Raw genomic sequence first — 115343 nt, 5'->3', positions numbered from 1 at the left:
TGCGGTTCGGCAGCGCGGTGAACGGGGTGACGTCCGGCTTCGCCGTAAAGGCGCCGAACATCGGGGTGGCCGCGGTGTCCTTCTGGTTCATCGGCTTCATCCCGAGGATCTGCTCGATCGTCCGGATCAGCGTGATCTGCGTGTAGTAGTGGCTGTCCACCTTGCCGTGCAGGGCGTACGGGCTGATGATCTGGATCGGGGCCCGGTGGCCGTCGACGTGGTCGCTGCCCGCCTGCGAGTCGTCCTCGGCGATGAAGATCGCCGAGTCCTTCCAGTACTTGCTGTGGCTGATCTCGTCCACGATCCGCCCGACGGCGAGGTCGTTGTCCGCCACCCCGGCCGGTCCGCTGTTCGGGCCGCCGGTGTGGTCGTTGGACAGCCAGAACATGTTCAGGTTCGCCGGGCCGTTCTTCTCAAAGTCCTGCTTCCAGATCTCGGCCTTGTAGATGTCCGGGACGTTCAGGTCGAACTGCGGGAAGCCCTGGACCGAGACCGCGTTCAGCGACGGGATCGTCGAACCGGTCTTGATCGGGTACTGCGTCGCGGCACCGGTGGACTGCATGGTCTTGGTGTCGCAGTACAGGTTCTGCCAGGTCGCGCCGGCCGGCTTCTGCTCGATCGACAGGAACTCGCCGTAGTTCTTGACGGACTTGCCGGCCGCCTTGACGCCGCTCCAGAGGAAGCCGCTCTTCTGGTGGCCGAGCGGGTCGTTCTCGGTGTCGTAGCTGCGCTTGTACTCACCGGCGGAGGACTCGGTGTACTCCGGGTTGTCCGCCTGCATCATCCAGTTGTGACCCTCGGCGGAGTTCGTGCCGACGTCGTAGGTGTTGTCGTACAGCCCGAACTGCTTGGCCAGCGCGTGCTGGTTCGGCGTGACGTTCTCGCCGTACTGCGTCAGCGACGGGTCGCCGTTGCCCTCCGGGATGTCGCCGTACACCTGGTCGTAGGTCCGGTTCTCCTTGACGATCAGGAACACGTGCTTGATCGTCGACGGGTCACCGAGCTTCACCGGGACCGGCACCGGCGTCGCGTGCCCGCCGCTCGTACCGGTCTGCGCCGAGTTCGGCGTCCAGCCGTTCTGCTGGAAGACCTTGGCCGTGTCGTCACGGATCGTCTTGTCGTCCGGCAACTGGAACTTGGTCAGGCTCGACGTCGTGTCGTGCGTCTTGTGACCGGCGACGCCGGTGTCGCGGCGGGCGTCGATGCCGCGGGTGTTCGAGACCACGATGTCCTTGCCGACCTGCGCGAGCTCGGCCGGGAAGTAGTCGGTCGGCAGCAGACCCACGTAGCTGACCGGCTCCAGCGCGTTCTTGTACCTGTAGACCGCGACCGCGTTCGCCCGGCCGAGCGAGACCAGCAGGTGCCCGTCGTCGGTGAGCGTGACGGCGTCCGGCTCGTACCCGACGGAGGCCTCCGGCCACGGCTGGGTGGCGATGGTCTGGGTGACCTTGTCCTGCTGGGTGTTGATCACCGACACCGTGTTGCTGGAGACGTTCGTGACGAACACGACGCCGTTCTTCGCGTAGACCGCGGTCGGGTGCAGACCGACCGGGATGCTGCCCACCGCGGCGGCCGGGTTCTTCAGGTCGATCACGCTGACCGTACCGGTGGTCGTGATCGCGTTCTGGTCGGCGACGACGTCGGTACCGTACGAGTCGAGCGTCGAGTCGCCGGCCTGGGCGGTTCGGCCGCCCTCGTTGCTCACGTACAACTTGTCGCCGACCATCACGAGACCGCGTGGGGCGTTGCCGGTCGCCCAGCTCTGCTTGATCGCGCCGGTCGCGGTGTCGATCGCGACCACGCGGTTCTGCCCGTTGACCGCGGAGTACACGGTCGAACTGTCCGCCGAGAAGACCGCCCCGGCCGCCAGCGAGTGCTTGTCGCCGTCGGCGGGGATCGACACCAGCTTCGGGTTCGCGAGCGAGCCGTCGGCGTTCACGTCGAACTTCTGGTAGCCGTCAATTTGCCCCAGCCAGACCTGCTTGCCGTCCGGCGAGTACGTCGGGCCTTCCTGGCCGATGTCGTTGCCGGGGATCTTCAGATCGGCGGCGGCGTTGTTACCGATGTACTGCTGGACCTTCCAGTTCTTCAGGTCGACGACGGCCATCGCCATCCCGCCGTCGGTCACCCCGGCAGCCATATGGCTGCCGTCCGGGCTGACCGAGGACGACATGATCTTGCCCTTCTGGAGGACGAGACGGTCGCCGAGCGGTTTGATGTACTGGTCCGACGAGATGACCTGGCCCTTGTCGGTGACCTGGCCGACCTGTTCCTCGCCGAACTGACGGGTCGAGGCGACAGCGGTGCCGGCCAGCGCGACGGCGAAGGCCGTGGCACCAGCTGTCACCAGTGGTACCTTGCGCCGAAGAGGCCTGGACGGGCCCACTTCGTCACGCCTGCGGCGGCGTGTTACCTGCATGGGAGTGATCCCTTCGGTTGGCCTTACTTGACAGGTAGCAGCTCGATGTTGCCGTCGAACTGCCACAGTGGGTTCGGTTCGTCCCCGGACGGAGTGCGGACCAGGAAGAAGCCGTTCACTTCTTTCGGTCCGTCCCCGTCGGACACGTACCGACCGAGTGGGTTGATGTCGAGCTGGTAGATCGCCGAGCCGGCCACGTCGACCCCCGGGATGTGCCAGCTGACGACGCACCGCCAGTCGTTGCCGGGCCCGCGGGCGGCGACCTGGTCGCCGCCCTTCGTGCACTCGGCAGCGGTCTGCAGCTGAGCCTCGGTGACATCGGCCCGGTTCAGCTGCTTGGTCTGCAGGCGGTACAGGTGGGCGAACTCGACCGCGACCGCGCGCTGCACCTTGTCCTGGTCGATGCCCGAACCGAAGCCGGCGATCGGGGCGATCGCCGCGGTGCTGACACCGAGCAGGACGACGAGCGGCAGGAGTCCGGCCGTCAGCGCCAGGCGGCCGGAGCCGTCGTGCGTCGGGTTCGTGAAGTCGCGGCGTACGAACAGGTAGTACGCGAGGCCGGTCGCGACGACGGCCCAGGCGAGGCTGACGATCACGCCGATCAGCAGCGGCCCGCTCTGCGCCGGCTCGGTGAAGAGACCGTTCCAGCTGATGAACGCGTAGCCAGGCAGTGCCAGCCGGAGCGCGACCGGGATCGGCAACTGCTGCACGATCTGCATCGCGAGTGCGACGACAGCCGGCAGCAGCAGCCCCATCGGCGAGCGGCCCATCGCGACCGAACCGAGCAGACCGATCGCGGCCAGCGCCAGCGTCGGCGCCAGCGCGCACAGCCAGGCGAGCAGGACCGTGCCGGCCGCGTCTCCCGGCGACAGCAGGTGGCCGTCGAGGCCGATCAGCTCCCGGTTGCCGACCACGAGCAGGCCGCTGACCGTGCTCGACACGACCAGGCCGATCACCAGTACGACGATCACGCTCAGGCTGGACAGCGCCTTCGAGACGAAGATCCGGCGCGGCGAGCGGACGGCCACCAGCAGGTGCCGCCAGGTGCCGAGCCGGTCCTCGGAGGCGAACACGTCACCGGCGACCAGCGAGGTCAGCAGCGGCAGCGCCCACGAGCCCGAGAAGCCCAGCAGTACCAGGGGTCCGGCCCATCCGGTCGCGTGCATCATCCGGCCGAACAGCGTGTCGACCGGCAGCGACGCCTGTTGGCTGACCACGGTGACGAACACCGCGGGCGCGAGCCAGCAGGCGACGATCAGCACCCGGACCCGCCACTGCGACAGCAGCTTGACGAGCTCGAAGCGGTAGCCGCGGGTGATCGGGACCCGGCGTACGCCAGGGGTGTCGGGGGCAGCCACGGTGGCTGTCATCAGTTGGTCTCCTGCTGCTCAGTGAGGGCGAGGAAGGCTGCTTCCAGCGGCGACACCACCGGTGCGAGTTCCCGTACGGCGACGTCCTGCTGCACGAGCCGCTTCACGAAGTCGTCCAGTGCGGGCACCGGGGCGGAGACGATCAGCAGGTCGGTGTCGTCGGTCTCGTGCAGGCGGACGCCCGGCGTCTCGCGGGCAAGGCGCCGCGCGATCACCGGATTCGACGTGAGCACGCGGTAGTCGAGCTCGCTGTCCTCCGACGCCAGCTTGCTGATCGGGCCGGTGAACGCGACCCGTCCGGCCGCCAGGATCGTCACCTCGGAGCAGAGCGCCTCGACGTCGTCCATCCGGTGGCTCGACAGGATCACCGCGGTACCGTCCGCGGCCAGCTCGGTCAGGACGCCGTACACGTGCTTCTTGCCGGCCGGGTCGAGCCCATTCGACGGCTCGTCGAGGATCAACAGCCGGGGCTTCGTCAGCAGCGCTGCCGCGAGACCGAGGCGCTGGCGCATCCCCAGCGAGAAGCCGCGGACCCGGTCGTCGGCCACGTCGGTCAGGCCGACCTGCTCGAGCACGTCGTCGATCTGGAGCGTGCCGTCGCCGCGGAGCGCGGCCAGTGCGGACAGGTTCTGCCGGGCGGTCATCGAGGGGTACAGCCCGGGGCCGTCGACGAAACCGGCAACCCCTTCGGGTACGGCGAGCGCGCGGCCGACCGGCGTACCGAGGATCTCCAGCGTGCCCTTGTCGGCAACCGCGAGGCCGAGCAGCAGACCCAGCAAGGTGGTCTTCCCGGCACCGTTGGGTCCCACCAGGCCGTGCAGCTGACCGGGTGCGACGTCGAGGTCGACGCCGTCGAGCGCGATCACCTCCCCGAAGTACTTTGTGATTCCGCGGGCACGGACAGTGGGCGGAGTGTCCATGGTGAATACATTAGAAAGAGATGTACGGCCGCGTGAAGACCGAAAGTTAACTATTGGCGAAATAGCAGCAACTGATTGCAGTCAACCTCTCAGTTACTTCTCAGTTCCATCTCACTTCTGAGCTTCAGGCGTTAACGGTCGGCGGGAGCGACGTACCGGAAGGTGGGGCCGGCTGTGGTGTGGTCGTCCTCGCTGAGCTGCATCAGTTTCAGGGCCTCGGCCTTGAGGCCGAACATCGCGCGGGTCGCGTCGCGGATCATCGACGGCTCACCGGTGAAGGTCTGCTCGAGCAGGAACAGCAGCGTGCAGTAGGTGGCGTCGAACTCCTCCTGCGCCTTGCGGATCTGTTCGTTGTCCGAGCGCTGCGGATTGGCCTGCATCGGAGACACCCCGGCGAGGTCCACGGTGACCGCGTCTCCGGTCGGGCCGGACTGCGGGGTGTCGCCGCGGCGGTAGCGGCGGCCGAGCTTCAGCTCCTGGAAGCGGTAGTAGTGCGCGACCTCGTCGCGGTCCGGGTGGAAGATGTCGTGGTCGCCGTCCCAGACCTCGCCACGCGCCGTACCCTCGCCCTGCTCGACGATCTCCTCGAGCGCGGCCAGCGCGGAGTTCAGGTCGGTGACCGGGCTCACCATGCCGTCGGTGTGGCTGAACGGCCCTGCCGCCACCTGCCGGGCCGGGTCGCCGGAGAACACCTTGTCCTCGCCGAGCGTCTCGCACAGATACCGCAGACCGTCCTCGATCGCGTCGTAGAACTGGCCGATCGTCTCGTAGTGGTCGCTCTCCCCCGGCGCACCCGGTGCCTGGGGCTCCTCGAGCCGCAGGAACATCTCCAGCGCCTCCGGCCCGAACGGGAGCAGCGACAGCTCCATGGATCCGTGCGGCAACTGGCGCGGATACCCGGGAAGCTGCTCCGGCACGTCGAGCCGGGGCTCGCCGCCGACGGCGTTCAGCAGGTTGCAGGCCAGCGAGAGATGGATCATCTCCTCCACGAAGACACTGCTCACCACCTCGACGGCGTCCGGGTTCCGCGCCGGGTCGAGTGAGTACAGCGCACAGAGGTACGGGGGGAGCGTCGAATGCTCGAGTTCGATCGCCCATTGCAGGTGCTGGTGAAGACTGTCGAGAGTGTCGATCCGCTGTGTCATACCCGTTGAGACAGGACACGCCGACTGTTTGTGACCAGTCGCGGGAGGCCCGGCGAGGAGGAGTTGCGAGATCGTCAGCGGTAGGCGCGGGCCTGGAGCTCGAAGAGTTCGGCGTAGCGGCCGCCGGCGGTGAGGAGGTCCTCGTGGGTGCCGAACTCCTCGACGCGGCCGCGGTGCATGACGACGATCAGGTCGGCCATCCGGACGGTCGAGAACCGGTGGGACACCAGCACGGTGATGCCGCCGGTCTCGGCGGCGGCGATCTTCGCGGCCTCGGCGTACTGCTCGTAGAGCCGGTGCTCCGCCTCCGGGTCGAGCGCCGCGGTCGGCTCGTCGAGCAGCAGGAGCAGCGGGCGCTCGCGCATGAACGCCCGGGCCAGCGCCAGCCGCTGCCACTGGCCACCGGACAGCTCGACGCCGTCGGTGAACTTCTTGCCCAGCTGGGAGTCCAGCCCGCGCGGCAACCCGGCGACCACCGACTCGGCGTCACCCCGGGCGACGGCCGCCAGGACCGCGTCCTCGTCGCCGGCACGCTCGAGGTCGCCGATCCCGACCACCTCGCGGGCGGTGAACTCGAACTTCACGAAGTCCTGGAACCCCGCCGACAGCTGCGACCGCCACGCGTCCGGCTGGATCGTCGCCAGGTCCTCGCCGTCGACCAGGATCCGCCCCGACGTCGGGTCGTACATCCGCGCCAGCAACTTCACCAACGTCGTCTTACCGGCACCGTTCTCCCCCACCAACGCGACCGCCGTCCCGGCCGGGACCTTCAGATCGATCCCGCTCAGCACCGCGGACTCCGAGCCGGGATACGAGAATCCGACGTCCCGCAGCTCGATCCCGTCGCTGATCCGCACCGGCGCCGGAGTCCGGCTCGAACGCCACGCGTTCTGCTTCGCGTACTCGCGCAGCCAGTCGTAGCGGCTGAAGCTCCGCACCACCTCGCCGACCCAGTACACGTTCTGCGCGATACCGCCGGTCATCTGGTCCACCTGCGGCGCGAGCAGCAGCACCAGTACGACGTCACCCGCCGAGGCGTACCCGTTGCGCGCCCGGGCGACGACCCAGACGATCGCGGCGGCGTACGCCAGACCGAACACCAGCCGGACCGCGCCGTCCACCTTCCCGCCCCAGCGCGCGGCCGCCACCCGACGCTCGAACCGCTCGGTCTGCAACGCGAAGATCTTGTCCAGCAGGACCTTCCCGAGCCCGAAAACCCGCACCTCGAGCCCGGTCCGCGGGTCCTTCGCGACCTCGATCAGCCGCTCGACCAGCCGCTCCTGCGGCATCGAGTCCTCCCACGCCTTCTGCTGCCGCGTGCTGCTCAGGTACGCCGACCAGATCCGCACGCCGCCGAGCAGCGGCAGCACGAGCAGCACCGGATGCACCGAGCCGAGCAGCGTCAGCACGGTCACCGTGTTGGTCACGGTCGCGAACGCCCACAGCAGCACCTCGGCGCCGACGCCCATCCGCCAGGCGCGTTCCCGGACCAGCTCCAGCCGGTCCGCCACGTCCGGGCGCTCGTGGTGCGACAACCCGGGGATGCCGGTCGTCACGTCCAGCAGGTCGGCGTGCACACGGCCCGCCATCCGCTCCTGGGCGGTGTCCTGCAGCGGCGTACCGAGACCGTCGGCGAGGAACGACACCGCGAGGCCGCCGACGATGATCGCGACGCCGAGCGCGATCGTGCCCGACTGCTCCGACGCGATCCCCTGCACCAGCCGGCTGACGCCGTACGTCTGCGCCGGAGCGGTGATCGCACGAGCCGCGACGAGTACGGTCGAGATCGTCATCAGCCACGGCGCCGCCCGGAACGACGTGGTGATCCACAGCCAGAGGATCCGCACGGACTTAGGCATCGACGGCCTCCGGCCCGGTCACGTACCGCTCCGCCTGCAGCCGGAACATCCCGGCGTACTCGCCGTCCAGCGCGAGCAGTTGCTCGTGGGTGCCGTCCTCGACGATCCGGCCGTCGGACAGCACGCAGATCCGGTCCGCGTTCCGCACCACCGAGAACCGGTGCGAGATGATCAGCGACGCGACGCCCGACGTGAGCTCCAGGTACCGCTCGACCAGCTCGGACTCCGCCCGGACGTCGAGCGCCGCCGCCGGCTCGTCCAGCACCAGCACGCCCGCGCCCGCGTGGACCGCGAACAACGCGCGGGCGAGCGCGACCCGCTGCCATTCACCGCCGGACAGGTCGACACCGCCGTCGAAGGTCTTGTCCAGGATCGTGTCCCAGCCCTTCGGCAACCGCCGGACGACGTCGTCGATCCCTGACTCGCGCGCGACCCGGGCCAGCGTGAGCTCGTCCCCCGCGCGCTCGACCGCGCCGAACACGACGTTGTCGGTGACGCTCAGCGGGAACCGCACGAAGTCCTGGACGATCGCCGCGACCCGCCGCTGCCAGGCCGCCAGGTCGAGCTCGGCGAGATCGACGCCGTCGACCAGGATCCGCCCGCTGGTCGGTTTGTACGCGCCGCCGAGCAGCTTCACCAGCGTGGACTTCCCGGCGCCGTTGATCCCCACCAGCGCGAGGGCCTCGTGCGCGTTGATCGTGAGGTCGAGGTCCCGCAGCACCGCCTTGCCCGAGCCCGGGTAGTGGAAGCCGACCTTCTCGAACCTGATCTCCCTGGCCGGCATCGTCTCGACCCGGTGCTTCGAGGTGACCACCGGCTCCGGATGCCGGGTCGCGATCGTGCCCGGCAGGTCCCGCATCGCCCGGTACGCCGAGAGTCCGCGACGGACCTGCACCACGCCGAAACCGTTGCTGGACTGGCCGATCGCGAGAATCGCCGGCAGCGTGGTGGCGACCTGGGTGAGCGGCAGGGTGCCGTCGTACGCCGCCCGGCCGACGGCGAGGATCGCGACCCCGTTCGCGATCAGGTGGATGCCGCCGATCAGCAGCGACCACTTCGCGTTGGTCCGCCGGCGCGCCCAGACCGGGCGGTAGCCGGCGGTCCACTCGCGGACATACCGGTCGACGAGCCAGTTGTGCAGGCCGAAGACGCGCAGCTCCTTCGGCGCGTCGCGCATGCCGAGGTCGAAGACGTAGTGCGCGCGCCGCTGCTCCTGGGTGTTGCCCCACCAGACGTCGATCTCGCGCTCGATCAGGCGGCCGCCGTACCACTCCAGCAGCAAGGTCACCGCGACCAGCATCGCGGCGACCCACCACTCGAACATCGAGCCGACGATCACCGCCGACCCGACCAGCGTCACCCGGCTGGCGAGCAGCCAGGGCAGGTTGCCGAGCCCCTGCGCGAGGTGGAACCCGCCCTTGCCCTTCGCCCGCTCCTGGACGTCGAGCACCTCGGTGTCCTCGAGGTGCTCGATCCGCCGCGGAGCGAGCAGCGGCCCGGTGATGCCGGTGCCGATCGCGCGGACCAGGCCGGCGTCCATCACCATCGACGCGACCTGCTGCACGGCGGGTTTCAGGCTGTCGACGACGAACACCACGAGCAGCCCGCCGAGCAACCAGCTGAACTCACCGATCGGCATCGACCCCGGGCCGCGGTCGACCACACCCGGAACCGCCCCGACGACCCGGCCGGTCAGCAACGTGACCGCCATCCCCAGCAGCGAGCCGAAGACAGCCAGACCCATCGTCAGAAGGGTGCTTCCAGGTGCAACCCGAACGCCGTACCGCAGCAGAGTCAACACCCGACTGACCGTAGTGCGCCCCACCGACAAAAAGCATCCGAGTTTCCGGCCGTGACCGCAATCCGGCTGTCAGCTCCCGGTCGCGAAGAACGTCGCGAACACCTTTTGCAGGGCTGACGAGTCCACCAGGGTCGGGGCCGCGCTGCTCTGGTTGGCCCAGCCGTAGGTGTAGTCCATGACCGGCGACGGCACCAGGCGCTTCCACTCCATCAGGATCGCGTGCTCCTGGCTCGCGGTCGGCAGGTTGTAGTAGTGGCTGGCCGTCCGCTCCTGGCCGAACGCCTGGTACACCGGCACGATCGCCGCCGATGCGATCCCCGCGGCCGTGGCCGCGCTGACCTTCTCCCCGATCTTGCTCAGGTCGCACTGCGGATGCGCGATCGAGCAGGGGTACGGGTCGAGCCCGACCAGGTCGACATGGCTGGCGGCGGGCGCGAACGGCTTGTAGTCCGCGATCTTGCTGAGCACGATGAACGACTTCTGCCGGCCGCCGCTCGCGGTCCGGATGTAGTCCGCCCGCGACCGCAGTGCGGCCGGGCCGCCCGGGCAGTCCGCGATGTGCGGCTCGTCGGACAGGTAGTAGGCGAACACCTTCGGGTTCGTGGCCAGCGCGTCGACCGTGGCCTTGAACGTGCTGTCGGCCGGCGTCGGGCACTTCTGCCCCAGCCAGAACACCGACTGCACACCGGCCGGCAGCAGGCTCAGGCTGGAGACCGACGACTTGTCCGCCAGGTTGTAGCCGAGGGAGTACGGCGCCGTCGCGCCTTTCAGATTCGCGATGAAATGCCGGGCCGGCGCCGAGGTCTGGGCGTCGGCGCGCGATCCGCCGGAGCCGGCGGTGACGGCGACGACGAGACTCGCGACCAGGCCGAGCAGGCCGGCGGCGACGGCGATCTTGGACCGGGACAGGTGGAAGCGGATGGCGGGCATACGGCAACCTCTCGGGGCACGAAGGAGTACCGGGCGGCAGGGGTCCGTCCGGCCGGCAGGTCACCACCGGTCTCCGTACTGCGCCCCAGTCCAACAGCCCGCGATCCGCGGCGGCCGATCACGGGCGTCCCGATCGTCGCGGCACACCCGTTCCTGCCTGGCGCGTGACCTTACCGTGATCTTCCCCGGACCTCGACCCCTCCCCGGATATCGGGCGACCGAGTCCGGTCGCCGGAGGCCCACACGGGCGCTCAGGCGACGATCGGCTCCGCGTGCGCCTCCTCGTAGCCGGCCGCGGCCAGACGGTCGAGGGTCCGCTCGAGCACGGCGGTGTCCTCCAGCGTGCGGACCTCGGTGATCTTGCCCCAACGGATGCGCAGGAACTGGTGGACGACGTTCTCGTACGTCGATCCGTCCACCACGTTCACGTGCACCGTCACCGCCGTCGCTACCTGCGTGTTCCACGGCCAGCCGCTGACGATCACGTCGTGCACGTCGAACTTCGTCCCGGGCAGCAGCCGGAAGCAGCGCTCCCACCAGCGCCGCAGCGCCTCGTGGGTACGCCGCTCACCGCCGAGCGCGTGCTCTCCGTAGAACCGGTACGTGAACGACGGCGCCATCCCGGCCACCATCGCCTCCCAGTCCCCCGCACTGATCCGTGCGAACGCCGTCCGCACCTGGCGCGCAACGATCCGGTGATAAAGGCTCATGAACCCACGGTAGAGGTAGTCAGTTCAATAACACAACTGACTACACTGATCGCCATGCGGAACACCAGCTTCGCCTCGATGCACTGCTCGCTCGCCCAGTCCCTGGAGCTGATCGGTGACTGGTGGACACCCTTGGTGCTGCGTGACCTCTACCTGGGCCTGAACCGCTTCGACCAGTTCGTGACCGACCTCGGCATCTCCCGCAACCTGCTCACCGACCGGCTGGCCACCCTTGTCGACGGCGGACTGGTCCGGCGGACGCCGTACCAGCAGAACCCGGTCCGCTACAGCTACGAGCTGACCGAGGCAGGACGAGAACTCGTACCGATCCTGATGGCCCTCACCGCCTGGGGCGACCGCTGGGCGACTCCCCCGGCGGGCCAGCCGATCCGCTTCACGCACACGACGTGCGGCAAGGTCACCACGCCCGCCGTCTGCTGCTCCGAGTGCGGCGACAAACTCACGACGGAAGACGTCGTACCGTCCCCGGGTCCAGGCGGCCGGACCGCGCCCGGTACGGCGTTGATCGCGTCGGTGCTAGGAGACATGCCCTAGGACTCGAGCCGAAGGCGGAGTAGTTCGGCGAGCGGCATCGACTCGCCGTCCCGAGCGCCCTGCCCGACGACGAGCGGCGGGTCGGAGGGCCGCACCTGTACGCCGGCGACGCGCGACTTGAGGCTCGCCGGTACGCCGAGGATGTAGAAGTTCCCGTCGACGTCCACGGCCAGCGACCGGTTCTTGCGCAGGTACCACCCGGTCAGCGTGGTCCGGTAGCTGGCGCTCGACCCGACGACCTGTGCACGCAACGGCTCGGGCTCGACGCCCCGCTCCCGCAGCTGGGCGACGAACTCCGCCAGCAACTTCCGCGCCTGCGCGGTCTCGGCAGCCTTCTTCCGCTCCAGCGCCGCCGCATGCTCGGCCGCCGCCTGCCGCCGCTCGTCCCGCCAGCTCGTCACCCCCTCACTCTATTTGTCAGTCGACGCAGAGGCAGAACGGGTGGCCGGCCGGGTCGAGGAAGACGCGGAACGACGTCCCCGGCTGGTGGTCCGGCTTGGTGGCGCCGATCGCCAGTACCTCGGACTCGGCCTGGTCCAGGTCGCGCACCATCACGTCGAGGTGCAGTTGCTGCGGCACGTCCTGGGTCGGCCAGGTCGGTGCCTTGTAGTTCTCGACCTGCTGGAAGCAGATGCAGTTGCTGCCGTCCTCGGGACGGATCTCGGCCCACCCGTCGTCGGTCTTCAGCTTCCAGCCCAGCAGTTCGCCGTAGAACGTGCCGAGGGCGGCCGCGTCCGGGCAGTCGAGGACGAAACTCGGGTACATCGCGATAGTCATGGCCCGGACTCTAATGCGGGTTGCGGACGGTTCACGTCCGGATCTACGCCGAATTTCCGACGAGAGTCTGCCAGGCCCGCTCGAGGCCGGCCGCGATACAACCGGCCACCACGGTCTCGGAGCCGAGCACGCTCGCCTTCACCTCGGGCATCACCGGCGCGAGCTGCCGCAACTGCTTGCTGACCGCTTCGAGGAAGCCCGGCGCCTGACCGATACCGCCGCCGAGCACGACCAGGTCCGGATCGACGACGGTGATCACCGTGCACACCGCCTTCGCCACCAGCAGCGCCTCCTCCGCGACGACCGCCGCGGCCAGCGCGTCACCCCGGGCAGCCGCCGCGAACACCTTCTCGGCCGTCGTCGCACCGCGGACCCCCGCCCGGCGAGCCGCCCGTACGACGGCAGCCGCGGACGCCGACGCGTCGAACCCGCCGCGCTTGCGGGCGTCCCGCTGGTCACTGCCGGATCCCTCGGTGAACGGCAGGTACCCGATCTCGCCTGCGACGCCGTGCGATCCGTGCCGCAGCTTGCCGTCCAGCACCAGCCCCATGCCGATGCCCGTACCGACGCTGACGAACGCGAAGCTGTCGACGTCCCGGCCGTGCCCGTGCACCCGTTCCGCGATCGCGGCGGCGTCCACGTCGTTCTCGATCATCAACGTCGGGCCGAACCGGTCGCGCAGTGCGGCCAGCGTCGCCGGCGAGTCCCACCCGGACAGCCGCCCGGTCAACGTCAGCGCGTCCAGCCGCGGGTCGTACACACCAGGACTGCCTAGCACGGTCTGCGTGAGCTGCGCGGTCTCGATCCCGGCCTCGGCGGCGAGCGTCCCGCTCAGATCGACGAGCTCCTGGATCCGCGCCATCGCGTCGCCGGCCTTGGTCCGTACGCTCCGCCGCGACCGGACGGTCCCCGCGAGATCCGCGATCGCGCCGCGCAGATACTCCCGCCCCACGTCGAGCCCGAGTACGAAGCCGGCCTCCGGACGTACCTCGTACAGGCTGGCGGCCGGTCCCGGTACCCCCGTGCGCTGACCGGTCATGTGCACGAGTCCGGCGCGCTCCAGCGAGCTCAGCGCCGCGGAGACGGTCGGCTTCGACAGGCCGGTCAGCCCGGCGAGCTCGGTCCGCGAGATCGGGCCCGATCGCCGGATGTGGTCGAGCAGTACCTGCTCGTTGATCTCGCGGATCAACCGCGGGCGCGCCCCTCCGGTGGTGACCGTCACGCTCGACCCCCTCGTTCGCTAACAACTCGGCAACTAGGCCGACAAGTTCCGTTGATCCCTTGTGGTCCCGGTGATTGTTAAGTTAGTTTCCAATCGATTCTATTGGTCGGCGCGAGGAGGTGCCACCCCGTGGTTTCGACACCGGTCGTCGTCGGGCTGGACTTCGGCGGGACGAAGATCGCCGTGGCCGTCGGCGACCTGTCCGGCCGCCGCCTGGGCGCGACGACCGTCGACAGCCAGGTCGAGTCCGGCGGCGCCGCCGAAGCGATGGCGCGCGGCCTGACCGCGGCCCGGGAACTGCTCGCCGAGGTCGCGCCGGACCAGGAGCTCGCCGGCGTCGGCGCGGCCACCCTGGGCATCCCGTACGACGACCGCGTCGAACTCGCGCCGACCTTCCCGGGCTGGGGCGAGCTGCCGTTCGGGCGGCTGATCCGCGACGGGTTCCCCGGCGTACCGGTGCGGCTGGCGACCGACGTCAAGGCGGCGGCCGAGGCCGAGTTGCGCTGGGGCGCGCTGGCCGGCTCCGACCCTGGGCTCTACCTCAATCTCGGCACCGGTCTCGCGATCGCGATCGTTGCCGGTGGCACCGTTCTGACCGGGGCGCACGGCGCCTCCGGCGAGATCGGCTACGACCTGCGCTCCCCCGCCGACGTGTACGTCGACGAGGCCGAACGCACGATCCTGGAACACGTCGTCAGCGGTCAGGCGCTCGAGACCACCGGGTCCGCCCGGCTCGGCCGCCCGGTCACGGCCGCCGACGTCTTCACGATGGCGCGGACCCGAGCGGACGCCGCCGTCCTCACCGACGAGTTCGTCCGGGAGCTGGCGATGCATCTCGCCAACCTGGCCATCGCGATCGATCCGGACCGGATCGTCGTCGGCGGCGGCCTGGTCCGCTCCTGGGACCAGCTCGAACCCGGCCTGCGGCGCGCCCTCGACGCGGCCGTCCCGTTCCCGCCGGAGCTGTCGGTGGCCCGGTTTCCTTCGGACGCACCGCTGATCGGAGCGCTCGCCCTCGGCGTGGAGGCGGCGGGGGTCGTCCTCGGTGCGGAAGCATTCGCATGAGTTGGATTTCCAGTAGCGAAAGGCAGAAGTCGATGAGGGGCATCAAACGGATCGCCGGCGCCGCGGTGGCGGTCGGCGTACTGGCCGCCGCCGGTTGCGGCGGGGGCGACAAGCCGATCGGGAGCGCGAGCTCGTCGAACCCGTCGGCCTCGACCAGTAGCAGTGGCGGTGGCGGCGGCGCGCACAAGCAGGGCGGCAGCGTCACGATCGCCAACGTCGGCGGGCAGACCTGGCCGTGCCAGTTCAACCCGTTCAACCCGGCGGTCAACCAGGAGTCGCTCGGCTTCGTCTACGAGCCGCTCACCTTCGTCAACGTGCTGAAGGCCGGCGCGACAACGCCGATGCTGGCCAGCGCGTACACCTGGTCACCGAAGAAGGACTCGATCACCTTCACGATCCGCGACGGGGTGAAGTGGAGCGACGGGCAGCCGTTCACCGCCGACGACGTCGTCTACACCTTCACACGGATGAAAGAACAGCCCGCGCTCGACCTCTACGCGCTGTGGACCGGCGCCGGCCTGACCAGTGTCACCGCCGCCGGTAACAAGGTCACGCTGAAGTTCAAGGCCGCGGCCGAGCCGTACTTCTTCAACTTCGCCAACCAGGTCGGCATCGTGCCCAAGCACATCTGGTCGACCGGCGAGGCGGCCTCCAAGCCGGCCACCTGGACGGACCCGAAGCCGGTCGGCACCGGCCCGTTCACGGTCGAGTCCTGCAGCAGCAACAACATCTCCTACGTTGCCAACAGCAACTACTGGCAGCCGGGCAAGCCGTACCTGCAGAAGGTGCAGTACCCGGCGTACCTGGACAACAACCCGGCCAACCTCGACCTGGCCAGCGGCAAGGCCCAGTGGGGCGGCCAGTACATCCCGAACATCGACAACTTCTACAAGTCGAAGTCGCCGCAGAACAACTACTGGTTCCCGCCGACCGCGAACGTCGCGATCGTCCCGAACAACGACCCGTCCCACCCGGTGACCAGCAAGCTGGCGGTCCGGCAGGCGATCGCCTACGCCCTCGACCGCGAGCAGATCTCCAAGATCGGTGAGAGCGGCTACCAGCCCGCCGCGAACCAGACCGGCGTCGTCTCGCCGACCTTCGACAAGTACTTCGACAAGGACGCGCTGGCCGCGGCCGGGTACGACAAACCGAACCTGGACAAGGCCAAGCAGCTGCTGCAGAGCGCCGGGTACTCGGACTCGAACAAGCTGAAGCTGAACATCATCACGGTCACCGGCTACACCGACTGGGACGCGTCGCTGGCCGTCATCAAGCAGCAGCTCGCGAAGGTCGGGATCGAGCTGAGCGTCCAGGATCTCCAGCAGCAGTCGTACAACCAGAAGCTCTACACCGGTGACTACGACCTCGCCTACTCCAGCCAGACCGGTGGACCCACGCCGTACTACGAGCTGCGGCAGCTGCTGTACTCGAAGAACTCCGCGCCCATCGGCAAGTCGGCGAGCACCAACTACTCGCGGTACAACAACCCCGAGGTCGACAAGCTGATCGACCAGTACGCCGCCGCCGACCCGGACACGCAGGTCAAGCTGATCAAGCAGATCTCGTCGTACATGATCAAGGACGTGCCGGTGATCCCGACGACCGAGTCGGTCGACTGGTACCAGTACAACACCAAGGACCTCGACGGCTGGCCGACGCAGGACAACCCGTACGCGCAGCCGGCGCCGTACAACATGCCGGACGTCGGCCAGGTGCTGACGAACCTGTACTCGAAGTCCGCCCAGAAGTAAGGAAGGAACTGTGAGGAGAGTGCGCACGAGGAGCTGGTCGCGATGCGCTACCTGATACGTCGTCTCGGGTTCTTCGTGCTCACTCTCTGGGCGGCGATGACGCTGAACTTCTTCATCCCGCGGATGATGCCGGGCAGTCCGGAGGAGGCGCTGCGGCAGCGGCTCAGCAAGGGCGGGTCGGTGGTGACCGCCGAGCAGTTGCGAACCGTCCTCGCCGAGTTCGGCTTCGACCCCGGCAAGAACCTGATGCTGCAGTACCTCGGCTACCTGAAATCGATGGTCACCGGCCACTGGGGCGTGTCGATCGGCAGCAGCCTCGGCGTACCGGTGACGTCGCTGATCGGCGACGCGCTGCCGTGGACGCTCGGGCTGGTCGGCATCGCGACCGTGCTGGCCTTCGTTCTCGGCACGCTGATCGGCACGGTGGCCGGCTGGCGGCGCGGCGGCCTGATCGACGGCATCGTGCCGCCGGTGTTCATCGTCACCTCGGCGCTGCCGTACTTCTGGGTGGCGCTGCTGCTGATCTCGCTGTTCGCGATCGGTGACAACCCCGTGCTGCCGAACGACTTCAACTACGACCAGGGCCTGACACCGGCGTTCACCGGCGAGTTCGTCTGGAGCGTGATCAAGCACGGCATCCTGCCCGCCTCGACGATCCTGGTCACCGCGGTCGGCGGCTGGATCCTGACCATGCGGAACAACATGGTCACCACGCTCGCCGAGGACTACGTCCGGATGGCGCGGGCGAAGGGCATCCCGGGCCGCAGGATCATGTTCGGGTACGCCGGCCGGAACGCGTTCCTGCCGAACCTGTCCGGGTTCGCGATGTCGCTGGGCTTCGTGATCTCCGGGACGATCCTGGTCGAGTACGTGTTCAACTACCCCGGACTGGGTTACATGTTCTACAACGCCACGGTGAGCACCGACTACCCGTTGCTGCAGGCCCTCTTCCTGCTGGTGACGCTGGCCGTGCTGATCTGTGTCCTGCTCTGCGACTTCGCGGTGTTCCTGCTCGACCCGCGCGCCCGGACGAAGGGATGAATCCATGAGTGCAGTCGTTGCCGGTGCGTCGGCTCCTGTCACGGGTGCGACCCGCCGTCCCCGCGGTGGGCTCTTCCGCGCCATCCTGCGCAACCGCAAGGCCGTGGTCGGAGCCGCGTTGCTGCTGCTCTTCATCCTGCTCGCCGCGTTCCCGGGGCTGTTCGTCCCGGGCGCGCACCACGATCCGCAGGCGATCGGCGACCTCCCGCTGCAGCACCCGTCGGGCAGCCACTGGCTCGGTACGACGGGACTCGGGCAGGACGTCTACGCACAGCTGATCTACAGCACCCGTGAGTCCCTGGTGATCGCCGTGGTCGCAGGTCTCGGTGCCACCGTCCTGTCGGTCGTCATCGGCGTGTCAGCGGCGTATCTGGGCGGGTTCGCCGACGACGGCCTGTCGATGCTGACCGACATCTTTCTCGTGCTGCCGACGTTCCCGCTGATCATCGTGCTGGCGACGTACGCCGGCAAGGGCAACCTGACGGTGATCATCATCGTGCTGATCCTCACCGGCTGGTCGTACGGCGCCCGGCAGATGCGGGCGCAGGCGATGTCGTTGCGGAACCGGGACTTCCTCGAGTCGGCGCGGGTCCGCGGCGAGCGACGGTCGTACATCATCGTGGTCGAGGTGCTGCCGACGATGATCTCGCTGATCGTCGCGAACTTCCTCGGCGCGGCGCTGTACTCCGTGCTGACCGCCGCCGGCCTGCAGTTCCTCGGCCTCGGCGACCCCAACTCGCTGAGCTGGGGCACGATGCTCTACTGGGCGCAGAACCAGGGCGCCCTGGTGAACGGACTGCCCGCCTGGGCGCTCTCGCCGGGACTGGCGGTCGCGCTGCTCGGCGTCTCGTTCGCCCTGCTCAACTACGCGTTCGACGAGATCAGCAACCCCGCTCTGCGGCCGGTTCGGAGGCGACGTGCCAGAACAGCTTCTTGAGGTCCGCGACCTCACCGTCGAGTACGACACCGGATCGCGTCCGGTGGTCGCGGTCGACCACGTGGACCTCGACGTCCACGCCGGCGAGTTCGTCGGCGTGGTCGGCGAGTCCGGCTGTGGCAAGTCGACGCTGCTGTTCGCGATCGCGCACCTGCTGTCGTCGCCGGCCGCGATCACCGGCGGCTCCGTGCGGTTCAACGGGCAGAACCTGGTCACGATGAACGAGAAGAAGCTGGCGGCGATGCGCTGGCGGGACTTCTCGGTGGTGATGCAGAGCGCGATGAACGCGCTGAATCCGGTGAAGAGCATCGGCGCGCAGTTCCAGGACACGATCATGGCGCACGACGAGGTGGTCGACGACGGCCGGCCCGCCGAGGTACTGCGGCTGGTCGGCATCGACCCGATCCACCTGCGCAGCTACCCGCACCAGCTGAGCGGCGGGATGCGGCAGCGGGCGATGATCGCGATGGCGCTGCTGTTCACGCCGGACCTGATCATCATGGACGAGCCGACGTCCGCGCTGGACGTGGTCGCGCAGCGGTCGCTGATGGTGCAGATCAAGGAACTGCAGAAGAAGCTCGGGTTCGCGGTCGTCTTCGTCACCCACGACATGTCGCTGGTGAGTCACTTCTCGGACAAGCTCGTGGTGATGTACGCCGGGCAGGTGGTCGAGTTCGGCGACACCCGCGCGGTGTTCGACCACCCCGAGCATCCTTACAGCGCCGGGCTGCTGGACGCGTTCCCGTCGATCCGCGGGCCGAAGGTGCCGTTGACCGGGATTCCGGGGGCGCCGCCGAACCTCGCGTCGCCGCCGCCGGGATGCCGGTTCCAGCCGCGCTGCCCGAAGGCGTTCGAGGACTGCCCGAAGATCGAGCCGGAGCTGTACCAGGTGGGCGCCGTACAGGCTCGCTGCCTGCTGCACGCGCCTGACCTCATCAGGGAGGCCCAATGACCACGGTGGACGCCGAGATGGCCGGCGGGACCGACTCCGCCGCCGCACCGTTGCTCGAGACAAGAAACCTGACCCGGCACTTCCGGGTCGGGCGCGGGTTCTCGCCGCAGCTGCTGCACGCGGTCGACGCGGTGAACTTCTCGATCGGACGGCAGGAGATCGTCGCGCTCGCCGGGGAGAGCGGCAGCGGCAAGAGCACGATCGCGCGGCTGCTCGCGGGCGTGTACAAACCGACCGCCGGGGAGATCTTCTACCAGGGCCGGGCGATGTCGACGTTCCGGTCCCGGAAGGACCAGCTGTCCTACCGGGGCGACGTGCCGATGGTGTTCCAGGACCCGTTCAGCTCGCTGAACCCGGCCTTCCGGGTGTCGCACGGCGTACTGCGGTCGCTGAAGCTGCACCGGCCGGAGCTGGACCGGCAGCAGCGGTACGCCGAGGCGGAGCGGGTGATCGAGGCGGTCGGGCTGACACCCGCGGCGGACATCATGAACCGCTTCCCGTACGAGCTGAGCGGTGGCCAGCGGCAACGGATCGGGTTCGCGCAGGCACTCGCCCACAACCCGAAGCTGATCCTCGCCGACGAGCCGGTGTCGATGCTCGACGTGTCGATCCGGATCGGCCTGCTGAACCTGATGGCCGAGCTGCGTGAGACACAGGGCGTCTCGTTCCTGTACATCACCCACGACATCGCGAGTGCCCGGTACGTCGCCGACCGGCTGATGATCATGTACGCCGGCCACGTGGTCGAGACCGGTCCGGCCGAGTCGGTCCTGCAGAACCCGAAGCACCCGTACACGGACCTGCTGCTCGGCGCTGTCCCCGATCCGCGGGCACCGCTCAGCACCGGCATCGAGGGCGACACCGGCGAACCCCCGAAGGTCATCGACCCGACCCCGGGCTGCCGCTTCCGCTGGCGCTGCCCGCTCGCCGTCGACAAGTGCCACTCGGTCACGCCGGAACTCCGCACCCTCGGCCCGAACCACCAGGCCGCCTGCCACGTCGCCGAGCCGGACATCGGCACCTGACCGGCCCCCGTTCCGCCGCCGGATCTCCCCTGTACCGGCGGCGGGGCGGGGGTCAGCTCAACACCACTTCCAGGTGGCGGCCCGGCGTGATCGTGGTGGACGCGGCGAGCGTGACGACCGCTCGGTTGCCAGTGGCAACCACGGTCGCCCGGAGCCGGCCAGCCCCGGACCGGACCTCCACCCGCCGCGCCGGAACCGCTGTCTCGAAGGACAGTGTGGTGACGTTCAACCGGCCGTAGCGGACGTCGATCGTGGCGTTGAGCATCTTCGGTGTACGACGCTGGGAGTAGAGGCCCCACCCTTCGGCGCCCGTGAACGCACTGCGGAAGTTCTCCGGACGGATCCGCGGCGCGAAGCCGAGATGGCCCCGCGGCCCGTGGTACTCGTAACCGCACGCCGCCAGGTAGACGCCGTACCCCATCATCGCGCGGGCGTAGTGGTCGCTGGCCTCGATCTCGTTGTAGGGATTGCGTTTCGTCGCGTCGTACCGCTCGTACATCGCGCGGGTGACGGCCAGTCCCTCGTCGGTCATGCCCTCCGCGAACAGGTGCGCGGCGAACTGGTACTCCTGGCCCGTCCACACCTCGTTGAAGTACATCAGCCCGCGCGTCTCGTCCGACCCGCCGTGCGGCCAGGTCGCCATCAGCACGCCGCTCTCGTCGCCGGTCGTGTAGACGCGGCCGACGCCGATGCCCGGCGGGCGGTACGTACCGGGCGCGGCGCGGAAGTTCGACTCGTACAGCTTGCCGAGCGCGGTCCGGGCCTGGTCCTCGGGGAACACCCGCGGGAGGCCGAGCTGGGACGCGTACGTCTGCCCGTACATCTGGTCGACGAACAACCCGCGGTTGCTGTTCTCGGCCGTCGGGTGCGCGGGGTCGACCTTCTGGACGTAGTAGCCGTACTCCGCGTTCCACAGGTTCCCGGCAAGGTACGCCGAGCCGCGATCGGCGATGGTCGCGTAGCGGGTGGCGTTCGCGGTGTCGCCGACCTCGGTCGCCATCGCGGCGGCGGCCCGGAGCGCGGCGACGTACAGGCCGCTGATCCACGGCACCTCGCCGAACCACTCGGTGTCGAGGGTGTTCCACTGGCTGCCGCGGAAGATGCCGTCCTCGTCCGGTCCGTCCCGGTGGGTGACCAGGAACTCGACGGCGGTCCGGACCCGCGGCCAGACGCGTTGCAGGAACGACAGGTCCTTGCTCATCTGGTGTTCGCGGTAGATGCGCAGGATCGTGCCGGTCTGCCCGTCCGCGAACGAACTGGACGCGTCGCCGGACTCGCCGCGGTTGCCGATCTCGCCGGTCGGTCGGAACGCGATGCCGAGGTCGACGCGTTCCCGGGTGTCACGTTCGAGGTCCGGGAAGAGCCGGCCGATGGCCTGCGCGTAGTTCCACACGTGTTCGCAGGTGCCCGCGCAGCAGTACGTGCCTTCCCAGGCGTAGAAGCGGCCGTCGTCCCAGCGGTAGCAGGTGCTGGTCGCGATCGTGGACGCGGTCGCCAGTGTTCGCTCGAGGAACCAGTGCGGCAGCGACGAGTCGTCGTACCACGTCCGCACCCACAGCTTCGTGTCGTGCTCGAGGCGCGACGCCTCGCGGCCGACGTACTCGACGACCTCGCGGGCCGAGCCGAAACGCGTCGCGTAGTGCCGGCGGAACGTCGAGGCGCCGACGAGCTCGGCGAACAGTTCGCGTTGCGGATTCGGGAAGAACCAGCCGTAGGCGAACTGGACGGTCCGCGAGCCGCCCGGGGGCAGCGTCACCGTGACCGCGACGGTTCCGGCCTGCGGGTCGGCCGAGTCCGCCGGACCGGCGGCCGAGTCGAACAGCGCGTCGGTCGTCGACCAGTCGGCGATCGACGGGCGGGCGACGGCGCCCGGGGTCAGCGCGGCGAGCGCGAAGGTTCCGCCGTCCGGTCGTTCCGCCACCGGCTGCCGGCGGATCGGGCGGTCGCTGAACAGGATCCGGTCCACGTTCACGTGGCCCCAGCCGCCGGTGTTGTTGTCGACAATCTGAATGTGTGCCGTCCTGCCGGCGTACTTTCCGACGTCCATCGATACGGCGGTCAGCGGCTCGATGTCGGTGCCGGCGGTGGTCGCCACCACCTTGCCGTCGACGACGACGTTCAGGCAGGTCTCTCCCTGATGGCTGCCGCCGCCGACCCAGGCGGTCACGAAGCGGCGCTCGATCACGAAGTCGCGGCTGGTCAGCGAACCCGTGTAGCGGTCCGGATCTCCGGTCCCGCGGAAGTTGTACGACGTGACGAACCGCCCGCTGACGTTCAGGTCCGTGCGGACGCCGAACGCGCGGCGGAAGCCGTCCGGCGTCTCGGCGGCCGTCACCGGGCCGGCCCCGAACGCGTCGCCGCTGACCGTCCACCCGTCGTACGTGGTCCGGTCCCAGGTCTCGAAGACGATGTCCGGGCGGTCCGTGAACACGATCGCGTCGCAGCTGAGGTGTCCCCAGGCGCCCGTCTGATTGTCAACAATCTCGATGTGTGCAATCCGCCCGGCATACGCGCCGACGTCCAGCATCTGCGCGACCAGGGGCTCGCTCTCGTCACCCGTCGCGGTCGCCACCACCTGACCGTCGACGACCACGTTCACGCACGTCTCCCCCGGGTGCCGGCCGCCGCTCAGGCCGACCGCGACGTACCGGCGTTCGATCGTGAACTCGCGGCTGGTCAGCTTGCCGGTCGCGCCGTCGTACGTGCCGCCGCGGTAGTCGTACGAGGTGACGAACCGGGTGCCGGACACGTTCAGGTCGCCGAATCGCTTCATCAGGTCCGGTACGTCGAGCGGCCGCACCGGGCCCGCCCCGAAGGCGTCGCCGGTCACGGTCCAGCCCTCGTAGGTGTCCTTCTCCCAGTCCTCGAACAGGATGTCGTCCTGCTCCGCGGCCAGATCGTCGATCGCGCCGAACTGGACGCCGCCGTTGAACCCGCGCGCCTGCAGCGTCGTCGGCTGGCGGTTACGGCTGTCGATGCACACCGGGTTCTCGGCGTACCCGAGCAGCGTCGCGCGGACCGCTGCCGAGGACGTGTTCCGCAGCGTGAACGACATGATCGTGGTCGGCAGGGTGGAGTCCTGCGTGGCGAGCGGCACGAACGGCGAGAACGCCTCCAGCTGCACGGACACCGGGCTCCCGGCGTCGGCGTACGCGACCCGGCCGATCGGGTACGACCCGGTGAAGCGGACGTCCTCGAAGCCGGCTGCGTCGACCGTACGGGTGGTCGTCCGGCCGCGGCTCGTGGTCCGCAGCGCGAAGCCCTGCCCGAAGTGCGAGGCCCCCGGATCGTCGGCCGACAACGGGAACGCGTAGTGGTGACCGGAGAAGTCCGCGCCGCCGAGCGGGAACGACGTCGGGTTGAACACGTCCCACGCCCACAGCCGCCCGTCGCCGGACAGGTACACCTGCCCGGTCGTACCGCCGCCGACCGGCATCCCGATCCGCTGCAGCGCGGCACCTGTGTAGGACGTCGGCGTACCGCGGTCGAAGAGCACCTTCGGGTCGGGCTTCGGCGGCGCGGCCAGCGCCTGGGCCGGTACGGCGAGCGCGCCGACCGCGGTGGCACCGAGGGCGATGAACGTCCGGCGGCTCAGCTGGGCGCGAGGACAGTCGCCGGCACAGGATCTGTTCGCACAGCCGGCCGGGGCGTCAGATGCGGTCATCCGGGTTCTCCTTGACGGGCGGAGGCGGGAGAAATCGATTTCCGAGATACGGTTCGAACACCGTAGCCAGCGTGCGGGCGGAGGTCAACGGTCCGTCCGCCGGGATATTGTTCGACGTACGTCAAACAATGTCGTAGGCTCGGCACCATGCCCGCAACTCGTCGGTCGGTGGTCGCGCTCGCGCTGATCGCCTCGTTCATGGTCTTCGTCGACAGCACGATCGTGAACGTCACCCTCGCCGAACTCGGCACCCACCTGAACGCGTCCCGCGCCGAGCTGGAGTGGTCGCTGAACGCGTACACACTGTCGTTCGCCGCGCTGATGCTCGGCGCCGGCGCGATCGCGGACACGCTCGGCGCGAAGCGCGCGTTCCTCACCGGGCTGCTGGTGTTCACGCTGTCGTCGGCAGTCTGCGCGGCGGCCGGCTCGATGCTGATGCTGAATCTCGCCCGGCTCGTGCAGGGCGCCGGATCGGCCCTGCTGCTGCCGAGCGCGCTCGTTCTCGCGACGGCGTCCGCGACCGACGAACACGCGCGGCACCGACTGGTCAGCTGGTGGGCCGCGGCGGGCGGCGCCGGGATGGCGGCCGGCCCGCTCCTCGGGGGCGGCCTGGTCGCACTCGCGAACTGGCGGGCCGTGTTCGCGGTCAACGTGGTGATCGGCATCCCGGCGGCCCTCTGGGCCTGGCGCGCGATGCCGGCAGTCGTCAAGAGGTCGCGGCGGCTGGACCTGGCCGGGATGGGGACGGCGACCGCGTTCATCGGTGGGCTGGTGTTCACGTTGATCGAGGCGCCGGCGCGCGGATGGCTCGATCCGGCGATCCTGGTGGCGGCTGTGGTAGCAGTCGTCGGACTCGTGGGTTTCGTGGTCGTCGAGCGGTCGGTACGGGCGCCGCTGCTGCCGCCGAAGCTGTACGCCGACCGCGGGTTCGCGGCCGCCGCGCTCCAGGGACTGCTGCTCAACTTCGCCTTCTACGGCGTACTTTTCTCGATGAGCCTGCTGCTCCAGCAAGGGCGGCACCTCAGTGCCTTGGTGACCGGGTTGCTGTTCCTCCCGCTGACCGGGCTGATCTCGATCGCGAACATCGGCTCGGCGCCGCTCGCCCGGCGCCTCGGGCGGCCCGCAGTCCTCGCGATCGGGCAGGCCGTGGTCACGGTCGCGATGCTGGCGCTCGCCTGGGCGAGTACGTCGTCGGCGGTCTGGCCGATGGTGCTGGCGCTGGTGCCGATCGGTTTCAGCTCCGGGCTGCTGGTGCCGACCATGACGGCCCAGTCGATCGCCGCGGTCGAGCCGGCGCTGCACGGTGCCGCGTCGGCCGCGTTCAACACCTCGCGCCAGATCGGCGGCGCGATCGGAGTCGCGACGTTCGGCCCGCTGCTCGGCACGGCGCACGACCTCGGTCGCGGGTTCGTGCTGTGCGCGATCGTGGCGGCCGGGGCAAGTCTCGCCGGGTTGTGCGTGACCGCGATCGGCCGCCGTACGCCGATACTCGTACGCTGGGGGCCGGATGCAACGGATCGGGTGCCGTAACGCGTCTGGTCAGTGGGAGGGGGGCACGTGCCGCAGGGGAAGAAGCGGGTGGGGACGACCGTCGCGCTGACGCTTGTCTGCGTGCTGGTGTGCGCGGTCGCGTTCGCCGGCGCGGTGTTCGTGCTGATGCCGGGCACTCGCGACCGCAGTACGACGGCCGCCGCCAACGGCTCGCCGACGCCGAGCAGCCGGCCCAAGCCGCCGCAGCCCACCCCGAGCGTCCCCGAGTCCACCGACGGCCCCCTGCCCGGCGTCGACACACCCGCCACTCCCCCGCCGTCGACCCCGGTCGCGAACACCGGCACGTACGAGTGCCCGGGGTACAGCGGCATCCAGGTGCCGCTCCCGATGCTGATGAGCGACACGTTCGCGTGGGGCGACGACCCGCCGTACAAGGTCGGCAACGGCAGCGGTGACGTCAACTGGCGCGCCGACCCGTACAAGAAACCCAGCTGGTACATGTGGCTGCACTCGCTGCGCTGGCTCGGCAAGGGCATCGAGGCCGGCGGGCACGGCGACCGGAAGGCGCTCGCGCACGTGATGGCGATCATCCACGACTGGGTCAAGGACAACCCGTACAGCTGGAAGGGCGACGTCGGCGCGTGGGAGGCGACGATGCACCGCACCAACGTGCTGTTGTGCGCGCGCCAGGCCGTCCTCAGCGGGATGCACGTCAGCAAACTGCCGACGCAGTACGCGTGGCTGGACAAGTCACTCGTCGACCATGCGCAGTTCATGATCGTGAACTGGAGCGGCCGGTCGAACCACGGGACCGACGAGAGCATCGCGCTGTTCGGCGTCGGCTGCACGCTGAAGAAGCCCGAGCTGAAGAAGCTCGCGGTCGAGCGGCTGACCGAGGCGATCACGACCGCGATCGACCCGCAGGGCTCGACGAACGAGCAGTCCGTCGGGTACGCGATGTTCAACTATCTGCTCTGGGGCCGCGCCACGACCGCGCTGAAGCGGTGCGGCTCCGACCCCGGCACGGTGATCGACCAGCGTCGAGCCGCGCTGTCCGAGTGGCTGGCGCTCGCGACCAAGTCCACCGGCGAGCTCCAGCAGGTCGGCGACGCCGTCAAGCAGAAGCCGACCGGCGCGGCCGGTACCGCGCTGGACTACGTCGCCTCGCTCGGCAAGCACGGGACACGACCGTCGAAGCGGGTCGCGGTGTACGACGCCGGCTACGTGTTCGGGCGGACCGGCTGGGGCGAAACACGCCCGTTCGCACAGGAGTCGACGTACAGCATCCGGTACGGCGCGGCGCGCACGCTGCACGGGCACGACGACCACATGTCGATCACGTACTCGTCCCACGGACGTGACGTCCTGATCGACCCGGGCCACTCCGGCTACCAGCTCGACAAGTGGCAGGCGTGGTCGAAGAGCCAGGCCGCGCACAACGTGATGACGATCCCGTCCGCCGAGACCGCTTCTGTCGACACGCAACTGGTCCGCGCGTCGATCACACCAACCTGGGAGTCGTACTCGCTCGCCGACTCCCCCGCACCGGGCGTGACCCGCAAGCGCGACGTACTCGTGCTGAAAGACCCCGACCTGATCATCACGCTCGACCGTGGCCAGGCGACCGACAACCAGCGGTACGAAACTCTCTGGCATCTGGCCCCCGGCCAGAAGGTGACCGTCCAGTCCCCCACCGCCGCCGTCGCCACCGCCCCGGGGTCCAAGACGTCCCTCCTCCAGATCCCGTACCAGCAGCAGCCCGGCAAGGACGCCATCACCGTCGTCGAGGGCCAGCAGGACCCGGTGCAGGGCTGGTACTACCCCGACATCTTCCACCGCGAGTCCGCCCCGGTGGTCAAGTTCAACCGCACCGGCGACGCGGCGACCATCCTCTCCGCCATCGTGCCGACCGCGCCCACCGAAACGGTCACCTACACAACCCGCACCACCGCCGGCATGTTCTTCGTCGACCTCACCGTCGGCGCCCGCAAAACCACCGTCCGGGTCGCGCCGGACGGCCGCCTGACCCGCATCAGCTGACCCGGTTTGGCTGCACGCCGCCCGGTTACCTGACAGGGCGTGGGTGTTGCGCTCGCGCTGGCGTCCGCGCTGTGTTTCGGGCTGTCGGACTTCGCGGCCGGCCTCGCTGCCCGTCGACTGCACAGCGCGGTCGTCGTGCTGGTCGGCCAACTGTGCGGCGTCACCTTGGTCAGCCTGCTGGCGCTGCTGATCGCCGCCCCGCACCTCACGCCGGCCTCGCTCGGATGGGGCGCGCTGTCCGGGATCGGCACCGGGCTGGGTGCCGCGTTCCTGTTCCAGGCGATGAAGGTCGGCCGATTCAGCCTCGTCGTACCGCTCAGCGATGTCGCCGGGGTCGCGATCCCGGTGGTCATCGGCGTGGCGCTGCTGCACGACCGGCTCGGCTGGTGGGCGTGGGCCGGTTTCGCGATCGCCGTCCCCGCGATCTGGCTGATCACCAGCGGGCGCGGCGCGCGAACCGCGGTGACGGCGGGCGCCGGATGGGCCTTGCTGTCCGGCGCGGCCTTCGCCCTGCAGTACGTCGCTCTGGCCCGTGCCGACGCGTCCGCCGGATTGTGGCCGCTGGCGCTGAACCGGCTCGTCGCCGTCCTCACGGTCGCGCCGATCGCCGTCCGACGCGAGCGATTACGGATGGCCCGCCGTACGGCGATGCTCGCCGTCGCGTCCGGTGTCCTCGGGACCTCGGCGATCGCCGCGTTCATGCTGGCCAGCCGCGAGCAGGCGCTCTCGGTCGCGGTCGTGCTGACGTCGCTGTATCCCGCTGTCACGGTGCTGCTCGGGCTGACGGTCCTCCACGAACGCCTGACCAGCCGTCAGGTCACCGGCCTCGTGTGCGCCGCCGCCACCGTCGTACTGGTCTCGCTCTGACCCGTTCCGAGCACCCGCGAGCCGGCCTCGGCCGCGAACGCCTCGCGCGGACTCTGGACGGAGGCCAGCGACACGATGTCGCGACCGTAGACGAACGCAACCAGCCAGATCGCCAGCACCCGCATCTTCCGGTCCCACGTCGGCACTGCGAGCACGTGGTAGCCGCGGTGCATCAACCATGCCAGGACGCCCTTGATGACGATCCGCTTGTACTGGAAGATGCCGGTTCCGAGACCCAGCGTCGCAATTGAGCCGAGGCTGTGGTGCACGTAGTTCTTCGGCTCCCGGCCCCGCAACGACCGCAGCAGGTTCCTGGCCAGCACCTTCCCCTGCCGTACGGCGTTCTGCGCGTTCGGCACGGTGTACCCGGTACCCGACGCGAGATCAGGTACCGCCGCGTCGTCGCCGGCCGCCCACGCGTCCGGGACCACCTCGTCCGCGGTACCGATCCGCAGGTCCGCGCGCACCTGCACCAGCCCGCGCTCGTTGTGCGGCAGGTCCGTGTGGTTGCGCAGCAGCCGGGTCGCGGCGTTCCCGGCCGTCCAGACGATCAGCTCCGAGTCGAACTCGGAGCCGTCGGACAGTACGACGTGCCCGTCGGCGGCGGACGTCATCGTGGTGTTCAGGTGCACCACGGCGCCGCGCTTCTCGAACAGCTTCACCACCCAGGCGCCGGGCTTGTCGCTCACCTCGGGCAGGATCCGCCCGGACGCCTCGACCAGGTGGAACGCCAGGTCGCTCTCCGACAGCTCCGGGTACTTCTTCAGCAGCGCCCGCGCCAGCGACAGCAGCTCCGCCATCCCCTCCACTCCGGAGAACCCACCGCCGACGAATGTGATCGTCAGCAGTTTCCGCCGCCGCGGCCCCGGCTCCAGCCCCGCCGCCTCGTCGAACGCGGTGAACAGCCGGTCCCGGATCGCGACCGCTTCCTCGACGTGCTTCATCCCGATCGCCCGCTCCGCGACACCCGGGACGTCGAAGGTCCGCGTCACCGCACCCGCGGTCACCGCGATCACGTCGTACGTCATCGTGTAGTCCTCGCCCTGCGCGGGCCGGATCGTCACGGTCTTGTCGGCGTGCGAGATGCCGGTGACCATTCCGGACACGATCTTCGTGTGCCGCAGATTCCGGCGCAGCGAGACCGCCGCGTGCCGCGCCTCGACCGAGCCGGCCACCACCTCGGGCAGGAACGGCTGGTACGTCATGTACGGCCGCGGGTCCACGACGACGACCTCGGCCTCCCCACGCCGCAGCTTCTTCTCCAGCCGCCACGCCGTGTAGAACCCGGCATACCCGCCGCCCACCACCAGGATCTTGCGCACAGCTCACTCCGTCCGTCGTCCCTCAGTCAGTAGACAACAGACCAAGGCTGCTTGTGACATTCCTAGAGCATCCCCACGACCAGCGACAACGGCGGCCAGGACACGCGGTCCCGGCGGACGACGGCCTGGGCGCGCATCCGCGGCTCGGGGTCGCGGAGGCGGCGCAGCGAGATGCCGGTGGTCTTCGGGTACGCGGCCGGCAACAGCGCGACGCCGAGCCCGGCACCGATCATCTCCTGCACGAGCTGCAGGCTGTCGGCGCGCTGGGTGATCCGGGGCTCGAAGCCGGCCAGCGCGGCGATCGTCCGGACGACCTGCTCGTCGGCCGTGTGCCGGGAGTTCACGATCCAGTCGCTGCCGGCGAACGCGGCGAGCACCTCGGCGGCAGTGCCCGGCGTACGACGGGACCGGGACGGGACCGCGAGACTCCACGAGGACTCCCAGAGCACCGTCGCCTCGAGCGCGGTGCCGAGTCTCGCCGGTGCGAGGTTGTAGTCGTAGGTGAGCGCGAGATCGACCTGGTCGCGTTCGAGCATCGCCAGCGCGTCGGGTGGTTCCTGCTCCTGGATCTCCAGTCGCACGGCCGCGGGCAGTCGCGGTACGACGGGCAGCAGGGTGTCGCGGATCCCGGTGTGGAAGGCGGCGATCCGGACCGTGCCGGCGGGCTCCGCGGACGGGTCCAGGTCGGCGCGGGCGGCCTCGTGGGCGGCCAGGATGGTCACGGCGTGACCGGCGAGACGCCTGCCCGCCGGGGTGAGCCGGACGCGGCGGCCGTCGGGCTCGAGCAGCGGCGTACCGACGTCCTTGGCGAGGCCGGCGAGCTGCTGCGAGACGGTGGAGGTCGTCACGCCGAGGACCTCCGACACCGCGTGCATCGAGCCCAGCCGGGAGAGCGCGAGCAGGAGTTCCAGGCGCCGTACGTCCATTCAGCAATCATGAACGATCTGTGCAGAATTCTCACGTGGACGCGAACGGCGTGCGCGGGCTTCACTGGACGGCATGCGCTCACGGAAGACCGGTATCGCGTTCGCGGTGCTGTCGATGACGATGGTCCAGCTGGGGCTGGCCGTGTCGGTCGGGCTGTTCGGCCGGGTCGGCCCGGAGGGCGCCGCGTGGCTGCGGCTGGCCTGTGCGGGCGTGATCGTGCTGGTGCTGTTCCGCCCGCGGCCGAGTGCGTTCGACCGGAACGCGTTCCTCGCCGCGGTCGGTCTCGGCGTCGCGACGGGCGGAGTGACCTTGCTGTTCATGGCTGCGGTGGCGCGATTGCCGTTGGGGACGGCGAGTGCGTTGGAGTTCCTGGGCCCGCTGACGGTCGCCGTACTGCGCAGTCGCGGGCGGCTGGTCTGGCCGGCACTCGCGTTCGCCGGCGTACTGATCCTGACCCAGCCGTGGCACGGCGCGGTCGACGGGGTCGGCGTACTGTTCGCGCTCGGGGCGGCCGCGTGCTGGGCGGCGTACATCGTGCTCACTCAGCATGTCGGCAGCAATGTGACCGGTCTTCAGGGCATGGGGGTGTCGCTCCCGGTCGCGGCGGTGGTGGCGACTGTCGTTGCCGGTCCGACGACGATCCCGGTGCTGACCTGGCAGTTGGTGGTCATCGGGTTCGGTCTGGCCCTGTTGTTGCCGGTGATCCCGTTCAGCCTGGAGTATCTCGCCCTTCGCCGCCTGGATGCGGGGGTCTTCGGCACGCTGATGAGCCTCGAGCCCGCTCTGGCGCTGCTGATCGGCTGGCTGCTCCTCGGCCAGTCCCCCAGCCTGCTCCAGGCCGCCGGCATCGCCTGCGTCATCGCCGCCGGCGCCGGCGCAGAACGAGCCGCCGCAAGGCACATGACCGGTACCGAAGAACGGGTAGTGGTCGGCCCGGTCAGCACGCCGTAAGCGGCGGGCCGGTTCACTCGGCCGCTGACTCCCGCACCACTACCCGTTCTTCGGTGCGCGCCTGCGCCAGCATGCCCCGAAGGGTCTCGGCATCGACGTTGGCGCCGAAGGGGGCGGTGCCCGGCTCCAGGCGTTTGCCTGCCGGGAGGGGGCCGGCGAGGACCGGCTCGAAGCCGAGGGCGTCGACGAGGTCGGCGACCTGGGCGGTGTCCTCGGAGGCGCCGGCGATCGCGATGGCCTTGCGATCGGGGGCTCCGGCGGGGCGCGGGCCTTCGTCGAGGTCGTGGTAGCCCATGTGGTTGAAGGCCTTCACGACGCGGGAGCCGGGCAGGAACTCCTGCACGATCTCCGACGAGGACGTGCGCGGGTCGGTGAGGTCGTCGCGGATGCCGTCGACCTCCCACCAGTAGTTCATCGCGTCGACGACGAGCTTGCCGCGCAGTTCGTCCGCCGGGATCGTCCGGTACTTCCCCAGCGGCAGCGCCAGGATCACCACGTCCGCCTCGGCCGCCGCTTCCGCCGCGGTCACCGCGATCGCGCCGGGCGCCACCACCTCCACGATCAGCGCGATCTTCGAGACCTCTCCGGACCCGGCGATCAGCACCCGGTACCCGGCTGCGACCGCGAGCCGCGCCAGCACGGTGCCGACCTTGCCGGCGCCGAGGATCCCGACCGTCGCCGGCCGGGTCCCACCAGTTCCGATGCTCGTCCCAGTAAAAGATGTCACCGTGACTCCGCCAGGATCTCGCGGACCAGCGGGACCACCTTCGTCCCGTACAGCTCGACCGCCTTCAGCCGGGCGCTCGCCGGCAGCGGACCGCCCGAGTAGATCAGGTCGAACCGCTTCGCCCCGATCGCCTGCACCGCGCCGGCGATCCGCCGCGCCACTGTCTCCGGCGAGCCGACGTACATCGACCCGTGCAGCACCTCGGACTCGAACTCCTCGCGCCGCAACGGCGGCCAGCCGCGGAGGGCGCCGATCCGGTCCCGCATCACCTTGTACGGCGCGAAGTAGATCTCCTTCGCCTCCTCGTCGGTGTCCGCGACGAACCCCGGCGAGTGCATCCCGACCGGATGCGCCACGGTCCCGAACTGCTCCGCGGCCCGCTTGTACAGGTCGACGTACGGCGCGAACCGCTCCGGCGAGCCGCCGATGATCGCGAGCATCAACGGCAACCCGTAGTACGCCGTACGGACGACCGACTGCGGCGAGCCGCCGACGCCGACCCAGGTGGTCAGCCGGCCGGACTCGGTCTTCGGGTAGACGTCCGCGTTGTCCAGCGCCGCCCGCACCGTGCCTTCCCAGGTCACCGGCTTCTCGTCGAGCAGCCGCACGAACAGCTGCAACTTCTCCTCGAACAGCTTGTCGTAGTCCTCCAGGTCGTACCCGAACAACGGGAACGACTCGGTGAACGACCCGCGCCCGAGGATCACCTCGGCGCGCCCGTTCGACAGGGCGTCCACGGTCGAGAACCGCTGGAAGACCCGCACCGGGTCGTCCGAGCTCAGCACGGTCACCCCCGACCCGAGCTTGATGTTCGAGGTCCTGGTGGCGATCCCGGCGAGCACGGTCTCCGGTGTCGAGATCGAGAACTCCGGCCGGTGGTGCTCGCCGAGGGCGATCGCGTCCACGCCGATCTCGTCGGCCAGCACCGCCTCGTCCACCACCTGCCGGATCGCCGCCGCGGCGGTCACCGGCGCGCCGTCGTCGTCCACCGGGATGTCCCCGAAGGTGTCGAGCCCGAAGGCGACCTCGGTCATGTCTGCACGCTCCTGTTCAGTCCCCGCAAGTCTAGGTTGACGTGTCAACACCAGAACCGGCGGGGTTCATTCCCAGTGCCGCAGCTTGTCCGGGTTCCGCACGATCCAGACCGCGGCGACCTTGGCCGCGGCCACCCGCAGGCTGACGACTGCGACCACCCGGCGGCCGGCGTCCCGGACGACGACACCGGGATCGCCGTTGACCGACTCGACCGTGAGCGTGGTGTCCGGTCCGGCGAGTCCGGTCACACAGTGCGCAACGGCCCCAGGCCCCCGGACCGGGTCCAGCGCGACCGCCACCTGGCCCCCGCCGTCGCTGACCGCGACCACCTCCGGCGCGAGCAGCCTGCTCAGCGCACCGCGGCTCCCGGACCTGAGGGCGATCGCGAACCGATGCACGACAGCGTGGTCGCTGCGCTTGAACACGTCTCCTCCCGCTCAGGCGATCGTGCTGAGCTTGGCCGGGTTCATCTGCCACAGCACCTCGTCGATGCCCTCCGCCGACGTGGTCACCGTGCAGACCGCGAACACCGCATCGTCCCGGGAGAGCATCGCCACCGCGCGGCCGTTCGCCGTACCGAACGCGACCTCGACGCCGACCCAGAAGTGCTGATGGAACGCCCGGTGGTACTTCGCCACGCGCTCGCGCCCGACGACCGGGAACTTCGACGCCCGGGCCGCGCCGCCGCCGTCGGAGTAGCTGACCGCGTCCGCCGCCAGCAGTTCCTCGAGCACGGCGACGTCTCCCGACCTCGCGGCAGTGATGAACGCCTTCAGCAACGTCTGCTGCTGCGGTCCCGACACCTCGGTACGGCGTTCCGCGCGGATCCGCTTCCGCGCCCGGCTGACCAGCTGCCGGACGGCCGGCTCGGTCGACTGCAGCATCGTCGCGAGCTCGTCGTACGGGTAATCGAACGCCTCGCGCAGGATGTACGCCGCCCGCTCGGTCGGCGACAACCGTTCGAGCACGAGCAGTACGGCGAAGCTCAGCGCCTCGCCGCGCTCGGCCCCGAGGTACGGGTCGGCGCTGGTGTCCACCGGCTCCGGCAGCCACGGCCCGATGTACGTCTCCCGGCGGGCCCGCGCGGACTGGTTCGCGTTGATCGCGAGCCGGGTCACCGCCGTCGACAGGTACGCGACCGGACTCTGGACCGTACTGCGGTCCGCCGCCTGCCAGCGCAGCCACACCTCCTGGACCAGGTCCTCGGCCTCGGCGTGGCTGCCCAGCATCCGGTACGCGATCCCCATCAGGCGCGGCCGCACCTGGTTGAAGATCGCGACCGCGTCGTCCAGGTCCTCAGTCATCAACGCGAGGATAGGGCGCCGCCTCCAGCGCCTCGATGGCGCCGTGCAAACTGCGCAGGTCCGCCGCCTCGGCCTCGGCCTCGTACGGGTCCAGTACCAGGGCCTCGCCCTGCGGCGGCATGCCCGCGGCCTGGAGCTCCAGGTCCGCCTCGACCTCGACGTCCAGCTCGTGCAGGAACTCCGGTTCGCTCATTGGGCCGCGTACCACTCGTCGTAGTGCAGTTCGCCCAGCGTCGCCTCGCCGATCGGGACCAGGCTGCGCTCGGTCAGCTCCGAGCCGAAGTACTTCGCGTGCACGTCGGAGACCACCTCGCGGGTGTCGCCGCGCTCCGCGAGCGCCTTCCGGAAGAACTCGTCCATCCGGTACTCGTCCGGCCCGGCGATGTCGATCCGCCCGTTCAGCGGCGTACCGACGGCGACCTTGCCGAGGTTCTTCGCGACGTCCTCGGCCGCGATCGGTGCCCAGGCGACCGGCGCGATGTGCACCTTTCCGTCGTCCCAGGTGCCCTCGTCCGCGATCGCGCCGACGAACTCCATGAACTGCGTCGCGTGCACCAGCGAGTACGGGATCCCGGAGCCCTTGATCAGCTCTTCCTGGGCGATCTTCGCGGCGAAGTAGTGATTGTCGGCGAGCCGCTCGGTGCCGACGATCGAGATCCCGACGTGTTGCCGGACGCCAGCCGCGTCCTCGGCCCGCAGCACGTTCGAGGTCGAGGTCCGGAAGAACTCCATCACCGGCGCGGCCTCGAACGACGGCGAGTTCGCCACGTCGACCACCACGTCGGCGCCCTTGAGTACGTCGTCCAGGCCTTCGCCGGTGATCGTGTTGACGCCGGTGCTCGGAGCGGCCGGCACCGCCTCGTGCCCGTGCTCGGTGAGCTTCGCCACCAGCTTCGTGCCGATCAGCCCGGTACCGCCGATCACGACGATCTTCATCGCAGGTCCCTTCGTCTGTTGTGCCCTGTCACGAGATAAGACAGGGCACCCCACGGGCTTGTGACAGACGTGCCCTAGGCGGTCAGAGCGGCGAGGTTCTGCAGGGTGGCCTGTAGGACGTCGGTGATCGGTACGTCGTCCGGCGCGCTGATCCAGCGCTCGAACGAGACCCGGAAGACCCCGACGCCCGTCTCGGCCGCGAGCGCGGCGACGTCCGGCGGGACGCCGCGGTCGAGCAGGCCCTGGCGCAGCGCCGCGGTCAGCTTCGCCATCTTGATCAGTTCGCGCTCCAGCAGCTCCGGGGTCGAGGTGATCACCGCGGCCCGGCGGCGCGAGTAGTCCCGGCGGATGTCGTCGAAGAAGTCGGCGGACGCGAGCACCGCGCTCGTGATCGCCGCCATCGGCGTGGCGTCCGCGGGTGCGGCGGCGAGCGCCGCGACCATGCGCTCCTGCAGCAACTCGGAGCCGGCGAACAGCACCTCGCGCTTGTCGGCGAAATGCCGGAAGAAGGTCCGCGCGGTCACCCCGGCCCGGTCCGCGATCTCGGCGACGGTCGTGCCGTCGAACCCGCGCTCGGCATACAGCGCCATCGCGGCCTCTCGCAGCCGCCCGGCCGCGTCCGGCTCCCACCGTCCCATGGGTCGATCCTAGCCGATGTCATCGAGTGACATCAGGGTGTAGCATCGGTGATGTCAGTCAATGACATCACTTTCTGGAAGGACAGTCATGCGCGTATTCATCACCGGAGCATCCGGGCACGTCGGGTCGGCGCTGGTCCCGGAGCTCCTGCACAACGGCCACCAGGTGATCGGCCTGGCGCGGTCGGACGAGTCGGCGAAGCGGCTCACCGAGTGGGGTGCCGAGGCGGTGCGCGGCGACCTGCACGACCTCGACCGGCTGCGCGCGGCGGCGGCCGCGGCCGACGGCGTCGTACACCTCGCGTTCCGGCACGACGCGATGGTCGAAGGCGACCTGGCCGGCGCGGCCGAGTCCGATCTCGCCGCGCTGCAGGCGATCGGCGACGCCCTGGCCGGCACGGACAAGCCGCTCGTCAGTACGTCGGGCACCGGGATGCTCGCCCACCTGCAGCAGGGCCGGGTCGCGACCGAGGAGGACTACGACCCGAACGGCGGCTACCGCATCGACTCCGAGAACTACGTCTTCGACCTGGCAGGCAAGGGCGTTCGTACGTCGATCGTGCGGCTGCCGGCGATCACCCACAGCCGCCTGGACCTCCACGGGTTCGCGCCGTCACTGATCTCCTTTGCCCGGCGCAACGGTTTCGCGGCGTACGTCGGCGACGGCACGAACCGGTGGCCCGCGGTCCACACGCTCGACGCGGCGCGGGCGTACCGCCTCGCGCTGGAGTCCGCGCCCGCCGGCAGCCGGCTGCACGCCGTACAGGACGAAGGCATCGAGTTCCGCACGATCGCGGAGGCCATCGGCCGCGGGCTCGACCTGCCGGCGCGCTCGGTGACACCCGACGAGGCGGCGCAGTACGTCGGCTTCCTGGGCCGGTTCGCGACGATGGACAACCCGACGTCCGCGGCCCGGACGAGTGAGCTGCTCGACTGGCAGCCCACCCACCCGGACCTGCTCGCCGACCTCGCGGAAGGCTTCTACTTCAAGGAGAACTAGACCTTCAGGACCGGGGCGACGGTCTTCGACTTCGAGCCCTCGTACGCGGCCAGCAGGATGCCGAGGACGGCGATGCCCTCCTCCTCGGTGTGCAGCGGGCGCTGCTTGCCTGCCAGCGAGTCCGCGAAATGGCCGATCTCGGCGACGAACGTGTCGATCGGCTCGAACTCGAACGTCTCGGTCTCGCCGGAGCGCAGCCGGTACGAGAGCGTCGTACCGTCGCTGGTCAGTGAGCCCAGCTCGCCGACGGCGGAGAAGCGCTCGGTGGACTCGGCCGGCTGGTACGCCCAGCTGGTCACGAGCTGACCGACGACGCCGTTGTCGAACCGGATCAGCACCTGCGCGGAGTCCTCGCCCTCCATGAACTTCAACCGGTGCGTGGAGAGCATCGCGGTCGCCTCGACCGGCATGCCGCCGGCCAGGTGCAGCATCAGATAAGTGGGGTGGTACCCGGTGTCAATGAGCTCGCCACCGCCACTCGTCTTGCTGCTCGCGCGCCAGCCCATCGTGCTCGGGTCGAAGTCGTTGTAGAAGCTGTCGGTCGTCCGTACCTCGTACACGGTGCCGATCGTGCCGCCCTGCAACAGCTCGCGCGCCTTCGCGACGGCCGGCATGAACAGCTGGTTGTGCGCGCACATCAGCGTCACGCCGTTCTCGGTGACCGCCTTGCGAACGTCGGCCGCCTCCTCGGCGGACAGGCACAGCGGCTTCTCGCAGAGGATGTGCTTGCCCGCCTCGGCGGCCGCGACGATCGCGTCCCGGTGCAGATGGTGCGGCAGACAGATGTCGACCGCGTCCAGGTCCTCGTTCGCGAGCATCTCGTGGTAGTCCGTGTACGCCGTGGCGCCGAGTTCCTCGCCGCGCTTCTTCGCGGTCTCCTCGACGGCGTCCGCGACCGCCGTCACTCCGATCCGGTCGGCGTGCGCGCGGTATCCCTTGATATGCGCCGAGGCGATCCCGCCCGCGCCGATCAATCCAACCTTGATCATCGGCTACTCCTTGTCAGCTGTAGGAAATGACTCGGTCGGACTCGGCCGCGGCGTTCGCCGCCACCACCAGACGGGTGAGCTCGACGGCCCGCGCGATGTTGTCGTCGGCCCGCGTGCCGTTGTTGATGTGATCGACCCACTGGGCGAACGCGTCCGGGGAGTGCTCCGGTACGTCGACCTGCTCGCCGTTCACCAGCAGCACGTTCCCCGCGTCCGTGTACGTCAGCGTCCCCTCGGTCCCGAACAGCTCGATCGTGAACGGGTTGTTGCTCGCGAACCCGGCCTCGATCACGCCGATCCGCTGGTCGCCGTACCCGGCCACCACGACGGCGTTGTCCTCCAGCCCGCGCCCGGCGATCGAGCGGTACGTCGCACTCACGGTCTCGGGTTGCGCGCCGAGGAACAGCTGGGTCAGGTACACCGGGTGGCAGCCGAGGTCGGTGAGCGCGCCACCGATCGCGGCCTTCGGCTCGAAGAACCGCTGCGGTAGCCAGCCTTCCTTGCCGTCGCGGCCGATCGCGCCGTCGTGTGAGAGCCGGACTCGTCCGTACGTCAGCGTGCCGAGCGTGCCCTTGTCGAGCACTTCGCGGATCGCGGTCGTGTAGCCGTGGTAGAGCCGGGGCAGCGAGACGATCAGCTTCACCCCGGCGGCGTCGGTGGCCGCGACGATCTCCTCGGCCTCGGCGACCGTCGGCGCGAGCACCTTCTCGGTGAAGATGTGCTTGCCGGCCCGGGCCGCCTTCAGCATGATGTCGCGGTGCACGTCGGTCGGCGTCGTGATCACCACGCCGTCGAGATCGTCGCGCGCGAGCAGGGCGTCGAGATCACCGGTGTACTCGGCGCCGAACCGCTCGGCGCCTTCACGGCCGCGGTCGGCGTCGTCGTCCCAGACGGCCACCAGGTCCGTCCCCGGGTGCGCCTGGGCCTGTCTCGAATAGTCGCCGGCATGCACGTGCCAGAAGCTGAGCGTCGCGATCTTCAGTGGATTGGACACGCTGGTCCTCCTCAGTGGAAACCTGTGGAAACGTTTCTGATCGACCGTCGGCTGATCACGGTACAACGTTGTCAGGAGTCCGCAACAGGGTTCTTCCGAGGGCGTTCACACGCTGAGACCCGTGCGCAATCCGGGTGCTTATAGTTATCCAGGAGTCCTGGAATACGTGAGGAGCACCGCGATGTCCGAAGAGCTCGCCGGCGGGGACCTCTCCCGGCTGCGCCAGCTGAACGCGGTCGCCGTACTGCGGGAGTTGCGCGGGACGCAGCCGCTGACGCTCACCGAGCTGTCGAAACGCACAGGACTGTCGCGCGCTTCCACCGAGGACGTCGCCCGGGACCTCCTCGGCCGCGGCTGGCTGGCCGAGGTGGCCCCGGCCGCGGGCACCGTCGGCCGCCCCGCCCGCCGCTACCGCTTCAACTCCGGCGCCGGCCGCCTGCTCGGCGTCGACGTCGGCGGCCACAAGATCCTCGCCTTGGTGACCGACCTCGACGGCGAAGTCGTCCATCAGTCCCGGGTCGAGGTACCTGCCGACGCCGGCCGTCGCGAGCGCCTGGCGGCCGTCGACCGGTGCGTGGCCGAGGCACTCGACGGGACGGCACAGATCTGGGCGACCGGCGTTGCGACGACCGGGCTGGTCGACGGGACCGGGAAGGTGATGCTGTCGGATTCGTTGCCCGAGTGGAGCGGGGTGGATCTCGGGGCGCACGTACAGCGGCTGGTGCCGGGGGCGGTGCGGGTGGAGAACGACTGCAAACTGGCGGCGCTGGCGGAGACATGGCGTGGGGTCGCGCGGTACGCGAAGGACGTCGTGTTCCTGCTGGCCGGGCTACGCACCGGGGCCGGGCTGATCATCGACGGGAAGCTGCACCGCGGGTTCGCCAACTGGTCCGGCGAGATCGGCGCCCTCCCGGCCGCGGGCTGGCAGCGGGCCCCGCAGCATCTCCACGCGTGGTTGAGCAAGAACCCGGCAGCAGGTGGGTTCGAGCGAGTGTTCGTGGCGGCGCGAGCGGGTGACCACGGAGCGCGGAAAGCGGTCGAGAAGTACGTGAAGGACCTGGCGATCGGGGCCTCGGCGCTGGTGCTCACGCTGGACCCGCAGTTGGTGGTGATCGGCGGCGGGTTCTCACGGTCGGCCGACGTGATGGTGGAGCCGTTGCGCCGGGAGCTGGAGCGATGGTGCCTGCGGACGCCGGAGATCCGGGTGTCGGCATTCGCCGACGAAGGCGTCGCACTCGGCGCGGTCCGGCTGGCACTGGACGCCGTGGAAGCGGCCATCACCGACGGGCTGAGACCTTGACATAATTTCCCTGGACTCCATCATTATCCCCATGAGACGGCTAGTCACAGCCCTCGCAGCACTCAGCCTGCTGCTACCGGCCCAGACCGCGATCGCGCACGCGGACGGCACGACACGCACCTACACGACGAGCGACGAGGTGATCGCGAACCAGGAGCGCGGCTTCTACCACCACGAGGAGACGCACTACCGCTCCGACGGCACCGGCTACGTGCCGCTCGACCTCGCCACCCTGCGGAACTTCCGCACCCAGGAGCACATCACCCAGATCCTGCGGATGTTCTACCTGGAGAAGTTCGCCAAGCAGGACGTGATCGACAAGCACTACCTCGACCTGATGCAGGCCGACTTCGACACCGCCCGCGCGGCCGGCGTGAAGCTGATCGTCCGGTTCGCCTACGCGCTGCCCGGTGACGGCTGGCCGCCGCCGACGCCGTACGGCGACGCGCCGGTGTCTCGCGTCGTCAAGCAGATCCGGCAGCTCACGCCGATCCTGCGGGCCAACTCCGACATGATCGCGGTCGTCCAGTCCGGCTTCGTCGGTCTCTGGGGCGAGGGGTACTACACCGACTACTTCTCGAACCCCGCGGACCCGAGCCAGGTCTCGGACCAGAACTGGGCGGACCGGAAGGCGGTCGTCGACGCCCTGCTGCAGGCGCTGCCGAAGGACCGGATGGTCCAGGTGCGGACGCCGTACATGAAGCAGCGGATGTACGGCGTCCCGACCGGCACCGCGGGCGGACTGACGGCGGACCAGGCGTACGACGGGTCCGCGGTCGCGCGAATCGGGCAGCACAACGACTGCTTCCTGGCGAGCGACGACGACTTCGGGACGTACCTGAGCGACCCGATCGAGCTGGACAAGCAGTTCGTTGCCCAGGACACCAATTACGTGCCGGAGGGCGGCGAGACCTGCGGCGTGGACGCGCCGCGGTCGGAGTGGCCGTCGGCGGCGGCCGAGATGGCGCGGCTGCACTTCTCGTTCCTGAACATCGAGTACCACCCGGACGTGCTGGCTAGCTGGGGATCGAACATCGAGATCGCGAAGCAGAAGCTCGGGTACCGGTTCGCGCTCACCCGGAGCACCGTGAGCCAGTCCGGTGGAAACGTCCACGTCGACCTTCAGGTGCGGAACGACGGGTGGGCGGCGCCGTACAACCCACGTCAGGTGCAGTTGGTCTTCCAGAGCAGCAAGCACACCTTCAAGTACAACGTCCCGGCCGATCCGCGCCGCTGGGGTGCGGGCACCCTGACCTCCCTGAACTGGTCGGTCAAGGCTCCCCCGGTACCGGGCCGGTACAAGGTGCTGCTCAACGTCGCGGATCCGAAGCTCCAGTCACAGGCCAAGCTGCCAGGTTCTGGTGAGACGTACAACGCGGTCTACGCCGTACGTTTCGCGAACAACGGAACCTGGCAGCCGGCCACCGGTTACAACGACCTGCAGCAGACGGTGACTATCGGATAGGTCCCCGAGTACGACGTCTTCTCGTCGTCGGGTCGACGCGGTAGATAGAACGATCGGTCTTGACAATCCTCGGCGAAGTGCCGCAAGCTCTGAGGTGTACCGATCGTTCTATCTACCAGCTTCCCGCGAGAGAAGGACCTGATGTCCAGTTCATTCGAGACCGTCGGCACGGCGGCTCCGGCGACCGTTGCCGGGAGCACCAAGGCGTTGCGGTCCCTCTACTTCACCCGGTTCGGGTTCGCCGTCGTGTGGGCCGTGCTGACGATGGCGGTCGCCAAGAGCATGAACCCGGCGGCCGCCGTACTGCTGGTGATCTACCCGCTGTTCGACGTCGCCGCGGCCGTCGTCGACTTCCGTACGTCGGGCAGCACCCGGCAGAAGTCGCCGCTCTACGTCAACATGGCCCTGAGTCTGCTCGCTGCCGTCGGGCTGGCGATCGCGGCCGCCTCCGGGATCCCCGCCGTACTGCGGGTCTGGGGCGCGTGGGCAATCACCGCGGGCCTCGTCCAGCTGATCCTCGCGATCCAGCGGTACCGGCTCGGTGGCCAATGGCCGATGATCCTCAGCGGCGGCATTTCGGTTCTGGCCGGCGGCAGCTTCGTCCTGATGGCGAGCAAACCGGACCCGTCGCTCACCAGCGTGGCCGGGTACGCGATCCTCGGCGGCATCTTCTTCCTGATCTCCGCGATCCGCCTGCATCGCCTGGCCGGGAAGGCGAACTGACGTGCTCGACGTCGACGTAGTGGTCATCGGCGCCGGCCCGGTCGGCGAGAACGTCGCCGACCGGGTGGTGCAGGGCGGCTTGACCGCGGCGATCGTGGAACGCGAGCTTGTCGGCGGCGAATGCTCGTACTGGGCCTGCATGCCGACCAAGGCCCTCCTCCGCGACGCCGCCGCCCTCCGCGCCGCTCGCGCACTACCTGCGGCCGGCCAGGCCGTGACCGGCACCCTCGACCCGGCCGCGGTACTAGCCAGACGGGACCGCTTCACCTCCAACTGGAACGACGCCGGCCAGGTCGAATGGCTCAACCAGGCCGGGATCACGTTGCTCCGCGGACACGGCCGCATCACCGGCACCCGTACCGTCACCGTCACCCACGCCGACGGTACGACGACGACCCTGCAGGCGCGTCACGCTGTCGTGATCTCCACCGGCAGCAGCGCCTATCTGCCGCCCATCGAAGGACTGGCGGACGCCGCACCGTGGACGAGCAGAGAAGCCGCCGCCGTCCAGGCCGTCCCGGAACGGCTGGTGATCATCGGCGGCGGAGTCGTCGGGTCCGAGATGGCCACCGCGTTCAGTGCCCTCGGCTCGGAGGTGACGCTCGTCTCCCAGACCCGGCTGCTGCCCGGCGTGGAGCCCTTCGCGGGTGGCTATGTGGCCGACGGTCTGCGTACGGCGGGAGTGTCGCTGCAGCTGGACGTCGACGCGACCGCGGTACGGCGGGACGACGCCGGCGTACACGTGACTCTTTCCAGCGATCGGACCGTCGACGCCGACGAGATCCTGGTCGCCACCGGCCGGATGCCGAACACCAAGGACCTCGGTCTCGATCAGGTCGGCCTCGCCCCCGGAAGCTGGCTGCACGTCGACGATGCGCTCGGGGTTGTCGACGACGCCGGAAACCCGGTCGGTGCCGGCTGGCTGTACGCGGCGGGCGACGTGAACAAGCGCGCGATGCTGACTCATCACGGCAAGTACCAGGCCCGTGCGCTGGGCGACGCGATCGCTGCGCGCGCCCGTGGCGAGCAGGCCGATCTGAGTCCGTGGGGACGCCACGCCGCCACCGCCGACCAGCGGGCCGTCACTCAGGTGATCTTCACCGATCCCGAGATCGCCGCCGTCGGCCTCTCCGCCGAAGCCGCCGCGCAGGCCGGGTTGAAGGTCCGCGTCGTCGACTACGACCTCGGCGCGGTGTCGGGGGCCGCGCTGCACGCCGACGGCTACCGCGGGCAGGCGCGGATGGTCGTCGACGAGAACCGCAACGTGCTGCTCGGCTTCACCGCCGTCGGACCCGATGTCGCCGAGCTACTCCACGCGGCCACGGTCGCGATCGCCGGCGAGGTCCCACTGGACCGCCTCTGGCACGCCGTCCCCGCCTACCCGACCATCAGCGAGATCTGGCTCCGCCTCCTCGAGACCGACGGCCGGTAGACCCACCAAGAGAAAGCGAACACGACCATGTCCGACTCCCTCTACACCGCCGTCGCCTGAGGCTGGGTGTACGTTCAGCCGAGCGACTCGGCGAAGAATGCCCGGATCTCGGCCACGGCCGGCGTCACGTACTCGTCCCGGTCGTACAGATCGACATGGGTGGCGTCGTCGATCCAGACGAACCGCTTCGGCCCGCGCGCCTTCTGGAAGGCCTCCACGCTCATCCACGAGGTGACCGCCTTCCGGCCCGCGATCATCAGCAGCGGCCGGTCGACCGCCCGGACGGCGTCGAAGGTGGCGATCCGGTCGACACTGATCCACGGCAGCGTCTTCGTCGAGCGCTCGTGCCTGCCGCGCGGCGTGCAGTAGTACTCCCAGCCTTCGAACACGTGCTGCCCGCCGACCCGCGCCGCGTCCTCGGTCGGCGGGAACAGCTCGAAGGTCTGCGTCTCGGCACCGGCCGCCTCGGCCGTCCGGGCGGCCGCCGCGGCGGCGAGCAGGCCCTCGAACACCGCCGGGTCCTGGGTTCCGTCGGGACCGACCCGGAACTGCCGGGCGATGTCCACCCCGCTCACCGTCGCGAGCGCCTTGACCCGCGGATCGGTGGCGGTCGCGACCAGCCCGTACCCACCGGACGCGCAGATCCCGAGAACCCCGATCCGTTCCGCGTCGACCTCCGGACGGGTGGTCAGGTACGACACCGCCGCCTTCAGGTCCTCGACCCGCTGGGCCGGATCCTCCAGCCCCCGCGGCAGTCCCTCGCTCTCCCCCTGGTACGCCGCGTCGTACGCCAGTGTCACGAAGCCCTGCTCCGCGAGACGCGCCGCGTACAGGCCGGCGGCCTGTTCCTTCACGCCCGTGCCGGGGTGACCGACCACGAGCGCCGGGCGCGGCGTGGCGCCGTCCGGCACGTACAGCTGACCGGCGATCCGGAGACCGCCGCTGATGAAGTTCACGTCTGTTCTCATGCGTCCAACCTCCCGGTCGCGGACGATGCGCTCCAGGGAGGGTTCTGCCTAGGCAAGCCAGTACCAGGCACGCCGGCGGCTGAGGATGCACACTGGTGCCATGGACAACGAGCTGGGCGCATTCCTCCGGTCCCGGCGCGCGGCCCTCGAGCCCGCTCAGGTGGGCCTGCCGGACGACGGGCGGCTCCGTCGGGTACCGGGTCTGCGCCGCGAGGAGCTCGCCCAGCTCGCGCATGTGAGCGTCGACTACATCGTCCGGCTCGAACAGGGGCGGACACGCCGCGTGTCCCGCCCGGTCCTGGACGCCCTCGCGGACGCGCTGCAGCTCGCGCCGGACGAGCGCGAGTACCTGTTCACCGTCGCCGAGGTCGCTCCGGCGCCCGTACGGCGGCCGGCGCGGCCCGAGGTTGCCCCGCAACTGCGGCAGCTCCTCGACCGGATGCACGACGTACCGGCGATGGTCCTGCACCGTGGCATGGACGTCCTCGCCTGGAACCGCGGCGCCGCCGCGCTGCTCACCGACTTCGCCGCGCTCCCGGTCGAGCACCGGAACCTGATCCGCCTCACGTTCCTCGACGAGCAGGTCCGCTCGCTGTACGCCGACTGGCCGCGGGCCGCCCGCGAGTGTGTCGCCGTCCTGCGGATGGAGGCCGGCCGGACGCCCGGCGACCCGGCGATCAACGCCCTCGTGGGCGAGCTGAGCGTCCGCGACGAGGACTTCCGGAACTGGTGGGCCGGCCATCAAGTTCGGGGCCCCGGCAACTGACGAAGGCCTACCGGCACCCGACGGCCGGCGAGCTCACGCTCGACGTCCAGCAGTTCACCGTCGACACGCACCCGGAGCAGCTGCTCGTCGCGTACACCGCCGAGCCCGGCACGCCGTCGTACGACGGGCTCCGGTTCCTCCTGGTTCTCGAAGAGTCATTCGGAAGCCGTCTGAGCGGCGGTCTGGGGTAGCAACGGAGGCTCCGGCCTGGCCGGGTGCGCGATGCCCGCGGCCGCGTAGGCGTCGGCCTCGTCCAGGGTCTCGTGTTCGAGGAGCTGCGCGGCGATCGAGTCCAGCTGCGGACGGTGCTCGCGCAGCAGGCGGCGGGCGTCGGCGTAGCACTGCTCGATCAGCCGCCGTACCTCCGCGTCGACCGTGTTGAGCAGCTCGTCCGACACGCCCGCCGTCCGGGCGTCGCCCTCGGCCGGGAGTACCGACACCGGCCCGATCGCGTCGGACATGCCCCAGCGGCCGACCATCGAGCGCGCGATCCGGGTCGCCGTCTCCAGGTCGCTCTCGGCGCCGGTGGTGACCACGCCGAGCACCTCCTGCTCGGCCGCCATCCCGCCGAGCGCACCGATGATCCGGCCGCGCAGGTACCCCACGTCGTACCCGTAGCGGTCCGCGTCCGGCGTCGACAACGTCACCCCGAGCGCGCGCCCGCGCGGGATGATCGACACCTTCCGCACTGGGTCCGCGCCCTTCTGGATCATCCCGAGCAGCGCGTGCCCACCTTCGTGGTACGCCGTCCGCCGCCGCTCGTCCTCCGGCATCACGACGTTCCGCGCCGTACCGAGCTGGATCTTCTCCAGCGCGCCGGTCAGGTCCCGCATGGTGATCTGCGACTCGCCCTGCCGGGCCGCGGCGAGCGCCGCCTCGTTCAGCAGGTTCGCCAGGTCCGCGCCGGTCATCCCGGGCGTGGACCGGGACAACGCACCGAGGTCCGCGTCCGGCGCCAGCGGCTTGCCGCGGGCGTGCACCTTGAGGATCGCCTCCCGTCCCGGCTGGTCCGGTGCGTGCACCGTGATCGTCCGGTCGAACCGGCCCGGCCGGAGCAGCGCCGGATCGAGGACGTCGGCACGGTTCGTCGCGGCCAGCACCACGACCCCCTCGGTGCCCGAGAAGCCGTCCATCTCGGTGAGGATCTGGTTCAGCGTCTGCTCGCCCTCGTCGTGCCCGCCGACCGAACGCGCACCGCCCCGGGCCCGGCCGATGGTGTCGATCTCGTCGATGAAGATGATCGCCGGCGCGACCTTCCGCGCCTCGCCGAACAGCTCCCGCACCCGGCTCGCGCCGACCCCCACGATCATCTCGATGAACTCCGAGGCGCTCGCGGAGAAGAACGGTACGCCGGCCTCGCCCGCGGTCGCCCGCGCCAGCAGCGTCTTGCCGGTACCTGGCGCACCCGCCAGCAGCACACCCTTCGGTGCCCGCGCGCCCAGCCGCCGGTACTTGCCGGGATCCTTCAGGTAGTCGACGACCTCCTCGATCTCGGCCTCGACCTCGTCGATCCCCGCGACGTCCGCGAACGTCACCCGCACCGTGCTCGGGTCGACGGGCTTCTTCTGCTGACCGCCGCCACCGAGCAGCCCGCCGAGGCCGCCACCGGCCCGGCTCCGCCGGAACAGCCAGAAGTAGAACGCCGCGATCAGGATGAACGGGCCGAGCGAGATCAGCAGGTTCCACAGCACGCCGCGCTGCGCGACCACCGGCGTCGCCCGGACCGTGGCGCCGCCCTTCTGCAGCTCGGCGTACAGGTTGTCGCTCGCGAACGTCGGCCGCTCGGTGGTGAACTTGGTGAACGTCGACCCGCTCTTGCCCGGGACCTCCGCCGCCTGCTTCAGCCGCCCCTGGATCGTGTCGCCCTGGGCGAAGACCTCGGCGACGTTCTGCTTCTGCACCTGTGCGGCGAAGTCGGTGTACGCGATCGTCTGCTCGCTGCCGGCCAATTGGTCCTGCATCGTGGTGAGCAGGAACAGCACGAGGTAACCGCCGATGATCCACGCGGCCCACTTCCACCAGCGCGGCCGGCGCGGCTTGTCGTCGCCGTGCCCGGCCGGCAGCCCCTCGGTCCGCCACGGCTTGTTCGGCGGCCGCGGCGACCTGTCGTCCTTCCGGTCCCCGCCCCGATCGGCGCTCTGCTCCGCACCGTTCGACCCGGAGGCCTGGTCCTTGGCCGGCGGCTCCTTCTCGCTCATGGTCCCCAACATAGGACCTTCGGCAACCCGCACACAGTAGGCTGACGCATGGTCAGACCGCTGATCCTCGACTGCGACCCCGGGCACGACGATGCGCTGGCGATCCTGCTCGCGGTCGCCGATCCCGCCGTCGACCTGCTCGCCGTGACGACGGTCGCCGGGAACCAGACCGTCGGCAAGTGCACGCTCAACGCCCGCCGGGTGCTGTCGCTGGCCGGTGTCACAACGGTCCCGGTCGCGCGCGGCGCCGATCGGCCGCTGGTCCGCCCGCTGCGGATCGCGGACGACGTCCACGGCGGGACCGGGCTGGACGGGCCGACGTTCACGGACGTGCCGTCGGTGCCGGAGTCGCCTTCGTCGGCGCAGGAGCTGCTGGTCGACGTACTGCGGAACCCGGCGACAATCGTGGCGACCGGAGCGCTGACGAACATCGCGCGGTTGCTCACGGAAGCACCCGACGCGGCGGCGAACATCACCGAGATCGTCTGGATGGGCGGATCGACCGACCGCGGCAACATTGCCCCGTTGGCGGAGGCGAACGCGTACGTCGACCCGGAGGCGGCGGATGTCGTCGTGCGCTCCGGGATCCCGTTCACGATGTGCGGGCTCAACGTGACACATCAGGCGCTGGTCACGGACGACGTACTCGCCCGCCTGGCGCGGATCGGCTCGCCGCTGGCGCAGGTGTGCGGGGAGTGGATGACGTTCTTCGCGTCGACGTACCGGGAACTGTTCGGCTTCGAGTCTCCGCCGCTGCACGATCCGGTCGCGGTCGCCCGGGTGATCGATCCCGCGATCGTGCACTGCGTCGAGGCGAACCTGGTCGTGGAGACGGAAGGCCGGTGGACCGCCGGAGCGACTGTCGTGGACCTCGACGGCTACACCGGCCGCCCGCCCAACGCCCTGGTCGCGGTCGGGCTGGACCGGGACGCCTTCTGGGACAGGATCCTCGACGCCGTCACCACCCTCTCCGTCTGCTGACAGCGGAACACCCTTCTCCCGGACGCTCGCCTCCCCCAGGCTGGAGCAGTCGAAGGAGGACAAGATGTACGTCGAGAAGCAGACGGCGCCACAGCCCCGTCTGGGCCCAGCACCGCGCGGCCTCGCGCCCGTGAACTCCGCCCGCGGACGGGCGGGAGGCTCGAGCCGACCAGGTGTCCACGGACGCCCGGCGCCTGCGGGTGTCGAGCTCGCGGGCCGTCCTCGAGCAGACGTGCCGGGACGGCCTTGGCCCGAGGTGCCGGGGGTGCCGCCTGCACAACCTGCGGAGCCGCCGCGGCCGATTCTGCCGAGTTGGTACGAGCCGGTTTCGGTGAGTGTGGAGCGGGAGTTGGCCGACCGGTTGCTGGCGGAGCGGGTGATCCTGGTCGGCGGGCGATTGGACGACGGGCTGGCGGAGCACGTCGCGGCGCAGCTGTTGCTGCTGGATGCCGGTGGCAACGAACCCGTCACGATCCACCTGTCGTCGACCGAATCCGACCTCGACGCCGCGCTCTCGGTCGCCGCCGCGATCGACCTGATCGGAGCACCGGTACACGTCGTTGCCCGCGGCACCGTCCGCGGTCCCGCGATCGCCGTACTCGCGGCCGCGGCACAACGCCAGGCGCACAAGCACACCATGTTCGTGCTCTCGGTCCCTCCGTTCACCGCGAACGGCACCGCCGACGAACTCGCCGCACTCGCCGCCCAGCACGAACGCGAACTCACCCGCCTCCGCGACCTCGTGACCCAGGCGACCGGCCGCACCCCCGACGAGGTCACCGAGGACCTCACCACCGGCCGCGTCCTCTCCGCCGAGGATGCCCGCACCTACGGCCTGATCACCGACCTGCTGTAACAGCTCAGCCGAACGTGAGTACGAGGCGGCCGGCGGTTCTGCCGGTCGCCTGACGTTCCCACGCCGAGGCGACGTCGGCGAGGGTGACGGTCTCGTGGGCGACCCGGATCGCGCCCGCCGCGGCGTGCTGGAGTACTGCGGTCAGCGCGTCGTGGCGCTGCTCCGCGGTCAGCGCGTTGTTCGTGTAGCCGAGCACGCTCGCCGACTTGCTCCGCAGTACGGACGACGAGAACACCGCCTCGTCGCCCGCCGACCCGCCGAGGTTGACCAGCCTCCCGCCCTCCGCGAGCGCCCGCGCGGCAGCCGTCGCGGCGACGCCGAACACCGGGTCGACGACCACGTCGTACGGCCCGCCCAAGCGCGCCGTCAGCTCGTCCACATCGGGGCTCAAGGCAACCACTTCGTCGGCGCCGGCCGCTACCGCGCGCTCCCGCGAGGCATCCGACCGTACGACGGCCACCACGCGCGACGCCCCGAGCACCCGAGCCGCCCCGATCGCGACCTGCCCGACCGCACCGCCCGCGCCGAGCACCAGCACCCGCTCCCCCGCCTGGAGCCGCGCCCGCCACGTCAGCGTCATCCACCCGGCGACCCCGGACAGCCCGATAGCCGCCACCGCCGCATCAGACACCCCCGCGTCCGGCTCGAGCACTACCAGATCCGCATCCGGTACGGCGGCCCGCTCGGCGAGACTCCCGTCGCCCGGAGCCATCCCGGCGGACGTCGCGAAGAACACCCTGGTCCCGGGCGCGACCGTCGCGGACTCCTCCACCACGCCGACACCCTGCACACCGGGCACGTACGGCAGCGCCGGCGCCCCGAAGTACGACGTACCGGAAGCACACAGCAGGTCCAGCGGCACGATCGGCGCCGCCGTCACCCGGACGATCGCCCGCCCGGCACCCGCGACCGGCTCGGGATGCTCCGCCTGGGTCGGCGGTTCACCGTGGGTGTGCAGTACTGCGGCGCGCACGCGGCCTCCTCAGGTGGTGATGTCCGGATACGGTAACGAATGAGTCCGCAGGGCCCGGCCGTAGGCCTTCTGATACTCGAGGGGGCCGTGGTCGCGCTCGAACATCGCGATGAACAGCGTCAGCGTCAGGAACGGGTGCGCGCCGAGTTCGAAGAGCGCGACGTGGTCATGCTCCCGCAGGGCTTTCCGCTCGTCCGCGGTGAACGACTGCCAGGTCGACTTCTCCGGCACCGCGCAGTTGAGGAGCTGGTTGGCGACCTCCGCCTCCCACCAGGCCACGGTCCCGGTGGGATCTTCCCGGTAGCGCTCGACGAGTTCCGGGTCGCGGTCCACCGTGTAGAGGAACTTGTCCAGCAGATATCTGCTCATGCCGGAACTCCGTTCGGGTACCAGGTGAAGTACGCCTCCATCGTGTGGAACAGGTCGAGCGAGTCCACGTGATCCGCCTTCGCGCCGTCGCCGGCGACGCCCATCATCAGCATGCAGTCCATGAAGCCGTGGGTCGCGTTCCCGGGGAGATGCAGGCTGTCCAGGGTCACCTCGGACAGGCAGCCCTCGATGTCCCCACCCGCGATCCACTCGACGGCCTTGCGGTCGAACTCCGGGTCCGGTCCGTGCTCGCCGAACTGCCGCGGTCCGCCCAGCTCCAGGGACAGGTGCCCGGTGCCGATGATCGCGACCCGCTTGTCGATCGGCCACGACTCGACCAGCTGCCGGATCGTCCGGCCGAGCTCGACGAACCGCCCGGGACGCGGCAGCGGCGGGGCGAAGATGTTCGTGTAGATCGGCACGATCGGCAGGTCCGCGTCCGGCCGGAGCGTGATGATCGGGCAGGTGATGCTGTGGTCGATCCGCAGTTCGTTGCTGAAGGCAAGATCGAAGCCGGCGTCCAGGCCGTTCCGGAGGATGTGCGCGGCGAGCTGCTCGTCACCCGCGAGCCGCATCCGCGGCAGGCCGAACTCGCGCTCCTCGTTGTACCAGTTCGCGTCGAAGTACGGCGCCTTGCCGACCAGGAACTGCGGCATGTTGTCCAGCCACAGCTGGTGGAAGTGGTCACTGCCGACCATCACCAGGATGTCCGGGCGGGCCTTCGTCAGGGTCTCCCGGAACGCCTCGATCTTCGCCACCCACTCGTCCGCGAACGGCGGCCGGTCGGCGCCGGTCGCGGTGCTCGCGCGGTAGTAGAACGGATGGTGGGTGGAGGCGATCACCGCGGCGACTGTGGCCATCTGGTGCTCCTTTACGGTTCGACGTACTCGGCGTTGCGATCGATCGTCAGGTAGGCGTCCATCCCGATCGGACGCCGCCGCTCCTCGGCGAGCTGCCCGAGCAGCCCCGCTGCCCGGGCGAGCAAGGCGAACCCACGCAACAGCTCGACGGGCAGCCCGAGGTCGGCCAGCGCCGCCCCGCAAACCCCCGCACCGTTCAGCGGAAGCCGGCGCCCGAGCACCTGCTCGTGCACTCGTCCGATCGCCTGGAACAGCCGCAGATGCGGTCCTTCGAGACCTTCCTCGCGGGCGATGCCGATCAGCACCGGCGTCCGCGGATCCTCGACCTTGTGCACCGGATGCCCCAACCCCGGGATGAACGTTCCGTTCGCCCTGGACTGTTGGACGAGTTGCAGAGCGAGGCCGTCCCAGCCCGAGTCATCGGTTGGAAGGCGCTCGGGGAGGGCGGCGTGCAGGAACGCTCCGCAGTCCTCCGTCACCCCGAGGAAGCGGCTGCCGCCGCCGAGCAGACCGGCTGCGAGGGCACCTTGGAGCGAGTCGGGCGCGGAGAGGTAGGTGAGGCGGGCTGCGATCGCGGTCGGAGTGAAGCCGTGGTCGGCGAGAGCTACCAGGACCGCTTCGAAGACGCGGGTCTCAGACGGCGTCGGGCGGCGCATCGCGACCAGCCAGAAGGCGAGTTCGCCGAAGCCGACCTTACCCATCAGGTCCGCCGTGAGGTCCTGTCCGAGCAGCCGGATCTCGTTGGCTGTCGACGTACCCAATGACGTGGGGAAACTCAGTCCGTCAGCCACTTGCGCAGCTCACCTCCGTGTTCGTCGAGGGCCGGTGGCGGCAGCCGGTACGACGCCGAGCTGTCCGAGAAGGTGATCGGGTTGCGTACGCCCGGAATCCCGCCGGCCGTCACCACCGGGTCCAGGCCGATGTCCTCCGCGAACGCGACGCCGCCCGCCACTGTGTTGATCGGGCCGCACGGGACGCCGGCCGCGATGATGTCCCGGAACCACGCCGACTTGCTGCGCGTCTTCAACCGCTCGACCAGCAGCGGCCGGAGTTCCTCGCGGTTCGCCGTGCGCTGCTCGTTCCGGTCGAAGCGCGGGTCGTCGGCCAACTCCGGTACGCCGAGCACCTCGACCAGCTTCCGGAACTGCCCGTTGTTGCCGGCGGTGATGATCAGCTCCCCGTCGGCGCACGGCAGCGGCTCGTACGGGAACAGGCTCGGGTGGCTGTTCCCCATCCGCTCCGGGACCACGCCGCCCGCGACGTACGCGCTCGACTGGTTGACCAACCCGGACAGCGCCGACGACAACAGGTTCACCTCGACGTGCTGACCGCGGCCGCTCTCCGCCCGCTGGTGCAGCGCCGACAGTACGCCGATCGTCGCGTGCAGCCCGGCCATCACGTCGAACACCGAGATCCCGGCCCGGAACGGCTCCCCGCCCGGATCCCCGGTCAGGCTCATCAGCCCGGAGATCGCCTGCACGATCAGGTCGTACCCGGGCAGCTCCGCGCCGCGCGGCCCGGACCCGAACCCGCTGATCGACGCGTAGATCAGCCGCGCGTTGCCCTCGGCAACGGTCTCGTAGTCGAGCCCGAACCGGGCCAGCCCGCCGGGCCGGAAGTTCTCCACCAGGACGTCGGCCCGTCGCGCCAGCTCCTGCGCCACCGCCAGGTCCTCGGCGTTCTTCAGGTCCAGCGCGATCGACCGCTTGTTCCGGTTCACCGCGAGGTAGTACGTCGAGACGCCGTCGCGCACCGGCGGCTGCCAGGACCGGGTGTCGTCACCGCCGGGCGCCTCGACCTTGATCACGTCGGCGCCCAGATCGGCGAGCAGCATGGTCGCGTACGGACCCGCGAGGATCCGTGAGAAGTCGGCCACCAGCAGCCCGGACAACGGTCCCTTCACGCAGCCTCCCGGATTCGCGGACATCTGTCCGCAATCAGTTTCGGCAGCTCAAAACTGCTCTGTCAAGACCTCTTGACACCACACCGTGGTCGGCACAAGGTGAGTCTCATCGCCCCATCGACCGTCATACGGACGTCTGTCCGGCCATCTCTGGAGGGGACCTCATGAGCACTGCGCCGATTGTCTTGCGAGGCGGCACGGTTCTGACGATGGACGACCGGCACACCGTCCTGCCGAAGGGTGACGTGCTGATCGTCGGTGACCTGGTGGCCGGCGTCGGCCCGGACCTCGACGTACCCGAGGGCACCCGGACCGTCGACGCGACCGGCGGCATCGTGATGCCCGGGATGATCGACACCCACCGGCACATGTGGCAGACCGCGATGCGCGCGTACGGCGCCGACTGGACGCTCACGCAGTACTTCGTCTGGTACTACCTCGAGCACGGCAAGACCTTCCGTCCCGAGGACGTGCACGCCGGCAACCTGACGTCGGCCTGGGAGTCCCTCGAAGCGGGCGTGACCACGACGGTCGACTGGTCGCACGGCCTGCAGAGCGTCGAACACGCCGAGGCCGCCGTGGACGCGCTGCGGGCCGTACCCGGCCGCTTCGTACTTGCCTATGGCAACATCCAGGCCGGTCCGTGGGAGTGGACCGCGGACCCGGCCGTACGGGCGTTCCTCGAGCGGATGCGCGACGACGGGCAGCTCGGTCTGCAGCTGGCGTTCGACGTCACCGGCGACCCGGAGTTCCCGGAGCGGGCCGCGTTCGAGGTCGCCCGCGAGCTCGACCTGCCGGTCACGACGCACGCCGGGGTCTGGGGCGCGACCAACGACAACGGCATCCGGCTCATGCACGAGAACGACTTCATGACGCCGAAGAACATCTACGTACACTCGGCCACGCTGACCACGGACTCGTACCAGCGGATCGCCGCGACCGGCGGCTCGATCTCGGTCTCGACGGAGTCCGAGCAGAGCGCCGGCCAGGGGTATCCGCCCACCTGGCAGGTCCGCCGGCACGACATCCCGGTGTCGCTCTCGATGGACACCAGCGTGTGGTGGAGCGGCGACCTGTTCAGCGCGATGCGCAGTACGCTCGGCGCCGACCGCGCCCGCGAACACCTCGAAGCGCATCTGAAGGGCGCCACCGTGACGCACAGCCACCTACGCGCCGAGCACGTCGTCGACTGGGCGACCCGCGGCGGCGCGAAGGCCCTCGGCCGCGACGACCTCGGCAGCCTCGAACCGGGCAAGAAGGCGGACGTGGTGCTGATCAAGAACGACGCCTCGCCGGTCTCGTTCCCGCTGCTCAACCCGTACGGCCACGTCGCGTTCCAGGCGCAGCGCGGTGACGTGCACACGGTCATCGTCGACGGTCAGGTGGTGAAGGAGGACCACCAACTGGTCGGTTGCGACCTGTCCGCCGTACGCCGGGAGGTCGAGGCAACCGTCGAGCACCTGCGGTCGGCGCTCGGCGAGGAGGCGTGGAAGAGCGGGATGAACCCGGAGCTGCCCGCGGGTGAGGTGCTGGACAACCCGTACCAGTACACGGACTACAAGTCCGGCTCCACCCGCGAGGCGCGTGGCACCATCTTCGGTGAAGGCTAGCGAGCAGGAGGACAGATGGCAGGGCGCGGCACCGGACCGGACTTCGTCGAGGCGCTGGCGCGCGGGCTGGACGTGCTCGCCTGCTTCGACGCCGGCCACCGCACGATGTCGCTGTCCGAGGTCGCGACCGCGGCCGGTCTCGCCCGGCCGACCGCGCGCCGGCTGCTGCTGACGCTGGCGGAGCTCGGCTTCGTCCGGACCGCCGACGGCGCGTTCCAGCTGACACCCAAGGTGCTCACGCTCGGGATGGCGTACGTCGGTTCGCTCGGCCTCTGGGACATCGCGCGACCGCACCTGGAGGCGCTCGTCGCCCGCACCGGCGAGTCGTCCTCGATGGCGCAGCTCGACGGCTCGGACATCGTGTACGTCGCCCGCGTGTCGGTGCCGAAGCTGATCGCGCTGCGGGTCGACATCGGCACCCGGTTCCCCGCCGTCCAGACGTCGCAGGGCAAGGTGCTGCTCGCGGCGCTCTCCCCCGACGGGCTGGCCGACGCACTCGCGCAGCCGAGCCGTGCGGGGCTTCCGCCGTACATCGGGCGGACCGCGGAGCAGTTGCGCGAGGAGCTGACCGAGATCCGGGCGCGCGGGTGGGCGCTGGCGGACGAGGAGCTCGCGCCCGGTGTCCGCTCGGTCGCCGCGCCGGTCCGCGACGGGACCGGCACGGTCCGGGCCGCGATGAACGTGACGGTGCACGCGGCGGAGACGACGGTCGACACGCTGTTGCGGGATCACCTGCCGCTGCTGCTCCGCACCGCTGGAGACGTCAGCGCCGAGTGGGCTCTGTGGCAGTCGCGGCCACACGTCGAGCTCGAGCAGCGGGACGAGACGACTGCTTGAATGGTGCGATGACTCTTCCCATTCCCCGGTTCCATCTCGCGATGCCGGTCGACGACCTGGACGCGGCGCGGCACTTCTACGGCAAGGTTCTCGGTCTTGAGCAGGGCCGCAGCTCCGAGACGTGGATCGACTGGAACCTGCACGGCCACCAGTTCGTCACCCACCTCGCGCCCGAGCGCGCGCAGCGGATCCACAACCCGGTCGACGGGCACGACGTACCGGTGCCGCACTTCGGGCTGATCCTGGCGGTCGACGAGTTCCAGCAGTTCGCCGAGCGGTTGCGGGCGGCCGGCACCGAGTTCGTGATCGAGCCGTACGTCCGGTTCCAGGGGCAGCCGGGCGAGCAGTGGACGATGTTCTTCCTGGACCCGGCCGGGAACGCCCTGGAGTTCAAGGCGTTCGCGGACGACTCGCAGGTGTTCGCTTCCTGAGGGTTACGGCGTGATCCAGCCGGTGAGGATCGTGACGCCCGAGCGAGTGGTGCAGACCAGGCGGTACGGTACGGCCGGCGGCGGGCCGAGCACGAAGAAGCCGAGCTCGTCGACGGCCGCGGTGACCAGTGTGCCGCCGTCGCCGCGGGCCGTGACCGAACCGTCCTCGGGTGGGTCGAGTTGCCCGAGGACGGCGTCCGGGGTGAGCTCCAGCTCGACCGTCCAGCCGTCCGACGCGAACGTCATCGACCGCAGTGCCGCGCTCTCGGAGCGGACCGCGAGCGCGGCCGGCGGTTGCTGCGCCGAGTCGTAGGTGAGAGCCGCCAGCTCGGCGTCGATGGTCCGCCACGCGAACGCGGCCTTGCCGGCCTCGACGAACGCCTCCGGTACGGCGTCCGACGAGGCGAACGCTGCCCGCAGCGCCTCGATCAGTTTCTCGTCGTCGTTCCAGTCCGGGTCGATCACGATCTCACCCCCTCGCTCCGTCGTCGATCGCGAGCATCGCCAATGCCGGTGTCTGCCGCAGCCGGGTCAGGCAGCGGGCCCGGTTCGGCCCGATCGAGCCGACCGGTAGTTGCAGTCGCCGGCTGATCTCGTCGTACGGCGCCGGCGGATCCTGCATGAGCAGCGACAGCAGCAGCTGGCACCGGCGGGACAACTCGCCGAACGCGGTCCGCAGGATCGTGCCGCGTTCGTGCCGCAGCACCTCCTCCTCCGCGATCGCCTGTTCGGGTACGTCGGCGGAGTCCGCCAGGTCGGCCGGTTCGACCCGGCTGCCGGCTCGGATCGTCCGGAAGCACTCGCGCTGGGTCGTGGTCGCGATCCAGCCCGGCAACGCGGCCGGCTCCCGCAGACCGGGCAGGTGCTCGACCAGCCGCAGCCACACGCTCTGCCCGACGTCGTCGATGTCGGGCTGCGCCAACCGGTAGCGCCGGCAGACCGAGTAGACCAGCGGCGCGTACCGCTGGACCAGTTCGTCCCACGCGTTCTTCTCGCCGTCCCTGGCCCTGGCGACCAGGTCGACGACTGTCGGGTCGTCCCGCATGCCGTCCCCCCTTCCGCCGGACCGCCCTGCTCTTACTGGTACAGAGCGCTCCGGCCGACTGCTGATACATCAGGTCCCGAGTGCGACGAACGATCGGCCGGCCGCCTCCGCGACCGGGTCGTCGCCGACCGTCTGCCGGGCCCCCGCGAACGCCTCGGCCAGCGGTTGACCGGCCCGCAGGTTCTCGTGCACGGCGAGCATCAGCGGCGCGGTCGCCGGATCGTTCACCGGTACGACGCTCGCGAGGATGCCGGCCGCGCCGAGCGGGATCAGGCTGCTGCTCAGCCCCAGCAGCTCGTCCGCGCCGACCGGCTTCGCCAGCCCGGAATCGCAACTGGACAAGACCATCCGGTACGGCGCCCTGCGCAGCCGCTCGAAGTCGTACACCGTCAGCGGCCCGTCGTCGAGCCGCAACGACGAGAACAGCGGGCTGTCCGCGCGGAACGTGCCGTGCGCCGCGATGTGCGCGATCCAGGCGCCGTCGAGGGCCCGCAGTACGTTGTCCGCCGTCGCATCGCCGTCCGCGAGGACAGTCGCGTCCGGGTACTGCGCCGCCAGCCGCAGCACCTCGCCGCGCGCCGCCGACAAGCCCGGCCCGAGCACCAGCACCACCCGGCGTTCCGCGGGCGCGCGGACCTCCCGCGCCCGCAGCCACACCGCCGCCGACGGCACGACGCTGACCGTTCCGTTCAGCACCAGCCCCCAAGGCAAGGCTTGCAACCGCCCCGGCGGAACCACCATCACCGGCCGATCCCCCAGCAACGCCCGGGCACTCCCCAGCACCGCGTCCGCCAACCGCCTCCCCAACACCTCGAACGACGGCCGGCCACCACGCTCCAACGGGCGACCGTGGGCGAGGCGGCGGAGGTGGAAGCGGGAGCGTTCGCCTTCGAGCGCGGCCGCCGCGAGCGTGCCTACCTCGTGGCGGCTGATCCGGCCGTCCCGCACCACCACCGCATGCAGCACCCCGCCGACCTCGACCAGTTCGACCAGCACCGTCTCGCCCAGCGCCTCGACCAACCCGTCGACGTCGAAGGGCAGCAGCGCCCCGTCCCGCGCCCCGCCCTGCGCGCGGAGGGTCCGGTCGCGCACGGTCTTCTCGAGCCGCCGCCGTTCCTTGTCCAGCAAGGGATCCGGCGCGGCGTCCAACCGCCGTACGACGTCCCGCAACGCCGCCAGCTCGGCGGCCAGTTGCCCGTCGTCGGACGGACGCACCGGCGGAACGCCCAGCGCGGTAGCCCGCCAGCGCTCGGCCCACACCAGCAGCCGCCGCGGATCGTCACGCCGCAGCGCGTCCCGCAACGCCAGCTCGGCGAGCTCGGCACCGTGCCCGGTCGCCAACGCCCGCAGCTCGGTCGCACCCATCGTCAGGCGATGCTCGTCCAACGCATCCAGCCCGCGACCGCACGCCGACAGCATCGACCGTACGTCGCTCCGCGCTTCGGCACGCAACGCCTTCCCCAGCCAGGCGGCGCTCCGCGCGATCGGCGGCGCGTCCTTGCTGTGCCGTCCCGCCAGCTCGAGCTGCCGATCCGCCGCCACCGTCCGGCCGGCAGCCAACGCCAGTCGACCGGCCAGCAGATGCGCGGCCGTCGCCTCCGAAGCCCTGACCGCGTCAAGCCGCCGCGCCACCGCCGTCACCCGCCGCAGCAGCGGCTCCCCGCGTTCACCGGCCTGGTACCGGGCCTCCAGCACGACCATCGACGACCGCACCGACCACCACTCCCGCCGCTGCGCCGAGAACAGCCGCCGCGCCCGCTCCGCCCGCTCCCGCGCCGCCGCCGGATCCCCCGCGGCCAGTGCGGCCGTCGCCGCCGCGAACAACAGCTCGCCCCGCTTCGTCGCCGTGCCGCCCTCGGCACCGATCGCCTGGTCGAGCTCGGCCAGCGCCTCCGCACTCAGCCCGGCCGCCAGGAGTACGCCGCACCGGTCGATCGCGAGGTCCGGCCAGTTGACCCCGACCGCCGCGAACCGCCGGCCCGCGTCGTCCAGGTACCGCAGCGCGGCGGGCAGATCCCCACGCGCGTACGCGACCAGTCCGCGGTTCCCGCGCGCCTCGGCGTACTCGAACTCCTGGCCGACGGCGGCGTACAACTTCTCCGCGACCGCGAAATCAGCGTCCGCCCGCTTGGTGCCGCCCAATGCCAGCTGGATGAATCCGCGATAGTTCCGCGACCGCGCCTCCCAGACCTGGTCGCCGGACCGCCGCAACCGGGTGATCGCCGAGCGCAGGTCGTCGAGCGCCTCGCGGTGCCGGCCGAGCACCAGCAGTACGTCGGCCCGCCGCAGCAGCACCCGCCCGGTCAACGCGCCGCGGCTGAGGTCCACCGCCCGATCCAGCCGGGCCAGCCCTTCACGGCTGCGTCCCGCCCGGCCGAGCGTTGCGCCCAACGTGGCAAGGACATCCGCCTCCCGCTCCGACCGCCCGGACTGCTCCGCCAGCCGTAACGCCGTACGCAACTGGCGGACTGCCGTCGGGACCTCGCCGAGCTGCCGCAGCCCGATCCCCCACGCCTGATGCGCGATCGACGCCGCGACGACCGGCGGCGCACCGGCCAGCACGGTCCGCGCCGCCGCGATCGCGTCGTGCGGACGCGACAACGCGAGCGGCAGCAGATTCTCCACCGCCGCGGCACTCCCCCCGGCCACCGGCATTCTGAAATGATACGGCGGCTGATTGATCCAGGGGAGGAAAAGGAAAATGGTGGATCAAACGAATGAGCGAAAGTACGTCGCACAACTCGAATTGATTCTCGAGGCGTACGGCAAAGAGGTCGAGATCTTCCCGGTGGACTGGGAGAAACGACCTGAGGGGGCCGATTATCTGTACCGCACCGGAGTGGTGCTGGTCCGCGACGAGGACGTCCCGCGGGTGATCGAGCTCTTCCGCGGCGGCCGGCCCGCCGACGGCGGCATCGGCGGCGTCACCCGGTTGCTGCTACCCGACGAGGTACCGCCGGAGGCACCGGAAGATCGGTCGTACACCCAACGATTCCTGCGGTACGCCGACCTGCGGCTCGGGCGCGGCGTGGTGACGCCGGAACACCTGTTCTACGTGTGCCCGAGCGTCAGCCCGTGCCCGGCCACCGAGCCCGAGGAGGTGCCGCCCGGCAGCCCGCCGGACCCGGTCCTGCCGACGCCGTTCCTGCCCGCGGGCGCCGCGGACGGCCGCGGCGTGAAGGTCGTCGTACTCGACGTCGGCTGGTCGGCCGCGCCGGCGGCGTACTGGCTGGGCGGGGTGACCGGCGACCCGGAGAACGCGTTCGACGGCTCCGGGCGGATCCGGCCCTATGCCGGGCACGGCACCTTCATCGCCGGCGTGCTGCGGTCGGTCGCGCGCAACGTGGAGGTCGTCGTGAAGAGCTACTTCACGACGGCCGGCGCGATCTGGGAGTTCGACCTCGCGGAGGCTCTGGACGAGGTGCTCGGCCTGGCGCCGGACATCATCAGCCTGTCGGCCGGCACCCGGACGCGGTTCGACCTGCCGCCGCTCGGGCTGGACGTGTTCATCAAGACCCGGCTGGACCGGATCAACGGCCTGGCCCTGGTCGCTGCCGCGGGCAACGAGGCGACCCGGGACTATTTCTGGCCGGCCGCGTTCCCGGAGACGGTCGGCGTCGGCGCACTCGCGGACAACGGGCGCGACCGTGCCTCGTTCAGCAACTTCGGCGGCTGGGTCGACGTGTATGCGCCCGGCTCGGACCTGGTCAACGCGTTCCTCACCGGCGAGTACGAGTGCACCGAGCCGCCGCACACCGGTGAGATCCGGACGTTCGAAGGCATGGCCCGCTGGAGCGGTACGTCGTTCGCGACGCCGCTGGTCGCGGGGCTGATCGCGGGCCGGATGTCGGTCACCGGCGAGAACGCCGTCCAGGCGGCCGACGCGTTGCTGGCGTTCGCCCGGACCCAGCCGGCGCCCGGCACCGGTCCCGTCCTCCAGGCCGGCGACGCACTCGCCTCGCTCTGACGCCTTCCTGGACACGCCGACGCGGTGCGGACCTCCGGCCTGACCGCCCGGACTCCCCGCACCGCGTCAGCCCCCCTCTACGCAGCCCCGCGCCGCTCTCCCCCCTGCAACGGCCCGAGGGCGTCCCCCACACTGCTGCGGAGTCGCCCTCGGTGCGATTGATACACCAATTGGTCCAGAAAGTTTTTACCGTGCCGGCCGGGCCGGATGCTCACAGAGGAACGGCGCCCGGGAGGCGCTGGAGTGGTACGCGTACTGCTTTCCGCCGACCTCGAGGATCGTCCGGTTCCCCGGCACCAGCATCTGGGTGTACATCATCCCCGGCTCCGGGCAGCCGAGGCTGCCGTCCGGCCAGGTGACCTCGTCGGAGCTGACCACCCGCACCGCGGCGGCGTCGACACCCAGCCGCTGGGCCAGGTCGGCCACGGCCTGCTCGGCCGGAGTGCCGCCGGGGCTCGCCGGTACGGGACTGCTACTCGTGCTCGGCGTCATGGGCGGTTGTCCTCCAGTTGTCGACTCGTTGCCGCACGCAACCAGCAGCGCGGCCACCACTGCCACGGTCAGCACCTTGCGCATCACGATCACCTCTCACAGTAGACGCCGCCCGGTGACTGTTCGTTGCAGGTCGCCGACTGAGAGTTCGCTGAGAGCCGTTCACCTGATGTTTCCCGCGTGTCAGCCCACGCCATGAAGGATCCAGACCTCGGGAACCCGTCATTTCCAAGGAGTCACATCATGTCTGTCGACCGCCGTTCCGTCCTCCGCGGCGCCGCCGCCGGTGCCGCCGGCGTCGGCTTCACCACCGTCGGCGCCGTGCCGACGCTGGCCGAGGCCACGCCCGCGTCGCGTCCCGGGCGCGCGCCGTTCCCGCAGCACCGGCCCTTCCCGCCGCTGCTCGACGACCCGAAGGGCATCCTCGCGCTGCCGGCCGGATTCAAGTACAAGATCGTCACCGAGGCCGGGAAGACCAAGCTGACCACCGGTCACCCGACGCCGGACCACCACGACGGTACGGCGGTCTTCGGGCACGGGAACCGGTACCTGCTGATCCAGAACCACGAGATCAGCGGCGACGGCGCCCTCGGCGTGCCGCCGATCGAGGGCACGGTCTACGACACCGGCGTCGGCGCGGCCGGCGGCTGCACGGTCATCGACGTCGACAGGGACGGCACGAACCGCGGCGAGTGGGTCGGCATCTCCGGCACGCTGACGAACTGCGCCGGCGGCCCGACCCCGTGGGGCACCTGGATGACCTGCGAGGAGACCGAGAACAAGGCCAACGGCACCACCCGGCTGAAGGACCACGGCTACGTGTTCGAGGTCTGGGGCGACGGTAAGACCGCGCACCCGGTGCCGCTGAAGGCGCTCGGCCGGTACGCCCACGAGGCCCTCGCGATCGACGAGGACCGGACGCACGTCTACCTGTCCGAGGACGCCTCCGGCCCGAACGGGACCTTCTACCGCTGGTCGGCGCCGCGCGGCTACAAGCTCGGCCCGCGGAGCTGGCAGGACCTGCAGAACAAGGACTTCGGCACGCTCGAGGCGCTCGCCATCCTCGGTGACGACGGCAAGCCGATCCCGGACGTCGCGTACCTGACCTCGGCGCAACTGCTCCGCCCGTTCCGGGTCAAGTGGGTGCCGGTGCCGGACCGCGACGGTGCGGCCACGTCGGTGCGCAAGCAGTTCACCGACGGCCAGATCACCCGCGGCAAGAAGTTCGAGGGCGTCTTCGGCACCAAGGACGGCGTGTACGTCGTGAACTCGTACGCCGAGTCCGGTACGTCGGACCTGCCCGCGGACGCGGTCCCGCACGACGGCATGGTCTGGTTCTACAACTACGACGCCGAGACCATCCAGCTGGTCACGTACTTCCCGGAGAACACGGCCGCCGACAAGGGCGCCGGGGCGAAGTACGACGACTACAACTTCGACGGTCCGGACAACGTCACCGTGACGCCGTGGGGCTCGCTGGTGCTGGCCGAGGACGGCAACGCCAGCAGCCACGTGCTGAGCGCGACGCCGGGCGGCCCGACGTACGCCATCGCCCGGAACCAGCTGAACGACTCCGAGTTCACCGGCCCGACGTTCTCCGCCGACGGCAAGGTGCTGTTCGTCAACATCCAGACGCCGGGTATCACGCTCGCGATCACCGGCCCGTGGCGCGACTACCTCGGCTGAGCGCCCGCAGCAGGTTGACCGGGCGCGCGTCCGGCGCGTTGCGTACCTCGGTCATCAGGTAGGAGAAGGTGGTCCCGCGGCCCGGCCAGGCGCCGTGCCGCGAGCCACCGGCTCCGGCGTGCCCGAACGCGTCGGGCTCGTCACCCATCCGGCCGTCACCGGTCTGCAGCTCGAAGCCGGCGCCGTACCGCAGGTCGCTGGCGCGCCGGATCTCACGCCGCCCGAGCTCGACGGTCTTCGGCGCGAGGACACCGTCCGGGTCCAACAGAGCTGCATAGAACTTGGCCATCCCGCGAGCCGTCGCATAGCCGCCGACCGCCGCCAGGCCTGTGCGGCCAGGTGCGCCGCCATCGTCTCATGGTCGAGGAGGTCGGCGTACCCCGCCTCGACGCCCGGCAGCCGCGCCTGGTGCGAGAGCACCTCCGCGACAGTCGTGGACTCCTTGCCCTCGGCACCGAACTCCGGCCAGTACCGGCTCAGCGGATCGTCCAGCCGGACCTGCCCGCGCTGCACCAGCAGCAGGACGCACGCCGAGGTGAGGCCCTTCGTGCCGGAGAACATCAGCTGGATCGTGTCGCGCTCCGCCGTGCCTCCCCACAGGTCGGCCACCAGCTCGCCCCGGTGGTACGCCGCGAACGCCGCCCCCGGCTCGCCGTACTCGGTGAAGTTCCGCTCGAACGCCTCAGCCACGTGTGCCCACATGAGAGCTGATAGTACCGATCGTTCTTATCTTGGTCCAGGTCGGTAGGGTGGGGCCGTGGAGGTGATCGCACGATGCCGGTGAAGGCTGGCGAACGGCTGGACCCCGAGGCGACCCGGGCCCGGATCCTGAAGGCGGCGGCCGAGGTGTTCGGCCGGCGCGGCATCCACGCGGCCGGGATCAACGAGATCGTCGAGGCGGCGGGCGCCTCGAAGCTCACGATCTACAAGAACTTCGGCTCCAAGGAGGGCCTCGTCGAGGCGGTGCTGACCGACCGGACGCGGCGGGTCCGCGCCTGGCACCACGAGGTTGTCGACGCCGCACCGCCGGGCCGCGCGCAGGTCCTCGCGGTCTTCGACCTGATCGCGACCTGGTACGCCGAGGCCGGGTTCCGCGGGTGCGCGATGATGAACGCGGCCACCGAGGACCGCGGCCAGGACGGCGCGCCGCGGCGGCTCGCGCGGGACCACCTCCGGTTCTACCGCGAGCTGTTCGAGCGGTTGCTGGCGGACGCACGGCAGCCGGAGGTGATCGCGCGGCAGCTGGTCGTCGTACTGGAAGGCGCGACGCTGATCAGTGCGATCGACCAGGACCCCGGGCTCGGCGCGGAGGCGCGGGTCATCGTGGAGACACTGCTCGACGTGGCATTCTGAGCAGTACGACGACGCACGCGACCCCGGCACCGGCCGCCACCAGGAACGCCGCCGGGAAGCCGGCCCGCTCGGCGATCAGGCCACCGAGCGGACCCGCCGCCAGCACGCCGAGATCCCAGAACGACGTCATCACCCCCATCGACACGCCCGGCCGCAGCCCACGCACCCGGTCGAGCGTCATCGAGACACACGCCGGGTAGATCAACGCCATCCCGAACCCCGCGAACGCCGTTCCGACGAGCGCCGCCACCGGCGTACCGGCGCGCGCGATCACCACCAACGCGACGACCTCCACGGCGACGGTCGACACGGCAACCACCCGCCCGCCGTACCGATCCACCAACGGACTCCCCGCGAACCGCAGGAGCAGGAAGGCGCCCGCGAACACACTCAAGGCGAAACCGTCGGTCCCGAGGTGGTCCGCCCGCAACCGCAGCACCAACAAGGCGGCCACCGTCCCGTAGCAGTAGGCCGCCAGCCCCAGGATTGTCCCCGGCAACGGCACCCCGACCGGCACCAGCTCACGCACACCACCGATGCGCCCGAGCGACACCAGCTGCGACGGATCCTGGCGGGTCGTGAACACCAACCCGACCGACACAACACACAAGCCGATGACCATCCACCAAACCAGCCGGATCGGCCCGCTCACCGCGCCGGCCAAGACCGGACCGACTGCCAGGCCTCCCCACATCGAGAGGCCGAACCAGCCGGCAAGCTTTCCTCGCTCGGAGGTCCGGGCGCCGGACAGGACCCAGGGCAGCGCAGCCGAGAACAGCGCCGCCTCCCCCGCGCCCATCACCAACCGCGCGACCAGCAGCATCACCAGGTCTGGCGCCAGCAGTTGCCCGAGGCCACCAACCGCCGCCAGCACTCCCCCGGCGATCACCACCGGCCGCGACCGCCCCGCGTCCGCCAGCCACCCGGCGAACGGCCGGCCGCATGCCGTCGCCAAGAAGGCGATCCCGACCGCGGTCCCACTCGCCAGCGCGCCGCCGCCGAACTTCTCCGGCACGTACGCCGGCAACACCTGCAACGCCGCGCCGAACGCGAGGTAACCACAGAGGACCGCCACCCACAACCGCCGCACCGGAACAGTCATGGGCTAGATGATACCGCTCGTTATCTTCTAGTGTGGGCGAAGATCTGCTCGACCAGCGCTCGGACGTGCGGGTCGTCGACGGTGTAGATGTGGCGCCGCCCGTGGCGGTGGACCGTGATCAGTCCGGCGAGCCGGAGTTTGCCGAGGTGCTGGCTGGCGGTCGCCACACTGACCCCGGCGCGGTCCGCCAGCGTGCCGACGTCGTACTCGCCCCACGTCGCGAGCCACACCAGGTGCAGCCGCACGGGTGGCGACAACAACCCGAAGGTCCGAGCCGCGGCGGCAAGCTGCCGGCGGGTGGGGCCGACCGGGTGCCGGTCAGCCTCGCCCCGCGGGTACGTCGTACCGCTCGCGGGCCCGGACGCTGTCATCTCAGTAGATGTTCGACGGCCGGACCATGCCCTCGGCGAGGTCGCCGAAGCCGGGGGCCATGATCGCGCCGGGATTGCCGAGGATCTCCTCGACCACCGCGGTCTCGGTCGTGATCAGCAGTGCCGCGATCGACGCCGCGCTCTCCAGCGCGGCCCGCGTCACCTTCAGCGGATCCATCACGCCCTGGTCGAACATGTCGTCGTACTGCCCGGTGAGCGCGTTGAACCCGTGCCCGAGCGGCAGGTCGGCCACCTTCTTCACGACGTCGTCGCCGTCGTACCCGGCGTTGATCGCGATCCACCGCAGCGGTTCGGGCAGCGCGCGGCGTACGACCTCGCGGCCGATCGCGTCGTCACCGCTCAACTCGACGCGAGACACCGCCTCCTGCGCCTGCACCAGCGCCGTACCGCCGCCGGCCACCACGCCCTCCTCGACCGCGGCCCGGGTGGCGGCCAGCGAGTCCTCGACCCGCAGCATCCGCTCCTTCAGCTCGACACTCGTCGCCCCGCCGACCCGGATCACCGCGACCCGTCCCGACAGCCGCGCCATCCGCAGCTGCAAGCTGTCCCGGTCCGCGTCGATCCGAGCCCGCTCGAACTGCGTCTCCAGCTGCGCCAGCCGGGCCTCGACCAGTGCGGGATCACCGTGTCCGCCGACGATCGTCGTACCGTTCTCGCTGATCGTGATCCGGTCACACGTGCCCAGGTGCTCCAGCGCGACCTCGGCCAGCTCCAGCCCGGTGTCCTGAGCGATCACGTGGCCGCCCAGCGCCACCGCCAGGTCCTCCAGCTCGGCGATCCGCCGGTGCCCGAAACCCGGCGCCCGGACGACGACCGTCTGCATCGTGCCGTGCATGTTGCCGCCGACCAGGAACTGCAGCGCCGGCCCGGTGACGTCCTCGGCCAGCACCACCAGCGGCCGGTCGGCGCGCTTGGCCACCTCGACGGTCGGCATGATGTCCTGCACCTGGCTGATCTTCCGGTTGGTGAGCAGGATCACCGGGCGCTCGTGGACCGCCTCCATCCGCTCCTTGTCGGTGACCATGTACGCCGACGTGTACCCGTGGTCGAACTCGATCCCGTCGACCACGTCGACCGACAGCCCGAGCCCGTCGGACTCCTCGGTGCTGACGATCCCGTTCCGGCCGACCCGCTCGACCGCGGCCGCGATGACCTCGCCGATCGACTCGTCGTCGCCGGCCGCCATCGTGGCGATGTTCCGCAGGTCCTGCCCGCCGCCGACGTCGGCCGCCCAGGAGCGCAGCGTCGCGACCACCACCGGCACGGTCTGCTCGATGCCCCGGCGTACCCGCATCGGGTTGGCGCCCTCGTCGACCGCGCGCAGCCCCTCGCGGACCATCGCCTGGGCGAGAACGGTCGCGGTCGTCGTACCGTCGCCGACCACCCCGTTGGTCTTCATCGCGACTTCCTTGACCAGCTGGGCGCCCATGTTCGCGAACGGTTCGCGCAGCTGGATCTCCCGGGCGATCGTGACGCCGTCGTTGGTGATCGTCGGCGGTCCGGTCAGCTTCTCCAGGACGGCGTTGCGCCCCTTCGGCCCCAGCGTCACCTTGACGGCGTCGGCCAGGGCATTCACCCCGGACTCGAGCAACCGGCGCGCATCTTCGTTGAACCGCAGTTCCTTGGCCATGATCAGACCGCCTCTCGGGTCACGGGATGAGGATCGCCCGGCCGCGGACCAGCCCGCGGCCGAGATCGTCGATCGCCTGCTGGAAATCGGCGAGTGGGTACTTGCTGGTGTGCAGCGCGACCTTGCCCTGGGCGGCGAGCACCATCAGCTCCTGCAGGTCGGTGTAGGAGCCGACCAGGTTGCCGACGAAGTTGATCTCGGTCGAGATGATGTCGATCGTCGGTACGTCGAGGTTCTCGCCGTACCCGACGACGTAGTAGTTGCCGGCCCGCCGCAACATCGCGACGCCCTCCGCGGTGGCCCCGCCCTCGCCGACGAAGTCGATCACCGCCTGGGCGCCGCCGGTGAGCTCCAGGACCTGTCGCACCTGGGTGCCGTCGGCAACTATTCCGTGGTCCGCGCCGATCGACACCGCGAGCTCGACGGCGGCCGGGTTGCGATCGACCACGACCAGCGTCGCGGCCGAGATCGCCTTCAGCACCTGGATGCCGATGTGCCCGAGTCCGCCGGCGCCGATCATCACGCAGACGTCTCCGGGCCGCAGCACGGCCGCCGCCTTCCGGACCGCGTGGTACGCCGTGAGCCCCGCGTCCGCGAGCGCCGCGACGTCGGCCGGCTCCAGGCTGTCGTCGATCCGTACGACGCTGCGGGCCGTCGTCCGCAGGTACTCGGCGTACCCGCCGTCGGTGTCGATCCCCGGGAACCGGCTGTTCTCGCAGTGCACGTCGTCGCCGAACCGGCACGCGCGGCACAGCCCGCAGGTGATCAACGGGTGCAGGATCACCTTGTCGCCGGGCTTGACGTTCGTGACCGCGTCCCCGACCGCCTGCACCCAGCCGGCGTTCTCGTGGCCGATCGTGTACGGCAGCGTCACGCCGGACTTCTCCGCCCACTGCCCTTCCAGGATGTGCAGGTCGGTCCGGCACACCCCCGCACCGCCGACCCGGACGACGACGTCGAGCGGACCCTCGACCTTCGGCTCCGGTACGTCGGCCAGCTTCAGGTCGGTGTGATACCCGACAACTTGGACCGCTCTCATGTCGTGCTCCCATATCTCGTAGCCAGCAGTCCGCGGCAGAAGTGCGCGTTGCCCTCGATCGAGATCCGCACGGATTTCGCGAACCGCAACCGGAGCGGGACGTCCTCGGCCGCGAGCGCCCGTCCTTCCTCGTCCACCACGAGCCGCTCGGTGGGGCCGACGCCGAGGCCGATCGTGGCCCGGCGCCGGAGCAACGCCTCCTTCGGCGAACCCTCCGGAACATCCGCGAGCGTGACCAGATGGAGATCGTCCACGGTCACGTCGGTCGTCCGCAGTAGTTGCTCGGCGCACCGTTCCATCGCGGCGGTGTGTGCCTTGCGATGGAAGACGCCGCGCAGTTCGTCCAGGCTCTGCTCCGCCTCGACGCCGAAGGTTCCGACGTACCCTGCCTCCGCCGCGAGGCCGGCGTTGATCTTGTCCGAGTCGTGGTGGTCGTCCAGCTGGACGACCACCTGTCCGATCCGCTCCACCCGGCGGAGGGCGTCCAGTGCGTCGGACGCCATCAGGTAGGCGAAGTTCGGCGAGCAGAACGAGGTCGGCAGCCGCAGGTGCACGGTCACGTTCCCGTCCTGGATCCGGACCGAGCGGACGAAGCCGAGGTCGGTGATCGGCTCGTCCAGCTCGGGATCCACCACCGTCGACAGGGCCGCGAGGACCCTGTCGGACAGTGACAGACTCTGCGACGTGGTGGCGACGGCGATCATGGCCGTGCGCCCGCCGCGACTTCGGCCGGTGCGTCACCGGCATCGGTCGGCAGCCGCAGTTCCTCCGGTACGTCGAGGTCGTACAGCGCGGCCGCGTTCAGGCCGAGGATCTTCTTCTTCTGCGCGGTCGTGATCGGCGCGTACTCCGGCAGGTCGTCCGGGATCTGGAAGTCCACGAACTTCTCCACCAGCCATTTCGGCGTCCACAACGCGTAGTCGCTGGCGAACAGGATCTTGTCCTCGCCGAGCCAGTACAGCAGCTCGCCGATGATCTGCGCGAAGTACTTCGGCCGGGCGTGCACGAACGGCATCGCGACCGCGAGCCCGCCGTACACGTTGGACTCCTGGGTGGCGATCCAGCAGAAGTCCTCCAGCCGCGGCAGACCGACGTGCTCGACGACAAAGTTCAGGTCGAGGTAGTCGGTGGCGACCTTGTCGATGTCCGCGACGTCGAACGCGTCCCGGTCCAGCGGCCGGATCGTCGGGCCCTTGTGCACGTGGATGTTCTTGATCCCGAGCTTCAGGCACTCCTCCAGGTACCGGCGCGACCACGGCTCGTCGAGCTTGTAGCCGCGCGAGTCGCCGTGCCACTCGGCGGTGTAGAGCTTCACGCCCTTCAGGTTCATCCGCTCGGCGTCCCGGCGTAGTTGCTCGAGGCCCGCTTCACCGTTGCGCGGGTCGTAGGCGTGGTTGTACGTCAGCCTGCCCGGGTGCGCCTGGGTCAGCCCGAACGCTTCCTCGGTCTGGCCGAACCCGGCCTTGTAGAAGTCGCTCAGCAGCGTGGCCTGGAAGATCGCGTGGTCGGCGTACCCCTCGTCGAACACGTCCTTCATCAGCCGCTGGCCGCCGTAGTACGTGTAGGTGTCGTAGTCCCACACCTCCTCTTCGGGGCTCAGGTTGCGGTGGTAGTCGTAGAAGCAGTCGATGAACTGCTTGCCGTGCACGTTCTTCTGGTTCGACTCGCGGCCGTCCCAGAGGTGTACGTGCGCGTCGACCACGTAGTACTTCTCGCCGTCCTTCTCGTACATGCGTGCCCTCCTAGTGGGCGGTGAGGTCGAAGCCGATGTACTCGGCGGCGTCCTCGGGGCTGGCGAACAGCAGGGTCCGCTCGTCCAGGTGCACCATCCGGCCGTAGTGCGTCGAGCTGATCTCCTCGAACACCGAGCCGTCGAAGTCCGACCCGAGCGCGTCGGACAGCTCGTCGTAGTCGAAGTCGAGGATCCCGATCCCGTCGACGCGGATCATCGACGGGTACTCGGTCAGCTCGACGCCTTCCTTCGCACCCATCACCTCCGCGACCACCCGGCCGACCGGCGTGTTCATCAGGGTCACGCCGCACTTGTTCGAGAACTTCGTCTCGGATCCGAACTGCATCGCGGTCATCGGTCCAGCTCCTTCGGGGTCTCGAGCCCGAGCTCGGCGAGCAACGAGCTGAACTTCTGCTTGGCCGCGTCGAAGCTCGACGCGAAGGTCACGGCCTTGTCGGCCGGCTGCGACCAGATCGGCTGCAGCGCGTGCGCCGCGTCGACGCACCGCGGTACCCAGGTGGCCATCCACTCGCCGAACAGTTCCTTGTTGCGCTCGCCGAACTGCTCGTCGCGGGTCAGCAGGCGGTACAGGTTGCGGGAGTAGCCGAGGTCGCGGTCGTAGTCGTGCTCGCCGGTACCGACGAGCGTCGGCGTGATGTAGTCGCCGTTGCGGGCCGCGATCTGCATCACCAGCTCGGTCCGGAACAGCGAGCCGACGAGCTGCTCGAAGACGATGTTCGTCGCGAACAGCAACTCGCACCAGTCGCCGACCGCGGTCAGCTGCTCGACGACCTGGCGGGTCGGCTGCCACTCCGGCGCCGACTGCCAGACCTCCTTGTGCGCCGAGCCGTCGAACGGTACGTCGGCCTCGCTCAGGTCCAGGTTGAACAGCGCCAGGTCCTGCGCGAACCGCATCTTGTGCGCCGCGTTCACCGCTACCGCGGTGTTGATCATGTTCGTCGGGCCGGACCGCTGGATGCTGGTGAAGACGTGCAGCGCCAGGCCGTTCTCGGCGTGCATCCAGGCGCCCAGGTTGCGCTCGATGAACTTCAGCCAGGCCGTGTTCCAGCTGTCGTACGCCCTGGCCCGCTTGGCGTTCTGCAGGCCGAGGTCGACCTGCCGCACGGTCGCGGAGTTGTTGCGGTAGATCGTCTGGTTCCACTCCTCGTTCGGGTCGAGGAACGCGTGCCAGTTGGACGACTTCGCCTGCGTCCACTCCTTCGGGTAGCCGCCGGGGCCGTTGCCGAAGCCGTAGATCCAGCCCTGGCTCAGGTGCCGGTCCGGGTCGGGCTGGACGTCGACCGTGACGTCCTCGTACATCGTCGCGCGCAGCTTGGCCGGCTTGTAGTAGTTGTAGCTGCGGCTGGTCGAGCTGGGGAACTCCAGCGCACCGGCCTCGGAGTCGGTGAACTCGATCTTCGGGAAACTGCGTTGCTTGGTTTGCGTCATCTCAGGCTCCATCGGTCGCTGGGCTGGTGAACTTGTCGTAGAAGATCTGGTCCTTCGGTACCGCGTGGTTTTCCAGCAGGCCGAGCGCCGCGTCCACCATCGGCGGCGGCCCGCACAGGTACGTCTCGCACTTGCTCAGTTGCGGTTCCCGGCGTTCGACCACCTCGGTGACGTTGCCGACCTCGTGCGCCCCTTCGGGCGACTCGGACAGGCAGGCCACGAACTCGAAGTCGGTGAGGGTCGCTCCGAGGTCGCGGATCGCGTCCAGGTAGAACAGGTCGGCCGCCGTCCGGGCGCCGTAGTAGAAGCGGACCGGCCGGGTGCTGCCGGTCTCGCTGAGGTGCCGCAGGATCGACAGGATCGGCGCCATCCCCGCCCCGCCGGCGACGCAGACCACCGGCAGCACGTGACCGTCCTTCAGGGTGGACGATCCGTACGGGCCGGTCATCGACAACTCGTCGCCGACCGCCAGGCCGTCGTCGAGCAGGCCGGAGAACCGGCCGCCGGGGTACTTCTTGATCAGGAACTCGATCTCGCCGGCCGGTGTCGTGGCCATCGAGAACGAGCGGTGCTCGTCGGTGCCGGGGATCGTGAGGTCGACGTACTGCCCCGGCTTGAAGTCGAACTCCTCGGCCGGTTTCAGCCGTAACGACACGATGTCCCGGGTGACCGGCTCGATCGCGGCCACCGTCGTACCCACGGTCCGGATCGGGATGCCGCCGAGCAGCTCGTCCTCGTCGAAGTTCAGCAACTCGATCGTGCAGTCGCTGAACGCGTGCGCCTTGCAGAGCAGCACGTAGCCTTCCGCGACCTCGGCGTCGTTGCACGCGAACGTCGAGTAGCGCTCCATCTGGATGTCGCCGTCGAGCAGGTACGACTTGCACGCCGAGCACTGTCCCTCGCGGCAGCCGTGCATCAGGTGGATACCTTGCCGGAACGCCGCGTCGAGGATCTTCTCGTCCTCGTCGACCTCCATCTCGATGCCGACCGGTTCGAACTGGATACGATGTTTGTCGGCCACCCGGACCACCTCAGCTCGCGCGGTACGCCGCGACGTGCGCCTCGCGCTCCGCGTCGGTCATCTCGTTCAGCAGCACGTTCGGGCTGTTGAAGGTGTTGCCGCGGACGTCGTCCAGGGTCCACATCTTCTTCGGGTCCAGGTCGAGGTGCGGCTGCCCGATCAGCGTCTTGCCGTCGTCGCGGACGTAGCCGAGGTCGGAGACGATGTCGGCCAGGTCCTTGCCGTGGTGCAGCGTCTCCCACTCACGGAAGCCGGTCAGCCGGCCCATGTTCGGCGTCGGACGGCCGTCGTACTCGCTCCGGAACGCGACCGCGTCGGTCCAGTAGCAGGTCTCCGAGCAGTACGTCCGCCACTGGTCGTCGACCTTCTCGACCACCATGTCCTCGTGGATCAGCGCCGGCACCATGCAGGTCCAGCAGCGGTGCGGGTACTGGTAGCCGACGTCCTCGAACGCGATCGGCTTGTTCCGGCCCGGGTACGCGAGGCGGTTGTAGTTCTCCCACCACTTGCCGTACTTCGAGTACCAGCCCGGGTACTTGTCCTCGAACCACTCGAAGTCCTTGTCGGTCATCGCGTCGATCCGCCAGTAGTTCACCGGCCAGCCGGTGGCGAAGAACCGCGCGACCTCATGCACGTAGCCCTTGTTCGTGATCCGGTTCCACGCTTCCTCCACCAGGTCGTGCGGAATCGTGAGCCCGTACTTCTCCAGCGGCAGCAGGTAGCTGCGGTAGTAGTCGTCGTAGATCCAGCGACGCCACATCTCGGCATAGCTCTCACGATCCTTACGGCGGTCCTTCGTGCCGTACTCGATGAACGTGCCGATCGCCGCGTCCACGACGCAGTGGTTGTTCCACCACGCGTACCGCAGGTCGCGCTCCAGCAGCGGCCGGTTGCGCTCGTCGGCGAGTGCCATCAGCAGGATCGAGTATCCGTTGCTGATGTGCCGCGACTCGTCCGACTGCACCGAGTGGAACACGGTCGGCAGCAGGTAGTCGCCGTTCGCGGCGGCCTCGTCGGGCATCGCGACGAACAGCGTGTTGGTGAACGCGGTCTCGGCGACCACGGTCAGGTAGATGTTCGCGGCGGTGATCGCGTCACCGGTGATGAACCCCTCGCCGAACTGCCGGCCGATGGTGCCCGCGTAGTTGTTCGCGAACGCCTTCTCGGTCATGTCGAAGCCGGCCGGGTCGATGTAGTTGTTCATGTACAGCCGCTTGAGGTTCATCTGGATCGTCGAGTGCCGGACCTCGTCGATCATCTGGACCGCGAGCCCGTTGTGGATCTCCGGGTTCGGGACCGCGTCGATCGCCATCGGCATCGCCCGCGCCGCGGAGATCTCCGGGAACGGGATGATGCTGAGGAACAGCTTCTGCCACTCCAGCCAGCGCTGCTGGACCTGGCGGAACATGTTGCCGCGGATGGCGCCGTCCATGGCGCCGTACACGCGGTTGTCCTTCTCCTCCTCCATCGGGAAGTAGGACCGCATGATCTGCTTCAGCGGGTCCTTCTTCGGCGCCTTCTCGAACGTGTAGTCGGTGCCGAACCGGGTCGCCGGGGTGGCGAAGGTCGGCTCCCACGAGAGCTCCGTGATCTTCGCGTGGGCCTTGGTGAGACTTTGCCTGCTCATGTGCCTGCCTCCAGGGGTCGGGCTGATTGCAGAGATGAAAGCCGGACCTGGAGCGGGCTGCTGTCTCAATGTGAGATACCGGTCACACCGTTGCCGAACTACCTTGGTCGGTGTTCGCTGGGGAGATCCGTCGATCGAGGAGGTGCACGATGTCGCTTCGCGAGTCGATCCTGCTGTCCTGGCAGCGGTCGGAGGCGTCGCTGGTGGACGTCGACCAGCCCTCACCGGCGTACATCCCCGGGCTCGACGTCGACACCACGCTCACCCGGGCGGCCCGCCCGGTCATCGACGCGCTGGCCTCGGAGCTCACCAACGAGCCGGTCTGCATCATCCTGACCGACGCCAAGGGTGTCGTACTGGACCGCCGAGGCGGCGACCCGTCGCTGATCCGCCGCCTGGACGCGGTCGACCTCTGCCCCGGTTTCACGTACGCCGAGTCCGAGGTCGGCACCAACGGCATCGGTACGGCACTCGAGGTCGGCGGTCCGATCCTGGTGCTCGGACCTGAGCACTACACCGGTGTACTGCGCCGGTTCGCGTGCGCGGGAGCACCGATCACGCACCCGGTCACGGGCGGTCAGCTCGGCGTCCTGGACATCACCACGCAGGCGCAGAACTCGAACGCGGTGCTGCTGTCGTTCGCGAAACTCGCCGCCCGGCGGATCCAGGAGCGGATCGTCGAGGAGGCCAACGCCCTCGACCAGGCGCTGCTGAGCGACTACTACGCGGCCTGCCGGCACACCGGCGGCTCGGTGATCGCGCTCGGCGAAGAGGTGTTCATGATCAACGCCCACGCCCAGGCGCACTTCGACTCGGTCGACCAGGCGGCGCTGATCGACCGGACCCGGGACGCCCGCGGCGGCACCCGGCCGTGCACGTTCATCGCCGACCTGCCCAGCGGGTTCACCGCCCGGCTCGCGTACCAGCCGACCTTCCTCGGCAACCGGCTGGCCGGCGGCATCGTCCAGGTCCGCGAGCACCGCTCAGGGCTGCGGAGCGCCGGGAGCCCCGCCCGGGTGCCGACGCTGCCCGGCGTGATCGGCACCAGCGCCCTGTGGCGGCACACGACGCAGGAAGTCCTCGAATCTGCCGGCCGGGCCGAGTGGATCGTCGCCGAAGGCGAGTCCGGGACCGGCAAGCTGACCCTGCTCCGGGCCGTGCACAACTACTCGCGGCCGGGCAACCGGCTGGTGGTCGTCGACGCCGACGACGCCGAGGTCGTCAACGCCGCGACCACCGAGCTCGAAGCAGGTTCGGACCTTGTCCTGCGGCACGCGCACCTGCTGTCCACCGACGACATCCACGCTCTCGTTGAGGTACTGCAGACCGTCCGGGACAGCCTGTCCGACGAGCCGTGGATCGCGTTGACGGTCGTCACCGGGCAGTCCGGCGTGCAGGACGAGCTGGACACCCAGCTACTGCGGTTCTTCCCACGCACAGTCGCCGTGCCACCGTTGCGGCATCACCTGGACGACGTACAGGCGCTCGTACCGCACCTGCTCGCGCGGACCGGTGTCGCCGGGGTGACGCTTTCGCAGGCCGCGGTGAGCCAGCTGATGCGGTTGCCGTGGCCCGGAAACGTGACGCATCTGCGGACCGTCCTGGGCGAGGTCGCGCGGCGCCGCCGGTCCGGGGTCGTCGAGCTGGACGAGCTGCCAGCCGAGTGCCGGGCGACGACCCGGCGGCACCTGACCCGGCTGGAGGCGCTCGAACGGGACGCGATCGTCGACGCGCTCGCCGCACACCACGGCGACAAGGCGGCGGCCGCACTGGCGCTCGGGATGTCGCGCGCGACGATCTACCGGAAGATCCGTGACTACGCGCTCGTCACCTGAGCTCGTCGCTGAGCACGATCTCGCAGTTGTAGTGCTGGGACGCCGTCATCTCGCCGCGGAACCAGAGCAGCGGAACCCGGCCTGGGTCGCCCGGTGCGACGATCGGGCGCAGGTTGTCACCTTGTGAGCCCTCGGTGATCGGCGTCCACGTCCAGGTCTCGCCGCTGTCCGCCGTACGCGCGTGAAAGATCTCGTGGTGCTCGCACGCGGCGCCGTCGCGCGGGTCGATCGGGGTGGAGACGTACAGCGAGTCGAGGTCGTACGGGTCGATCGCGACCAGGCCTGTGTAGTCGTTCTCGTGCTTGAGGAGACCGTGGCCCGCTTTGGCCAGCTGGTTGACCTGCCAGGTGTTCCCGGGAGCGAGGCGGGCGTAGAAGAAGCGGTGGTCCGGCACCGGATGCTCTCGCGCGAAGGCATCCTCCGGGTTGTCCGGCGTGTTGTGACGGGCCAGCAGGACCGCGGCAACCTCGTCGCCGGCGCGGCGGATGTCGACGGTCCAGCAGTGCGTCATCGGCTCGCCGTCCCAGACCGAGTCCGCCTGCAGGATCGTGGTCAGGTCGACCTGTGACGGGGCGTCGCCGTCGAGCGCCTTCTCGTCCACCACGGTGCCGTCGGTGCGGTGCAGCGCGCCGGCTTCGAGGTACCCGTGGTAGATCGAGTTGTTGTAGTCCCGCGGGTGATGGTCGGTCGTGATCAGGTCGATCCGTCGCGGTGTGGACGTGTAGCGCGTGTAGCCGTTGACGTAGCCGACCTTCGGACGGGTGAAGAGCTTGCCCGCGTACGTCCAGGTGTCGCCCTCGTCGTCGGACACCAGCGCGCACGGGTCGTCGTTCACCGCCCGGGCGAAGCAGTACAGGCGGCCGTCGAGTTCGTGCAGGTTCGAGTACGTGACGCCGCGCCCGCCGGTGTGCTCGCTCCAGTCGAACGTCCGCTCCGGTCCCCAGGTCCGCGGGTCACCGGGCTCGCTCACCCGCCAGCGGGTCAGGTCGTCGGTCTTGTGCTTCGTGTAAACGGCCAGCCACCGGCCGTCCGTACGCCGCCACAACGCCGGCACGTCGTGGTCGTCCGCCTCGAACCGCTCGTGCAGTACGACGATGTCCGCCGTACCGGTGGCCAGGTCGACGACGGTCAGCTCGACGTTCCCGGCGCGCGCGTCGCCGCCGGGACCTTCGGGCGCCGCGATCGACCCGACGACGAGTACGCCGTTGTCCGGGTCGACCACCGCCCGCTCGTCCTGGAACCAGCACCAAGCACCGTTGTCATTGATCACTCGCACCATGACAGCTCAGTCTGGCAGGGATCGACGCTGTGGGTAAGCGTTTGCCAGTATGTGGTCAGGCGAGACCGAAGCCGCCCGTCCAGGGCGTCTTCTCGGCGACCGCGAGGGTGAGCTGCAGGAAGCCGAGCGCCTCGAGTTCGCGGGCGCGCTTCAGGGAACCGGCGTCGACGGCGCGCAGGCCGCCGGCGGAGACGATCCCGGCCAGCAGCGCCTTGGCGTCCGCGTCGTCACCGGCGATCAGGACCGTGGTCGGGACCTCGCCGGCCTTGCCGGTGGCGACCGTCGCCGCGAAGTTCGTGTTGAACGCCTTCAGCACCTTCGAGTCCGGGAGTTCGGCGGCCAGCTCCGCCGCCGCGGAACCGTCGGCCGGGACCGTCAGCGAGTCGAAGGTCTCGAAGTTCAGCGGGTTGCTGATGTCCACGACGACCTTGCCGGCCAGCTGGTCGGCGCGCTCCGCGAGCACCTGCTCGTACGCCGGATACGGCGTCGCGAGGATCACGACCTCGCCGGTGACCGGCCGGTCCTTGTCGGTGGAGTTGAACAGCTCGACCGTGTTGCCGCCCTTGGCGACGACCGCGGAGATCGCCTGGCCCATGTTGCCGCTGCCGATGATGCTGACGTGCGTCATGCTCTCGCTCCTTTGGTTGTAGCTTCAACAATCACGATAGCGGTTTTTGATTGTAGCTACAACCATTACGATGTTGTCGTGAGCACACGATGGCTGGACGACGCCGAGATGACCGCCTGGCTGCGACTGGTCGGCGTGGTCGAGCTGCTCCCCGGCGTCCTCGACTCGCAGCTGCGCCGGGACGCCGAGCTGACGCACTACGAGTACTACGTGCTCGCGATGCTGTCCGAGGCGCCGAAGCGGACGCTGCGGATGACCACGCTCGCGCAGCGGACGAACGCGACACTCCCCCGGTTGTCACATGTCGTGAAGCGGCTCGAGGACCGCGGGCTGGTCGAGCGGTTCCCGTGCCCTGAGGACGCGCGCGCCACCAACGCGCGGCTCACCGCGGCCGGCTGGAAGAAGATCAGGGCGACCGCCCCCGGCCATGTCGAAACGGTCCGTCAGCACGTCATCGACGCGCTCACCCCGGAGCAGGTCACCCAGCTCGCCGAGATCGCCGGTGCGATCCTCGGAGCGGTCGACCCGGACGGCGGCCTCAGCGCGCTGTACCGACGCTGACATCAGCGCGGAGCGTCGGGACTCACCTCCAGGAGCACCTTCGAGGCGACGGTGCGGTCGCTCGCCAGGTCGAACGCCGCGATCGCCTCCGCGAGCGGGAACGTGTGCGTGACGACCGGGTCGACGTACAGCCCGTCGGCCAGCCACTCGATCGCGGTGTCGAACTCGCGGTCGAACCGGAACGCCCCGGTCAGCGTGAGCTCCCGCGTCATCAGCAGCGCACCCGGGAATCCCGTGTCACCGGGCGGCAGCGATCCCACCTGGACGACGGTCCCGCCGCGGCGTACCCGCTCCACACAGGTCCGCAACCCGCCCGCCGTACCGGACGCCTCGATCGCGACGTCGATCTCGTCCGGCCACTCGGCCGCGTCCGCGCGGACGGTCGCCGTCGCACCGACCTCGGTCGCCAGCGCCAGCGGAGTCTCGTGCAGGTCGGTCGCGACGATCTCCCGGGCCCCCGCCCGCCGTAGCGCGGCCACCACCAGCAGACCGATCGGCCCCGCCCCCGTGACGAGCACCTTCTTCCCGTCCACGGCCCCGTCACCGGCCCGCCGTACGGCGTGGATCGCCACCGCCAACGGCTCCGCCAGCACGGCCCGCCGCAACTCGAGCCCGTCCGGCAGCACCCGGACCTGGTCGGCCGGCAGGAGCAGCTCATGGACGAACCCGCCCTGGATGTGCGGCGTCCGCGCGGCGCTGCCGAGATAGTTGCTGAAGGCACAGATGTTCCGCCGGTCCTGCCGGCACTCCGGGCACTCTCCGCACGGCGTCGCCGGATGGATCCCGACCGGCGTACCGACGGGCAGGTCGCCCGCACTCACCCAGCCGGCCACCTCGTGCCCGAGCACCAGCGGATGCTCGATCCGGAAGTTCCCCACCCCGCCGTCGCGGTAGTAGTGCAGGTCGGTCCCGCAGATCCCGCCGTACGCGATCCGCACCGCGACCTGCCCGGTCGAAGGCTCGACCGCCTCCCGCTCCTCGACCCGCAGGTCCCCAGCACCGTGCACCACACACGCGTCCACGCACCCACCTCCACCGTCGCCGTCCCCCGACCGTACCCGAAGCATCTGCCCGGTCATCTGAAGTCGCGGGACTTGGTGCGGGCGGCAAGAGGGAGGCGTTGGAGGTGTTCGGCGGAGAGGTTGGTTACTTCGCCGGCGCGTTCGACGCGGCCGCGGATGATGAGGGCGGCGGCGTTGCGGGCCACGGCGGCGTGGTGGTGCCAGCAGCCGACGGTGATGACGATGTTCGCCATGCCGGTCTCGTCCTCGAGGTTCATGAACGTGACGCCGGACGCGGTCGCCGGGCGCTGGCGGTGGGTGACGACACCGGCGACCCGGACGCGGGCGCCGTTCGGGGCCTCGCGGAGCTGGGCGGCGGACAGGATGCCTTCGGCGCGGAGCTGTTCGCGGACGCGTTCCATCGGGTGGCTGGTGGTGGTGATCGACGTCGACCACAGGTCCGCCATGTCCGCCTCGACGTCGCTCATCCCGGGCAGCGTCGGCGGCGGACCGGCCGCGCTGATCCCGGCCAGCCGGCCCGGGCGTTCCTCGGCGGCGCGGCCCGCCTCCCAGAGCGCCTGCCGCCGGTCCAGGCCGAAGCAGTCGAACGCCCCGGCGGTGGCCAGCGCCTCGACCTGCGCCGCGGTGATCCCGGTCCGCCGGACCAGGTCGGCCATCTCGGTGAACGGCCCGCCGCGGTCGCGCTCCTCGACGATCAGCTTCGCCCCCTTCTCCCCCACCGTGCGCACCTCGGCCAGCCCGAGCCGGACCGCGAACGCCCCGTCCCGGCGGTGCACCGTGGTGTCGAACGGCGCCTTCGGGTCGAACGGCCCGACCACCGGCTGCGGATCCGCCAGGCACTCGTCGAGCCCGGTCGGCCCGGTCAGCTGCTGCCCGTCGACGAGCAGCTCGAGCCCGGCGTCGACACCGGACAGCTGCAGATGCGGACGCCGTACTTCGACACCGTGCCGGCGGGCGTCCGCGACCAGGGACTGCGGCGAGTAGAAGCCCATCGGCTGCGCCTGGAGCAGCGCGGCCAGGAAGGCGGCCGGGTAGTGCAGCCGCAGCCAGGTGCTGGAGTAGACGAGCAGCGCGAAGCTGATCGAGTGCGACTCGGCGAACCCGAAATTCGCGAACGCCTCGATCTTGGCGTAGATCTCGTCGGCCAGCTCGCCGCTGATCCCGTTGCGCGCCATCCCGGCGTACAGCTTCTCCTTCAGTGACGAGATCCGCTCGATGCCGCGCTTCGAGCCCATCGCACGGCGCAGCAGGTCGGCCTCGTCGCCGTCGATCTCGCCGACCGCCATCGCCATCTGCATCAGCTGCTCCTGGAACAGCGGCACGCCCATGGTCCGCTGCAGCACCGGCTCGAGCTTCGGGTGCAGGTAGGTGATCGGCTCCTCCCCGGTCCGGCGGCGGATGTACGGGTGCACGGCACCGCCCTGGATCGGGCCGGGCCGGATCAGCGCGATCTCGGTGACCAGGTCGTAGAACCGGCGCGGTTTCAGGCGCGGCAGTGTCGCCATCTGGGCCCGGGACTCGACCTGGAACACCCCCACCGAGTCCGCCCGGCAGAGCTGGTCGTACACACCGGCCTCCTCGCGCGGGATCGTGTGCAGCTCCCAGTCCTCGCCGATCTGCTCGCGGACCATGTCCAGGCAGTACTGCAGCGCGGCCAGCATCCCGAGCCCGAGCAGGTCGAACTTCACCAGCCCCATCCACGCGCAGTCGTCCTTGTCCCACTGCAGGACCGTGCGGTTCTCCATCCGGGCGTGCTCGATCGGCACCACCTCGCCGACCGGCCTCTCGGTCAGCACCATCCCGCCGGAGTGGATCCCCAGGTGCCGCGGGAACTTCAGCAGCTCGCTCGCCATCGCCACCACCTGCGGTGGGATGTCGTGCTCGGTCGAGGTGATCTCCGGGCTCCAGCCGTCGACCTGTTTCGACCAGGCGTCCTGCTGGCCGACGGAGTACCCCAGGGCCTTCGCCATGTCCCGGACGGCGGACTTCGGGCGGTACGAGATCACGTTCGCCACCTGGGCCGCGTTGTGCCGGCCGTACTTCTCGTAGACGTGCTGGATCACCTCCTCGCGGCGCCCGGAGTCGAAGTCGACGTCGATGTCCGGCTCCTCGGCGCGGGTCGTCGCCAGGAACCGCTCGAACGGCAGGTCGTACAGGATGCTGTCCACCGCGGTGATCCCGAGCGCGTAGCAGACCGCGGAGTTCGCCGCGGATCCCCTGCCCTGGCAGAGGATCCCGTTGTCCCGGGCGAACCGGACGATGTCCTCGACGATCAGGAAGTACCCCGGGAACTCCTTCTCCTCGATCACGGCCAGCTCGCGTTCCAGCCGCTGGTACGCATCCGGCCGCTGCTCGCGGGTCCCGTACCGCCGGGCCGCGCCTTCGAACGTCAGCACCCGCAGCCACGACATCGGGGTCTCCCCCTCGGGTACGTCGCGCAGCGGCAGCTTCGGCTTCGCCCGCGCCAGGTCGAACGCGAGCTGGTCGGCGAGCGTCACCGTCCGGGCCACCGCCCCGTCGTACCGCCGGAACCGGGTCGTCAGCTCCGCGCCGGACCGCACGAACGCCATCCCGCTCGACGGCAGCCAGCCGTCCATCGCGTCCAGGTCGCGCCGGGCCCGGACGGCGGCCAGCGCGGAGGCCAGCCGGTACTGCGCCGGGGTCGCGTAGTGAACGTTGTTCGTGGCAACTACCGGGAGGCCGTGGTCGGCGGCGAGCGCGGCCAGGATCCGGTTCCGCGTGGTGTCGGCGGGCAGGTGGTGGTCGATCAGCTCGACGACCACCCGGTCCTTGCCGAACAACGCGGTCAGCCGGTCCAGCTCGCGCCCGGCCGCGGCCGGGCCGTCGGCCTGCCCGCCGAGCTCGAGCGCCTGCCGGACCAGCCCTTTGCGGCAGCCGGTCAGGATCACCCACTGTCCCTTGCCGGCCGCTGCCAGCTCCTCCAGGACGTAGACGGGCTTTCCCTTCTCACCACCCGCGAGTTGCGCCTCGGTGATGGCACCGGCCAGCGCGTGGTACCCCTCCTGCCCCTCGGCGAGCACCAGCAGGTGACTGCCCTCCGGGTCGGCGACCCCGTTCTGCGGACCGGTCAGCCCAAGGGACAGCTCCGCCCCGAACACGGTGGGCAACGAGTACGCCGCGGCGGCCTCGGCGAACCGGGCCGCGCCGTAGAACCCGTCGTGATCGGTCAACGCCAGCGCGTGCAGCCCCTGCCGGACCCCTGCCTCCACCAGGTCCTCCGGCTGCGAAGCCCCGTCCAGGAAGGAGAAGTTCGAGTGCACATGCAGCTCCGCATACGGCACCGCGTGCTCCGGCCGCCGCACCGGCTCCGGCACATACGGCCCCCGGTGCTGCGACCACGCCGGGCTGTCCCCACCATCGGCCGTCACCGGCCGCCCACCGTGACTCCCCGGCCGGGAGCGATCCGACAACCGGCGCTCCAACTCCGACCACTTGATCGGCGGATTTTGATAGCCCACCCCGAACACCTCCCGTCAGAAGACCGGCAACTTGCGATCGATCTCCGCCCACTTGATCGGCGGATTGTTTTGACTTCCTCCCCGTCCTGAAAGACGGAGATTCCTACGCCTGGCCGTCAGTCGGTGGCCTCGGTTCGGCGGGTTCCTGATTCATTCCCAACCGCACCGGCAAGCCGGTGTCTGATGTCGGGTCCACAGGCGTTCAGGGTCTCCGCCAGCCCGGCGGCGACAAGGATGTTCACGGCTGCGTTGTAGTCCCGATCCAGCCGGGTGCTACACCCCTCGCACGTCCACTCGCGGATATGGAGTGGCTTCTTTCCTCCCGGTTTCCCACACACTGAACAGGTCTGGGTGGTGGGCTCCCACCGCCCGATCCGCGCCACGGTCCGACCTTGGTTCTCGGCCTTCTCCTTGATGAAACGGATCAAGATCCCCAGCCCTGCGTCGTGCATGGACTTGGCAAGCCTGGTGCGCCCCAAGCCGACCAGGGCAAGAGTTTCCAGTACCAACAAGTCGTGGTCGCGAATCAGACGTGCAGCCAGTTTGTGGTGATGGTCGGCACGCAGATCACGAACCTTCCGGTGGGCACGGGCGACCCTGACACGTGCCTTCGCCGAGTTGGCTGAGCCTTTCTGCTTTCGGGCCAGCGAGCGTTGTCGGCGGGCCAGCCGCCGCGCTGCTGCTTTCATCGGGCGCAGGTTCGGGATCTTCTCCCGGACGGCGTCCCCGGTTCCGGGGTCGACAGAGACGACGGCAGCAAGGTCGGTCAGGCCGAGGTCGAGTGCGGCTACCCGCGTCGCCGGGGTCGGGGCGACGGCAGGTTCGTCTATGACGAAGGAGACCCAGTAGGTACCGTCAGGTTCACAGATCGTCGTGACCGAGGTCGGGTTCGAGGGCAGGTCACGTGAGCGGATGAACTTCAAGTCCCCGATTTTGGGGAGCCGGACCTTGCCCCACTTCGAGCCACCTCTGCCCATGCGCCCTGTGTCGAGGATCTTGAACCGGGTGTTGGCAGTGAACCGCGCGGCCTGACGATGGGAGCGCCGTTTGCGTGACGGCAGCCCCATCTTGGGGCCTCGTCTCTTGCCGGCGAAGGAGGCAAAGAAGTTGCGGTAGGCCCTGGCAGCGTCGGCCGCCGCCTGCTGCAACGGCGCCGCCGACACCTCGGCCAGCCACGCCCTCTCTGGTGTGGTCTTAGCGATGGTGGTAACCAGCCGAGCGGTCTCGGTGAGTGACACATCCCTGTGTAACCCAGCCTGATAGAGCCGGTCCCGTTCGGCGATGAAATCGTTGAACACCACCCGGCAGCAACCGAAGGTGCGCGCCAGCATCCGCGCCTGCTCGCCGGTGGGGTAGGCGCGATACCGGTACCGCTTCACCGCCATGGCCAGATACACCATCGAACCACCGCTGAACCACCTCCCACCAGAAAGTAGAACATATGTTCCCATAGACTCAAACTCCGGCCGACCGGCTCAGCGGGTTCTCAGCCGGATGGCAGTGCGTAGTACGTCGATTGCGGGATGCCACCGGGCCGTGACCGATTCACGCTGGAACCATGAAGTCCTGGGGGCGAGTTACGGGTGCTGTCGTACTGTCCGGCGTGCTGGCGGCGTATCCACTGACCGCATTGGGTGCGACCACGGTCCGGTACGTCGACAGGACCGTCTCCTGCTCCGACGCGGGTCCGGGGACGGCGGCCACGCCGTACTGCACCGTTGCCGAAGGGGTCGGCAAGCTCGCGGCCGGCGTCACGCTGTACATCGGCAACGGCAGCTACGCCGAGACGATCAAGCCCGCGGTCTCCGGTACGTCGTCCGCCCGGATCACCATCACCGCCTGGCCCGGCCGGCACCCGGTGATCGCACCGGCGAGCTTCGGCGCGGTGATCTCGTCGCGGGCGGACATCACCGTCTCCGGGCTCACGTTCAGCGGCACCAGGTACGACGGCGTGTACGTCTCGAACAGCACCGGCATCACGATCTCCCGGAACAGCGTGATCGGCGCCGGACACCCGGTCTCGGGCCAGACGGCGTACGGCATCAGTATCCATGGATCGCGGGCATCGGTTGTCAGCGGCAACAACGTGCACAACAACCACGGCACCGGCATCCTGGTCACCGCGGGCTCCACCGGCATCGTGGTCTCCGGGAACGCGGCCGCCTTCAACGCCGAGGGCTGGCGCCGCAACGCGAACGGCATCAACGTGACCAGCGCCGGCAACACCGTGCTGCGGAACGTCACCCACGACAACGAGGACTCGGGCATCCAGTTCTACACCGGCGGCAACAACAACCTGGCCACGCTGAATCTCTCGTACGACAACGGGGATCACGGCATCGACGACCTCAACGTCACCGGCGGCCGGCTGATCGGCAACACGGTCTACCGCAACTGCACGACGGGGATCAACGTCGAGGGGACGTCCGGCAACTACCTGGTCTACAACAACGTCGCCGTCGACAACGCCGTCTATCCGGCCTACGCCGGGATCGCGTGTGCGCGCCGGACCGGCAACATCGGCATCTGGGACTCCGCGCCGTCCAGCACGACGGTCGACCACAACCTGGTCTGGCTGACCAGGAGCGGCACGATGTACGCGTTCGGCACGACCTACACCTCGCTGACCGCGATGCGGGCGGCGACCCACCAGGAGGCCCACGGAGTGCAGGCCGACCCGCGGTTCGCCGCCGCGGCATCGTGGAACCTGCGGCTGTCGGCCGGCTCGGCGGCGATCGACCGCGCCCACTCCGGCGTCTCCGGCGAGCAGCCGACCGACATCCTCGGCCGGCCGCGCGTCGACGACCCCGCGGCCGCCGACACCTTCGCCGAGGGACCGCGACGGTACGACGACCTCGGCGCGTACGAGTTCCAGCCCTGATCCACAGCGCCCGAAAACCGGTTGACCGACGCCGTGGCGACGCTGGTACCGTTCCGTCGTCCGTGACATCACACCTGGAGGTGAGGCCCCGATGAACGCTGTAGCGCTGTGGGTGCTCACCCCTCTCGTGGTCACGGGCGGGCGATTGACGTAGGTGTCGTCGGGAGCGCCTCGAGCAGACTCCCGAAAGGAAACACCTATGAACTCTTTGCCTTCCCGTCCGGGTCTCCGAGCCCGGTCGGTGACGATCTCGCAGGTCGCCGGCAACCAGTGGCACGCGGTGCGGAACGACCTGACCGTCGGCCGCGGGTACGCGTCGCGGCGGCTCGACGGACGGACCTTCCTCAGCATCGACACCTGGCAGGACGCCGTCTTCGACCGGCTCGCCGCCGTCATGCTCGCCAACCAGCCGGAGCCGGTGTACACGGTGGTGGACGAGACCGACCGCGAGCTCACGGCCGGCTGGCAACGTGCGGGCTTCGCGATCTGGCGTCGTGAGTCGGAGTACGCCGTACCCACCAGGCCGGGCCTCGCCGCCAGGCCGCCGGGGCTGACCATCGTGAGCGGCGACGACGTGCGCGAGGCCCCGCTGCGTGAGCTGGACCGGGCGGTCCGGGCCGAGGTCGGGTCCACCGTCGGCTGGCACACGATGCCTGCCGAGGTGCTGCCCTGGCAGGGCGGGACGCGGCCGCTCGACCCCACGAAGTACACGGTCGCCGTCCGCGACGGCCGGTACGTCGGGCTGGTCCGGGTGGCGACACAGACCCGGCGCCCGCGGATCGGGCTGGTCGCCGTACTGACCGCGGAGCGGCGGCGCGGTATCGCCCGAGCCCTGCTGGACGACGTGCTCGGCCGGCTCCACAGCGTCGGCACCGAAGCGGCCACCGCGGAGGTGGACGAGTCGAACACCGCCGCACTGGCACTGCTCGGCGGGATCGGCGCCGAGCGCACCGGCCGGAGCCTCGAGCTGATCAGCGGGAGGGCCTGACCATGCCCAGAGCAGCAGGCGGTATCGAGGTCGAGGGAACCGTCGTCGAGTGCCTCCGGAACGCCACCTTCCGGGTCGAGCTCGGTAACGGTCACAAGGTGCTCGCGCACATCAGCGGCAAGATCCGGAAGAACTACATCAAGATCGTCCTCGAGGATCGCGTCCTGGTGGAACTCAGCCCCTACGACCTCGACCGGGGCCGGATCATCTTCCGCTACCGGAACTGAAGAACTGTCACCCATCACACACACCTCCCGTCCGGATCAAGACTAGAACATGTGTTCGACCAGGCGTTAATCTGAAAACATGCTTGGTCGGTTCACGGTTCGCCCGTCCGACGACGGATCCAACAGGTTCGGCGTCTGGGACGGTGCGGTCAACGGGTGGCGTGCAACAGGGATCGACGACGAGGCGGAGGCGTACGAAGTCGCCTTCGACCTCGACGTCCAGTACGACGCACACGGCCCGCGGGCCGCGGACGCCGTACGGAAGATCGACCCCAGCCAGCCGGTGGAGCGGGCCACCTGGTCCACCGGCGAACTGGAGGTCTGGATCCGGCACAACGGCGAATGGCTCGGCAAGTTCCGGGACAAGAACGGCGAGCTCGCCTGGGTCCCGGGCAAGGATCTCCGCCCGCTCTAGCCGCCCGGTTTGGGCTTCGGGTTCTTCTTGTCCGGCGGCGTCTTCGGCGGGTTCGGGTTGCCGATCATCTTCTTCGGCGGGGCGACGAAGCGCTTGACCGGGAGGCCGCGCAGTGCGCCCTGCATGGCGGACTCCCAGAGCGGGCCGGCGGTGCCGGAGCCGGTCGGGTCGTGGATCGGGTCGCCGTTCAGGGTCTGGTTCATCAGGTTCTTGTACGGCGGGCTGGCGTCGGCGACGACCGCGGCGGCGGCCAGGTTCGGCGTGTAGCCGGAGAACCAGACGGCCAGGTTCTGCTGGATCGTCCCGGTCTTCCCGCCCATGTCCCGGGTGCCGAACCGCAGGTGGCCGCCGGTGCCGCCCGGCATCATCACCTGGCTCAGCACCCGGTTGACGCCGTCCGCTACCTGCCGCGACAGCACCTGCTTGCAGTCGAGCCCGGGCCCCGGCACCGGCCGCCCGGCCTTGTCCCGCACCGACGTGACCACCAGCGGCTTGCAGTACTTGCCGCGCGCCGCGAACGTCGCGTACGCGTTGGACAGCATCAGCGGCGTCACGTACCCGACGCCCAGTGTCATCGACACCACCTGCTCGAGCGGCTCGCCGCTCTGGGCGTTGTACATCCCGAGCTTGCCCGCGACCTTCCCGATCGCGCACAGCCCGGTCCGCTCGGACAGTTGCAGGAAGTAGGTGTTGGTCGAGTACCGGGCCGCCTCGACCATCGTCAGGTCGCCGCTGTGCGTCGAGTTCTTCGGCTGGTACGTCGGGTCGCGCGTCCACCCCGCACAGGTCCGGAACTTCTTGTTCCGCAGGTCGATCTGCTCCGGCGAGTTGATCCGGTAGTCCATCGGGATGCCCTTGGCCAGCGCGGCCGCGATCGTGAACGCCTTCATCGTCGAGCCGTTCTGGAACCCGCCGTACCCGCCGGCGTACGACTTCTCGACGTTGTAGTTGTAGTTCGTCTGGTGCCGCCCGTTGCCGTACGGCTTGCTCTGCACCATCGCCTTCACCAGCCCGGTGCCCGGCTCGACGATCGTGATCGCGGCGATCGAGGAGTCGGTGGGCCGGCTGTGCCGGGCGATCGACGCCTGCGCGGCGGCCTGGATCTTCGGGTCGATCGAGGTCCGGATCAGCAGCCCGCCGGTCTTCAGATAGTGGTCGCGGTCCTTCACGGTCGCGCCGAGCGCCGGGTTCGCGAGCAGCTTGGAGACCACGTAGTCGCAGTAGAACGGGTACCGCGAGTTCGCGCAGCCGTTCGGCACCGGCTCGACCCGCGACTCGTCGATGACCGGCGTCCGGAGCGCCTCGTTCGCCTGGTGCACGGTGATCACGCCGAGTTCGAGCATCCGTTTGATCACCACGTCCCGGCGGGCCCGGGCGCGGGCCGGGTCGTTGGCCGGGTTGTAGCCGGTCGGGTTCTTCACGATGCCGGCCAGCAGCGCGGCCTGCGGCAGCGTCAGCTTGTCGGCCGTGGTCCGGAAGTAGTGCTGGGCGGCGGTCTGGACGCCGTACGTGCCGGCGCCGAAGTTCGCCAGGTTCAGGTACTTCTCGAGGATCTCGTCCTTGGAGTACTCGCTCTCGACCGCGATCGCGTACCGCAGCTCGGTGATCTTGCGCTCGTACGACACCTCGGTCGCCTTGGCCCGCTCGGCCGCGGTCCGCGCCTTCTCGACCAGGCTCATCTTCACGAACTGCTGGGTGATGCTGGACCCGCCCTGCTGCACCTCGCCGCCGGTCGAGTTCCGCACCATCGCGCGCAGCGTCCCCTTCAGGTCCAGCGCGCCGTGCTCGTAGAACCGGGAGTCCTCGATCGCGATCATCGCCTTGCGCATGATCGGCGCGACCGCGTTCAGCCGGACCGGTACCCGGTTCTGCTCGTAGAGGGTGGCGATCAGCGTGCCGTCCGCGGCCAGGATCCGGCTGCGGACGGCGGGCGCCTCACTCTCGAACTCCTTGGGCAGGCTCTCCACCGTGGCCGCGACCTGTGCCGAACCCTGCCCGGCGAAGCCCGCGAACGGGATCGCCAGTCCGGCCGCGAGCGCACCTGACAGCGCGCTCACGCCGATGAACATGATCAACGACCGAGCCCAGTTGCGACCGCCCCTGTCGGCACGCATTACTCCAGGTTAGAGCACCGATCACTCTCCGGGTACCCCGGAAGTGATTGCCTCGATCAACTTCGGTCGCAGTTCACCGGCCTTGATGACCTCGTCGACCGAGCCGACCTCGCGGGCCCGCTCGATGCTGTGCACCCGGTCGAACTCGGTCGCCACCTCGCCCAGTTTCTCTGCCCGTACGACGGTTCGGACGTCCGCGAGCTCCGTCGCGAGGGCGGCCCGTTCCGCGCCGGAGGCCTCGCCGACCCGCTCGGCCAGCGCCGCCACCCGCGGGTCCGCCGCGGTCCGCGCGTCCACCTCGCCGGCGAACACCACCGCGGCGGCCGGCGCGCCGCCGAGCACCGACGCGAACGATCCCTCGACCGCGAGCACGGTCATCGACGGGTTCAGCGACTTCGAGAACACCACGAACGCACCCCCGTGGTACCGGGAGACGACGCAGAACACGATCGGGCCCTTGAAGTTCACCATCGCACGGCCGATCTCGGCGCCGTACTCGAGCTGCAGGTTCCGCATCGAGTCCGGCGAGCCGTCGAACCCGGACAGGTTCGCCAGCACCACCAGCGGCCGGTTCCCGCTCGCCGAGTTGATCGCCCGCGCGACCTTCTTCGACGACCGCGGGAACAGCGTGCCCGCGGTGTACGTGTCCGGGCCGTCGGTGGGCGGGAACCCCCGGCGCGGCACCGACCGGGACTCGATCCCGACCAGGCAGACCGGGAACCCGCCGAGCCGCGCGTCCACCACGACCGCGGTGTCGGCGTCGGCCATCCCGGCCCAGCGCTCCAGCACCGGGTGGTCCTGGTCGGTGACCGCCCGCATCAGCGTGCGGATGTCGAACGCCTTCTTCCGGTCCGGGTTGGTGGCCGCGGAGAAGATCTCCCCGATCGTCTTGAAGTCGCTCCCGGCGACCTCGTGCGGGTACGGCGTGACGTCGCGGTCCAGCGGGTCCGACGTCGGCGCCCGCCGCGGCCCGCGCTCACCGGGGACGACGTACGTGTGGTCGTAGTACGTCATCAGCACGTCCCGGGCGCCCTTCAGGTCCGCCGCCCAGTACTGCGCCTGGCCGTTCGGGCCCATCACCCGGTCGTACCCGCCGATGCCGAAGTTGTCCTCGGCGGACACGCTGCCGGAGAAGTCCAGCGTCTGCTTGCCGGTCAGCACCATCGCGCTGTCCGGCGTCATCACCAGGATGCCCTTGGTGTGCATCAGCATCGTCGCCTCGGCGTTCCAGTACGGCTGCGCGCCGACGTTGATGCCCGCGACCACGACGTTGATCTCGCCGCCGGCCTGGGTGAACTCGACGATCCGCTTCAGCGCCTTCGCGACCCAGTCCATGTTCTCGGTGCCGGAGTCCATCGAGATCCGGGCACCGGCGGACAGCGAGTACCACTCGACCGGCACCCGCAGCCGCTCAGCCAGGTCGAGCGCCGCGATGATCCGCGAGCACTCCGCCTCGGCGACCGCGCCGAGCGCCTTGGTCGGGTCGCCGCTCATCGCGACCCGGGTGACGCCCTCGGGGTACCGCTCGGTCGGCGTGTTGACGATACCGACGATGATGCCGGCCTTGTTCAGGCCCTTCGGCCGCTCCACCGGGACCAGGTTGCCCGCGTCGTCCAGGTCGTGCTCGACGAACGTGCCGCCCTGGCCGGCGACCATGCCGCTGACCTCGTACGGGTAGATCGTGTTCCGCCGCCGGGACCGCTGCACCTTCTGCGCGTAGTCGTCGAGCGGCAGCAGCCGGCCGGTCGGCGGCTGCTCCACCGACGTCACGACGCCCGCGCCGTGCTGGTAGTAGAACCGGGCCGCGACCGGGTTCGTCGTACCGTCCGGGCCGGCCACCTCGCCCTGGACCAGGACCTCCTCGATCCCGGCACCCGCGGTCATCGGCGCGATGTTGCGCTGCAGCGCGGTGACCTCCTCGACCTGGGCCTCGACGACCGGCCAGATCTGCACCCACACGTGGTTCATGTCCAGCTTCGCGCCGGCCGCGCCACGCGCGGTCCGGGCCCGGCGGATCGCCTCCAGGCAGTTCGCGATCGCGCGCTCGGCGTGCGGCAGCGACGTGACCTGGCCCTCCTCGTCGCGGGCGACCGCGAACTGGCGGACCTGGGCCAGCGCGACCAGCCGCCGGTCGGCCTCGTTCTCGCGCGCGACGCAGTAGTACAGCAGTACGTCCTCCGGCGCCTCCAGCCGGGTGATCCGGAAGTCGCGCAGCCGCCACAGGTTCAGCCGCCGGCCGACCATCGGGTGCACGCCGCGGACGTTGTCGTCCTCGGCCATCGAGCCGCCGGCCGGGCGGTACGTGAAGTACGAGACCGGGCGGCCCTGTCCGGAGGCGACCGCGACCGAGATCCGTCGTACCCGCTGGGCGATCGGCAGGTCGGCGACCATCCGGCGGTACAGGTCGGCGGCGTCCTGCTGCGACTCCGGCAGGTCCGGGCCGTACAGGTACAACTCGACGACGGCCTCGTGGCCGGCGGTCCGGGCGTCGATCCGGTCGGTCAGCGCCTGCGACAGCGCGCTGCCGGGGTCGGCCAGCTCGGCGACCGTGCCGACCGTCGTGACCAGGTGGCTCGGCTTGTCGTCGATCGAGTAGTCGGCGGTCGCGAACGGCCGCCCGTCGACGGCGAACGCGCGCAGGTCGTGCAGCTCGTACTCGCGGTAGTGCCGGCGCACGAGTACTTCGAGCATCGGCTCCTGCTCGCCCCAGCCGTGCTCCAGCCGCTGCGCGAGGAACCGGACGATCGGCTCCGGGATCGCGGCCAGCGCGTCGATCCGCTGCTGCCGGTCCGGCGCGTCCGGATGCGCGGCCAGGTCGGCGACCTCGTCGCTGACACCGGCGATGATCGACGCCCGCTCGGCGTCCACCTGCGGCTGGTCGAACCACCGGAAGCGCACGCTCCGGGCCAGGTCGCCGACCACCGGGAACCGCAGCTGCGTGGCCAGCACCAGCCGGTCCAGCAGGTCGTGCACGCACTCGTCCAGCGGCGCCTCCGGCAGCGGCTCGGCGATCCACCGCTGCAGCACGGACGTCACCAGCAGGACGTCGGGATTCGACCGCAGCTGCGCCAGGAAGATTCGGAAGACCGCTTCCTCGAGCTCAGGGCTGCGCTCCAGCCCGGTCACACCGTAGTGGCCCAGCACGCGGCTCAACCGCGCCTGGAACTCGGCCGGCAGTCCGCCGCGATCCGGGTCGAGGCTCTGCAGGTACGTGTGGAAGTACTCGCGCGGGCTGTGCACCCGGTTCTCGATCGAGGTGTCGGTGCCAGCCGGCCGGTTCCGGCTCAGCTCGGCGAAGTCCGCGAACACCGCCAGCAGCTCGATCTCCTTCGCCACCGGCGGCCCGGACTGCGTCGCCAGCTCGGCCCGCGCGGCCAGGTAGTCGGCCAGCATGCCGCCTTCGTCCTGCGGGTCGATGTCGAACCCGAGCAGCATGCTCCGCAAGTCGTCCAGCCCGCGCTCCACCCGCTCGGCCGCCGACTTCTCCCCGGTCCCGTTCGGCAGATCCAGCTGTACGCCGTTCTGCACCGGAGCGGCTTCCGCGAGAGCGGACTCGTCGGCCACGGGCTCCAGCCGGAGCAGCGGCGCACCCGTCTCCACCTGGCTGCCGGTCGAGACCTGCAGCTCCTTCACGGTGGCCTTGAACGGCGCGTACAGCACCGTCTCCATCTTCATCGACTCGAGCACCAGCACCGGCGCCCCGGCCTCGACCTCGGCCCCGGCCGGCACCGGCGTCGCCACGACCAACGCCGGCGCGGGCGAACGCAGTACGCCGCCCTCGTCCCGGCTGACCCGGTGCGTGACGCCGTCGACCTCGACCAGGTGCACCGGCCCGTGCGTCGCGGTCACCAGCCGGAACCGCTGCCCGCCGACGACCAGTCGGCTCGTGTACTCGTCGAGCCGCTCCAGCTCGGCGTCCACGATCTTCAGCTGCCCGTTCCCGACACCGACCCGGAACCGCTCGGGCCCGATCCGGGCCACGGTCACCTGGTAGCTCGCGCCGCGCAGCTTCAGGTCGATCGCGCGGCCGACCTCGTGCTGCACCTGCGGGCGGCCGCCGTGCGCGGTCTCGTACAGCCGGGTGCGCTCGACCTGCTCGGCGTCCTCGTACCCCTCGATCGCGGCCGCGACCAGCGCGACCCCGGAGTGCCGGTGCGAGACCAGCCGGCCCTCGCCGCGGACCCGGTCGATCCAGCCGGTGTCCGCGCTGCCGTCGATCACCTCGGGCTGGTCGAGCAGCTCGAGGATGAAGCTCTTGTTGGTCGCACCGCCCTCGATCAGGACGGTCGTCGCCCGCATCGCGCGCCGCAGCCGGGCCAGCGCCTCCTCGCGGGTCCGCCCGTACCCGATGATCTTCGCGATCATCGAGTCGAAGTCGGCCGGGATGCTGTCGCCGGCGCTCACGCCGGTGTCGACGCGGATCCCCGGACCGGCCGGAAGATCGAGGACGACGATCTTGCCCGGCGACGGGGCGAAGTCGCGGTCCGGGTCCTCGGCGTTCAGCCGGGCCTCGACCGCGTGCCCGCTCTCCGCCGGTTTCGGGCCCTCCAGGCGGCCGCCGGACGCGACGTGCAACTGGGCCTTCACCAGGTCGAACCCGGTGGTCAGTTCGGTGATCGGGTGCTCGACCTGCAGCCGGGTGTTCACCTCGAGGAACGCGAACGACTTCTCGCCCGGGTGGTACAGGAACTCGACGGTCGCGGCGCCGCGGTACCCGACCGCGATCGCGAGCCGCTCGGCCGACGCCTTCAGGTCCTCGACCTGGGACGCGGACAGCAACGGCGACGCGGACTCCTCGATCACCTTCTGGTTGCGGCGCTGCACCGAGCAGTCCCGGACGCCGAGCGCCCACGCCGTACCCTCGCCGTCGGCGATCACCTGGACCTCGACGTGCCGGGCGCCGGTGACCAGGCGCTCCAGGAACACGATGCCGCTGCCGAACGCGCGGGCCGCTTCCTCGCTGGTCCGGGCGTACGCGTCGGACAGCTCGTCGGCGGAGCGGACCACCCGGATGCCGCGGCCACCGCCGCCGGCCGTTGCCTTGAGCATCAACGGGTAGCCGATCCGGTCCGCGGCCTCGAGCGCCGCGTCCAGCGACTCGACCGCGCCGCGGCTCCACGGCGCCACCGGTACGCCGACCTCCTCGGCGATCAGCTTCGAGCCGATCTTGTCGCCGAGCTTGCGCATCGCCTCGGGGGACGGACCGATGAACGTGACGCCGATCCGCTCGCAGAGCTCCGCGAACGCCGGGTCCTCGGCGACGAACCCCCAGCCGACCCAGGCGGCATCCGCCCCGGTCTCCCGCAGTGCGCGCTCCAGCACCGCCAGGTCCAGGTACGGCCGGGCCGACGCCGGGCCGAGCGGGTACGCGATGTCCGCGGACCGCACGAACGTCGCAGTGCGCTCGCCGTCGGTGAACAAGGCCACGGTCTCGATCGGGTCACCGCCTTCGGCGTTGACTTCCCGGACCGCGTTGATCAGCCGCATCGCGGCTTCACCCCGGTTCACTATTGCGATACGCTTGAACATAGACCGCCTCCGTGTCTCACCCTGCGTCCGCCAACGGGCCATTTTGGATTGCAAACTTGGCCGTTGCGGGCACAGGCTTTCAGGCTTGGCCTATTACCGTCGAGTCGGCCCCCTTCCGAGGCGTGTTCTCAGCTCTGCTAAAGCATGACCCCCGCGTGCGGAAAACTGCCGCGCAGGAGGGGAAATCACACATGACTGAGGAACTGATCGACCGGCTACGCACCGAAGTCGCCGGACCGGTACTGACACCCGCCGACGAGGGGTACGCCGAGGAGCTGTCCGGCTTCAACCTCGCGGTGACGCACACCCCGGACGTCGTGGTCGGACTGACGTCCGAGGACGACGCCGTCGCCGTCGTCCGGGCCGCCGCCGAGACCGGTACGCCGGTCCGCGTGCTGGCCACCGGCCACGGCATCCCGAACCCGATGCGGGGCGGGATCGTCGTGACCACGACCCGGATGACCGGCGTGACCGTCGACGCCGAGACGCGGACCGCACACATCAACGCCGGCACCCGCTGGGCCGAGGTGGTCGCGGCCGCCGCGCCGCACGGACTCGCGCCGATCACCGGCGCGTCCGACACGGTCGGCTGCATCGGCTACACCCTCGGCGGCGGCCTCGGCCCGCTGGCCCGCACGTACGGCTTCTCGTCCGACTGGGCGCGCGGCTTCCGCGTCGTGACGGCCACCGGCGCGGTGACCGCCAGTTCGACCGAGAACGAGGAGCTGTTCTGGGCGTTGCGCGGCGGCAAGGGCGGATTCGGCATCGTCACCGCGATGGACTTCGCGCTCGTCGAGCTGAGCACGCTGTACGGCGGATCGGTGTTCTTCGACGCCGAGCACATCGCGCAGGTGTTCAGCACCTGGACCGAGTGGACCAGGACACTCCCCGAGGAGGCGAACTCGTCGGTCGTCGTGCTGCGGCTGCCGCCGCTCGAGTTCATCCCGGCGCCGCTGCGCGGCAAGACCGTGCTGAGTGTCCGGTTCGCGTACGTCGGGGACACCGCCGAGGGCAAGCGCCTGTTCCAGCCGATCCGGGACGCCGGTACGACGCTGATCGACGCGGTCGGCGAGATGTCCGCCGCCGACATCGCGCTGATCCACAACGACCCGAAGGACCCGACGCCGTCGTGGGACCGCGGTCTGATGCTCGACGAACTCGACCCGGACTTCGTCGCGGCGTTCCTGGACGTGGCCGGCCCGGACCAGCAGCTGCCGCTGATCGCGGTCGAGGTCCGGCACCTCGGCGGCGCGACCGAGCGCGACGTCCCCGAGGGCAGCGCGGTCGGCGGGCGCGGCGGCGCCTGCACGATGGGGCTGATCGGCGTACCGGACCCGAGCCTGTTCGAGAAGGTGCTTCCGGCAACGGTCGACGGGATCCTGGACAAGCTGGCGCCCTGGGTGTGCGCGGAGACCACGGTGAACTTCGCCGGCGGGTTCGCGCTGCCGGGGTCGTACCAGGCGTCCTGGCCGGCGGACACGTTCGCCCGGCTGGCCGCGGTGCGATCGGCGTACGACCCGGACGGACTGTTCCCGTACGGGCCTACTCCGTAGCGTTGACGGCCATCAGCCACTCCGCCTCGACCACCCGGTAGCCGAGCTTGTACAGCCCGCGCAGGATGCCGGGCACATGCGCGGCGCCGTACACGACCGCCACCTCGATGTCCTCGTCGCCGCGTTCCCGGACGACCGCGGCGAGGGCCTCGACGGCGCGGCCGTCACGGCGGTCCAGGATCAGGTCCACGAAGCGGTCCCACTGCTCGCCGCGCAGTTCCTCCTGCCGGGTCGGGAGGTCGTTGACCTCGATGTTCCGGGACAGCAACGCCCGGCGGCCGGCCAGGAAGTGCCCGATCGACACCGCCGGGACCGCCGCCCAGGTAAGGGCCTTGGTCTGCCACGGGAGCTCCTGGAAGCCTTGCTGGAACTCCGCACCGGTCAGGTCCGGGGTCAGGAACGGTACGCCGAGGTCGCCGTACGGGATGTCGTCCTCGACCAGCCCCGACTCCGCGGCCGCCGGCATCACGCGGTACGTCATCGTCAGGCCCTCCACGGCCGTCGACTCGCCCGTGATGCCTTCCACCACGAGCAGGTCGCTCGCCCGCAGACGGGCCTCGACCTCCCGGTAGAACTGCGGTTCCGCGACGTGCAGCATCGGGTACACGACGATCTCCGGTCCCCCGGCCCGCCTGGTCAGCCGCAGTACGGCGGACCGTGTCCCGACAATGCTGTTCTCGACGATCTGCATCGCCCCCACCCCCTGGTGACAGTGTCAGGTCCCTTCGGGGTCAGCTGTGGCACAGTGAGGTGATCATGACTGCTGATCAGCACGGGCACACGCATCGGCTCGACCTCGGAGACGCTTCGGTTCGGGAGTGGGACGCGACGGTGGTCGCCGTGGATCCCGAGCGCGGGATCGTGCTCGACCGGTCCGCGTTCTACCCGGGCGGCGGCGGGCAGCCGCCGGACGAGGGCGTGCTGCTGTGGGGCGGCGTACGGACCCGGATCGTCGGGACCGTCAGGGGCGACGACCTCTATCTCGTTCCGCACGAGGGCGACCCGGCGCCCGCAGCGGGTACGGCGGTCCGCGGCGCGCTGGACGACGAGCGGCGTACCCAGCTGATGCGCACCCACTCCGGGCTGCACGTGCTGACCGGCGTGGTGTTCCGCGACTTCGGGGCGCTGGTCACGGGCGGGAACATGGAGCCGCTGTCGGCGCGGATGGACTTCGATCTGGCCGAGGTGCCGCCGGACTTCAAGGACCGGGTCGCCGAGGCGGTGAACGCGGAGATCCGCACCGACCGGCGGATCACGGTCAGCAATCTGCCGCGGGAGGAGGCGTTCGCGATCCCCGACATCATCCGCACCGCGACGAACCTGCTGCCGCCGGACATCGAGATCGTCCGGATCGTCGACATCGCCGGCCTGGACACGCAAGCCGACGGCGGCACCCATGTCGCCTCGACGGCGATGATCGGCCGGATGGACGTCGTCAAGATGGAAAGCAAGGGCCGAGGCTTCCGCCGCCTCCGGGTCCGGATCAGCTAGAACCGCTCGGCGGACGGGTTAGGGGCGGAGGGGCTAGGAGCGGTTGCGCTTCAGTTCGGCCTCCTGCCGGCGGACCTCGGCCTGGGTGGCGCGTTCGTGTTCGAGCCAGGCGGGGTTCTCGGTGCGGATCGCGTCGATCTCGTCGGTGGTCAGCGCCTCGGTCACCCCGGCGCGAGCCAGCCCACTGATCGAGACGCCGAGCCGGGCCGCGACGACCGACCGCGGATGCGGGCCGTTCTTCCGCAGCTCGCGGAGCCACTCCGGCGGGTCGGTCTGCAGCGCGTTCAGCTCTTCCCGCGACACGACGCCGTCCTGGAACTCGGCCGGTGTGGCCGGCAGATACACGTCCAGCTTCTTCGCCGCCGTCGCCGGTTTCATCGTCTGAGTCTTACGCGCCGTCATGGCAGCAGCGTAACGACCGCCTCGCTACGCTCGGCGGGGTGGGTGCGGGCCGGTAGCCTCAGGTCCGTGACCGGATTCCGGCTGGGCTACGTCCCCGGCGTGACGCCCGCCAAATGGTCCCGGATGTGGACGGAGCGCCTCCCCCGGATCCCGCTCGAACTCGTCCAGGTCTCCGCGGCCGAGGCCCCCGAGCTGGTACGCCGTGCCGAGCTCGACGCCGTACTCCTCCGGCTCCCGATCGACCGCATCGGCCTGCACGCGATCCCGCTGTACGTCGAGCAGACCGTCGTCGTGGTCCCGAAGGACCACGTGATCACGGCCGCGGACGAGATCACCACCGACGACCTGGCCGACGAGCTGATGCTGCACCCGGAGGACGACGTCCTCGACTGGGCACACCCGCCCGGCCGGCTGATCGAGGACCGCCCGGCCCGGACCGCGGACGCGGTCGAGCTGGTTGCCATGGGCACCGGTCTGCTGGTGGTCCCGCAGTCGCTGGCCCGGCTGCACCACCGCAAGGACCTCACCTACCGCCCGCTGACCGGCGTACCCGAGTCGCAGGTCGCACTCAGCTGGCCCGAGGACCAGACCGGCGAACTCGTCGAGCACCTGATCGGGATCGTCCGCGGCCGCACGGTGAACAGCTCCCGCGGTCCCGCACTGCCGAAGACCAAGGCCAAGGCCAAACCCCAGCCCCGGCCGGCTCCGCAGAAGAAGCCGAGGCGCCGCCGGTAGAAATAAGTTGAGTCTTCAACTACTATGGTGGACATGGCGATCTTCCGGTTGAACCACGCGGTGTTGTACGTACGTGACGTCGAAGCGAGCGTCGCGTTCTACCGAGACGTGCTCGGTTTCGGGTACACCGAGACCGGCGACGCGATCCCCGGCGCGGCGTTCCTGCGCGCGCCCGGGTCGACCAACGACCACGACCTCGGCCTGTTCCAGATCGGCTCCCAGGCGGGTCCGTCGGGTGCCGGGCGGACGACCGTCGGGCTGTACCACCTGGCCTGGGAGGTCGACACCCTCGGCGACCTCGAGTCGCTGGCCGGGGCGCTGAGCGCGGCCGGTGCGCTGGTCGGCGCGTCCGACCACGGCACGACCAAGTCGCTGTATGGCAAGGACCCCGACGGGCTCGAGTTCGAGATCGTGTGGATCATCCCCGCCGACCTGCTCACCGACGACGACAAGAACAAGACCGGAATCACCCGCCTGGACCTCGCGGCCGAACTCGCGAAGTACGGCGCGGACGCACGCAGCGGCGTCGGCATCTCCCGCATCAGCTGACTACAAGTACCCATCCCTCCGGGGCGCGGAGGGATGGTCCGGCTCGCGGGGGCGGTGAGCGGGGTGGTTAGGTGAGGGTGCCGACGATTCCTTCGGCGGTGCGTAGGGCGGTTGCCAGGACCGTGAGGACCGGGTTCACGCCGCCGTTGGTGACGTGGACCGAGGCGTCCGCGATCCACACGTTGTCGTGTCCCCAGACGCGGCCGTGCGGGTCGGTGACCGAGTGGGCCGGGTCGTCGCCCATCCGGCACGTCCCGGCCTGGTGCTGCCCGGTGCTCGGGTGCCCGAGGCTCCCGAGCTGACTGACCGACGTACGGACCGCCCCGGCCTCGTCCAGCCACGCCTGCGCCTTCGCGCTCATGAAGCGATGCGCCCGCGCGTCCTCCGGGTGGATCGACCCGCTCGTCACCACCACCGGATTCCCGTACCGGTCGACCACCGACGGATCGACCCGCACGCGGGACTCCCCCGACGTCACCTCCTGGATCGGCCCGACAACCCGGAGCATCCGCCGTACCGCGTGCCGCATCCCCGCCACACTCTCCGCCCCGGCAGCCGGAATCATCCCGGCCGCAGTCAGATAGTCGTACGTCGCGGCAGGCGTCGGCACGAACTCGTTCGCAAGCATCCCGCCCCCGACGATCCCGTCGTTGCCATGCCGGAAGTCGCACGTGGCAATCGACACCCCCGGCCCGACGAGATCGACCACCTCGTCCTCGAACAGCCCGACCGCCCCGGCGTACACATGCGCCTGCAAATGCCGCCCGACCTGGTCCTGGTTGTTCCCGATCCCGTCCGGCTCACCGTCATGCGCACTGTTCAGCAACAACCGCGGCGTCTCGGATGCACCAGTCGCAACCACCACTTCCGCGCAAGACACAGTCCGTCGACCGTCACCACTCACCAGCGCCACACCCACGACGCGCCCACCCGAGTCGGTGACGAGGCGTTCGGCGGTGGTCCCGGTGACGAGGGTGCAGTTGCCGGTTGCCAGCGCAGCCGGCAGCGCGGTGTTGTGCGTCCCACCCTTCGCCTCGACCGGACAGGCGAAGCCGACACACTGCCCGCACCGTACACAGCCGGAACGCCCCTGGTAGTCGACCGAGTTGATCAGCAGCGGTACGTCGAGCGTCCCCCACCCCAGCCGCTCGGCAGCACCCGCCAGCAGGTGCGCCGACCTGGTGCGCGGCATCGGCGGCATCGGCAACGGGATCGACCGCGGCTCGTGCCACGGGTCCGTACCACCGCCGCTCACCCCGAACCGCTGCTCCGCCAACGAGTAGTACGGCTCCAGTTCGTCGTACGAGATCGGCCAGTCCGCCAGCGCGCTCCCCTCAGGTACGCCGTACGTCGTAGCCATCCGGAAGTCCCGCGGTACGAACCGCCAGGCCTGCGCGCCGTATACCCGGGTCCCGCCGCCGACCGTGAACGCGTTGTTCCCCCACGCACCGTCCGACGGCAACACCTGCTGCCGTACGCCGTCCACGACCGCGATGCGGGGCCGCCCCGCCGGATCCGGGTCGGTCGGCGCCGGGAGCCCGAGCGTCGCCCGCGGATTCCGCAGGTGGTCGTGCGCGAGCGACTCCGTCGACGGGTAGCCACCCAACTCGACGACCAGCACCGAACGCCCCGACTCCGCCAGCACCTGAGCCGCCGCACCACCGCCGGCGCCCGACCCGATCACGACGCAGTCGTACCGCTCCGCGATCGCCTCCCACGGCGTCACGACCAGCTCGGTCCGCACTGCGGCGAACTCCCCCGTTCGCCACCCCACGCGATCCCAGGCGGCCGGCTCCGCGTAGTACCCCTGCGCCACCAACCGGGTCAGCCAGCCCTGGTCACCACCGTCCAACGCCTGCTCGACCCGCCCACGCCAGTCCGGCCGGTCCTCGGTCAGCACCCGCTCGACGAACCCCACCACCCCGCGGCCCCACTCCTCCCCCGGCACCACGACCTCCGCCAACCGCTCGAGCTCACTCCGTTGCTGTTCAGACAGGTGCACGCCGAAATCCTCGCACGTTCGGCGCCGGGGTGAGCGTCCCCGTCCCAGCCAGCAGTTTGTACTTGCCGGTCCATTCTTGCCGAGCAACTCTGTGGTCATGGCACTTGACGACTATTACCTGCTCGGCCGGTCCGGACTGCGCGTCAGCCGGCTGGCCCTGGGCACGATGAACTTCGGACAGGACGGCTTCCACGCGCCGTACGGCAAGACCGAGGACGAGGCGCGGGCGATCTTCCGCGCCTACATAGATGCCGGCGGCAACTTCATCGACACCGCGGACTTCTACACCGCGGGCGAGAGCGAACGGATCGTCGGCCGGCTGATCGCCGAGGCCGGCGTCCGGGAGCGGATGGTGCTCACCACCAAGGCGACCAACAGCGTCGACACCGGCGACCCGAACGCGGGCGGCAACAGCCGCAAGCACCTCATCCGCGCGCTCGACGACTCGCTCCGGCGTCTCGGCACCGACTACGTGGACCTGTTCCTGCTGCATACCTGGGACCGGATCACGCCGGTCGACGAGGTGCTGCGGACGCTCGACGACCTGTCCCGGTCCGGCAAGATCCGGTACGCCGGGCTGTCCGACGTACCGTCCTGGTACGCCGCTCGCGCGCAGACGCTGGCCGACGCGCACTCGCTGACCCCGATGGTCAGCCTGCAGCTGCCGTACTCGCTGATCGAGCGCGCGATCGAGACCGAGCACGTGCCGATGGCGCAGCAGCTCGGGCTCGGGATCACCGCGTGGAGCCCGCTCGGAGGCGGATTCCTGACCGGGAAGTACCGGCGTGACGAGACCCGGACGATGTCGGGCGAAGGGCGGTTGACCGGGGACGGCGCGGCCGGGCAGAGCTGGACCGATCGGCAGTGGGACCTGTTGCCTGCGGTCCGTGACGTGGCCGACGAGCTCGATGTGACGATGGCGCAGGTCGCGGTGAACTGGGCCGCCACCCAGCCCGGCGTCGCCTCGGCGATCGTCGGTGCGAGTAACCCGGGACAGCTCGAGTCGAGCATCGCGGCGCTCGGGTCCGAGCTGCCCGCCGAACTACGGGCTCAGCTCGACGAGGCGAGCGCCGTACCGCCGTCGTCGGTCTACCGGATGTTCACGCCGGAGTACCAGGGCTGGATGGTCAGCCCCGGCGCGAAGGTCGCCGACAAGCCGGCCGGGTACCGGCCGCCGGTGGTCAACTGGAGCTGAGGTAGTCCAGGCACAGATCGAGCGCGTACTCCAGATGCGTCGCGGAACCGGACGCCATCAGGATCGCGACACCGCCCTGGATCGCCGCGATCAGCGCGGCCGAGGCACGGGCGGGATCCACGTCGGCACGGATCTCGCCCGCCGCCTGCATCTCCTCGATCCCGCCACGCAGCCGCCGCTCCCACTGCGCGAGCAGCTGCCCGGTCACCGCCTGTGCGGCCGGGGTGTGGCGGCCGATCTCGGTGATCAGGACGCCGAGCGGGCAGTTCACGCCCTGGCGCCGGTACTTCTCCACGACGACGTCCCGCCAGTCGCGCCAGGCGTCCCAGCTGGTCAGCTGTCCGAGATGCGGCTCCTGGTCCTCGAGCACCTGCTCGGCCTCGCGCTCGGCGACCGCGAGCAGCAACTGCTCCTTCCCGTCCGGGAAGTAGTGGAACAGCTGACTCTTCCCGGTCCGGCTGCGCCGGCCGACGTCGTCCAGCTTCACCGCGTTGATCCCGCGCTCCCGGATCTCCGCCGCGGCGGCCGCCACGATCCGGTCCCGCGTCGCCGCACCCTTCGCTGTCAGCACACCTCGAATGTACCTGTCAGTCCAAGACCGGATGCGGCCGGTACGGTGCCTCCAGCCGGGCCCGCTCCGCCGCCGACAGCACCAGATCCACCGCAGCCACGCCGTCGTCGATGTGCCGCGTCTTCGTGGCGCCCAGGATCGGCGCGGTCACCCCGGCCGACCCCATCAGCCAGGCAAGCGCGACCTGCGCCGGCGGTACGTCGCGCTCGGCAGCCAGGGCGTGTACGACGTCCACCACCTCGAGGTCGTTCGCGCCGTACAGGTCGTCGGCCACCGGGTCGCTGCCCGCTCTCGTCGTACTGCCGGTCCGGGCCAGCAGGCCGCGGGCGAGCGGGCTGTACGGGATCACGCCGACGCCCTGGTCGACACAGAGCGGGATCATCTCGCGCTCCTCCTCGCGGTACACGAGGTTGTAGTGGTTCTGCATCGCCACGAACGGGATCGGCGCCACCCGTTGTGCCTTCGCGAACTGCCACGCGGCCATGCTCGACGCGCCGAGATACCGCGCCTTCCCGGCCCGGACGACGTCGGCGAGCGCGTCCATCGTCTCCTCGATCGGGGTCTCGTCGTCCCAGCGGTGGATCTGGTAGAGGTCGACGTACTCCGTGCCGAGCCGGCGCAACGAGGCGTCGATCGCGTCCAGGATGTGCTTGCGGGACAGGCCGCGGTCGTTCGGGCCGGGACCTGTCGGGTAGTACACCTTGGTGGCGAGTACGTAGTCCTCGCGGCGGCCGAAGAACTTCCGCAGCAGCCGGCCGGTCAGCTCCTCACCGGTGCCCTTCGAGTACGCGTCCGCGGTGTCGAAGAACGTCACGCCCGCGTCGACCGCGCGCCGTACGATCGGCCCGGCCGCCTCCTCGCCGAGATGCCACTCGCGGGCGCCGCCGGTGCCGAAGCTCATCATTCCCAGACAGATCCGCGACACCCGCAGACCCGTCGCGCCCAGCCGGACCTGGTCCATCAGCGGTCGGCGTTCAGCTCGGCGAGCGCGCCGAAGACCTGCTTCGGGGTCCAGTTCCCGTCGTCGTCGACGGCCACCAGGCCGTACGCGGCCAGGTCGAGGTCGCGCCGCGGATCGCCGGGGCGGTGCGGCAGCTCGAAGCCGGCGAAGCTGAACCAGAACGCGGCGGCGAGGTTGAGCCGTTCGAACTCCTCGACGAGGTCGATCAGATACTCCACCTGTTCCTCCTCCCGTCGCTCGTAGTCGCCGTCGAGCACCGGCGGGTCGGACTTCGCGTCGACGATCGTCCAGCCGGCCCCGCCGCGGTCGGCGGCGCCGCGGTACGTGCAGCAGCCGAACTCGGTCGCGACCACCGGCTTGCCCCACTTGCTCCGCGACGCCAGCTCTTCCGCGAAGGTCGCGGCGTTCTGCGCGTCCCGGTACGCGTCGACGGCGACGATGTCGAACAGGTCCCAGTTCACGTCCTCCCACATCCCGGCGGCGTACGTGATCCGGCCGCCGAAGACCTTCCGCGCGGCCGCGACCAGCTCGGCCTGGACGCCGGTCCAGCGGGCCAGGCCGGCCTGGAACTCACCGACCTTCACGGGATCGGTCCAGGTCGCCGGGTCCGACATCAGCGCGATCCGGTCCTTCGTGGTCGCGCCCGGGACGAAGCCGGTGCAGAAGAGCGTGAGCTCGCAACCGAGGACCATCACCACCTCGGCCCCCGCTTCCTGGCGCAGGCTCTCCGCACGCGCAGCGCAGCCGGTGAGGAACGGGACCAACTCGGCCGGCTCCAGGTCGACCGGCATCGGCGAGAACCACACGTCCAGGCCGGCGGCGAGGGCCGCCCCGGCGGCGACCGCCAGCCGGTCCGGGTCGTCACCCGAGATCCGGACCGCCGGGGCGCGCAGCTGCCTGGCAATCACGGCCATGTCATTGCGTACGGCGTCGGCGTCGAAGCGGCGGCGGGTGTTGCGGCCGCCGTAGACGAAACCGGTGTCGTAGTTCACCCCGATGGAAACCATGGTTCGCAGCCTACAGCTAAAGTCATACTCAGTACATCTTTTTATCCAGTATGGTTGTCGCCGTGGAGCATCAAGGCCGGCGGGAGCGGAAGAAGGCCGAGGTCCGGGCGCGGATCTCGGACGTGGCGACCGGGCTGTTCCTGGAGCGCGGGTTCGACGAGGTGTCGGTGTCCGAGGTCGCGGAGGCGGCGGACGTGGCGCGGCCGACCGTGTTCGCGCACTTCGCCCGCAAGGAGGACCTGTTCTTCGACCGGTATCCGGAGGCCGAGGCACTGGTCGTTGCCGCGATCAACGACCGGCCGGCGGGTACGTCGGCGGTGGCGGTGCTGTCGGAGCTGCTGGTCGAGCTGGCAGACCAGGGGCATCCGTTGTCGACGATCCGCGCGGGGTTCCGGCGGTTCTGGGAGGTGGTGGCGGAGTCGCGGGCGTTGCAGGCGCGGGCGCGGGAGCTGCTGCAGCACATCGAGGAGGCGATCGCGGGGGCGATGCAGCGGACCGGCGTACCGGATCCGCAGCTGACCGCGGCGCTGGCCGTGGCGGCGGTCCGGACGGTGCATCTGGAGGCTGTACGGCGGATCCTGGACGGCGAGGAGGAGACGGTGGTCGCGGCAGATCACCGTGCGCGGATCGTCAGCACGCTCGCAGCTGTCGACCGGCTACACGGCTAGGTGTTGTCAGCTGTTGAGGTAGTTGGCGATCTGGCGGGCGCAGTCGATCGACTCGGTGTGCGAGGTGTCGACTTCGACGTCGTACGTGATGCCCTCGTGGACGACGTACGCCTGCTGCTCGGCCATGCCGCGGGCGCGGTCACCGCGGGCGATCTCGCGGCCGGCCGCGATCTCGGGGGCGCAGCGGACGCCGACGAAGAGGGTTTCCAGGTCGCCGGCTGCGTCGCGCCAGCGCTGCTGCGACGACGCACCGCCAAGGAAGACGTCGTCGACGATCGCGCGGCCACCGGCGCGGCACATCGCGACGATGCCGGCGGTCCAGGCCGCTTCCAGGGTGCGGAACGCCGGGCCGACGGACACCTCGCCGGCCGGACCGAACTCGATGCCGCCCTCCATCACGGCGGGCAGCGCGTCGACGAAGTCGTCCACGCTGAGGGCGAGCCACGGCTCCGGGAGTACGGCCTGCAGGCACCGGACGATGCCGGTCTTCCCGGAGCTCGAGCCCCCGTTGACGATGATCAGTCGTGTCACGCCCGCAAGGCTAGGGGTTCGGCGTCGGGGGTCTCGACCGGTTTACGGCGGGCGAGGGCGAGGACCGGTACGGCGAGCACCTGGACGGCGGCGCAGACCAAGTAGGCCGGTCCGTAGCCCCAGACGTCCGCGGCGCGGCCGAGCGCGGGTTGTACGACGACTCCGCCGGCTGAGCCGACCAGGTTGTCGAAGGAGAGGACGGTGGCGCGTTGCTCCGACGTGATGTGGGTGTTGAGGTAGGCCTGCCGGATCGGCGTCATCGCGGCGAACATGCTCCCCCACACCATCAACAACACCAGGGCCAGCCAGAAGGTGGTCACCACCCCGATCCCGGCAATAACCACCCCCGAAACCACGATCGCCCCCATCAACATCCCCACCCGAGAATCCGCCCCTCGGCTCCGCTCCGGGGCGGGCTGGAGTGGGAGCCCCCGCTCCGCGGTGGGCTGGAGTGGGAGCCCCCGCTCCGGGGCGGGCTGGAGTGGGAGCCCCCGCTCCGCGGTGGGGTGAGGGGTGGCTCGGTGCAGGAGGTGGGGGGCCAGGAGGCCGCCGGCTATTTGGGCGGCGGCTACTACACCGGCGGAGAGACCGGCTACGGCGTACGAGGTGATGTGGCCGTAGAGGTCCAGGAGGTAGGGCTGGGCGGCGTAGAAGCCGTACGCGCTGACGCCGGCTGTGAACGGGCCGGCCAGGATGACCCAGCGGACCCGGGGGTTGCGGAAGCCGTGCTGGAGGGACGAGCGGACTATGCCGGTCATCTCGCGGCGCACGGACACCCGCGGCTCGGGCGTGAAGCCGATGTCGCGCATCGAGCGCCACGCGACCGCGAACGTGGCCGTCAGCAACAGTGCCCGCGCGACGTACGGCGTCCCGAGGTTCGTCACCTGCGCGAGTACGCCGCCGCCGATCGAGCCGGCCATCATCGCCACCCCGTTCGCCACCTGCCCCTTCGCGAACGCCGCGTCCAGCGACCCTTCGTACCCGGTCGCGTGCAGCCCGTCGACCAGCCACGCCTCCGTCGCCCCGCTGAAGAACGTGAAACCCAGCCCGAGCAGCGCCGACACCACCGCCCACCACCCGAACCCGGCGTGCACCCGCCACAGCCACAGGTACAACAGCGTCGTACCGAACAGCGTCGCCGTCCCCAGCAGGTACGACGCCCGCCGCCCGATCGTGTCCGCGACCACCCCGGTCGGCACCTCGAACAGGACCATCCCCACGGTGAAGAACGCGTTCGCGGCGAACGCCTGCCCCACGTTCAGCCCGGCGTCCAGCAGGAACAACGTGTTGATGCCCCAGATCATCGACGACGCCCCGGTCGACACCGCGACCAGCGTCAGGTAGGTCCGCAGTACCCGTTCGGCTGTCATACCCGGTACGTCGGAGCCGTCCGCCGCGGCTCGACATGCACTCCGATAGCTCCGGGGGCAGGTATCGTCCCGTGCCGTGACGGATCAGCAAGCGCCCAGCACGGACGAAGGTTCCGGGCCTACGACGGGGCACAGCGCGGTACACGACACGGCGAAACTGGCGGTGATCGTCGGCGCTCTCGGTGTCGTGTTCGGTGACATCGGCACCAGCCCCATCTACACCCTGCAGACGGTCTTCAACCCCGAGGACCCGCACCCGGTGCCGGTCAGCGACCACAACGTGTACGGCGTGGTGTCACTGATCTTCTGGTCGGTGATGCTCGTCGTCACGGTCACGTACATCCTGCTCACTATGCGCGCCGACAACGACGGCGAGGGCGGGGTGATGGCGCTCATCACGCTGCTCCGCAAGTGGCGCCGTACGCACCCCGGCCGGAAGGCCGCCGCGGTGCTGGCCACCGTGGGCCTGTTCGGCGCGTCGTTGTTCTTCGGCGACGGCATGATCACGCCGGCGATCTCCGTGCTGTCCGCGGTCGAGGGACTCAAGACCGTGCAGCCGTCGCTGGGCGAGTACGTGATCCCGATCACCGCGGTGATCATCATCGGGCTGTTCATGGTCCAGCGCCGCGGGACCGAGTCCATCGGCCGGGCGTTCGGGCCGGTGATGATCCTGTGGTTCACGGTGATCGGCGCGGCCGGGATCGGCGGCATCCTCGAGCACGCGCAGATCCTCAAGGCACTGTCCCCGACGTACGCGATCGGCTTCCTGGCCGGGCATTTCCACATCGCGTTCTTCGCGCTCGCGGCGGTCGTCCTGTCGATCACCGGCGCCGAGGCGCTGTACGCCGACATGGGGCACTTCGGACGGAAGGCGATCAGCCGGGGCTGGCTGGTCCTGGTGCTGCCGGCCCTCACGCTCAGCTACCTGGGCCAGGGTGCGCTGATCCTCAAGGACCACGCGAACATCAGCAGCCCGTTCTTCCTGCTGCTCCCGGACTGGGGCCGGCTGCCGCTGGTGCTGCTCGCGACCGCGGCGACCGTGATCGCGTCCCAGGCCGTCATCACCGGTGCGTACTCGGTGATGGCGCAGGCCGCCCGGCTCGGGTACCTGCCGCGGCTGCGGGTGACGCACACGTCGGCGACCACCATGGGCCAGATCTACGTACCGTTCGTGAACTGGCTGTTGTTCGTGTCGGTGCTGACGCTGATCTTCGCGTTCCGGAGTTCGGCCGCGCTCGCGTACGCGTACGGCATGACCGTGACCGGGACGATCACGATCACCACACTGCTGTTCTTCTACGTGGCGCACTACCGCTGGAAGGTGCCGAAGTGGCTGATCCTGGCCGGCGCGGTGCCGCTGCTCGTGATCGACGGGCTGTTCATCGCGGCCAACCTGACCAAGCTGCTGCACGGCGCCTGGCTACCGCTGTTGATCGCGCTCACCTCGTTCACGGTGATGACGACCTGGCAGCGCGGCCGTGAGGTCGTCACCCACGAGCGGGAGCGCGCCGAGGGTTCGCTGCAGGAGTTCATCGACGAGCTGCGGTCCGGCAAGCTGCCGGTCCGCACGGTCCCCGGTACGGCGATCTTCCTGAACCGCGGCGGCGTCAGCGCACCGCTCGCGCTCCGGGCGAACGTCGAGCACAACCAGGTCCGGCACGAGCACGTGGTGATCGTCGCGATCGACACCGAGCCGGTCCCGCGGGTCGCCGAGGAGAACCGGGTCACGGTGAACGACCTCGGGTACGGCGACGACGGGATCACGCACGTCACGATCAGGTTCGGCTACATGGAGCGCCCCCACGTACCGGCCGCCCTGGCGTTGCTCGACCCGTCCGAGTCCGAGGGACCCCTCGACCTCGACCGGGCCTCGTACTTCCTGTCCAAGATCGAGCTTCGCCGCGGCAAGGCCAAGACGATGGCCGGCTGGCGCAAGCAGCTGTTCCTCGCCACGTCGCACATCACCGCCGACGCCGCCGAGGCCTTCAGCCTGCCCCGCGACCGCACGGTCATCATCGGCTCCCACATCGAGGTCTGACAGCCCAGCCGCACGACGACACCACTCGGAGGTCCGCGATGATCCGCCTGTACATGAGCATGTCGCTCGACGGCTTCGTGGTCGGGCCGGATGACAGCGTCGAGGAGCCGATGGGGCGCGGTGGCTTCCGGCTGTTCAACTGGCTCGACGACCGCGACTCCGACGGGCCGAGCGGGCAGGTGTACGCCGAGGCCGCGGCGACCGGGGCGTTGATCGCGGGGCGTCGTACCTACGAGCACGCCGGGCGGTGGAACGGCGACCACCACGACGGTGTGCCGATGTTCATCCTCACCCACCACGCGGACGACGTACCTCCCGGAAGCGCCGTCTACGTCACCGACGTCGCCGAGTGCGCCGCGCGGGCGAAAGCGGCGGCGGGTGATCGGGACGTGCTGGTCCACGGCGCCGGTGCCGCCCAGGCGCTGCTCCGTGCCGGGCTGCTGGACGAGATCGAACTGCACGTCGTCAACGTGCTGCTCGGCCAGGGCCGGCGCCTGTTCGACAACCTGCCGGCGGAGTACATCGAGCTGGAGAACGTCCGCCAACTCGCCGACCGCGACGTCACCCACCTTCGCTACCGTGTCCTGAATGACGCCCGAGAAGACCCTGCTACTCCGGCACCTTGACGAGGTACAACGCTCGTTGCTCTGGAAGGTCGAAGGGCTGGACGACGACGCGCTCCGGCGGCCGATGACGCCGACGGGGACGAACCTGATCGGGATCGTGAAGCATCTGACCGGCATCACCTACGGGTATCTGGTGGCGGCGTTCGGGCAGCAGCAGGATGCCGATCGGATGGCCGACGGGCTCGACGACGAGGAGCTGTTCTTCGGGCTCGACCTGTGGGCGACCCCGGACGAGTCCGTCGACGAGCTGGTCGCGGCGTACCGCCGGGCATGTACGGCGGCCGCACGATCGATCGAGGCGCTCGACCTGGACGCGGCCGGGACACATCACACCGGGAACACCGTGACCTTGCGCGAGATGATCCTCACCGTGCTGCTCGACACGACCCGGCACACCGGCCACGCGGACGTCGTCCGGGAGCTGACCGACGGCCGCGTCGGGAGCCACCCCGGGGACCCGATGTCGCCGGACGACGAGGAGTACCTGCGGATGTACCGGGCCCGGATCACCGGCGAGATCGACCGGGACACGTGGATGGCGTACGTACGCCGGCTCCCCGGCTACGATCCCGCGGCCTGGGAGGAGTTCCGGGCGCGGAACGACAAGTCTTAACTCCAGGTGGAAAGAAAGTTCGGGTCGTGGTCTTGAACCGGTAAGTGATTGGCCTCAGGATGTGGTTCGACTGATCCCACGCCCCTGGGAGGCCGCATGTTGAAGTCCGTTCTGCTTGCGCTGGCCAGTTCGCTGCTGACCGTGTTGCCGGCCCAGGCCGCGGCACCCGGTCCCGTGTACGACGCTCCGATCGCGGACCCCGGCGTACTCCGGGTGAACGGCGACTTCTTCGTGTTCAGCACTGGCCCGAAGGGCCGCGTCAGCAAGGGTGACACGGCAAGGGGGCCCTGGCAGAGTGTCGGGTCGGCGCTGGCCAGTGTCCCGGCGTGGGTGGACAGCGGACCCGACGTGTGGGCACCGGATGCCTGGCATACGTCGGCCGGCTACGTGCTCTACTACTCGGCTGTCGCGAAGGACTTCGGCGGTCAGCGATGCATCGGGGTCGCTACGTCGACCACGGCCGGCGGACCGTACACGCCCCTCGGTGACACCCCGCTCGTCTGTCCCGGCGGCCGGCAGGGCGGCGAGGACGGCGTACCCGGTCGGCCGATCGCGACCGCCGGGGTGATCGACCCGTCGCCGTTCCAGGACAGCAACGGCAACCGGTTCCTGCTCTACAAGACGCAACAGATCCCCTCATCGCTGCGCATGGTCCCATTCAACGCCGCCGGTACGCACAAGGCGAGCGGCGACAGCCGCGAGCTGCTCCGGCGCGACGGCATCATCGAGAACCCGACGATGGTGCAGCGCGGATCCCAGTACGTCCTGTTCGCGTCCCGCTACGGTTACGACAACTGCAGCTACGCCACCGTCTGGCTGCGCTCGACGAACCGCTGGGACTTCGCCACCGCCACCGAGCACACGCTGATGACCTCCGCCGGCACCGGCCTCTGCGGGCCCGGCGGCGCGGACGTCACCCCGTCCCTCGACGGCGGTTGGCGCGTCTTCCTGCACGGCTGGGTCTGCGGCACGGGTACGTCGCCGTGCACCGACGAGCAAATCCGGAACGGCGTCACCCACCGCCGCGTCCTCTACGCCGCCGTACTCAACTGGTCCGCCGACGCGACGCCGTCCGTCGGTGCCTTCCTCTGACGAAAGGTGCCCACGATGCGCCGCAGAGCTCTCCTGCTGGCTGCCGTCCTCGCGACGGTCGCCGGTGTCTCGTTCGTCCCGCAGGCATCGGCCGCGCAGGCCGTGACCCTGCGGTTCGTGACCGCGAACGTCGACTTCGCCCACCCGGAGGACACACCGGGCAAGTGGCGGAACCTGATCGCACCGAACGCGGACGTCGTGTTCCTGCAGGAGGCGAAGAACCTCAAGCTCGCGAACTTCGTCGACACCTCCACGTGGATCATCCGGCACGGCACGGTCGCGAACGAGAACGACTCCGAGGACCGGCTCGGTAGTGCAGTGCTGATCCGCCGCTCGGTGGCGACCGACCTCGACGACTGGGACCTGGTGAAAGGCGTCGACGCCAGTCCGTGCCCGGACGGCGGGATCATGACCCGCTGGATCGCGAAGCTCAAGGTCAAGCTGACCAACGGCCGCTGGGTGCGGATCGCCTCGCTGCACATGCCGCCGCCGCGCTGCCAGACCGGTCCCGGCAGTCCGTACGACCGGATGTCGGACAACGTGGTCGACTTCGTCAAGCGCACCGACATGTTCACGGTTCTCGGCGCCGACTGGAACAAGACCGTCGACGCCGACCCGAACGACATCGGCAAGCGTTCCGGACTCGAGCCCAACGGCCCGGACAGCGGTGAACGCATCGACGGCTTCATGTACTCCCCGAGGCTCGGCAACTGCTGCCTCACCGCGCTCGGCCAGGTCAGCAGTGGGCACGACGCCGTCCAGATCAAACTGACGATCCCGGCGCCGTAGCGGTCAGAGCCAGGGCGACAGCGGTTCCGCGGGAGTGCCGTCCGGGCGGGTGACGTCGGCGTACGGGCGGCCGGACAGGTACGCCGCAAGCTCGGCGAGCGGGCCGTGGACCTCCGGTACGTCGCCACGTGAGCCGCGGATGTCGTCGCAGAGCCGGGTGAGGAAGTCGTCCGGCAGGTCGGCGAACGTGACCCCGGCGCCGAGGTCGACGGCGTGGATCATGACCTCGCGGGACCGCATCCACGGGACCTCGGTGGCCGGGATCGGAGCGCCCCGGGAGGTCAGCACCTGGGTCTGCCACTGAGCGTCGGTGAGCGTCGCCATCGAGTCACGCAGTACGGCGCACGCCTCGTCGAACCAGCTCCGCAGCTCGTCCGCGGCCCGCGTCGAGGCCTGCTCGATGTCGGCGTTGCGGGCGTCCGCGGAGGGGTACATGTGCCGTTCCTCACCGGTGCGCGCCCAGTGCACGAGGTTGCCGAGGGCCTCCGCGTTCAGGGCGAGGTGCGCGGCCACGTGGCGTCGTGACCACCCCGGCAGCAGTGACGGCGCCTCCAGGTCGGCCAGTGCTCCACGGCACAGCGCCGTACCCTCGTCGATCCAGTCCAGAACCCGGTCCATGGA

102 protein-coding genes and 2 pseudogenes (1 of these 104 running past the window's edge) are annotated in these 115343 nt (G+C 70.0%); 42 read left to right on the top strand and 62 right to left on the bottom strand.

Translation table 11 applies throughout. The features are described from left to right. The 8 genes from AB0M51_RS14845 to AB0M51_RS14810 all read right to left on the bottom strand — a co-directional run. Positions 1-2347: the 5' portion of an alkaline phosphatase family protein gene (locus AB0M51_RS14845; protein ID WP_344187130.1), read on the bottom strand. The gene continues 326 nt to the left of window position 1, outside the view; 2347 of the gene's 2673 nt are visible here — the first part of the coding sequence; the start codon lies at positions 2345-2347; its stop codon lies off the left edge, out of view. Between the two features lie 95 nt (positions 2348-2442). After that, positions 2443-3789, bottom strand: coding sequence for an ABC transporter permease (locus AB0M51_RS14840; protein ID WP_344187132.1), 1347 nt, complete (start codon positions 3787-3789; stop codon positions 2443-2445). After that, positions 3789-4709, bottom strand: coding sequence for an ABC transporter ATP-binding protein (locus AB0M51_RS14835; RefSeq protein ID WP_344187134.1), 921 nt, complete (start codon positions 4707-4709; stop codon positions 3789-3791). The genes AB0M51_RS14840 and AB0M51_RS14835 overlap by 1 nt, the downstream gene beginning before the upstream one ends. Positions 4710-4840: 131 nt before the next feature. Then, positions 4841-5854, bottom strand: a complete 1014-nt coding sequence (locus AB0M51_RS14830; RefSeq protein ID WP_344187136.1) for a ferritin-like protein — start codon at positions 5852-5854, stop codon at positions 4841-4843. Positions 5855-5928: 74 nt separating this feature from the next. Next, complete coding sequence (locus AB0M51_RS14825; RefSeq protein ID WP_344187138.1) at positions 5929-7713, bottom strand: ABC transporter ATP-binding protein; 1785 nt, start codon at positions 7711-7713, stop codon at positions 5929-5931. Continuing rightward, the gene (locus AB0M51_RS14820) at positions 7706-9457 is read right to left on the bottom strand and encodes an ABC transporter ATP-binding protein (RefSeq protein WP_344187140.1); all 1752 of its coding nucleotides are present in this window, start codon (positions 9455-9457) and stop codon (positions 7706-7708) included. The genes AB0M51_RS14825 and AB0M51_RS14820 overlap by 8 nt, the downstream gene beginning before the upstream one ends. Positions 9458-9583: 126 nt before the next feature. Beyond that, positions 9584-10444 carry a hypothetical protein gene (locus tag AB0M51_RS14815; RefSeq protein ID WP_344187142.1) on the bottom strand — a complete coding sequence of 287 codons (861 nt, stop codon included), beginning with the start codon at positions 10442-10444 and terminating at the stop codon, positions 9584-9586. A 251-nt stretch (positions 10445-10695) separates the two neighbouring features. Beyond that, the gene (locus tag AB0M51_RS14810; RefSeq protein ID WP_344187144.1) at positions 10696-11154 is read right to left on the bottom strand and encodes a nuclear transport factor 2 family protein; all 459 of its coding nucleotides are present in this window, start codon (positions 11152-11154) and stop codon (positions 10696-10698) included. Positions 11155-11208: 54 nt separating this feature from the next. Here AB0M51_RS14810 and AB0M51_RS14805 point away from each other — a divergent pair, with 54 nt between their 5' ends. Continuing rightward, a complete protein-coding gene (locus AB0M51_RS14805) occupies positions 11209-11709 on the top strand; it encodes a helix-turn-helix domain-containing protein (RefSeq protein WP_344187146.1) in 501 nt (166 codons plus the stop codon). On the opposite strand, the gene AB0M51_RS14800 is transcribed toward AB0M51_RS14805, so the two are convergent. From AB0M51_RS14800 to AB0M51_RS14790, 3 genes are read right to left on the bottom strand one after another with little or no spacing between them, the layout of a single operon-like run. Further along, the gene (locus AB0M51_RS14800; protein ID WP_344187148.1) at positions 11706-12110 is read right to left on the bottom strand and encodes a hypothetical protein; all 405 of its coding nucleotides are present in this window, start codon (positions 12108-12110) and stop codon (positions 11706-11708) included. The genes AB0M51_RS14805 and AB0M51_RS14800 overlap by 4 nt on opposite strands. A gap of 16 nt (positions 12111-12126) precedes the next feature. After that, entirely contained in the window at positions 12127-12486 is a 360-nt protein-coding gene (locus tag AB0M51_RS14795) for a VOC family protein (protein ID WP_344187150.1), read from the bottom strand. A gap of 43 nt (positions 12487-12529) precedes the next feature. After that, entirely contained in the window at positions 12530-13708 is a 1179-nt protein-coding gene (locus AB0M51_RS14790) for an ROK family transcriptional regulator (RefSeq protein ID WP_344187152.1), read from the bottom strand. A gap of 129 nt (positions 13709-13837) precedes the next feature. On the opposite strand from AB0M51_RS14790, the gene AB0M51_RS14785 reads away from it, so the two are divergent. Genes AB0M51_RS14785 through AB0M51_RS14760 form a run of 6 tightly spaced genes read left to right on the top strand, consistent with a single transcriptional unit; the run spans position 13838 to position 20479 of the window. Further along, positions 13838-14773, top strand: a complete 936-nt coding sequence (locus AB0M51_RS14785; RefSeq protein WP_344187154.1) for an ROK family protein — start codon at positions 13838-13840, stop codon at positions 14771-14773. A 32-nt stretch (positions 14774-14805) separates the two neighbouring features. Continuing rightward, positions 14806-16524 carry an ABC transporter substrate-binding protein gene (locus AB0M51_RS14780; protein WP_344187156.1) on the top strand — a complete coding sequence of 573 codons (1719 nt, stop codon included), beginning with the start codon at positions 14806-14808 and terminating at the stop codon, positions 16522-16524. Between the two features lie 42 nt (positions 16525-16566). After that, the gene (locus AB0M51_RS14775; RefSeq protein WP_344187158.1) at positions 16567-17565 is read left to right on the top strand and encodes an ABC transporter permease; all 999 of its coding nucleotides are present in this window, start codon (positions 16567-16569) and stop codon (positions 17563-17565) included. Between the two features lie 4 nt (positions 17566-17569). Further along, on the top strand, positions 17570-18502 hold the full coding sequence (locus tag AB0M51_RS14770) for an ABC transporter permease (protein ID WP_344187160.1): 933 nt from the start codon (positions 17570-17572) through the stop codon (positions 18500-18502). Next, positions 18483-19454 carry an ABC transporter ATP-binding protein gene (locus tag AB0M51_RS14765; RefSeq protein ID WP_344187162.1) on the top strand — a complete coding sequence of 324 codons (972 nt, stop codon included), beginning with the start codon at positions 18483-18485 and terminating at the stop codon, positions 19452-19454. Before AB0M51_RS14770 ends, AB0M51_RS14765 begins: the two co-directional genes overlap by 20 nt. Further along, on the top strand, positions 19451-20479 hold the full coding sequence (locus AB0M51_RS14760) for an ABC transporter ATP-binding protein (protein ID WP_344187164.1): 1029 nt from the start codon (positions 19451-19453) through the stop codon (positions 20477-20479). Before AB0M51_RS14765 ends, AB0M51_RS14760 begins: the two co-directional genes overlap by 4 nt. A 52-nt stretch (positions 20480-20531) precedes the next feature. Here the strand turns inward: AB0M51_RS14760 and AB0M51_RS14755 are convergent, their stop codons facing one another. Continuing rightward, on the bottom strand, positions 20532-24143 hold the full coding sequence (locus AB0M51_RS14755) for a GH116 family glycosyl hydrolase (protein ID WP_344187166.1): 3612 nt from the start codon (positions 24141-24143) through the stop codon (positions 20532-20534). A 147-nt stretch (positions 24144-24290) separates the two neighbouring features. On the opposite strand from AB0M51_RS14755, the gene AB0M51_RS14750 reads away from it, so the two are divergent. Genes AB0M51_RS14750 through AB0M51_RS14740 form a run of 3 tightly spaced genes read left to right on the top strand, consistent with a single transcriptional unit; the run spans position 24291 to position 28541 of the window. Next, positions 24291-25673 carry an MFS transporter gene (locus tag AB0M51_RS14750; RefSeq protein WP_344187168.1) on the top strand — a complete coding sequence of 461 codons (1383 nt, stop codon included), beginning with the start codon at positions 24291-24293 and terminating at the stop codon, positions 25671-25673. A gap of 27 nt (positions 25674-25700) precedes the next feature. Then, entirely contained in the window at positions 25701-27674 is a 1974-nt protein-coding gene (locus AB0M51_RS14745; RefSeq protein ID WP_344187170.1) for a heparinase II/III family protein, read from the top strand. A gap of 39 nt (positions 27675-27713) precedes the next feature. Continuing rightward, complete coding sequence (locus tag AB0M51_RS14740) at positions 27714-28541, top strand: EamA family transporter (protein WP_344187173.1); 828 nt, start codon at positions 27714-27716, stop codon at positions 28539-28541. Here AB0M51_RS14740 and AB0M51_RS14735 read toward each other — a convergent pair. After that, the gene (locus AB0M51_RS14735) at positions 28487-29863 is read right to left on the bottom strand and encodes an FAD-dependent oxidoreductase (protein ID WP_344187176.1); all 1377 of its coding nucleotides are present in this window, start codon (positions 29861-29863) and stop codon (positions 28487-28489) included. The two genes, AB0M51_RS14740 and AB0M51_RS14735, sit on opposite strands and share 55 nt — an antisense overlap. Before the next feature lie 62 nt (positions 29864-29925). Beyond that, positions 29926-30789, bottom strand: a complete 864-nt coding sequence (locus tag AB0M51_RS14730) for a LysR family transcriptional regulator (RefSeq protein WP_344187178.1) — start codon at positions 30787-30789, stop codon at positions 29926-29928. Positions 30790-30862: 73 nt separating this feature from the next. On the opposite strand from AB0M51_RS14730, the gene AB0M51_RS14725 reads away from it, so the two are divergent. Beyond that, positions 30863-31741: an EamA family transporter gene (locus AB0M51_RS14725; protein ID WP_344187181.1), complete on the top strand. Its 879-nt coding sequence runs from the start codon at positions 30863-30865 to the stop codon at positions 31739-31741. A gap of 13 nt (positions 31742-31754) precedes the next feature. Here the strand turns inward: AB0M51_RS14725 and AB0M51_RS14720 are convergent, their stop codons facing one another. The 7 genes from AB0M51_RS14720 to AB0M51_RS14690 all read right to left on the bottom strand — a co-directional run bounded on the left by AB0M51_RS14720 (position 31755) and on the right by AB0M51_RS14690 (position 36381). Then, a complete protein-coding gene (locus AB0M51_RS14720; RefSeq protein WP_344187183.1) occupies positions 31755-32468 on the bottom strand; it encodes an NAD(P)-binding domain-containing protein in 714 nt (237 codons plus the stop codon). Then, complete coding sequence (locus AB0M51_RS14715) at positions 32465-33502, bottom strand: LLM class flavin-dependent oxidoreductase (RefSeq protein ID WP_344187186.1); 1038 nt, start codon at positions 33500-33502, stop codon at positions 32465-32467. Before AB0M51_RS14715 ends, AB0M51_RS14720 begins: the two co-directional genes overlap by 4 nt. Positions 33503-33568: 66 nt before the next feature. After that, on the bottom strand, positions 33569-33928 hold the full coding sequence (locus AB0M51_RS14710) for a hypothetical protein (protein WP_344187189.1): 360 nt from the start codon (positions 33926-33928) through the stop codon (positions 33569-33571). A 12-nt stretch (positions 33929-33940) separates the two neighbouring features. Next, complete coding sequence (locus tag AB0M51_RS14705; RefSeq protein WP_344187192.1) at positions 33941-34807, bottom strand: RNA polymerase sigma-70 factor; 867 nt, start codon at positions 34805-34807, stop codon at positions 33941-33943. Then, positions 34800-35000: a hypothetical protein gene (locus AB0M51_RS14700; protein WP_344187194.1), complete on the bottom strand. Its 201-nt coding sequence runs from the start codon at positions 34998-35000 to the stop codon at positions 34800-34802. Before AB0M51_RS14700 ends, AB0M51_RS14705 begins: the two co-directional genes overlap by 8 nt. Continuing rightward, on the bottom strand, positions 34997-35743 hold the full coding sequence (locus AB0M51_RS14695; protein ID WP_344187198.1) for an SDR family oxidoreductase: 747 nt from the start codon (positions 35741-35743) through the stop codon (positions 34997-34999). Before AB0M51_RS14695 ends, AB0M51_RS14700 begins: the two co-directional genes overlap by 4 nt. Positions 35744-35817: 74 nt before the next feature. Continuing rightward, entirely contained in the window at positions 35818-36381 is a 564-nt protein-coding gene (locus AB0M51_RS14690) for a TetR family transcriptional regulator (protein ID WP_344187201.1), read from the bottom strand. A gap of 88 nt (positions 36382-36469) precedes the next feature. On the opposite strand from AB0M51_RS14690, the gene AB0M51_RS14685 reads away from it, so the two are divergent. After that, a complete protein-coding gene (locus AB0M51_RS14685; protein ID WP_344187203.1) occupies positions 36470-37381 on the top strand; it encodes an SDR family oxidoreductase in 912 nt (303 codons plus the stop codon). Here the strand turns inward: AB0M51_RS14685 and AB0M51_RS14680 are convergent. Both AB0M51_RS14680 and AB0M51_RS14675 read right to left on the bottom strand, forming a co-directional pair. Beyond that, on the bottom strand, positions 37378-38370 hold the full coding sequence (locus AB0M51_RS14680) for a Gfo/Idh/MocA family oxidoreductase (RefSeq protein ID WP_344187206.1): 993 nt from the start codon (positions 38368-38370) through the stop codon (positions 37378-37380). The genes AB0M51_RS14685 and AB0M51_RS14680 overlap by 4 nt on opposite strands. Before the next feature lie 13 nt (positions 38371-38383). Continuing rightward, complete coding sequence (locus AB0M51_RS14675; RefSeq protein WP_344187208.1) at positions 38384-39364, bottom strand: Gfo/Idh/MocA family oxidoreductase; 981 nt, start codon at positions 39362-39364, stop codon at positions 38384-38386. Between the two features lie 181 nt (positions 39365-39545). Here AB0M51_RS14675 and AB0M51_RS14670 point away from each other — a divergent pair, with 181 nt between their 5' ends. From AB0M51_RS14670 to AB0M51_RS14655, 4 genes are all read left to right on the top strand, one after another. Continuing rightward, positions 39546-40664, top strand: coding sequence for an ROK family protein (locus AB0M51_RS14670; protein WP_344187211.1), 1119 nt, complete (start codon positions 39546-39548; stop codon positions 40662-40664). A 31-nt stretch (positions 40665-40695) separates the two neighbouring features. Next, a complete protein-coding gene (locus AB0M51_RS14665; protein ID WP_344187214.1) occupies positions 40696-42129 on the top strand; it encodes a DUF4832 domain-containing protein in 1434 nt (477 codons plus the stop codon). Positions 42130-42270: 141 nt separating this feature from the next. Continuing rightward, positions 42271-42852 carry a hypothetical protein gene (locus AB0M51_RS14660; protein WP_344187216.1) on the top strand — a complete coding sequence of 194 codons (582 nt, stop codon included), beginning with the start codon at positions 42271-42273 and terminating at the stop codon, positions 42850-42852. 1 nt (position 42853) lies between these two features. Beyond that, a complete protein-coding gene (locus AB0M51_RS14655) occupies positions 42854-44284 on the top strand; it encodes an NAD(P)/FAD-dependent oxidoreductase (RefSeq protein WP_344187219.1) in 1431 nt (476 codons plus the stop codon). A 74-nt stretch (positions 44285-44358) separates the two neighbouring features. On the opposite strand, the gene AB0M51_RS14650 is transcribed toward AB0M51_RS14655, so the two are convergent. Continuing rightward, positions 44359-45252: an alpha/beta hydrolase gene (locus tag AB0M51_RS14650; protein WP_363749468.1), complete on the bottom strand. Its 894-nt coding sequence runs from the start codon at positions 45250-45252 to the stop codon at positions 44359-44361. Between the two features lie 85 nt (positions 45253-45337). On the opposite strand from AB0M51_RS14650, the pseudogene AB0M51_RS14645 reads away from it, so the two are divergent. Next, positions 45338-46209 (top strand): annotated as a pseudogene (locus AB0M51_RS14645) (helix-turn-helix transcriptional regulator). Here AB0M51_RS14645 and ftsH read toward each other — a convergent pair. Continuing rightward, a complete protein-coding gene (gene ftsH, locus AB0M51_RS14640) occupies positions 46174-48216 on the bottom strand; it encodes an ATP-dependent zinc metalloprotease FtsH (protein WP_344187224.1) in 2043 nt (680 codons plus the stop codon). The pseudogene AB0M51_RS14645 and the gene ftsH sit on opposite strands and share 36 nt — an antisense overlap. A gap of 48 nt (positions 48217-48264) precedes the next feature. Here ftsH and AB0M51_RS14635 point away from each other — a divergent pair, with 48 nt between their 5' ends. Then, positions 48265-49197, top strand: a complete 933-nt coding sequence (locus AB0M51_RS14635) for a nucleoside hydrolase (protein WP_344187227.1) — start codon at positions 48265-48267, stop codon at positions 49195-49197. A gap of 331 nt (positions 49198-49528) precedes the next feature. After that, the gene (locus AB0M51_RS14630; RefSeq protein ID WP_344187229.1) at positions 49529-50053 is read left to right on the top strand and encodes an ATP-dependent Clp protease proteolytic subunit; all 525 of its coding nucleotides are present in this window, start codon (positions 49529-49531) and stop codon (positions 50051-50053) included. A gap of 4 nt (positions 50054-50057) precedes the next feature. On the opposite strand, the gene AB0M51_RS14625 is transcribed toward AB0M51_RS14630, so the two are convergent. From AB0M51_RS14625 to AB0M51_RS14605, 5 genes are read right to left on the bottom strand one after another with little or no spacing between them, the layout of a single operon-like run. Further along, positions 50058-51026 (bottom strand): zinc-binding alcohol dehydrogenase family protein, encoded by a 969-nt coding sequence (locus AB0M51_RS14625; protein WP_344187232.1) that lies wholly within the window; start codon positions 51024-51026, stop codon positions 50058-50060. 9 nt (positions 51027-51035) lie between these two features. Further along, positions 51036-51395, bottom strand: coding sequence for a hypothetical protein (locus tag AB0M51_RS14620; RefSeq protein ID WP_344187234.1), 360 nt, complete (start codon positions 51393-51395; stop codon positions 51036-51038). After that, positions 51392-52255 (bottom strand): hypothetical protein, encoded by an 864-nt coding sequence (locus AB0M51_RS14615; protein WP_363749467.1) that lies wholly within the window; start codon positions 52253-52255, stop codon positions 51392-51394. The genes AB0M51_RS14620 and AB0M51_RS14615 overlap by 4 nt, the downstream gene beginning before the upstream one ends. A gap of 11 nt (positions 52256-52266) precedes the next feature. Further along, entirely contained in the window at positions 52267-53046 is a 780-nt protein-coding gene (locus AB0M51_RS14610) for a citryl-CoA lyase (RefSeq protein WP_344187238.1), read from the bottom strand. Further along, the gene (locus AB0M51_RS14605) at positions 53031-54158 is read right to left on the bottom strand and encodes a CoA transferase (protein WP_344187240.1); all 1128 of its coding nucleotides are present in this window, start codon (positions 54156-54158) and stop codon (positions 53031-53033) included. Before AB0M51_RS14605 ends, AB0M51_RS14610 begins: the two co-directional genes overlap by 16 nt. A gap of 209 nt (positions 54159-54367) precedes the next feature. Here AB0M51_RS14605 and AB0M51_RS14600 point away from each other — a divergent pair, with 209 nt between their 5' ends. Genes AB0M51_RS14600 through AB0M51_RS14590 form a run of 3 tightly spaced genes read left to right on the top strand, consistent with a single transcriptional unit; the run spans position 54368 to position 57036 of the window. After that, positions 54368-55768, top strand: a complete 1401-nt coding sequence (locus AB0M51_RS14600; protein WP_344187242.1) for an amidohydrolase family protein — start codon at positions 54368-54370, stop codon at positions 55766-55768. A 15-nt stretch (positions 55769-55783) separates the two neighbouring features. Next, the gene (locus AB0M51_RS14595) at positions 55784-56605 is read left to right on the top strand and encodes an IclR family transcriptional regulator C-terminal domain-containing protein (protein ID WP_344187244.1); all 822 of its coding nucleotides are present in this window, start codon (positions 55784-55786) and stop codon (positions 56603-56605) included. Between the two features lie 8 nt (positions 56606-56613). Next, positions 56614-57036 carry a VOC family protein gene (locus AB0M51_RS14590; RefSeq protein ID WP_344187246.1) on the top strand — a complete coding sequence of 141 codons (423 nt, stop codon included), beginning with the start codon at positions 56614-56616 and terminating at the stop codon, positions 57034-57036. A gap of 3 nt (positions 57037-57039) precedes the next feature. Here the strand turns inward: AB0M51_RS14590 and AB0M51_RS14585 are convergent, their stop codons facing one another. The 3 genes from AB0M51_RS14585 to AB0M51_RS14575 all read right to left on the bottom strand — a co-directional run bounded on the left by AB0M51_RS14585 (position 57040) and on the right by AB0M51_RS14575 (position 60736). Beyond that, positions 57040-57501 carry a hypothetical protein gene (locus AB0M51_RS14585; RefSeq protein ID WP_344187248.1) on the bottom strand — a complete coding sequence of 154 codons (462 nt, stop codon included), beginning with the start codon at positions 57499-57501 and terminating at the stop codon, positions 57040-57042. Between the two features lie 4 nt (positions 57502-57505). Then, on the bottom strand, positions 57506-58081 hold the full coding sequence (locus tag AB0M51_RS14580) for a sigma-70 family RNA polymerase sigma factor (protein ID WP_344187250.1): 576 nt from the start codon (positions 58079-58081) through the stop codon (positions 57506-57508). Positions 58082-58150: 69 nt separating this feature from the next. Continuing rightward, entirely contained in the window at positions 58151-60736 is a 2586-nt protein-coding gene (locus AB0M51_RS14575) for a CHAT domain-containing protein (protein ID WP_344187252.1), read from the bottom strand. A gap of 49 nt (positions 60737-60785) precedes the next feature. Between AB0M51_RS14575 and AB0M51_RS14570 the strand changes: the two genes are divergently transcribed. Beyond that, the gene (locus AB0M51_RS14570; protein ID WP_344187254.1) at positions 60786-62048 is read left to right on the top strand and encodes a S8/S53 family peptidase; all 1263 of its coding nucleotides are present in this window, start codon (positions 60786-60788) and stop codon (positions 62046-62048) included. 186 nt (positions 62049-62234) lie between these two features. Here the strand turns inward: AB0M51_RS14570 and AB0M51_RS14565 are convergent, their stop codons facing one another. Continuing rightward, entirely contained in the window at positions 62235-62624 is a 390-nt protein-coding gene (locus AB0M51_RS14565) for a hypothetical protein (protein ID WP_344187256.1), read from the bottom strand. A gap of 159 nt (positions 62625-62783) precedes the next feature. On the opposite strand from AB0M51_RS14565, the gene AB0M51_RS14560 reads away from it, so the two are divergent. Continuing rightward, on the top strand, positions 62784-64226 hold the full coding sequence (locus AB0M51_RS14560; protein ID WP_344187258.1) for an alkaline phosphatase PhoX: 1443 nt from the start codon (positions 62784-62786) through the stop codon (positions 64224-64226). On the opposite strand, the gene AB0M51_RS14555 is transcribed toward AB0M51_RS14560, so the two are convergent. Continuing rightward, positions 64195-64515 (bottom strand): hypothetical protein, encoded by a 321-nt coding sequence (locus tag AB0M51_RS14555; protein WP_344187260.1) that lies wholly within the window; start codon positions 64513-64515, stop codon positions 64195-64197. The two genes, AB0M51_RS14560 and AB0M51_RS14555, sit on opposite strands and share 32 nt — an antisense overlap. Positions 64516-64620: 105 nt before the next feature. Beyond that, positions 64621-64928: pseudogene (locus tag AB0M51_RS14550) on the bottom strand (serine hydrolase domain-containing protein); the annotation flags it as partial. A 72-nt stretch (positions 64929-65000) separates the two neighbouring features. Here AB0M51_RS14550 and AB0M51_RS14545 point away from each other — a divergent pair. Next, positions 65001-65579, top strand: coding sequence for a TetR/AcrR family transcriptional regulator (locus AB0M51_RS14545; RefSeq protein ID WP_344187264.1), 579 nt, complete (start codon positions 65001-65003; stop codon positions 65577-65579). Here the strand turns inward: AB0M51_RS14545 and AB0M51_RS14540 are convergent. The 10 genes from AB0M51_RS14540 to AB0M51_RS14495 are packed head-to-tail and all read right to left on the bottom strand — an operon-like array spanning position 65545 to position 75571. Continuing rightward, on the bottom strand, positions 65545-66681 hold the full coding sequence (locus AB0M51_RS14540; protein WP_344187266.1) for an MFS transporter: 1137 nt from the start codon (positions 66679-66681) through the stop codon (positions 65545-65547). The genes AB0M51_RS14545 and AB0M51_RS14540 overlap by 35 nt on opposite strands. 20 nt (positions 66682-66701) lie before the next feature. Next, complete coding sequence (locus AB0M51_RS14535) at positions 66702-67052, bottom strand: metalloregulator ArsR/SmtB family transcription factor (protein WP_344187268.1); 351 nt, start codon at positions 67050-67052, stop codon at positions 66702-66704. Position 67053: 1 nt separating this feature from the next. Next, on the bottom strand, positions 67054-68703 hold the full coding sequence (gene groL, locus AB0M51_RS14530) for a chaperonin GroEL (RefSeq protein ID WP_344187272.1): 1650 nt from the start codon (positions 68701-68703) through the stop codon (positions 67054-67056). A 19-nt stretch (positions 68704-68722) separates the two neighbouring features. Continuing rightward, a complete protein-coding gene (locus AB0M51_RS14525) occupies positions 68723-69742 on the bottom strand; it encodes an NAD(P)-dependent alcohol dehydrogenase (protein ID WP_344187274.1) in 1020 nt (339 codons plus the stop codon). Continuing rightward, the gene (locus AB0M51_RS14520) at positions 69739-70446 is read right to left on the bottom strand and encodes an iron-sulfur cluster assembly protein (RefSeq protein WP_344187277.1); all 708 of its coding nucleotides are present in this window, start codon (positions 70444-70446) and stop codon (positions 69739-69741) included. Before AB0M51_RS14520 ends, AB0M51_RS14525 begins: the two co-directional genes overlap by 4 nt. Beyond that, positions 70443-71474, bottom strand: a complete 1032-nt coding sequence (locus AB0M51_RS14515; protein ID WP_363749466.1) for an amidohydrolase family protein — start codon at positions 71472-71474, stop codon at positions 70443-70445. The genes AB0M51_RS14520 and AB0M51_RS14515 overlap by 4 nt, the downstream gene beginning before the upstream one ends. Positions 71475-71484: 10 nt before the next feature. Continuing rightward, positions 71485-71829 carry a propane 2-monooxygenase effector subunit MimD gene (gene mimD, locus AB0M51_RS14510; RefSeq protein WP_344187282.1) on the bottom strand — a complete coding sequence of 115 codons (345 nt, stop codon included), beginning with the start codon at positions 71827-71829 and terminating at the stop codon, positions 71485-71487. Then, entirely contained in the window at positions 71826-72923 is a 1098-nt protein-coding gene (locus AB0M51_RS14505) for an aromatic/alkene monooxygenase hydroxylase subunit beta (protein ID WP_363749465.1), read from the bottom strand. Before AB0M51_RS14505 ends, mimD begins: the two co-directional genes overlap by 4 nt. Before the next feature lies 1 nt (position 72924). Then, positions 72925-73944 carry a 2Fe-2S iron-sulfur cluster-binding protein gene (locus AB0M51_RS14500; RefSeq protein ID WP_363749464.1) on the bottom strand — a complete coding sequence of 340 codons (1020 nt, stop codon included), beginning with the start codon at positions 73942-73944 and terminating at the stop codon, positions 72925-72927. Between the two features lie 10 nt (positions 73945-73954). After that, entirely contained in the window at positions 73955-75571 is a 1617-nt protein-coding gene (locus tag AB0M51_RS14495) for a hypothetical protein (RefSeq protein ID WP_344187291.1), read from the bottom strand. Positions 75572-75720: 149 nt separating this feature from the next. Between AB0M51_RS14495 and AB0M51_RS14490 the strand changes: the two genes are divergently transcribed. After that, positions 75721-77406: a helix-turn-helix domain-containing protein gene (locus tag AB0M51_RS14490; RefSeq protein ID WP_363749463.1), complete on the top strand. Its 1686-nt coding sequence runs from the start codon at positions 75721-75723 to the stop codon at positions 77404-77406. Here the strand turns inward: AB0M51_RS14490 and AB0M51_RS14485 are convergent. Beyond that, positions 77399-78685, bottom strand: a complete 1287-nt coding sequence (locus tag AB0M51_RS14485) for a BNR-4 repeat-containing protein (protein WP_363749462.1) — start codon at positions 78683-78685, stop codon at positions 77399-77401. The two genes, AB0M51_RS14490 and AB0M51_RS14485, sit on opposite strands and share 8 nt — an antisense overlap. Before the next feature lie 55 nt (positions 78686-78740). Then, the gene (locus tag AB0M51_RS14480; RefSeq protein ID WP_363749461.1) at positions 78741-79313 is read right to left on the bottom strand and encodes an NADPH-dependent F420 reductase; all 573 of its coding nucleotides are present in this window, start codon (positions 79311-79313) and stop codon (positions 78741-78743) included. A gap of 78 nt (positions 79314-79391) precedes the next feature. Between AB0M51_RS14480 and AB0M51_RS14475 the strand changes: the two genes are divergently transcribed. Continuing rightward, positions 79392-79874: a MarR family transcriptional regulator gene (locus AB0M51_RS14475; protein ID WP_363749460.1), complete on the top strand. Its 483-nt coding sequence runs from the start codon at positions 79392-79394 to the stop codon at positions 79872-79874. A 2-nt stretch (positions 79875-79876) separates the two neighbouring features. Here the strand turns inward: AB0M51_RS14475 and AB0M51_RS14470 are convergent, their stop codons facing one another. The 3 genes from AB0M51_RS14470 to AB0M51_RS14460 all read right to left on the bottom strand — a co-directional run bounded on the left by AB0M51_RS14470 (position 79877) and on the right by AB0M51_RS14460 (position 85775). Then, positions 79877-80896 carry an L-idonate 5-dehydrogenase gene (locus AB0M51_RS14470; RefSeq protein ID WP_363749459.1) on the bottom strand — a complete coding sequence of 340 codons (1020 nt, stop codon included), beginning with the start codon at positions 80894-80896 and terminating at the stop codon, positions 79877-79879. A gap of 53 nt (positions 80897-80949) precedes the next feature. Then, positions 80950-84375: an error-prone DNA polymerase gene (locus tag AB0M51_RS14465; RefSeq protein ID WP_363749458.1), complete on the bottom strand. Its 3426-nt coding sequence runs from the start codon at positions 84373-84375 to the stop codon at positions 80950-80952. A gap of 116 nt (positions 84376-84491) precedes the next feature. Beyond that, positions 84492-85775 (bottom strand): RNA-guided endonuclease TnpB family protein, encoded by a 1284-nt coding sequence (locus AB0M51_RS14460; RefSeq protein ID WP_363749457.1) that lies wholly within the window; start codon positions 85773-85775, stop codon positions 84492-84494. Positions 85776-85933: 158 nt separating this feature from the next. On the opposite strand from AB0M51_RS14460, the gene AB0M51_RS14455 reads away from it, so the two are divergent. The 4 genes from AB0M51_RS14455 (at position 85934) to AB0M51_RS14440 (ending at position 88886) form a co-directional block, all read left to right on the top strand. After that, entirely contained in the window at positions 85934-87256 is a 1323-nt protein-coding gene (locus AB0M51_RS14455) for a right-handed parallel beta-helix repeat-containing protein (protein ID WP_363749456.1), read from the top strand. A gap of 199 nt (positions 87257-87455) precedes the next feature. Then, entirely contained in the window at positions 87456-88244 is a 789-nt protein-coding gene (locus tag AB0M51_RS14450) for a GNAT family N-acetyltransferase (RefSeq protein WP_363749455.1), read from the top strand. 2 nt (positions 88245-88246) lie between these two features. Beyond that, on the top strand, positions 88247-88471 hold the full coding sequence (gene infA / locus AB0M51_RS14445) for a translation initiation factor IF-1 (RefSeq protein WP_344187311.1): 225 nt from the start codon (positions 88247-88249) through the stop codon (positions 88469-88471). 79 nt (positions 88472-88550) lie between these two features. Next, a complete protein-coding gene (locus tag AB0M51_RS14440) occupies positions 88551-88886 on the top strand; it encodes a hypothetical protein (protein ID WP_363749454.1) in 336 nt (111 codons plus the stop codon). Here AB0M51_RS14440 and AB0M51_RS14435 read toward each other — a convergent pair. Then, on the bottom strand, positions 88883-91000 hold the full coding sequence (locus AB0M51_RS14435) for a transglycosylase domain-containing protein (RefSeq protein WP_363749453.1): 2118 nt from the start codon (positions 90998-91000) through the stop codon (positions 88883-88885). The genes AB0M51_RS14440 and AB0M51_RS14435 overlap by 4 nt on opposite strands. Before the next feature lie 21 nt (positions 91001-91021). Then, positions 91022-96529, bottom strand: a complete 5508-nt coding sequence (locus tag AB0M51_RS14430) for a carboxyl transferase domain-containing protein (protein WP_363749452.1) — start codon at positions 96527-96529, stop codon at positions 91022-91024. A gap of 191 nt (positions 96530-96720) precedes the next feature. Between AB0M51_RS14430 and AB0M51_RS14425 the strand changes: the two genes are divergently transcribed. After that, positions 96721-98082, top strand: a complete 1362-nt coding sequence (locus tag AB0M51_RS14425; protein WP_344187317.1) for an FAD-binding oxidoreductase — start codon at positions 96721-96723, stop codon at positions 98080-98082. Here AB0M51_RS14425 and AB0M51_RS14420 read toward each other — a convergent pair. Further along, positions 98072-98773 (bottom strand): hypothetical protein, encoded by a 702-nt coding sequence (locus AB0M51_RS14420; protein WP_344187319.1) that lies wholly within the window; start codon positions 98771-98773, stop codon positions 98072-98074. The two genes, AB0M51_RS14425 and AB0M51_RS14420, sit on opposite strands and share 11 nt — an antisense overlap. Positions 98774-98838: 65 nt before the next feature. On the opposite strand from AB0M51_RS14420, the gene AB0M51_RS14415 reads away from it, so the two are divergent. Continuing rightward, on the top strand, positions 98839-99573 hold the full coding sequence (locus AB0M51_RS14415; protein WP_344187321.1) for an alanyl-tRNA editing protein: 735 nt from the start codon (positions 98839-98841) through the stop codon (positions 99571-99573). A 33-nt stretch (positions 99574-99606) separates the two neighbouring features. On the opposite strand, the gene AB0M51_RS14410 is transcribed toward AB0M51_RS14415, so the two are convergent. After that, positions 99607-99975, bottom strand: a complete 369-nt coding sequence (locus AB0M51_RS14410) for a DUF5997 family protein (RefSeq protein ID WP_344187322.1) — start codon at positions 99973-99975, stop codon at positions 99607-99609. Between the two features lie 66 nt (positions 99976-100041). On the opposite strand from AB0M51_RS14410, the gene AB0M51_RS14405 reads away from it, so the two are divergent. Both AB0M51_RS14405 and AB0M51_RS14400 read left to right on the top strand, forming a co-directional pair. Further along, the gene (locus tag AB0M51_RS14405) at positions 100042-100710 is read left to right on the top strand and encodes a LysR substrate-binding domain-containing protein (protein WP_344187324.1); all 669 of its coding nucleotides are present in this window, start codon (positions 100042-100044) and stop codon (positions 100708-100710) included. A 33-nt stretch (positions 100711-100743) separates the two neighbouring features. After that, a complete protein-coding gene (locus AB0M51_RS14400) occupies positions 100744-101259 on the top strand; it encodes a VOC family protein (protein WP_344187326.1) in 516 nt (171 codons plus the stop codon). Between the two features lie 67 nt (positions 101260-101326). On the opposite strand, the gene AB0M51_RS14395 is transcribed toward AB0M51_RS14400, so the two are convergent. Continuing rightward, positions 101327-103261 (bottom strand): GMC family oxidoreductase, encoded by a 1935-nt coding sequence (locus tag AB0M51_RS14395; protein ID WP_344187327.1) that lies wholly within the window; start codon positions 103259-103261, stop codon positions 101327-101329. A 97-nt stretch (positions 103262-103358) separates the two neighbouring features. On the opposite strand from AB0M51_RS14395, the gene AB0M51_RS14390 reads away from it, so the two are divergent. Then, on the top strand, positions 103359-104456 hold the full coding sequence (locus tag AB0M51_RS14390; RefSeq protein WP_344187329.1) for an aldo/keto reductase: 1098 nt from the start codon (positions 103359-103361) through the stop codon (positions 104454-104456). Here the strand turns inward: AB0M51_RS14390 and AB0M51_RS14385 are convergent. The 3 genes from AB0M51_RS14385 to AB0M51_RS14375 are packed head-to-tail and all read right to left on the bottom strand — an operon-like array spanning position 104443 to position 106995. Beyond that, the gene (locus AB0M51_RS14385; RefSeq protein ID WP_344187330.1) at positions 104443-105027 is read right to left on the bottom strand and encodes a TetR/AcrR family transcriptional regulator; all 585 of its coding nucleotides are present in this window, start codon (positions 105025-105027) and stop codon (positions 104443-104445) included. The two genes, AB0M51_RS14390 and AB0M51_RS14385, sit on opposite strands and share 14 nt — an antisense overlap. 16 nt (positions 105028-105043) lie before the next feature. Beyond that, positions 105044-105988: an aldo/keto reductase gene (locus AB0M51_RS14380; protein ID WP_344187331.1), complete on the bottom strand. Its 945-nt coding sequence runs from the start codon at positions 105986-105988 to the stop codon at positions 105044-105046. Next, on the bottom strand, positions 105988-106995 hold the full coding sequence (locus AB0M51_RS14375; RefSeq protein ID WP_344187332.1) for a hypothetical protein: 1008 nt from the start codon (positions 106993-106995) through the stop codon (positions 105988-105990). The genes AB0M51_RS14380 and AB0M51_RS14375 overlap by 1 nt, the downstream gene beginning before the upstream one ends. A gap of 62 nt (positions 106996-107057) precedes the next feature. Here AB0M51_RS14375 and AB0M51_RS14370 point away from each other — a divergent pair, with 62 nt between their 5' ends. Continuing rightward, positions 107058-107663: a helix-turn-helix domain-containing protein gene (locus AB0M51_RS14370; protein ID WP_344187333.1), complete on the top strand. Its 606-nt coding sequence runs from the start codon at positions 107058-107060 to the stop codon at positions 107661-107663. Between the two features lie 6 nt (positions 107664-107669). Here the strand turns inward: AB0M51_RS14370 and cpt are convergent, their stop codons facing one another. Both cpt and AB0M51_RS14360 read right to left on the bottom strand, forming a co-directional pair. Beyond that, positions 107670-108194, bottom strand: a complete 525-nt coding sequence (gene cpt, locus AB0M51_RS14365) for a chloramphenicol phosphotransferase CPT (protein ID WP_344187334.1) — start codon at positions 108192-108194, stop codon at positions 107670-107672. Then, positions 108191-109564: an MFS transporter gene (locus AB0M51_RS14360; RefSeq protein WP_344187335.1), complete on the bottom strand. Its 1374-nt coding sequence runs from the start codon at positions 109562-109564 to the stop codon at positions 108191-108193. Before AB0M51_RS14360 ends, cpt begins: the two co-directional genes overlap by 4 nt. Positions 109565-109640: 76 nt before the next feature. Here AB0M51_RS14360 and AB0M51_RS14355 point away from each other — a divergent pair, with 76 nt between their 5' ends. The 5 genes from AB0M51_RS14355 (at position 109641) to AB0M51_RS14335 (ending at position 114722) form a co-directional block, all read left to right on the top strand. After that, positions 109641-111602: a potassium transporter Kup gene (locus AB0M51_RS14355; protein WP_344187336.1), complete on the top strand. Its 1962-nt coding sequence runs from the start codon at positions 109641-109643 to the stop codon at positions 111600-111602. 38 nt (positions 111603-111640) lie between these two features. Further along, positions 111641-112228, top strand: coding sequence for a dihydrofolate reductase family protein (locus tag AB0M51_RS14350; RefSeq protein WP_344187338.1), 588 nt, complete (start codon positions 111641-111643; stop codon positions 112226-112228). Continuing rightward, positions 112191-112841: a DinB family protein gene (locus AB0M51_RS14345; RefSeq protein WP_344187339.1), complete on the top strand. Its 651-nt coding sequence runs from the start codon at positions 112191-112193 to the stop codon at positions 112839-112841. Before AB0M51_RS14350 ends, AB0M51_RS14345 begins: the two co-directional genes overlap by 38 nt. A gap of 96 nt (positions 112842-112937) precedes the next feature. Further along, entirely contained in the window at positions 112938-113933 is a 996-nt protein-coding gene (locus tag AB0M51_RS14340) for a glycoside hydrolase family 43 protein (RefSeq protein ID WP_344187340.1), read from the top strand. A gap of 15 nt (positions 113934-113948) precedes the next feature. Then, positions 113949-114722: a hypothetical protein gene (locus AB0M51_RS14335; protein WP_344187341.1), complete on the top strand. Its 774-nt coding sequence runs from the start codon at positions 113949-113951 to the stop codon at positions 114720-114722. A gap of 3 nt (positions 114723-114725) precedes the next feature. Here the strand turns inward: AB0M51_RS14335 and AB0M51_RS14330 are convergent, their stop codons facing one another. After that, positions 114726-115340, bottom strand: coding sequence for a maleylpyruvate isomerase family mycothiol-dependent enzyme (locus tag AB0M51_RS14330; protein WP_344187342.1), 615 nt, complete (start codon positions 115338-115340; stop codon positions 114726-114728). Positions 115341-115343 lie beyond the last annotated feature (3 nt).

The sequence above is a fragment of the Kribbella sp. NPDC051137 genome (assembly GCF_040682535.1).
Taxonomy (GTDB): domain Bacteria; phylum Actinomycetota; class Actinomycetes; order Propionibacteriales; family Kribbellaceae; genus Kribbella; species Kribbella karoonensis.
Note: the sequence above shows the minus strand (reverse complement) of the source record. Positions and strands in the feature narration are given on the sequence as shown.

Bases quoted from the DNA above. Each gene is read 5' to 3' on its own strand.
- AB0M51_RS14840 (WP_344187132.1), bottom strand. From the start codon at position 3,789: ATGACAGCCACCGTGGCTGCCCCCGACACCCCTGGCGTACGCCGGGTC.
- AB0M51_RS14835 (WP_344187134.1), bottom strand. From the start codon at position 4,709: ATGGACACTCCGCCCACTGTCCGTGCCCGCGGAATCACAAAGTACTTC.
- AB0M51_RS14830 (WP_344187136.1), bottom strand. From the start codon at position 5,854: ATGACACAGCGGATCGACACTCTCGACAGTCTTCACCAGCACCTGCAA.
- AB0M51_RS14825 (WP_344187138.1), bottom strand. From the start codon at position 7,713: ATGCCTAAGTCCGTGCGGATCCTCTGGCTGTGGATCACCACGTCGTTC.
- AB0M51_RS14820 (WP_344187140.1), bottom strand. From the start codon at position 9,457: ATGGGTCTGGCTGTCTTCGGCTCGCTGCTGGGGATGGCGGTCACGTTG.
- AB0M51_RS14815 (WP_344187142.1), bottom strand. From the start codon at position 10,444: ATGCCCGCCATCCGCTTCCACCTGTCCCGGTCCAAGATCGCCGTCGCC.
- AB0M51_RS14810 (WP_344187144.1), bottom strand. From the start codon at position 11,154: ATGAGCCTTTATCACCGGATCGTTGCGCGCCAGGTGCGGACGGCGTTC.
- AB0M51_RS14805 (WP_344187146.1), top strand. From the start codon at position 11,209: ATGCGGAACACCAGCTTCGCCTCGATGCACTGCTCGCTCGCCCAGTCC.
- AB0M51_RS14795 (WP_344187150.1), bottom strand. From the start codon at position 12,486: ATGACTATCGCGATGTACCCGAGTTTCGTCCTCGACTGCCCGGACGCG.
- AB0M51_RS14780 (WP_344187156.1), top strand. From the start codon at position 14,806: ATGAGGGGCATCAAACGGATCGCCGGCGCCGCGGTGGCGGTCGGCGTA.
- AB0M51_RS14775 (WP_344187158.1), top strand. From the start codon at position 16,567: ATGCGCTACCTGATACGTCGTCTCGGGTTCTTCGTGCTCACTCTCTGG.
- AB0M51_RS14770 (WP_344187160.1), top strand. From the start codon at position 17,570: ATGAGTGCAGTCGTTGCCGGTGCGTCGGCTCCTGTCACGGGTGCGACC.
- AB0M51_RS14760 (WP_344187164.1), top strand. From the start codon at position 19,451: ATGACCACGGTGGACGCCGAGATGGCCGGCGGGACCGACTCCGCCGCC.
- AB0M51_RS14755 (WP_344187166.1), bottom strand. From the start codon at position 24,143: ATGACCGCATCTGACGCCCCGGCCGGCTGTGCGAACAGATCCTGTGCC.
- AB0M51_RS14750 (WP_344187168.1), top strand. From the start codon at position 24,291: ATGCCCGCAACTCGTCGGTCGGTGGTCGCGCTCGCGCTGATCGCCTCG.
- AB0M51_RS14730 (WP_344187178.1), bottom strand. From the start codon at position 30,789: ATGGACGTACGGCGCCTGGAACTCCTGCTCGCGCTCTCCCGGCTGGGC.
- AB0M51_RS14725 (WP_344187181.1), top strand. From the start codon at position 30,863: ATGCGCTCACGGAAGACCGGTATCGCGTTCGCGGTGCTGTCGATGACG.
- AB0M51_RS14715 (WP_344187186.1), bottom strand. From the start codon at position 33,502: ATGACCGAGGTCGCCTTCGGGCTCGACACCTTCGGGGACATCCCGGTG.
- AB0M51_RS14705 (WP_344187192.1), bottom strand. From the start codon at position 34,807: ATGACTGAGGACCTGGACGACGCGGTCGCGATCTTCAACCAGGTGCGG.
- AB0M51_RS14700 (WP_344187194.1), bottom strand. From the start codon at position 35,000: ATGAGCGAACCGGAGTTCCTGCACGAGCTGGACGTCGAGGTCGAGGCG.
- AB0M51_RS14695 (WP_344187198.1), bottom strand. From the start codon at position 35,743: ATGAAGATCGTCGTGATCGGCGGTACCGGGCTGATCGGCACGAAGCTG.
- AB0M51_RS14690 (WP_344187201.1), bottom strand. From the start codon at position 36,381: ATGGGACGGTGGGAGCCGGACGCGGCCGGGCGGCTGCGAGAGGCCGCG.
- AB0M51_RS14685 (WP_344187203.1), top strand. From the start codon at position 36,470: ATGCGCGTATTCATCACCGGAGCATCCGGGCACGTCGGGTCGGCGCTG.
- AB0M51_RS14680 (WP_344187206.1), bottom strand. From the start codon at position 38,370: ATGATCAAGGTTGGATTGATCGGCGCGGGCGGGATCGCCTCGGCGCAT.
- AB0M51_RS14670 (WP_344187211.1), top strand. From the start codon at position 39,546: ATGTCCGAAGAGCTCGCCGGCGGGGACCTCTCCCGGCTGCGCCAGCTG.
- AB0M51_RS14665 (WP_344187214.1), top strand. From the start codon at position 40,696: ATGAGACGGCTAGTCACAGCCCTCGCAGCACTCAGCCTGCTGCTACCG.
- AB0M51_RS14660 (WP_344187216.1), top strand. From the start codon at position 42,271: ATGTCCAGTTCATTCGAGACCGTCGGCACGGCGGCTCCGGCGACCGTT.
- AB0M51_RS14650 (WP_363749468.1), bottom strand. From the start codon at position 45,252: ATGAGAACAGACGTGAACTTCATCAGCGGCGGTCTCCGGATCGCCGGT.
- ftsH (WP_344187224.1), bottom strand. From the start codon at position 48,216: ATGAGCGAGAAGGAGCCGCCGGCCAAGGACCAGGCCTCCGGGTCGAAC.
- AB0M51_RS14635 (WP_344187227.1), top strand. From the start codon at position 48,265: ATGGTCAGACCGCTGATCCTCGACTGCGACCCCGGGCACGACGATGCG.
- AB0M51_RS14620 (WP_344187234.1), bottom strand. From the start codon at position 51,395: ATGAGCAGATATCTGCTGGACAAGTTCCTCTACACGGTGGACCGCGAC.
- AB0M51_RS14615 (WP_363749467.1), bottom strand. From the start codon at position 52,255: ATGGCCACAGTCGCCGCGGTGATCGCCTCCACCCACCATCCGTTCTAC.
- AB0M51_RS14600 (WP_344187242.1), top strand. From the start codon at position 54,368: ATGGACGACCGGCACACCGTCCTGCCGAAGGGTGACGTGCTGATCGTC.
- AB0M51_RS14595 (WP_344187244.1), top strand. From the start codon at position 55,784: ATGGCAGGGCGCGGCACCGGACCGGACTTCGTCGAGGCGCTGGCGCGC.
- AB0M51_RS14590 (WP_344187246.1), top strand. From the start codon at position 56,614: ATGACTCTTCCCATTCCCCGGTTCCATCTCGCGATGCCGGTCGACGAC.
- AB0M51_RS14580 (WP_344187250.1), bottom strand. From the start codon at position 58,081: ATGCGGGACGACCCGACAGTCGTCGACCTGGTCGCCAGGGCCAGGGAC.
- AB0M51_RS14575 (WP_344187252.1), bottom strand. From the start codon at position 60,736: ATGCCGGTGGCCGGGGGGAGTGCCGCGGCGGTGGAGAATCTGCTGCCG.
- AB0M51_RS14565 (WP_344187256.1), bottom strand. From the start codon at position 62,624: ATGCGCAAGGTGCTGACCGTGGCAGTGGTGGCCGCGCTGCTGGTTGCG.
- AB0M51_RS14560 (WP_344187258.1), top strand. From the start codon at position 62,784: ATGTCTGTCGACCGCCGTTCCGTCCTCCGCGGCGCCGCCGCCGGTGCC.
- AB0M51_RS14555 (WP_344187260.1), bottom strand. From the start codon at position 64,515: ATGGCCAAGTTCTATGCAGCTCTGTTGGACCCGGACGGTGTCCTCGCG.
- AB0M51_RS14545 (WP_344187264.1), top strand. From the start codon at position 65,001: ATGCCGGTGAAGGCTGGCGAACGGCTGGACCCCGAGGCGACCCGGGCC.
- AB0M51_RS14540 (WP_344187266.1), bottom strand. From the start codon at position 66,681: ATGACTGTTCCGGTGCGGCGGTTGTGGGTGGCGGTCCTCTGTGGTTAC.
- AB0M51_RS14535 (WP_344187268.1), bottom strand. From the start codon at position 67,052: ATGACAGCGTCCGGGCCCGCGAGCGGTACGACGTACCCGCGGGGCGAG.
- groL (WP_344187272.1), bottom strand. From the start codon at position 68,703: ATGGCCAAGGAACTGCGGTTCAACGAAGATGCGCGCCGGTTGCTCGAG.
- AB0M51_RS14525 (WP_344187274.1), bottom strand. From the start codon at position 69,742: ATGAGAGCGGTCCAAGTTGTCGGGTATCACACCGACCTGAAGCTGGCC.
- AB0M51_RS14520 (WP_344187277.1), bottom strand. From the start codon at position 70,446: ATGATCGCCGTCGCCACCACGTCGCAGAGTCTGTCACTGTCCGACAGG.
- AB0M51_RS14515 (WP_363749466.1), bottom strand. From the start codon at position 71,474: ATGTACGAGAAGGACGGCGAGAAGTACTACGTGGTCGACGCGCACGTA.
- mimD (WP_344187282.1), bottom strand. From the start codon at position 71,829: ATGACCGCGATGCAGTTCGGATCCGAGACGAAGTTCTCGAACAAGTGC.
- AB0M51_RS14505 (WP_363749465.1), bottom strand. From the start codon at position 72,923: ATGACGCAAACCAAGCAACGCAGTTTCCCGAAGATCGAGTTCACCGAC.
- AB0M51_RS14495 (WP_344187291.1), bottom strand. From the start codon at position 75,571: ATGAGCAGGCAAAGTCTCACCAAGGCCCACGCGAAGATCACGGAGCTC.
- AB0M51_RS14490 (WP_363749463.1), top strand. From the start codon at position 75,721: ATGTCGCTTCGCGAGTCGATCCTGCTGTCCTGGCAGCGGTCGGAGGCG.
- AB0M51_RS14485 (WP_363749462.1), bottom strand. From the start codon at position 78,685: ATGGTGCGAGTGATCAATGACAACGGTGCTTGGTGCTGGTTCCAGGAC.
- AB0M51_RS14480 (WP_363749461.1), bottom strand. From the start codon at position 79,313: ATGACGCACGTCAGCATCATCGGCAGCGGCAACATGGGCCAGGCGATC.
- AB0M51_RS14460 (WP_363749457.1), bottom strand. From the start codon at position 85,775: ATGGTGTATCTGGCCATGGCGGTGAAGCGGTACCGGTATCGCGCCTAC.
- AB0M51_RS14455 (WP_363749456.1), top strand. From the start codon at position 85,934: ATGAAGTCCTGGGGGCGAGTTACGGGTGCTGTCGTACTGTCCGGCGTG.
- AB0M51_RS14450 (WP_363749455.1), top strand. From the start codon at position 87,456: ATGAACTCTTTGCCTTCCCGTCCGGGTCTCCGAGCCCGGTCGGTGACG.
- infA (WP_344187311.1), top strand. From the start codon at position 88,247: ATGCCCAGAGCAGCAGGCGGTATCGAGGTCGAGGGAACCGTCGTCGAG.
- AB0M51_RS14440 (WP_363749454.1), top strand. From the start codon at position 88,551: ATGCTTGGTCGGTTCACGGTTCGCCCGTCCGACGACGGATCCAACAGG.
- AB0M51_RS14435 (WP_363749453.1), bottom strand. From the start codon at position 91,000: ATGCGTGCCGACAGGGGCGGTCGCAACTGGGCTCGGTCGTTGATCATG.
- AB0M51_RS14430 (WP_363749452.1), bottom strand. From the start codon at position 96,529: ATGTTCAAGCGTATCGCAATAGTGAACCGGGGTGAAGCCGCGATGCGG.
- AB0M51_RS14425 (WP_344187317.1), top strand. From the start codon at position 96,721: ATGACTGAGGAACTGATCGACCGGCTACGCACCGAAGTCGCCGGACCG.
- AB0M51_RS14420 (WP_344187319.1), bottom strand. From the start codon at position 98,773: ATGCAGATCGTCGAGAACAGCATTGTCGGGACACGGTCCGCCGTACTG.
- AB0M51_RS14415 (WP_344187321.1), top strand. From the start codon at position 98,839: ATGACTGCTGATCAGCACGGGCACACGCATCGGCTCGACCTCGGAGAC.
- AB0M51_RS14410 (WP_344187322.1), bottom strand. From the start codon at position 99,975: ATGACGGCGCGTAAGACTCAGACGATGAAACCGGCGACGGCGGCGAAG.
- AB0M51_RS14400 (WP_344187326.1), top strand. From the start codon at position 100,744: ATGGCGATCTTCCGGTTGAACCACGCGGTGTTGTACGTACGTGACGTC.
- AB0M51_RS14390 (WP_344187329.1), top strand. From the start codon at position 103,359: ATGGCACTTGACGACTATTACCTGCTCGGCCGGTCCGGACTGCGCGTC.
- AB0M51_RS14380 (WP_344187331.1), bottom strand. From the start codon at position 105,988: ATGGACCAGGTCCGGCTGGGCGCGACGGGTCTGCGGGTGTCGCGGATC.
- AB0M51_RS14375 (WP_344187332.1), bottom strand. From the start codon at position 106,995: ATGGTTTCCATCGGGGTGAACTACGACACCGGTTTCGTCTACGGCGGC.
- AB0M51_RS14360 (WP_344187335.1), bottom strand. From the start codon at position 109,564: ATGACAGCCGAACGGGTACTGCGGACCTACCTGACGCTGGTCGCGGTG.
- AB0M51_RS14350 (WP_344187338.1), top strand. From the start codon at position 111,641: ATGATCCGCCTGTACATGAGCATGTCGCTCGACGGCTTCGTGGTCGGG.
- AB0M51_RS14345 (WP_344187339.1), top strand. From the start codon at position 112,191: ATGACGCCCGAGAAGACCCTGCTACTCCGGCACCTTGACGAGGTACAA.
- AB0M51_RS14340 (WP_344187340.1), top strand. From the start codon at position 112,938: ATGTTGAAGTCCGTTCTGCTTGCGCTGGCCAGTTCGCTGCTGACCGTG.
- AB0M51_RS14335 (WP_344187341.1), top strand. From the start codon at position 113,949: ATGCGCCGCAGAGCTCTCCTGCTGGCTGCCGTCCTCGCGACGGTCGCC.
- AB0M51_RS14330 (WP_344187342.1), bottom strand. From the start codon at position 115,340: ATGGACCGGGTTCTGGACTGGATCGACGAGGGTACGGCGCTGTGCCGT.